The sequence below is a fragment of the Spirosoma humi genome, from assembly GCF_054776575.1.
This window is the reverse complement of sequence record NZ_BAAHBR010000008.1, coordinates 346,030-459,295: the sequence shown is the minus strand read 5'-3', so window position 1 is coordinate 459,295 and position 113,266 is coordinate 346,030. Positions and strand designations below refer to the sequence as shown.

Annotated in this window: 118 protein-coding genes, 1 tRNA gene, 1 pseudogene and 1 riboswitch (2 of these 121 running past the window's edge); of the genes and pseudogenes, 62 read left to right on the top strand and 58 right to left on the bottom strand. The window is 48.9% G+C overall.

The features are described from left to right. Positions 1-232, bottom strand: partial view of a hypothetical protein gene (locus tag ACYU8Y_RS10620; RefSeq protein WP_460936916.1) — the 5' portion only. 8 nt of this gene lie to the left of the window's left edge; the window shows 232 of its 240 coding nt (coding positions 1-232); its start codon is at positions 230-232; the stop codon falls past the left edge of the window. Positions 233-752: 520 nt separating this feature from the next. On the opposite strand from ACYU8Y_RS10620, the gene ACYU8Y_RS10615 reads away from it, so the two are divergent. Further along, positions 753-1,037 carry a hypothetical protein gene (locus tag ACYU8Y_RS10615; protein WP_460936914.1) on the top strand — a complete coding sequence of 95 codons (285 nt, stop codon included), beginning with the start codon at positions 753-755 and terminating at the stop codon, positions 1,035-1,037. A gap of 34 nt (positions 1,038-1,071) precedes the next feature. Here ACYU8Y_RS10615 and ACYU8Y_RS10610 read toward each other — a convergent pair whose 3' ends face one another. Then, the gene (locus tag ACYU8Y_RS10610) at positions 1,072-1,335 is read right to left on the bottom strand and encodes a hypothetical protein (protein WP_460936912.1); all 264 of its coding nucleotides are present in this window, start codon (positions 1,333-1,335) and stop codon (positions 1,072-1,074) included. 193 nt (positions 1,336-1,528) lie between these two features. Here ACYU8Y_RS10610 and ACYU8Y_RS10605 point away from each other — a divergent pair, with 193 nt between their 5' ends. Continuing rightward, positions 1,529-2,047 carry a DinB family protein gene (locus ACYU8Y_RS10605; RefSeq protein WP_460936910.1) on the top strand — a complete coding sequence of 173 codons (519 nt, stop codon included), beginning with the start codon at positions 1,529-1,531 and terminating at the stop codon, positions 2,045-2,047. Positions 2,048-2,087: 40 nt separating this feature from the next. Here ACYU8Y_RS10605 and ACYU8Y_RS10600 read toward each other — a convergent pair whose 3' ends face one another. The 3 genes from ACYU8Y_RS10600 to ACYU8Y_RS10590 form a co-directional block, all read right to left on the bottom strand. Further along, positions 2,088-3,560 (bottom strand): TonB-dependent receptor, encoded by a 1,473-nt coding sequence (locus ACYU8Y_RS10600; protein WP_460936909.1) that lies wholly within the window; start codon positions 3,558-3,560, stop codon positions 2,088-2,090. 88 nt (positions 3,561-3,648) lie between these two features. Next, positions 3,649-5,076 carry a S41 family peptidase gene (locus ACYU8Y_RS10595; protein WP_460936907.1) on the bottom strand — a complete coding sequence of 476 codons (1,428 nt, stop codon included), beginning with the start codon at positions 5,074-5,076 and terminating at the stop codon, positions 3,649-3,651. Between the two features lie 118 nt (positions 5,077-5,194). After that, a complete protein-coding gene (locus ACYU8Y_RS10590; RefSeq protein ID WP_460936905.1) occupies positions 5,195-5,548 on the bottom strand; it encodes a YraN family protein in 354 nt (117 codons plus the stop codon). A 101-nt stretch (positions 5,549-5,649) separates the two neighbouring features. On the opposite strand from ACYU8Y_RS10590, the gene lipB reads away from it, so the two are divergent. From lipB to ACYU8Y_RS10565, 5 genes are all read left to right on the top strand, one after another. Beyond that, positions 5,650-6,402 (top strand): lipoyl(octanoyl) transferase LipB, encoded by a 753-nt coding sequence (gene lipB, locus ACYU8Y_RS10585; RefSeq protein ID WP_460936903.1) that lies wholly within the window; start codon positions 5,650-5,652, stop codon positions 6,400-6,402. Beyond that, positions 6,386-6,790 carry a hypothetical protein gene (locus tag ACYU8Y_RS10580; RefSeq protein WP_460936901.1) on the top strand — a complete coding sequence of 135 codons (405 nt, stop codon included), beginning with the start codon at positions 6,386-6,388 and terminating at the stop codon, positions 6,788-6,790. Before lipB ends, ACYU8Y_RS10580 begins: the two co-directional genes overlap by 17 nt. Before the next feature lie 107 nt (positions 6,791-6,897). After that, the gene (locus ACYU8Y_RS10575; protein WP_460936899.1) at positions 6,898-7,635 is read left to right on the top strand and encodes a 3'-5' exonuclease; all 738 of its coding nucleotides are present in this window, start codon (positions 6,898-6,900) and stop codon (positions 7,633-7,635) included. Positions 7,636-7,785: 150 nt separating this feature from the next. After that, positions 7,786-10,293: a ribonuclease R gene (gene rnr, locus ACYU8Y_RS10570; RefSeq protein ID WP_460936897.1), complete on the top strand. Its 2,508-nt coding sequence runs from the start codon at positions 7,786-7,788 to the stop codon at positions 10,291-10,293. A gap of 114 nt (positions 10,294-10,407) precedes the next feature. Next, a tRNA-Arg gene (locus tag ACYU8Y_RS10565) sits at positions 10,408-10,479 on the top strand. Between the two features lie 94 nt (positions 10,480-10,573). On the opposite strand, the gene ACYU8Y_RS10560 is transcribed toward ACYU8Y_RS10565, so the two are convergent. Both ACYU8Y_RS10560 and ACYU8Y_RS10555 read right to left on the bottom strand, forming a co-directional pair. Then, entirely contained in the window at positions 10,574-13,015 is a 2,442-nt protein-coding gene (locus tag ACYU8Y_RS10560) for a TonB-dependent receptor (RefSeq protein ID WP_460936895.1), read from the bottom strand. A gap of 508 nt (positions 13,016-13,523) precedes the next feature. Next, a complete protein-coding gene (locus ACYU8Y_RS10555; RefSeq protein ID WP_460936893.1) occupies positions 13,524-16,478 on the bottom strand; it encodes a protein O-mannosyl-transferase family in 2,955 nt (984 codons plus the stop codon). A 744-nt stretch (positions 16,479-17,222) separates the two neighbouring features. On the opposite strand from ACYU8Y_RS10555, the gene ACYU8Y_RS10550 reads away from it, so the two are divergent. Beyond that, positions 17,223-18,926, top strand: coding sequence for an AMP-binding protein (locus ACYU8Y_RS10550; protein ID WP_460936891.1), 1,704 nt, complete (start codon positions 17,223-17,225; stop codon positions 18,924-18,926). Positions 18,927-18,990: 64 nt separating this feature from the next. Here ACYU8Y_RS10550 and ACYU8Y_RS10545 read toward each other — a convergent pair whose 3' ends face one another. Beyond that, entirely contained in the window at positions 18,991-19,431 is a 441-nt protein-coding gene (locus tag ACYU8Y_RS10545; RefSeq protein WP_460936889.1) for a LytR/AlgR family response regulator transcription factor, read from the bottom strand. 280 nt (positions 19,432-19,711) lie between these two features. Between ACYU8Y_RS10545 and cysM the strand changes: the two genes are divergently transcribed. From cysM to ACYU8Y_RS10525, 4 genes are all read left to right on the top strand, one after another. Then, positions 19,712-20,584, top strand: coding sequence for a cysteine synthase CysM (gene cysM / locus ACYU8Y_RS10540; protein ID WP_460936887.1), 873 nt, complete (start codon positions 19,712-19,714; stop codon positions 20,582-20,584). 97 nt (positions 20,585-20,681) lie between these two features. Further along, on the top strand, positions 20,682-21,731 hold the full coding sequence (locus tag ACYU8Y_RS10535) for a quinone-dependent dihydroorotate dehydrogenase (protein ID WP_460936885.1): 1,050 nt from the start codon (positions 20,682-20,684) through the stop codon (positions 21,729-21,731). A 129-nt stretch (positions 21,732-21,860) separates the two neighbouring features. Next, on the top strand, positions 21,861-24,440 hold the full coding sequence (locus ACYU8Y_RS10530) for an FtsK/SpoIIIE family DNA translocase (RefSeq protein WP_460936883.1): 2,580 nt from the start codon (positions 21,861-21,863) through the stop codon (positions 24,438-24,440). 123 nt (positions 24,441-24,563) lie between these two features. After that, positions 24,564-25,205: a LolA family protein gene (locus ACYU8Y_RS10525; RefSeq protein WP_460936881.1), complete on the top strand. Its 642-nt coding sequence runs from the start codon at positions 24,564-24,566 to the stop codon at positions 25,203-25,205. Positions 25,206-25,327: 122 nt separating this feature from the next. Here ACYU8Y_RS10525 and upp read toward each other — a convergent pair whose 3' ends face one another. Further along, a complete protein-coding gene (gene upp / locus ACYU8Y_RS10520) occupies positions 25,328-25,975 on the bottom strand; it encodes a uracil phosphoribosyltransferase (RefSeq protein ID WP_460936879.1) in 648 nt (215 codons plus the stop codon). A gap of 135 nt (positions 25,976-26,110) precedes the next feature. On the opposite strand from upp, the gene ACYU8Y_RS10515 reads away from it, so the two are divergent. Continuing rightward, positions 26,111-27,904, top strand: coding sequence for a hypothetical protein (locus tag ACYU8Y_RS10515; RefSeq protein ID WP_460936878.1), 1,794 nt, complete (start codon positions 26,111-26,113; stop codon positions 27,902-27,904). A gap of 80 nt (positions 27,905-27,984) precedes the next feature. Beyond that, on the top strand, positions 27,985-28,557 hold the full coding sequence (gene lpcA / locus ACYU8Y_RS10510) for a D-sedoheptulose 7-phosphate isomerase (RefSeq protein ID WP_460936877.1): 573 nt from the start codon (positions 27,985-27,987) through the stop codon (positions 28,555-28,557). A 23-nt stretch (positions 28,558-28,580) separates the two neighbouring features. Here lpcA and ACYU8Y_RS10505 read toward each other — a convergent pair whose 3' ends face one another. The 4 genes from ACYU8Y_RS10505 to ACYU8Y_RS10490 all read right to left on the bottom strand — a co-directional run bounded on the left by ACYU8Y_RS10505 (position 28,581) and on the right by ACYU8Y_RS10490 (position 33,020). Next, a complete protein-coding gene (locus tag ACYU8Y_RS10505; protein WP_460936875.1) occupies positions 28,581-30,935 on the bottom strand; it encodes a carbohydrate binding family 9 domain-containing protein in 2,355 nt (784 codons plus the stop codon). A gap of 124 nt (positions 30,936-31,059) precedes the next feature. Beyond that, positions 31,060-31,905, bottom strand: a complete 846-nt coding sequence (locus ACYU8Y_RS10500; RefSeq protein WP_460936873.1) for a TPM domain-containing protein — start codon at positions 31,903-31,905, stop codon at positions 31,060-31,062. A 7-nt stretch (positions 31,906-31,912) separates the two neighbouring features. Further along, the gene (locus ACYU8Y_RS10495; RefSeq protein WP_460936871.1) at positions 31,913-32,344 is read right to left on the bottom strand and encodes a TPM domain-containing protein; all 432 of its coding nucleotides are present in this window, start codon (positions 32,342-32,344) and stop codon (positions 31,913-31,915) included. Positions 32,345-32,438: 94 nt separating this feature from the next. Continuing rightward, positions 32,439-33,020 carry a LemA family protein gene (locus tag ACYU8Y_RS10490; RefSeq protein ID WP_046577725.1) on the bottom strand — a complete coding sequence of 194 codons (582 nt, stop codon included), beginning with the start codon at positions 33,018-33,020 and terminating at the stop codon, positions 32,439-32,441. 148 nt (positions 33,021-33,168) lie between these two features. On the opposite strand from ACYU8Y_RS10490, the gene ACYU8Y_RS10485 reads away from it, so the two are divergent. Then, positions 33,169-33,957, top strand: coding sequence for an SDR family oxidoreductase (locus ACYU8Y_RS10485; RefSeq protein ID WP_460936868.1), 789 nt, complete (start codon positions 33,169-33,171; stop codon positions 33,955-33,957). Here the strand turns inward: ACYU8Y_RS10485 and ACYU8Y_RS10480 are convergent. From ACYU8Y_RS10480 to galE, 7 genes are all read right to left on the bottom strand, one after another. Further along, positions 33,954-34,613, bottom strand: coding sequence for a response regulator transcription factor (locus tag ACYU8Y_RS10480; RefSeq protein WP_046577730.1), 660 nt, complete (start codon positions 34,611-34,613; stop codon positions 33,954-33,956). The two genes, ACYU8Y_RS10485 and ACYU8Y_RS10480, sit on opposite strands and share 4 nt — an antisense overlap. A 64-nt stretch (positions 34,614-34,677) precedes the next feature. Then, entirely contained in the window at positions 34,678-35,490 is an 813-nt protein-coding gene (locus tag ACYU8Y_RS10475; RefSeq protein WP_460936866.1) for a sensor histidine kinase, read from the bottom strand. Between the two features lie 137 nt (positions 35,491-35,627). After that, entirely contained in the window at positions 35,628-36,305 is a 678-nt protein-coding gene (locus ACYU8Y_RS10470) for a hypothetical protein (protein ID WP_460936864.1), read from the bottom strand. Between the two features lie 3 nt (positions 36,306-36,308). Beyond that, a complete protein-coding gene (locus tag ACYU8Y_RS10465) occupies positions 36,309-36,716 on the bottom strand; it encodes a hypothetical protein (RefSeq protein WP_460936862.1) in 408 nt (135 codons plus the stop codon). Positions 36,717-37,115: 399 nt separating this feature from the next. Beyond that, a complete protein-coding gene (gene rfbA / locus ACYU8Y_RS10460; protein WP_460936860.1) occupies positions 37,116-37,976 on the bottom strand; it encodes a glucose-1-phosphate thymidylyltransferase RfbA in 861 nt (286 codons plus the stop codon). Positions 37,977-38,079: 103 nt separating this feature from the next. Continuing rightward, on the bottom strand, positions 38,080-39,141 hold the full coding sequence (gene rfbB / locus ACYU8Y_RS10455) for a dTDP-glucose 4,6-dehydratase (RefSeq protein WP_460936858.1): 1,062 nt from the start codon (positions 39,139-39,141) through the stop codon (positions 38,080-38,082). 70 nt (positions 39,142-39,211) lie between these two features. Then, positions 39,212-40,252, bottom strand: a complete 1,041-nt coding sequence (gene galE, locus ACYU8Y_RS10450) for a UDP-glucose 4-epimerase GalE (protein WP_460936856.1) — start codon at positions 40,250-40,252, stop codon at positions 39,212-39,214. 129 nt (positions 40,253-40,381) lie between these two features. Here galE and ACYU8Y_RS10445 point away from each other — a divergent pair, with 129 nt between their 5' ends. Further along, entirely contained in the window at positions 40,382-41,257 is an 876-nt protein-coding gene (locus ACYU8Y_RS10445) for a transglutaminase-like domain-containing protein (RefSeq protein WP_460936854.1), read from the top strand. 46 nt (positions 41,258-41,303) lie between these two features. Here ACYU8Y_RS10445 and ACYU8Y_RS10440 read toward each other — a convergent pair whose 3' ends face one another. After that, positions 41,304-41,984 (bottom strand): 4'-phosphopantetheinyl transferase family protein, encoded by a 681-nt coding sequence (locus ACYU8Y_RS10440; protein ID WP_460936852.1) that lies wholly within the window; start codon positions 41,982-41,984, stop codon positions 41,304-41,306. A gap of 19 nt (positions 41,985-42,003) precedes the next feature. On the opposite strand from ACYU8Y_RS10440, the gene ACYU8Y_RS10435 reads away from it, so the two are divergent. From ACYU8Y_RS10435 to folB, 3 genes are all read left to right on the top strand, one after another. Continuing rightward, positions 42,004-42,903 (top strand): WD40 repeat domain-containing protein, encoded by a 900-nt coding sequence (locus tag ACYU8Y_RS10435; protein WP_460936850.1) that lies wholly within the window; start codon positions 42,004-42,006, stop codon positions 42,901-42,903. A 121-nt stretch (positions 42,904-43,024) separates the two neighbouring features. Continuing rightward, a complete protein-coding gene (locus ACYU8Y_RS10430; protein WP_460936848.1) occupies positions 43,025-43,942 on the top strand; it encodes a DivIVA domain-containing protein in 918 nt (305 codons plus the stop codon). A 139-nt stretch (positions 43,943-44,081) separates the two neighbouring features. Further along, positions 44,082-44,432 carry a dihydroneopterin aldolase gene (gene folB / locus ACYU8Y_RS10425; RefSeq protein ID WP_460936846.1) on the top strand — a complete coding sequence of 117 codons (351 nt, stop codon included), beginning with the start codon at positions 44,082-44,084 and terminating at the stop codon, positions 44,430-44,432. Between the two features lie 41 nt (positions 44,433-44,473). Here the strand turns inward: folB and ytxJ are convergent, their stop codons facing one another. Together ytxJ and ACYU8Y_RS10415 are read right to left on the bottom strand one after the other, a co-directional pair. Next, on the bottom strand, positions 44,474-44,803 hold the full coding sequence (gene ytxJ / locus ACYU8Y_RS10420; protein ID WP_460936845.1) for a bacillithiol system redox-active protein YtxJ: 330 nt from the start codon (positions 44,801-44,803) through the stop codon (positions 44,474-44,476). A 54-nt stretch (positions 44,804-44,857) separates the two neighbouring features. Further along, the gene (locus ACYU8Y_RS10415) at positions 44,858-45,166 is read right to left on the bottom strand and encodes a phosphoribosylpyrophosphate synthetase (RefSeq protein ID WP_460936843.1); all 309 of its coding nucleotides are present in this window, start codon (positions 45,164-45,166) and stop codon (positions 44,858-44,860) included. 60 nt (positions 45,167-45,226) lie between these two features. On the opposite strand from ACYU8Y_RS10415, the gene ACYU8Y_RS10410 reads away from it, so the two are divergent. Beyond that, positions 45,227-46,501 carry a 3-deoxy-D-manno-octulosonic acid transferase gene (locus ACYU8Y_RS10410; RefSeq protein WP_460936841.1) on the top strand — a complete coding sequence of 425 codons (1,275 nt, stop codon included), beginning with the start codon at positions 45,227-45,229 and terminating at the stop codon, positions 46,499-46,501. 96 nt (positions 46,502-46,597) lie between these two features. Further along, entirely contained in the window at positions 46,598-47,524 is a 927-nt protein-coding gene (gene rsgA, locus ACYU8Y_RS10405) for a ribosome small subunit-dependent GTPase A (RefSeq protein WP_460936839.1), read from the top strand. Between the two features lie 90 nt (positions 47,525-47,614). Here the strand turns inward: rsgA and ACYU8Y_RS10400 are convergent, their stop codons facing one another. The 5 genes and pseudogenes from ACYU8Y_RS10400 to mce form a co-directional block, all read right to left on the bottom strand. Further along, entirely contained in the window at positions 47,615-48,991 is a 1,377-nt protein-coding gene (locus tag ACYU8Y_RS10400; RefSeq protein WP_460936837.1) for a cystathionine beta-synthase, read from the bottom strand. Between the two features lie 27 nt (positions 48,992-49,018). Continuing rightward, positions 49,019-49,591: a hypothetical protein gene (locus ACYU8Y_RS10395; RefSeq protein WP_460936835.1), complete on the bottom strand. Its 573-nt coding sequence runs from the start codon at positions 49,589-49,591 to the stop codon at positions 49,019-49,021. Beyond that, a pseudogene (locus ACYU8Y_RS10390) lies at positions 49,588-50,716 on the bottom strand (AAA family ATPase). Before ACYU8Y_RS10390 ends, ACYU8Y_RS10395 begins: the two are co-directional and overlap by 4 nt. A 50-nt stretch (positions 50,717-50,766) precedes the next feature. Then, positions 50,767-52,416 carry a M1 family metallopeptidase gene (locus ACYU8Y_RS10385; RefSeq protein ID WP_460936833.1) on the bottom strand — a complete coding sequence of 550 codons (1,650 nt, stop codon included), beginning with the start codon at positions 52,414-52,416 and terminating at the stop codon, positions 50,767-50,769. 6 nt (positions 52,417-52,422) lie between these two features. Beyond that, a complete protein-coding gene (gene mce, locus ACYU8Y_RS10380; RefSeq protein WP_460936831.1) occupies positions 52,423-52,830 on the bottom strand; it encodes a methylmalonyl-CoA epimerase in 408 nt (135 codons plus the stop codon). A gap of 146 nt (positions 52,831-52,976) precedes the next feature. On the opposite strand from mce, the gene ACYU8Y_RS10375 reads away from it, so the two are divergent. Both ACYU8Y_RS10375 and ACYU8Y_RS10370 read left to right on the top strand, forming a co-directional pair. Continuing rightward, on the top strand, positions 52,977-53,303 hold the full coding sequence (locus ACYU8Y_RS10375) for a HesB/IscA family protein (RefSeq protein WP_046577768.1): 327 nt from the start codon (positions 52,977-52,979) through the stop codon (positions 53,301-53,303). A gap of 159 nt (positions 53,304-53,462) precedes the next feature. Continuing rightward, a complete protein-coding gene (locus tag ACYU8Y_RS10370) occupies positions 53,463-54,050 on the top strand; it encodes an acyl-CoA thioesterase (protein WP_460936829.1) in 588 nt (195 codons plus the stop codon). A 28-nt stretch (positions 54,051-54,078) separates the two neighbouring features. Here the strand turns inward: ACYU8Y_RS10370 and ACYU8Y_RS10365 are convergent, their stop codons facing one another. Then, entirely contained in the window at positions 54,079-54,582 is a 504-nt protein-coding gene (locus ACYU8Y_RS10365; RefSeq protein ID WP_460936827.1) for a GNAT family N-acetyltransferase, read from the bottom strand. 165 nt (positions 54,583-54,747) lie between these two features. Continuing rightward, on the bottom strand, positions 54,748-55,941 hold the full coding sequence (locus ACYU8Y_RS10360) for a Gfo/Idh/MocA family protein (protein WP_460936825.1): 1,194 nt from the start codon (positions 55,939-55,941) through the stop codon (positions 54,748-54,750). Between the two features lie 77 nt (positions 55,942-56,018). Between ACYU8Y_RS10360 and pnuC the strand changes: the two genes are divergently transcribed. Together pnuC and ACYU8Y_RS10350 are read left to right on the top strand one after the other, a co-directional pair. Then, positions 56,019-56,687 (top strand): nicotinamide riboside transporter PnuC, encoded by a 669-nt coding sequence (pnuC, locus tag ACYU8Y_RS10355; protein WP_460936823.1) that lies wholly within the window; start codon positions 56,019-56,021, stop codon positions 56,685-56,687. A 250-nt stretch (positions 56,688-56,937) separates the two neighbouring features. After that, entirely contained in the window at positions 56,938-57,240 is a 303-nt protein-coding gene (locus tag ACYU8Y_RS10350; protein WP_460936821.1) for an isoamylase early set domain-containing protein, read from the top strand. Positions 57,241-57,321: 81 nt separating this feature from the next. Here the strand turns inward: ACYU8Y_RS10350 and ACYU8Y_RS10345 are convergent, their stop codons facing one another. Together ACYU8Y_RS10345 and ACYU8Y_RS10340 are read right to left on the bottom strand one after the other, a co-directional pair. Then, positions 57,322-58,260, bottom strand: coding sequence for a hydroxypyruvate isomerase family protein (locus ACYU8Y_RS10345; RefSeq protein WP_460936819.1), 939 nt, complete (start codon positions 58,258-58,260; stop codon positions 57,322-57,324). Between the two features lie 120 nt (positions 58,261-58,380). Further along, a complete protein-coding gene (locus ACYU8Y_RS10340) occupies positions 58,381-61,503 on the bottom strand; it encodes a PVC-type heme-binding CxxCH protein (RefSeq protein ID WP_460936817.1) in 3,123 nt (1,040 codons plus the stop codon). 195 nt (positions 61,504-61,698) lie between these two features. Here ACYU8Y_RS10340 and ACYU8Y_RS10335 point away from each other — a divergent pair, with 195 nt between their 5' ends. Then, on the top strand, positions 61,699-61,935 hold the full coding sequence (locus ACYU8Y_RS10335) for a GlsB/YeaQ/YmgE family stress response membrane protein (protein ID WP_460936815.1): 237 nt from the start codon (positions 61,699-61,701) through the stop codon (positions 61,933-61,935). Positions 61,936-62,193: 258 nt separating this feature from the next. On the opposite strand, the gene ACYU8Y_RS10330 is transcribed toward ACYU8Y_RS10335, so the two are convergent. From ACYU8Y_RS10330 to ACYU8Y_RS10290, 9 genes are all read right to left on the bottom strand, one after another. Continuing rightward, positions 62,194-62,358: a nuclear transport factor 2 family protein gene (locus tag ACYU8Y_RS10330; RefSeq protein ID WP_460936813.1), complete on the bottom strand. Its 165-nt coding sequence runs from the start codon at positions 62,356-62,358 to the stop codon at positions 62,194-62,196. Between the two features lie 111 nt (positions 62,359-62,469). After that, positions 62,470-62,820 (bottom strand): DUF6970 domain-containing protein, encoded by a 351-nt coding sequence (locus ACYU8Y_RS10325; RefSeq protein WP_460936811.1) that lies wholly within the window; start codon positions 62,818-62,820, stop codon positions 62,470-62,472. 216 nt (positions 62,821-63,036) lie between these two features. Next, positions 63,037-64,749: a GMC oxidoreductase gene (locus tag ACYU8Y_RS10320; RefSeq protein ID WP_460936809.1), complete on the bottom strand. Its 1,713-nt coding sequence runs from the start codon at positions 64,747-64,749 to the stop codon at positions 63,037-63,039. Between the two features lie 109 nt (positions 64,750-64,858). Further along, on the bottom strand, positions 64,859-65,389 hold the full coding sequence (locus tag ACYU8Y_RS10315; RefSeq protein ID WP_460936807.1) for a gluconate 2-dehydrogenase subunit 3 family protein: 531 nt from the start codon (positions 65,387-65,389) through the stop codon (positions 64,859-64,861). A 182-nt stretch (positions 65,390-65,571) separates the two neighbouring features. After that, complete coding sequence (locus ACYU8Y_RS10310; protein ID WP_460936805.1) at positions 65,572-66,309, bottom strand: Dph6-related ATP pyrophosphatase; 738 nt, start codon at positions 66,307-66,309, stop codon at positions 65,572-65,574. Beyond that, positions 66,306-67,358: a YncE family protein gene (locus ACYU8Y_RS10305; protein ID WP_460936803.1), complete on the bottom strand. Its 1,053-nt coding sequence runs from the start codon at positions 67,356-67,358 to the stop codon at positions 66,306-66,308. The genes ACYU8Y_RS10310 and ACYU8Y_RS10305 overlap by 4 nt, the downstream gene beginning before the upstream one ends. After that, positions 67,355-69,304 (bottom strand): TonB-dependent receptor plug domain-containing protein, encoded by a 1,950-nt coding sequence (locus tag ACYU8Y_RS10300; protein ID WP_460936801.1) that lies wholly within the window; start codon positions 69,302-69,304, stop codon positions 67,355-67,357. Before ACYU8Y_RS10300 ends, ACYU8Y_RS10305 begins: the two co-directional genes overlap by 4 nt. Before the next feature lie 90 nt (positions 69,305-69,394). Further along, a riboswitch (cobalamin riboswitch) is annotated at positions 69,395-69,603 on the bottom strand. 64 nt (positions 69,604-69,667) lie between these two features. Beyond that, positions 69,668-71,044 carry a M16 family metallopeptidase gene (locus ACYU8Y_RS10295; protein WP_460936799.1) on the bottom strand — a complete coding sequence of 459 codons (1,377 nt, stop codon included), beginning with the start codon at positions 71,042-71,044 and terminating at the stop codon, positions 69,668-69,670. A 78-nt stretch (positions 71,045-71,122) separates the two neighbouring features. Further along, on the bottom strand, positions 71,123-72,466 hold the full coding sequence (locus ACYU8Y_RS10290) for a M16 family metallopeptidase (protein ID WP_460936797.1): 1,344 nt from the start codon (positions 72,464-72,466) through the stop codon (positions 71,123-71,125). Between the two features lie 48 nt (positions 72,467-72,514). Here ACYU8Y_RS10290 and ACYU8Y_RS10285 point away from each other — a divergent pair, with 48 nt between their 5' ends. After that, positions 72,515-73,303, top strand: a complete 789-nt coding sequence (locus ACYU8Y_RS10285; protein WP_460936795.1) for an SDR family oxidoreductase — start codon at positions 72,515-72,517, stop codon at positions 73,301-73,303. On the opposite strand, the gene ACYU8Y_RS10280 is transcribed toward ACYU8Y_RS10285, so the two are convergent. Continuing rightward, positions 73,300-74,247: a sugar phosphate isomerase/epimerase family protein gene (locus ACYU8Y_RS10280; RefSeq protein WP_460936793.1), complete on the bottom strand. Its 948-nt coding sequence runs from the start codon at positions 74,245-74,247 to the stop codon at positions 73,300-73,302. The genes ACYU8Y_RS10285 and ACYU8Y_RS10280 overlap by 4 nt on opposite strands. 586 nt (positions 74,248-74,833) lie before the next feature. Between ACYU8Y_RS10280 and rplC the strand changes: the two genes are divergently transcribed. From rplC to carA, 30 genes are all read left to right on the top strand, one after another. Continuing rightward, entirely contained in the window at positions 74,834-75,454 is a 621-nt protein-coding gene (gene rplC, locus ACYU8Y_RS10275; RefSeq protein ID WP_460936792.1) for a 50S ribosomal protein L3, read from the top strand. Between the two features lie 3 nt (positions 75,455-75,457). Continuing rightward, on the top strand, positions 75,458-76,087 hold the full coding sequence (gene rplD, locus ACYU8Y_RS10270; RefSeq protein ID WP_460936790.1) for a 50S ribosomal protein L4: 630 nt from the start codon (positions 75,458-75,460) through the stop codon (positions 76,085-76,087). Positions 76,088-76,104: 17 nt separating this feature from the next. Next, positions 76,105-76,392, top strand: a complete 288-nt coding sequence (gene rplW, locus ACYU8Y_RS10265) for a 50S ribosomal protein L23 (protein WP_012930240.1) — start codon at positions 76,105-76,107, stop codon at positions 76,390-76,392. A 30-nt stretch (positions 76,393-76,422) separates the two neighbouring features. Then, a complete protein-coding gene (rplB, locus tag ACYU8Y_RS10260) occupies positions 76,423-77,247 on the top strand; it encodes a 50S ribosomal protein L2 (protein WP_460936787.1) in 825 nt (274 codons plus the stop codon). Positions 77,248-77,256: 9 nt separating this feature from the next. After that, positions 77,257-77,535, top strand: coding sequence for a 30S ribosomal protein S19 (rpsS, locus tag ACYU8Y_RS10255; protein ID WP_018618700.1), 279 nt, complete (start codon positions 77,257-77,259; stop codon positions 77,533-77,535). Between the two features lie 71 nt (positions 77,536-77,606). Next, positions 77,607-77,999 carry a 50S ribosomal protein L22 gene (gene rplV, locus ACYU8Y_RS10250; protein WP_460936785.1) on the top strand — a complete coding sequence of 131 codons (393 nt, stop codon included), beginning with the start codon at positions 77,607-77,609 and terminating at the stop codon, positions 77,997-77,999. A gap of 6 nt (positions 78,000-78,005) precedes the next feature. Next, positions 78,006-78,899 carry a 30S ribosomal protein S3 gene (gene rpsC, locus ACYU8Y_RS10245; RefSeq protein ID WP_460936783.1) on the top strand — a complete coding sequence of 298 codons (894 nt, stop codon included), beginning with the start codon at positions 78,006-78,008 and terminating at the stop codon, positions 78,897-78,899. A gap of 85 nt (positions 78,900-78,984) precedes the next feature. Beyond that, positions 78,985-79,416: a 50S ribosomal protein L16 gene (gene rplP, locus ACYU8Y_RS10240; RefSeq protein ID WP_046577824.1), complete on the top strand. Its 432-nt coding sequence runs from the start codon at positions 78,985-78,987 to the stop codon at positions 79,414-79,416. Positions 79,417-79,437: 21 nt separating this feature from the next. Beyond that, entirely contained in the window at positions 79,438-79,632 is a 195-nt protein-coding gene (gene rpmC / locus ACYU8Y_RS10235; RefSeq protein WP_460936780.1) for a 50S ribosomal protein L29, read from the top strand. A 12-nt stretch (positions 79,633-79,644) separates the two neighbouring features. Beyond that, the gene (gene rpsQ / locus ACYU8Y_RS10230; protein ID WP_460936778.1) at positions 79,645-80,010 is read left to right on the top strand and encodes a 30S ribosomal protein S17; all 366 of its coding nucleotides are present in this window, start codon (positions 79,645-79,647) and stop codon (positions 80,008-80,010) included. A 3-nt stretch (positions 80,011-80,013) separates the two neighbouring features. Next, positions 80,014-80,382 carry a 50S ribosomal protein L14 gene (rplN, locus tag ACYU8Y_RS10225; protein WP_012930232.1) on the top strand — a complete coding sequence of 123 codons (369 nt, stop codon included), beginning with the start codon at positions 80,014-80,016 and terminating at the stop codon, positions 80,380-80,382. A 4-nt stretch (positions 80,383-80,386) separates the two neighbouring features. Next, positions 80,387-80,758 (top strand): 50S ribosomal protein L24, encoded by a 372-nt coding sequence (rplX, locus tag ACYU8Y_RS10220; protein WP_460936776.1) that lies wholly within the window; start codon positions 80,387-80,389, stop codon positions 80,756-80,758. Positions 80,759-80,778: 20 nt separating this feature from the next. Then, positions 80,779-81,333, top strand: coding sequence for a 50S ribosomal protein L5 (gene rplE / locus ACYU8Y_RS10215; RefSeq protein WP_460936774.1), 555 nt, complete (start codon positions 80,779-80,781; stop codon positions 81,331-81,333). 23 nt (positions 81,334-81,356) lie between these two features. Further along, on the top strand, positions 81,357-81,626 hold the full coding sequence (rpsN, locus tag ACYU8Y_RS10210; RefSeq protein WP_460936772.1) for a 30S ribosomal protein S14: 270 nt from the start codon (positions 81,357-81,359) through the stop codon (positions 81,624-81,626). Between the two features lie 90 nt (positions 81,627-81,716). Beyond that, positions 81,717-82,115: a 30S ribosomal protein S8 gene (rpsH, locus tag ACYU8Y_RS10205; protein WP_460936770.1), complete on the top strand. Its 399-nt coding sequence runs from the start codon at positions 81,717-81,719 to the stop codon at positions 82,113-82,115. A gap of 13 nt (positions 82,116-82,128) precedes the next feature. After that, complete coding sequence (gene rplF, locus ACYU8Y_RS10200; protein ID WP_460936768.1) at positions 82,129-82,686, top strand: 50S ribosomal protein L6; 558 nt, start codon at positions 82,129-82,131, stop codon at positions 82,684-82,686. A gap of 105 nt (positions 82,687-82,791) precedes the next feature. Beyond that, on the top strand, positions 82,792-83,145 hold the full coding sequence (rplR, locus tag ACYU8Y_RS10195) for a 50S ribosomal protein L18 (protein ID WP_046577838.1): 354 nt from the start codon (positions 82,792-82,794) through the stop codon (positions 83,143-83,145). A gap of 3 nt (positions 83,146-83,148) precedes the next feature. Then, the gene (gene rpsE, locus ACYU8Y_RS10190; RefSeq protein ID WP_012930225.1) at positions 83,149-83,667 is read left to right on the top strand and encodes a 30S ribosomal protein S5; all 519 of its coding nucleotides are present in this window, start codon (positions 83,149-83,151) and stop codon (positions 83,665-83,667) included. Positions 83,668-83,685: 18 nt separating this feature from the next. After that, on the top strand, positions 83,686-83,865 hold the full coding sequence (gene rpmD / locus ACYU8Y_RS10185; protein WP_097129752.1) for a 50S ribosomal protein L30: 180 nt from the start codon (positions 83,686-83,688) through the stop codon (positions 83,863-83,865). A 172-nt stretch (positions 83,866-84,037) separates the two neighbouring features. After that, a complete protein-coding gene (gene rplO / locus ACYU8Y_RS10180; RefSeq protein ID WP_460936765.1) occupies positions 84,038-84,514 on the top strand; it encodes a 50S ribosomal protein L15 in 477 nt (158 codons plus the stop codon). 32 nt (positions 84,515-84,546) lie between these two features. Beyond that, on the top strand, positions 84,547-85,866 hold the full coding sequence (gene secY, locus ACYU8Y_RS10175) for a preprotein translocase subunit SecY (RefSeq protein ID WP_460936763.1): 1,320 nt from the start codon (positions 84,547-84,549) through the stop codon (positions 85,864-85,866). A 32-nt stretch (positions 85,867-85,898) separates the two neighbouring features. Continuing rightward, positions 85,899-86,711, top strand: coding sequence for a type I methionyl aminopeptidase (map, locus tag ACYU8Y_RS10170; RefSeq protein WP_460939018.1), 813 nt, complete (start codon positions 85,899-85,901; stop codon positions 86,709-86,711). Positions 86,712-86,718: 7 nt separating this feature from the next. Beyond that, positions 86,719-86,937 carry a translation initiation factor IF-1 gene (gene infA, locus ACYU8Y_RS10165; RefSeq protein WP_009284801.1) on the top strand — a complete coding sequence of 73 codons (219 nt, stop codon included), beginning with the start codon at positions 86,719-86,721 and terminating at the stop codon, positions 86,935-86,937. An 86-nt stretch (positions 86,938-87,023) separates the two neighbouring features. Then, positions 87,024-87,140: a 50S ribosomal protein L36 gene (gene rpmJ, locus ACYU8Y_RS10160; RefSeq protein WP_046577847.1), complete on the top strand. Its 117-nt coding sequence runs from the start codon at positions 87,024-87,026 to the stop codon at positions 87,138-87,140. A 2-nt stretch (positions 87,141-87,142) separates the two neighbouring features. Next, the gene (gene rpsM / locus ACYU8Y_RS10155) at positions 87,143-87,520 is read left to right on the top strand and encodes a 30S ribosomal protein S13 (protein ID WP_046577849.1); all 378 of its coding nucleotides are present in this window, start codon (positions 87,143-87,145) and stop codon (positions 87,518-87,520) included. Positions 87,521-87,626: 106 nt separating this feature from the next. After that, positions 87,627-88,022: a 30S ribosomal protein S11 gene (gene rpsK / locus ACYU8Y_RS10150; RefSeq protein ID WP_012930219.1), complete on the top strand. Its 396-nt coding sequence runs from the start codon at positions 87,627-87,629 to the stop codon at positions 88,020-88,022. Positions 88,023-88,099: 77 nt separating this feature from the next. Then, complete coding sequence (gene rpsD / locus ACYU8Y_RS10145) at positions 88,100-88,705, top strand: 30S ribosomal protein S4 (protein ID WP_460936760.1); 606 nt, start codon at positions 88,100-88,102, stop codon at positions 88,703-88,705. A 187-nt stretch (positions 88,706-88,892) separates the two neighbouring features. Next, on the top strand, positions 88,893-89,882 hold the full coding sequence (locus tag ACYU8Y_RS10140; RefSeq protein ID WP_046577854.1) for a DNA-directed RNA polymerase subunit alpha: 990 nt from the start codon (positions 88,893-88,895) through the stop codon (positions 89,880-89,882). Positions 89,883-89,952: 70 nt separating this feature from the next. After that, positions 89,953-90,759 (top strand): 50S ribosomal protein L17, encoded by an 807-nt coding sequence (gene rplQ / locus ACYU8Y_RS10135; protein ID WP_460936757.1) that lies wholly within the window; start codon positions 89,953-89,955, stop codon positions 90,757-90,759. An 89-nt stretch (positions 90,760-90,848) separates the two neighbouring features. Beyond that, positions 90,849-91,952, top strand: coding sequence for a glutamine-hydrolyzing carbamoyl-phosphate synthase small subunit (carA, locus tag ACYU8Y_RS10130; RefSeq protein ID WP_460936755.1), 1,104 nt, complete (start codon positions 90,849-90,851; stop codon positions 91,950-91,952). A 31-nt stretch (positions 91,953-91,983) separates the two neighbouring features. On the opposite strand, the gene ACYU8Y_RS10125 is transcribed toward carA, so the two are convergent. Both ACYU8Y_RS10125 and ACYU8Y_RS10120 read right to left on the bottom strand, forming a co-directional pair. After that, entirely contained in the window at positions 91,984-95,976 is a 3,993-nt protein-coding gene (locus ACYU8Y_RS10125; protein WP_460936753.1) for an AAA domain-containing protein, read from the bottom strand. Positions 95,977-96,146: 170 nt separating this feature from the next. Next, complete coding sequence (locus ACYU8Y_RS10120) at positions 96,147-97,211, bottom strand: TerC/Alx family metal homeostasis membrane protein (RefSeq protein WP_460936752.1); 1,065 nt, start codon at positions 97,209-97,211, stop codon at positions 96,147-96,149. Between the two features lie 142 nt (positions 97,212-97,353). On the opposite strand from ACYU8Y_RS10120, the gene ACYU8Y_RS10115 reads away from it, so the two are divergent. Continuing rightward, entirely contained in the window at positions 97,354-98,097 is a 744-nt protein-coding gene (locus ACYU8Y_RS10115) for a glycosyltransferase family 2 protein (protein WP_460936750.1), read from the top strand. 90 nt (positions 98,098-98,187) lie between these two features. Here the strand turns inward: ACYU8Y_RS10115 and lpdA are convergent, their stop codons facing one another. Continuing rightward, positions 98,188-99,588: a dihydrolipoyl dehydrogenase gene (gene lpdA, locus ACYU8Y_RS10110; RefSeq protein ID WP_460936748.1), complete on the bottom strand. Its 1,401-nt coding sequence runs from the start codon at positions 99,586-99,588 to the stop codon at positions 98,188-98,190. Between the two features lie 241 nt (positions 99,589-99,829). Here lpdA and prfB point away from each other — a divergent pair. Both prfB and ACYU8Y_RS10100 read left to right on the top strand, forming a co-directional pair. Then, positions 99,830-100,907, top strand: a protein-coding gene (gene prfB, locus ACYU8Y_RS10105) for a peptide chain release factor 2 (RefSeq protein ID WP_460936746.1) whose coding sequence is annotated in 2 segments (ribosomal slippage) — positions 99,830-99,889 and positions 99,891-100,907 — 1,077 coding nt in all. Because the reading frame shifts where the segments join, the coding sequence is not laid out codon by codon here. 215 nt (positions 100,908-101,122) lie between these two features. Then, positions 101,123-101,755, top strand: coding sequence for an SGNH/GDSL hydrolase family protein (locus tag ACYU8Y_RS10100; RefSeq protein ID WP_460939016.1), 633 nt, complete (start codon positions 101,123-101,125; stop codon positions 101,753-101,755). 1 nt (position 101,756) lies between these two features. Here ACYU8Y_RS10100 and ACYU8Y_RS10095 read toward each other — a convergent pair whose 3' ends face one another. From ACYU8Y_RS10095 to ACYU8Y_RS10055, 9 genes are all read right to left on the bottom strand, one after another. After that, entirely contained in the window at positions 101,757-102,455 is a 699-nt protein-coding gene (locus tag ACYU8Y_RS10095; RefSeq protein WP_460936744.1) for a DUF2306 domain-containing protein, read from the bottom strand. Between the two features lie 135 nt (positions 102,456-102,590). After that, entirely contained in the window at positions 102,591-103,487 is an 897-nt protein-coding gene (locus ACYU8Y_RS10090) for a LytR/AlgR family response regulator transcription factor (RefSeq protein WP_460936742.1), read from the bottom strand. Positions 103,488-103,502: 15 nt separating this feature from the next. Next, the gene (locus ACYU8Y_RS10085; protein ID WP_460936740.1) at positions 103,503-104,126 is read right to left on the bottom strand and encodes a rhomboid family intramembrane serine protease; all 624 of its coding nucleotides are present in this window, start codon (positions 104,124-104,126) and stop codon (positions 103,503-103,505) included. Between the two features lie 87 nt (positions 104,127-104,213). After that, positions 104,214-105,185, bottom strand: coding sequence for a polyprenyl synthetase family protein (locus ACYU8Y_RS10080; RefSeq protein ID WP_460936738.1), 972 nt, complete (start codon positions 105,183-105,185; stop codon positions 104,214-104,216). A 51-nt stretch (positions 105,186-105,236) separates the two neighbouring features. Continuing rightward, positions 105,237-106,058: a hypothetical protein gene (locus ACYU8Y_RS10075; protein WP_460936736.1), complete on the bottom strand. Its 822-nt coding sequence runs from the start codon at positions 106,056-106,058 to the stop codon at positions 105,237-105,239. A 64-nt stretch (positions 106,059-106,122) separates the two neighbouring features. Beyond that, positions 106,123-106,557 carry a nucleoside deaminase gene (locus tag ACYU8Y_RS10070; protein ID WP_460936734.1) on the bottom strand — a complete coding sequence of 145 codons (435 nt, stop codon included), beginning with the start codon at positions 106,555-106,557 and terminating at the stop codon, positions 106,123-106,125. Positions 106,558-106,588: 31 nt separating this feature from the next. Further along, positions 106,589-107,269: an NUDIX hydrolase gene (locus tag ACYU8Y_RS10065; protein ID WP_460936732.1), complete on the bottom strand. Its 681-nt coding sequence runs from the start codon at positions 107,267-107,269 to the stop codon at positions 106,589-106,591. 94 nt (positions 107,270-107,363) lie between these two features. Then, the gene (locus ACYU8Y_RS10060) at positions 107,364-108,023 is read right to left on the bottom strand and encodes a hypothetical protein (protein ID WP_460936730.1); all 660 of its coding nucleotides are present in this window, start codon (positions 108,021-108,023) and stop codon (positions 107,364-107,366) included. A 537-nt stretch (positions 108,024-108,560) separates the two neighbouring features. Next, on the bottom strand, positions 108,561-109,115 hold the full coding sequence (locus ACYU8Y_RS10055; RefSeq protein ID WP_460936728.1) for a hypothetical protein: 555 nt from the start codon (positions 109,113-109,115) through the stop codon (positions 108,561-108,563). Between the two features lie 243 nt (positions 109,116-109,358). On the opposite strand from ACYU8Y_RS10055, the gene ACYU8Y_RS10050 reads away from it, so the two are divergent. Both ACYU8Y_RS10050 and ACYU8Y_RS10045 read left to right on the top strand, forming a co-directional pair. After that, entirely contained in the window at positions 109,359-109,514 is a 156-nt protein-coding gene (locus ACYU8Y_RS10050) for a DUF7660 family protein (RefSeq protein ID WP_460936726.1), read from the top strand. 7 nt (positions 109,515-109,521) lie between these two features. After that, complete coding sequence (locus tag ACYU8Y_RS10045) at positions 109,522-109,617, top strand: DUF7660 family protein (RefSeq protein WP_460936724.1); 96 nt, start codon at positions 109,522-109,524, stop codon at positions 109,615-109,617. 163 nt (positions 109,618-109,780) lie between these two features. Here ACYU8Y_RS10045 and ACYU8Y_RS10040 read toward each other — a convergent pair whose 3' ends face one another. From ACYU8Y_RS10040 to ACYU8Y_RS10025, 4 genes are all read right to left on the bottom strand, one after another. Beyond that, a complete protein-coding gene (locus ACYU8Y_RS10040; protein ID WP_460936722.1) occupies positions 109,781-110,242 on the bottom strand; it encodes a hypothetical protein in 462 nt (153 codons plus the stop codon). 230 nt (positions 110,243-110,472) lie between these two features. Beyond that, complete coding sequence (locus ACYU8Y_RS10035) at positions 110,473-110,967, bottom strand: hypothetical protein (RefSeq protein ID WP_460936720.1); 495 nt, start codon at positions 110,965-110,967, stop codon at positions 110,473-110,475. A gap of 228 nt (positions 110,968-111,195) precedes the next feature. Further along, positions 111,196-111,627, bottom strand: coding sequence for a hypothetical protein (locus ACYU8Y_RS10030; protein ID WP_460936718.1), 432 nt, complete (start codon positions 111,625-111,627; stop codon positions 111,196-111,198). Positions 111,628-111,819: 192 nt separating this feature from the next. After that, positions 111,820-113,266, bottom strand: the 3' portion of a protein-coding gene (locus ACYU8Y_RS10025) for a S9 family peptidase (RefSeq protein WP_460936716.1). It continues 761 nt past the right edge of the window; only the last 1,447 of its 2,208 coding nucleotides appear in the window; its start codon lies beyond the right edge, outside the window; the stop codon is at positions 111,820-111,822.

Here is a 113,266-nt window from a genome sequence, read left to right as displayed (position 1 = left end):
TGTTACTCGATTGGCTTCTGGCCAAATCTTTACGCACCTTTTCAGCGGCTGCCAGATCGACCAGCGTAATATTAGCTCTCTTCCTCAGCGTTGGTGAAGCTGTCAGGATTTCGGTAGCCATCTGAATAAGCAGTGCTGCAGTTGCCTGCCCATTGCTCTTCCGGCGAGTAGCCCGACGAGTCGATTGATCAGGTATTTGGGCTAATGGCTTAGCCAATTGAAATGACTCCATTTTTCGCTTGAATTTGTTGTTTACGTTCCTTCATATAGAACAAAAAAAACGCTATTTTAAGCATAAAAACGAGCACTTATTCAAAAGAAAACAGATTAATTTATCTGTTTTCAGTACTCTTTACCAATAGGAAGCCAGTGCCCGTGTGGCGTGCAAATAAAGCCACAGACCGATTTTTCTGAACAGCCCAAACTTCCGTCCATCTACTAAGTAAGGCTTATTTAGAGTTCGTTTCAACAAACTACATTATCGTGTAAGTACGCCGTTTCCATTGGCTACAAAAGTTGGCAACGTAGGGCTCAAAAAGGCTGGTATAGTTTACAGATTTTACGACTCAGATAAAAAACTAAAAGTTTATTACAATTAAATAAAAACAACAGGAATAGTTAGTTAAACGGGCTATTATTCGAATTTGTATAATATATTACGAAAATAATATAAAAGTAACGTCTCACTTAGTCACTATAAGAAAATTTTACTGTTATATCAATCGGAAATACGCTACTTAATAGAAATCCCTTTGTATAAGCCGATCGTAAGTACAATCGAATTGCAGCAAGTTATGCGGTATGTCGCTGTTTTTACACTGTTTGACATTCCTGTAGCCAAAGGATTTGCTTCAGAAGAAGAGGCTATACGTTGTCTTGAAAAAGCGGACAACGATCCAGACTCGTCGCCCATAGGTATTTATGACGCGCAGTCGGGTGCTGTAACCTTCGATGAATACGAGGAATACTCGTCAGCAGCTATAAATCGGGAATTGATTGTGCGATTAGCTCGGTCCTACATAGAGCGTATCGTATGAAAAACATCCTGCTATTAATACGACTAGCAGGCGTCTACATCATTACTCGCTTGATAACCAGATCTGGATTCGCCCGCTCATAGTCATCAATATACGCCATACCCAGCTCGGTCAATTCATAGCAGGTCGTTTCGCTGGGTTTTTCGTCACTTGCCTTGATCAGGCCAACGCTAACAAGCCCCATGATGTAGTAGCTAATCATCATGCGATCAAAACTAGTTTGCTTCTCTACCTGGCTGCATGTTGCCGATCGGTAAGTAGCGGTAAGTATGCTATATTGCGCAAACGTAATGATCATGGTCTTACTAATTATTTATGGCATTGCCCATATAGAACGTATCGGAGCGTCAATTCGATATGAAACTTGTTTTGGGCAAAAGTAGATAAAGCGAGGCTATATATGCTAATTAACGAAATTTTTAGGGGCTACAGAGTAAAAGCGTACACAAGTGTAGACACTTTTTAGCTAATGGCCCATACGTTTACTATACATGGAAAACCGTAAATACCCTATCGGTCCTTTTGCTATTCAGGACAGCTACCCGGATGATCAGATGGCGCATATCATCGATGTCATTGAAGCCAGCCCATTAGCGTATCGGCAAGTAATTCAGGGCTTGTCAAGTCTCGATTTAGCCAAAACATATCGGGAAGGAAGCTGGACAGTACAGCAACTTGTTCATCATGTGAGCGATATTAGCCTACTGCATTTTCTACGCATGAAGCAGGCCCTGACCGACCCCGGCTATACGGTGGCTACGATGATCAACATGGACGGGTGGGCAACTACCGCTGACGGAATCGACGCCCCAGTCAATGACTCGCTTAACCTGTTCGAAGGTGTTCACCGTCGGTACGCGCATTTAGCCAAATCGTTGACCCCTGCCATGTTAGCCGTTAGCTATTTCCACCCGGTCCGTCAGCTACAAGTCAACCAGGCACAAGCTCTGGCAATGTCGGCCTGGCACGTACAGCATCATCTGGCGCACATTAAACTGGCGTTGTCCTGATTCTGGCCAGTGAGCGATCCGGCCAAGCCTACTCGACTTGCTACTTGGCGGGTATCTGCTCTTCTTCCTGCTGCTGTCGGACCTGCTGGCCAATGGGCACGTATTCTACCTCGCAAGGGTAGCCAAACAGGCAATTGGCTTTGATCTGCTCTGCCACCCGATCGGGCACCATGCTTTCCCACCCGTCTTCGCCCTGTTGAATCATCTCCAGAACACGGTCGGTGGAAATGTGCAGGTTCTGTTCGTTGTAATCTGTGATGTCCTCTATTTTATCATTCCGCACCAGATACTGAAACAACGGTTCCAAGGCTGGCGTCAGCTTGAACTCATTGCAGGTGTATATGCTTCCTTCTTTCAGGGTCGGATACACGAACAGCTTCACTTTCCGGCTAAACAACGTGGCAAACGACTCCAGGATGCCCCCCGGCAAGAATTCATAGTGGCTCTCTTCAAAAATGTATTCGAGGTTCGGAATCCCGACAATCAAGCCTATTTTAAGCCGTGTCAGACGAGCCAGATACGCAACGAGCTTATAATATTCCAGGTAGTTGGAAATCATTACGGTCTGTCCCATAGAGCATAAAATATCGACCCGGTCCAGAAAGTCTTTTTCGTCAATTCCCTGCTCATTCGCTTTCAGATTATGCAGCGTCAATTCGGCCATGGATATAACCCGATTGGCGTCAACATCCGGTTCATCTTTGAACTGTTTCAGCCCATTTTCTATCATATCCATCTGCACATTCGTGACCGGTCTCAACCGGCCCCGCATAACCAGGATATGCTTCTTATAAAGCGCTTCGGATGGTTGTAATACCTGCCCGTCGGCGCCAAACAGGGCAGCATCCGTAAAGCCATTTTTAACCAGGTGAAGGCTCATCAGGCGGTTGTCCACATCTGAAAAATCGGGACCGCTGAACCGAATCATATCGATCTGAATCCGCTCCGGTGCCAGATCGTCCATCAGCGACAAGACCAGCGTTTCGGGCGATTTAGAATAATAGTAGCATCCGTAGATCAGGTTAACACCAATGATTCCTAAAGCCTGTTGCTGTAAGATATTCTCATTATCGATCATCCTGACGTGGATAATGACATCGTTATACCCAGACTGCGGGTTGAGCTGAAACCGGCAGCCGAGCCAGCCGTGGGCTTCGTTGGTTTTCTGATAGTTAAGGGCAACAACGGTGTTGGCAAAGGCAAAGAATGTCGTATCGGGACCACGTTTTGCGGCTAATCGTTTTTCCAGCAAACTATACTCCTTGTTCAACATCTTCACCAGTCGTGATTCCACGACATACCGGCCACTTTCTTCAACGCCATAAATGGAGTCGCTGAAGGTCATATCATAGGCTGACATGGTTTTGGCAATCGTTCCTGATGAGCCGCCAGCTTTAAAAAACATAGCGGCTGTTTCCTGACCGGCTCCGATTTCGGCAAACGAGCCATAGATACGACGATCGAGATTGACCCGTAACGCCTTCTGCTTCGTACCTATATTCTTTTCGTACATAGTCTGTTCGGCTTGCTGATGTTAAAGTTACAGTATAAAACGCCAAAAGCAGCCTTTAGGGCTGCTCTTAACGCAAAATAATACAATATTAATGTTGTAAGTCAGGCAACTTGTCATTGAAAAACATATTACTACCACCAGCCTTATGTTCAATGGATGAGCCAATTTCATAAGTCGGCCCATTCACACGAGCGGCTAGTCGGCCGGCACCAGTTATACGGGCGATAGCCACACCAAGCAACGACTCATTGACGTCGCCCAACTGTTTCCAAACCTCGTTCGTGTATTCTTTCACTTCAACCGATGGTTTAAAACCAGTTGAATAATCGGACTGGTCCAAGGCATTAAACGACTTGGTTACGATGGGCTGCATCCCCCATTTGATCCGGCCTTTTTCGTCCGAAATCGTAATGGAGCCTACGTTTTTACCGTACGATGTCGTACCAATGGTGGTCACATCCATATATGGCTTTAATCCATTGATAACCAATTCACTGGCAGAAGCCGTACCGCTTGTCGTGAGCACGGTCAGGCTACGCAGATTAGCGCCTATATTATTGGTTTTCTGCAGAAAGTAACCGTTGAACCAGTCGGCCCCGTACCGCTTCAGCAGGTCTGGCGTCCATGTTTTATTGTACTCTTTTTTATAGAAGATCTTCGATGGGTCGATTCCTTTCCCGATCGAGCTGGCCAGATTCTGGGCCGCCGTAACATACCCACCGGGATTGTATCGAAAATCGAGCACCAGATCCGTAACACCCTTTGCCTTAAAACGCGTAAATACGTCATCGACCTGACGATCATACGTATGGTCATCCGGCCCGGTTGGTCCCGTAGCAAACTGATTATAAACGAAATAGCCGATTGTTTTACCATTTATAACGTAAACGGAATCCAGGAAAACCGGGTTAGCCTGGAAAACAACGGCCGTGGTCTGCCGGGTAGTTGTGGTATTCACAATGGCATTTGTGGCATCTACACTGGCCAGTGTATACGTTTTCGTGTCAACAGTGCCATTCACCAGATCGGAGTAATTTCCTGTATTGAGCGTTTGGCCGTTAATTTGGTAGAATATATCGCCCCGCTTCAGACCCGCTTTAGCCGCCGGCGAGTTTTTCTGGACGTACAGCACTTTCCCGATCACATCACTGCTGCCGGCGGTGCGCAGGTAGAGTTTATACTCCAGACCGTCCGTTTTACTTTCTCCATTCAGGGATGCTTTCAACTCATCGGCGCTCTCCTGTATCCATGAAAAGCGGTCACCATCCGGGTTGGTCGTTGCATCGTAGGTGTTCAGGATTGACTTGAAGAAACTACCCGGTGCCAAGGATTCATCAGGATTTACCGGTAGCTTGTCATTCCAGTAATAATACAACTTCATATTACTTAGTATCCAGTCATTTACTTCTTTATCTGTCACAGGCGTCACGTCGGCGCTCTTTTTACAGGAAGCCAGGAGAAATAGGCCTGAAGCAACCCAAAGCAGCACCGGACGAAAAAGGCAGAATTTTATCATGATAGTTAATAAGAGCAAAACCAGTTTTTACATAACGTACTTATCCGTAAAATAAATCGGGATGAGTCAATTAGTCAAAGCGTAAGATAAGGAAGTTCGGCCAACTATAATACGGCATTTATGAAAAGGCGTCCTCAATGTGTTTGACCCGCAATTCAGCACCCGCTACGGTAACCGCTATGATATCGAACCGGATATCGTGCATCCAGCCGTGGGTGAAGATGTACTGCTCGGCGGCTTTCATGACCAGTTTGGCCTTTGTATATGATACGAACTCTTCAGGGTCGCCATAACTAAGGTTGGTGCGGGTTTTAACCTCGGCAAAAATCAATAGTTTTCCTTTCTGGCCGATGATGTCAATTTCGGCATGCTGGTGGCGGTAGTTCTGGCAAACAATCTCGTAGCCTTTCTCCCGAAGGTAGCGAGCTGCTTCCCTTTCGCCCTGCTTGCCGGTTTCGTTGTGTTGCGCCATTGCGTTAAGTAGGTTACGGGTGAACAATCGAACGAAACGTAGCCGTCTGATTGTTAATACCAGGAAGTTGCCTTATGAAAGGCCAGTTCCTCCGTAAAGCAATGAATAGTCGCATTAATAAACAAGTTGACGTTCGTAAGTTAGGATTGATCGCGTATCAGCAAGCCTGGGATGAACAGGAGCGCCTGTTTGCCACCATTGTCAATCAAAAACTACTGAACCGTACCCTGGCGGCCGATGAGCAACAGCCCACGACCAACTACCTGCTCTTCTGCGAGCATCCGCCCGTGTATACCCTTGGCACCAGCGGGCACCCGGAAAACCTGCTGATCGACGAAGACCGACTGACCAACGAGCTCGGTGCGACGTTTTTCAAAATCCGGCGCGGGGGCGACATTACGTACCACGGTCCGGGCCAATTGGTAGGCTACCCCATCCTGGATCTGGATAACTTCTTTACCGACATTCACCGGTACATGCGGCTACTGGAAGAGAGTATTATTCTGACCCTCGCCGACTATGGTTTGCAGGCAGGCCGGATAGAAGGCGCAGGTTCGGAGAGGCTAACGGGCGTTTGGCTTGACGCTGACGGCCCAAATCCGCGTAAAATCTGCGCCATGGGCGTTAAAGCAAGCCGTTGGGTAACGATGCATGGATTTGCGCTGAACGTTAATACGGATTTGCGTTATTTTTCTCATATTGTCCCCTGCGGCATAACCGACAAGGCCGTTACCTCACTGGCTGTAGAACTGGGTCGGGAGGTCTCTTTAGACGAAGTAGCAAACAATGTTCAGCGGCACTTGTTCGAGTTGTTTGACATGGAATTAGTTCAGGATAATGAAGAAAGACATTAATTTTTTGCCCGTTGAAGGCGTACACATAGTCATTGCCCGGAAAGAGAATCTTCTTGGCGGCTACGACTGGCAGGTTTTTTTGATCAACCAGAATGACGTGCCCATCCAAACGGTTTTTGTTACCTCAAAAGGATACGGACTGAAAGACGACGAAGAGCAGAAAACCTCGACCCTGCGCCATTTCTTTGTCGAGATACAACCCGGAGCGCATGAAGTTGTCGAAACCATCATGCCGGATGTATTTCACCTGAACAACGAATATTGGGTGAGTTATTTTATTGGAAAACAGATCTTCGACAAGAAGTTTATCTTCGTGCCCGACAGCATTGTCGAAGAAAACCTGGTGACAATACCCGCCCTGGGCCTGGAAGGCATATTGCATGCCTGAGTAAGGTGGGTGAAGACCCGCGATCTTGATGCCTACGTTTCTACGACTCGGACCTTCTCACAAAGGTCATTATTTAGATTTGCGGGTTTTTACCCACGCTATATACTATGCCTCAACCCATTTCCTGGAAGCGCCGTCTAAAAAACTTCCTCTTTATCGATCTAAAAACAGTGGCGGGGGAGCCGTCACTCCTGTCAGTAGACCCGCGTTTACAACGACAATGGGAAGAAAAGAGCCGATATTTCAAGAATGACGACGAGTTGTCGGCGGCTGGCTGGTATGATCGGCGAGCCTCTTTCTTTGCCGAGTTTGGCAAGATTATTTGCATTGGTGTGGGCGGTTTGTTCTTCGATGACGACGATAAGCCCCACCTGAAAGTAAAATTGTTGAGCAATGACGACGAACAAACCCTACTGAATGAGTTTTTAGTCATTGTAAACCGATACCCACCCGGCGAACTTACTCTCTGTGCCCATAATGGCAAGGAATTTGACTTCCCTTATTTGTGTCGACGGCTGATGGTCAATGGGTTGCCATTGCCACCAGCGTTACAGATATCAGGTAAGAAGCCCTGGGAGATACCACACTGGGACACACTGGAGTTCTGGCAGTTTGGCGATAAACGGCATTTTGCACCTCTCGATCTGCTGGCCGCTGTTCTGAATGTCCCAACCCGACCACTCGAATGGACCGGCGATCGAACCAGCGAAATCTATTACCGCGAGCACGACTGGCCACGTATCGAGCAGTACGCCCGCGATTCGATGGTGATGCTGGTTCAGGTTTATCTAAAAATGGTGGGTGCCCCGCTTGTGGCCGACGAGCACATTGTTCTGAGTGACTGAGGCAGTCAGGTAGGACAGCCGCGTCAATCAGTTGTTTATCCGGTTCATTAACAACCGGGTTAACACCATTAAATACAGAAAAGTATACGTCAATGGACTACTACGGTAGTCCATGACTTTTTAGCCAGTCCATGAAGGCTGGAAATTAACATGAGAAACGGAAAACCGAAACAAAATAAATATACAAGAGATACCCCTGGTCAATCGGCCAGCCGGCAGTCTCAACCGTCGCGCCCCCGGGAAAAAGGGGTAGAAAAGTCAGGAAAGAGTCAGACCCGGCCTGGAGGGGCCCGGTCTATACAACAGGCGGACTCGTTTCTGGATGAAATGAAAAACGACCTGATGGCGTTTTTTCAGATCAACGACAATCAGTCATTTACACAGGAGCAGGTTCTTGAACATTTCGATACCAGCGACCGGCGCATGAAACTCATTATGCACGGCCTGATTGGCGAATTACAGGACGAAGGTTTCCTGATCCGTCAGGCCGACGGCAGCTATCGGGCAGACGCCGATGCGAACGTTGTGGAAGGCATTGTCGACCATGTCAACTCACGCTTTGCGTTCGTTGTTCCGGACACCGAAGCCGGTGTTCGTCGCGATCGGGACGATGACATCTGGGTATCGACGGATGACCTTGCCGGTGCCGTAGACGGCGACCGGGTGCGGGTTGTGCGCTTCACTGACTCCCGCAACGGCGGACGAAATGGGGCCAAACGACGGATTGAGGGCAAAGTAGCCAACGTAGTCGAACGAGGACGCACGGAGTTGGTAGGACGCATCGAAGTGTGGCCAACCTACGGCTTCGTTGTTCCCGATAGCAAGAAAATCTACGACGACATTTTTATCCCGAAAGAAAAACTCGCTGGGGCCAGCGATGGCGAGAAAGTGATCGTCCGGTTAACGAAGTTCCCGGACCCCAACAGCAGCAAACAGCGGTTTGAGGGCGAGGTACTGACGGTGCTGGGTGTAGCAGGGCAGAATAATACCGAAATGCACGCCATTCTGGCCGAGTTTGGTTTACCCATTCATTTTCCCGCCGATGTTGAGCAGGAAGCCGAAGCCATTCCGACTAAGATTCTGAAGAAGGATTTGGCCAAACGACGCGACATGCGCGATGTGACGACCTTCACCATTGACCCGATTGATGCGAAGGATTTTGACGATGCGCTTTCGGTGCAGGTACTTGACAATGGTAACTACGAAATTGGTGTGCACATTGCCGATGTAACGCACTATGTGTTGCCAGGCTCAAAACTGGAAGAAGAAGCCTTCAAACGGGCCACATCAGTTTATCTGGTGGATCGGGTTGTGCCCATGCTTCCGGAGAAATTGTCGAATGGATTATGCTCACTGCGGCCAAACGAGGATAAGCTCACCTTCTCGGCGGTATTCGAATTAACACCCAACGCCCAGATTGTAAAGGAATGGTTTGGCAGAACGGCCATCCACTCCAACCGGCGTTTCGCCTACGAAGAAGCGCAGGATATTCTGAACCACAACAGTGGCGATTACCTGGAAGAACTTCGGCTGCTGAATGAGCTGGCGTACAAGCTTCGCGATGAACGATTCAAGAACGGAGCCATCAATTTCGAAACCGTTGAAGTGCGCTTCCGGCTGGATGAGAATGGTGTCCCGTTGGCTGTTTACCCAAAAATTCGCCAGGATACCAACAAACTCATTGAAGAGTTCATGTTGCTGGCCAACAAACGCGTAGCGGAATTTGTACACTCGCTCTCGAAACGGAATAAAGGTGGTGAGGAAAACACGATGGTGTATCGCGTTCACGAATCACCTGCCGAAGACAAGCTACGTAGCTTTTCGGAATTCGCCCGTAAGCTAGGCTACAAGCTCAATGTCGACGACGACCACCTGTCGAATTCAATGAACCGCTTTATGGCGAGCATTGAAGGCAAGCCAGAAGCCAATATGCTTCAGCAGTTGGCCGTACGAACCATGTCCAAAGCGCGCTACAGCACCGAAGATTTGGGACACTTTGGTTTGGCTTTCAAACGATATTCCCACTTTACGTCGCCCATCCGTCGTTACCCCGACATGATGGCGCACCGGCTGTTGCAGCACTACCTCGACAAAGGTAAACCCGCCGACCGGGAGGAATACGAAGAGAAATGTCGGCACTCGTCGGAGCGGGAAAAAATGGCTTCAGAAGCCGAACGCGCCAGTATCAAGTACAAACAGGTTGAGTTTATGAGCCGTATGGCTCCCGATCAAACGTTTGAAGGCGTTATTTCGGGGGTTACCGAGTTTGGCATTTTTGTAGAAATCACCGAAAATAGTTGCGAAGGTTTAGTCCGGATGCAGGATTTGAGCGACGACTTCTACGAATACGATAAAGACAATTACCGCATCATTGGCAGCCGTACCAAGAAGATGTACACCTTTGGCGATGCGGTGGTCGTACGGCTAAAAGAAACCAACCTCGCCCGCCGAAGCATGGACTTCGCGTTAGTCAGCGACAGTGCCGGTCGGGCTACCGACCTGGGCACCAGCCGCCGATCGAGCCGAAGCGATAATAGTAGCCAAGCAAAGGGTTCCTCGCGCGGGTCGTCTTCGTCACGCTCGAGCAGTCGCTCAAAAGGCAAGGACAGCGTAGCGCCTAAGGGTGAAAACCGACGCGGAGGCCGCGGACGCCGGTAAATGCTTGTCGAGTTTGGGTCAGCAATGGCCCAAACTTAAATCTTGTTTATGATTTGGCTTGCGTTTTAGTCTTGTAATCTGCTATATTTGCAGGCCCAAACAGGGAAATTGTCTGCTTCCGTAGTTCAATGGATAGAATTTCGGTTTCCGGTACCGACGATAGGGGTTCGAATCCCTTCGGGAGCACATATTAGTAACAAAGGCTAATCAGGATTAGAGTTAACGCAACTCAAAATCAACTGATTAGCCTTTGGGCTTATTAAACCGCCCTACTTACCCCCTATCTATCCTTATCATCATTGCTGATCTTCTTGCCTTTCTTGCCGCCCCCGGCACTCATCTGGCCAAATCGCCACTCGAAGGTGAGCCGCACCGACCGACGAATCAGATAAAAACGCGATTCGGATTCAAAGGTGGGCGCTGATTGTCGGCTCGTTTGGGCGATTCCCCGATAGAATGGATTATTTAAACCCAGCGTGAGGCTGGCCTGCTTGTTCAGGATATCATGTTTGGCCGAAATACTGTGCCAGTAGAAACCCGTGTTGGTACCCTGTAAGCTAATCCAGCCCGAATTATAATTCCCATTTGCCTGTACGGTATAATTGTGGGGTAGTTTGTAGCTGGTATTCAGGTTGAGGTTCCAGACCAACCCATTGTTTCCCTGCTTGAGGGCGGGGCTGCTTAAGTCAACATACCGCAAATCCCCCCCGCCGTTGAGCGTCCAGTTTTTCGTAGGCTGACTACTGACGTTGACGTTCAGCCCGTATGCTTTGCGCTTGCCTATATTCTGGGGTTTTGTAATGGATATCCCGGCGGCATCTACCGTCGCCAGGTATTCGATGGCGTTGTTGGTCAACCGCCAGTATAAGGCCGTGTTAAGTGACAATCCGTTCTTGGCGCTCAGGGTATAGGCCAGTTCGGTAGCGTGGCTTAACTCCGGATTCAGCAAGGGATTACCCGTTTGAATATTCTTCGGATCACTCTGGTTGAGCCATGGATTCAGGTACCACACCATCGGGCGTTGAATCCGCTGAGTATAGCTAATCTTTAACGTGTTTGCCTTAATCTGTTTTGACAGTGTAATGCTCGGAATCAGGTTATTATACTGACTGAACAATTTTGTCTGGCTCGTAACAAAATCGCTTTGAATGGCGGTGTGTTCAAATCGGGCCCCGGCATTCAAATTCCAATGATGCTTGGTATCTATCCGCAACGATGTGTAGCTCGAATAGACCTTCTGTATATAATTAAAATCGTTCGATTGGGTTGAATCGGGCAGCATGGCGCTTTTCCCGTCCAGTGATTGCGTCACGCGGTATTCACTGCCAATATCACGCAAAATAGCCTTCAGACCAATTTCAAGCTTGATGTTGGTTGTATCATGAACTCCTTTAATGGTGAACGGATGCGTATAATCCGCCTGTGCGGTATATTCTTTATTACTGCTATAATTGGTACTGTGCTGGCGGTAGGTCAGCAGGTCGGAGAGACTGTACCGATCGGTATCATAAAAATAGTTATCGGGCATTCGGCTGAACTGCGTCAGTACAGACAATTCCTGTCCAGGCTTTCGGAAGATCTTGGTATAGCCAAGATCGAGCTGTCCATTGCCATACGGATTAGAAAATCGAATGTCATTTCGAAAGGCCTGCAACACGTCGCCCGTGGGGCTGGTCAGCTGATTGATGACTGAATTATTATTGGGGTAATGACCTCCCCAGACATTGGCGGCAAAATTGATGTGATTGGTCGAATCCGGATCATAGTCCATACTCATCTCGCCGTACCCCCCCGTACCTATATTATCCGCCTGGCTACTCTGGGTCAGTATATTCAGCGGCAGGCTGGGGCCATCGCTTACGGGCATCAACGTTGTGCGGATCGACTGGCTTTCCCGAATGTTTCGAAACTGGTATCCATTGGCGGATAAGGAGAAGCCAAACTTCTTTCGTTTCAGATTCAGGTTGGTACCCACGCTCCGATTTAGGTTTCCTGCTGTCACATTCACTGATCCGTTGAAACCCTGGAGGGCTTTTTTGGTGATGATATTAATGACACCAGCCGATCCTTCGGCGTCGTACTTGGCACCGGGGCTGGTAATCACTTCAATGGATTTAATGACGTTGGCGGGCATTTGGCGCAACGCATCCGCCAGATTACGGGCCATCATGGCCGAGGGTTTTCCATTGATGAGCACTTTAATATTGCCATTTCCCCGCATTTGCACATTACCATCCAGATCAACACTCAGGGTAGGCACCTTTCTCAAGACATCGGCAGCCGTACCGCCCGCGTTCGAAATGTCTTTTTCGGCATTATAAACTAACCGGTCGCCTTTGTCTTCGACCAGCGCTTTCTGGCCGGCCACCGTCACTTCGCCCAGCGTTTTTCCTTCTGTCATCAGGAGGATGGAACCAAGCTGACGCACCGGCTGATCGGCGGTGAGGATAACTTGTATTCGCTTGGTTTGGTAACCCACAAACGACAGGGCGAGCGTATAGGAGCCTACCGGTATATTGGGTAGCACGAATGCACCGGCTCCATCGGTAGTAGTGCCCGTAACCAGTCTGGCCCCGTCCATGAGGGCGGCTGTAGCAAAGGGGACCGGCTTTGCCGTCGTCGAGTCGGTCAGTGAGCCCGTTAATTTACCGGAATGAAGCGCTTGAGCCTGGGCACTAGTCGCCCATACGCTAAGCAGAAGCAGCGTGAAAAGATGTTTCATCAGATTTTTGGAGCGATTGAACCTGTTGGGGTTAAGTCGGTAGGCGGGGAATGAATAACGATTTATGAACGGCCAAGACGGATCCGGCTTCCTGTCTTTTTAGTTCGTTGGAGTAAGGATAGGACTCTTGCCCTACAGGTTGCATCCTGGATTAAATTTTTTTGAGATTATATAGGCAGAGACGATTCAGGCAGGAAAACATTACACTAGTTTTTTACTTTTTCTAACCCGACATCTAAATTCCTCTTTTGTAGACATACATATTGAGGTACCGGGAAACAAAAAACCATTCCTCAAGACGGGAATGGTTTATACCTTTTCTTAACCTAAACAAAGTTACTGCAATCCAGTATGAGCCGGGTAGACCCATAGCTGACTAAGGGTCAACTACCGTACCAGAAGACGAACCAGCTGATAATCAATCCTGTCCTTACCTATAATTTAATACATGTGTACGATTATGGACAAAAAACGTCCACTTTAGAACAGTAATTGATGAGCTTGGTACTTATCCGCCAAAGGCAGCCAGGTGCTTTTGAAAAATGGCGTCATATCTGGCCGCAGCCATGGATTGGTTTGCTTCCTTACAAGCTTCGATAATCGTTTGCAGAATATACAAATCAGCATTGGGACTGCTAAATCGCCCCTGACCGCTTTTGGTGTAGGTCAGATTCTGATCGGCGCGGGTAGCCATCGTATCGGCTATGGACAGGGCTTTAGCGGGTTCTTTCAACGCAAACAGAAACCGCACATAGTTCGAGGAAATCTGGTCGAATGGAAGGCTTTTATCCGGCATCACCTTCAGCGAGAACTCCAGCACGTCACGCGCTTTATCCAGCTGGCCTTCGCGCAGAAGTTGGTCCGTCAGCCGGAAGAATGCCAACCGGGCCGAGACAACAGGCGGTCCTTTGTAGGTTTGATCGTAGTAGACAGCGGGGTTGTCAAGCTCCCGCCAGATGGTTTTACGCATCATGTTGGTATACATGATCGTCGAGTTGACATAACCGTCTGTCGCTCCTGGCACAGCCACTGGCATCAGACGGTAGGTATACCCCTCCAACTGCATGGAACTCTTTAAGCCCAGGTAATGATCCGTGGTTAATGTACTCGAAAAATAAATAGGCCGTTGCCAGTTGTTGGTGGCAATGACATCCAGCATAATCAGACTGGGCTTGTAGAGGTCTTTCTCGCCCAGCGTCCATTGCAGGGTATCTTTGAGCAGCGGCCGGAGCTGATCCGGAAGAAAATGAGCCCGATCTACGGCTTTTTTATCAATGGGCAGATAAAGTATGGATGAGGGCAGTACATTGGTTACTTCGCCATTAGTCAGTGGCAGTTGAATGGCTGGACTATTCACCTTCACCAGGTTGATGTACTGTTTCAGGTCAATGCCGCTTTTCACTCCGGGAATCTCGTAGAAGGGAATAATGTCGTTCTTACCTTTGTTAAACTGATTGAACTCCAGCGACATGGGTACGGCATCGGACTCGTAGGTCTTCCGTTTCATCTGCTGGATGTACCACTCCGTGCCCAGCAAACTCAGGTTGCACACGCGTACATCACGCCGAAAGCTTTCCACCTCCTGCACATACCAAAGCGGGAACGTATCATTGTCCCCTTCGGTGAATAAAATCGCGTTCGGCGCGCATGAGCTAAGCATATTTTTGGCAAAATCAACCGAATGGAAGCGGTGGTCCCGGTTGTGGTTATCCCAGCTTTTTACGCACATCATTACGGGTAACAGCAGGCATAGGCCCAGCACCAGTTCATTACGCAGTTTGACTGACTTCAACGCCGTCCGTAATCCTTCGACAAGGGCTGCCACGCCTAAACCAAGCCAAATGGCAAAGAAGTAAAACGAGCCGACATAGATGTAATCACGTTCCCGTGGCTCGGACGGGGGCGAATTCAGAAAAATCTGTAGACCAACGCCCGTTATCAGAAACAATAAACTCACAATGAGCCAATCCTGCCGTCGGCGTCTATACTGGTAAATGCTACCCAACAAGCCCAGCAGGAAGGGAAGCATATAAAAGTTATCGTGCGCTTTATTGGCTTTTAGCAGGTCGGGCACCAGTTGATCGGATGACCAGGGCAATAGAAAACCAGCGTCATCTTCGTCGCTCTCCCGACCGGCAAAATTCCACATCAGATATCGCCACCACATATGCCCCAACTGGTAGGTAAACAGAAATCGGAGATTATCGCCCATGGTTGGCTTCTGCCCTTCCGCCAGACCAAGCATTTTCCGGTATAACTGAGGGTGATTTAGCTGACTGCTGTACAATCGGGGAAACAGCATTTCGTCGCCAGGAGCATAGATGTATTCCGGCTGATAGTCGAAGATGACGTATTTGTCCTTTTCCTTTTTCCACATAGGGGCGCCCCGCTTCTGATCGATCGGGCGGGCGGTGAATACAGGCCCGTACAGTAGCGAGCGGCTACCGTACTGCTCCCGACTCTGGTAAGCCCGGAAGCTTAGCACATCGGCGGGATTATTTTCATTCAGCGGTGGATTGAAACCTGCCCGAACGAGCACTTGTAAGTAAGACGTATAGCCAATCAGTAGAAACGCTATCGCCAGTAAAGCGGTGTTCCAGCCAACCCGCTGCCGACGAATCGACCAGACAATGCCATACCCGATGGCAACCACTAAAGCCAGGATAAAGAAAATTACTCCGGAGTTGAACGGCATACCAAACAAATTGACAAACAACCGCTCCACCACGAAAGCCAGTGCGGGTAAACCCGAAATGGATGTATTAATAAAGCCCAACACAACCAGCCCCGTACTCAACGCCAGCAGGCCGCCCCGGAAAGTTGGCACAGGGTGTTTTTTATAGTAGTAAATGAGCGCCAGAACCGGGGTAACGACCAGATTCAGCAAGTGAACTCCGATAGACAACCCGGTTAAGTAGGCTACGAAAATGAGCCAGCGGTTAGCGGCCGCTTCTTCCTCCATATGCTCCCACCTGAAAGCAGCCCACACAACAATCGCCGTAAAAAAAGACGACATCCCGTACACTTCGGCCTCGACGGCTGAAAACCAGAAGGTATCCGAAAACGTGTATACTAACGCACCAACAGCGCCTGTACCCAGAACCAGTATCGAATCGGTAGCGGTGTAGGCATTCGTTGATTTACCCAGTAGTTTCTGAGTGAGTAAGGTGATAGTCCAGAAGAGAAACAAAATGGTAAAGGCGCTGGCCAGTACGGATGCCATGTTGACCCAATACGGGACTCGGGTAAGATCGCCCAGCGCGAGCATGGAAAAAATTCGGCCCAGCAACAGAAAAAAAGGAGCTCCTGGCGGATGAGGCACCTGAAGTTTGAACGAAGCCGCAATAAACTCACCACAGTCCCAGAAGCTGGCCGTTCGTTCCACGGTCAGAACGTACGTAAGGAGCGCCGTGGCGAAAACAAGCCACCCGATGGCGGTATTCAATCGGTTAAAGGTTACCATAATCGTATAGCGTTAGCGACATAATTTGTGTAAGTAATCGCCAAAACTACGTCCGAACGCTACTCACATCGAGCAGCTTAACTGTTAACAAACGTTAATAAATACCTGATTTACAATTATTTAACATTTACCCAACCGATAGCCCTGGTCAACTGTGATAAACGTAGTTTATGACTAAGTGGAATTAGCAAATTCTGTTCTTACCAGGCAAGCAGATGGCCACTACCGATGGCATTAGAAAAAGCAATTCAGAAACAGACGGGGGTAAACTAGGGCGTTAGTATAGAAGCAGCGCATTCATTTTGAGCCGTATAGCATAAATTAATTGTCAACCAGTAGCGCCTAGAAAAATATTACTTATCTTGCCAGTAGTGCAAAACCAAAAAACGCCGAACACATCGTGGCCCGGCGTTTTTGCACTCTTTTCTTAACTTAAACGCTGTTAAAGCGTCAGGCTAATGACGCAAGAAATTGGTTTAATGTTGCACGCCAGCGATCACTTTATTACAAACGGCAGAATACATGTACCAATGGGTATGACAAACGCCGGGACTCGAAAAGTCCCGGCGTTTGTTTTTTCACTTCCCCGAAAGGTTTTTTGTCGACCTCTAAAGAATTGAACAATTTACTTAGTTTTGTTGTACGCAACAATGATGGGAGGCCTGACATATCTCGCCAACGGTTCGCTGGCAAACGCCCTGATTTGGATCGAACCATCATTTCTGCGCTAAACCTGCACACTACATGAACACTCAATCGACCATAAATCCATATCCCTGGCGCTGTTTTTATCCAGAAGGCATCCCTGACGAAATTAACCCTGATGCCTATACGTCGCTGGCCGCTTTGCTGGAAGAAGGGTGCCGGCGATTCAGGGACCGACCTGCTTACTCCTGTATGGGAAAGCAAATCACCTTCGGTGAACTGGATCAGTTATCGTCCCAGTTTGCTTCTTTTTTACAGAATGACCTGAAGCTTCATAAAGGAGATCGTATTGCGATCCAAATGCCTAACACGCTTCAGTATCCCATCGCTATGTTTGGAGCACTCAGGGCTGGGCTGGCGGTTGTTAATACAAACCCGCTGTATACGCCCCGCGAAATGCAGCATCAATTCAAAGATTCGGGGACCAAAGCAATTGTCATTCTAAGCAACTTTGCCAGCAATCTGGAGAAGATACTCGACCGAACGGAGATTCAGCACGTCGTCGTTACTCAACTTGGCGATTTGCTGGGTTTTCCTAAGAAGCAGATCGTCAATGCTGTCGTAAAATATGTAAAGAAACTGGTTCCTGCATACAGCCTGCCCGATGCCATTTCGTTCAGCGATGCACTGAGCCGGGGAAGTAGCCAGCCCTTCAAACCCGTCCCGATCCAGAACACAGACCTGGCCTTTGTGCAGTATACGGGTGGCACAACGGGCGTTTCGAAAGGAGCCATGCTGACCCACCGAAACATTATTGCCAATGTAGAAGGGCAGCATGTCTGGATGAAGCCGGGCGGCACTCCCGATGGCGAAGGCATTATTGTAGCTGCTTTACCCCTCTATCACGTATATGCCCTCACGACGAATGCACTGGCCTCGTTGAAAAGCGGTTCCATGAACTTGCTGATTACCAATCCACGCGATTTAAATGCCTTTATCGACGATCTGAAAAAGTATAAGATAACGGCCTTTACGGGGGTCAATACCCTCTACAATGGACTACTGAATCATCCGCGTATCGGCGAAGTCGATTTCAGTTCTCTGAAGGTTACGTCAGCGGGAGGTATGGCGCTGCAGACAGCCGTAGCCGAACGATGGGCCAAGCTAACCGGCAACACCCCCTGCGAAGGCTATGGACTCACCGAAACATCGCCCGTACTCAGCTCAAACCCCGTTGATGGCAGCGTTCGCGTAGGCACCATCGGCATCCCCTGGCCTAGCACCGATATGAAAATCGTTCGTGAAGATGGTACGGACGCCAGCATTGGCGAACCAGGTGAAATTGTTGCCCGTGGGCCGCAGGTATTTCTGGGTTACTACAAGCGCCCCGAAGAAACTGCTCAATCCATGCTGGGCGATTGGTTCAAGACAGGCGACATTGGTGTCATGAACGAAGACGGCTTCTTCAAAATCGTCGATCGTAAGAAAGACATGATTCTGGTGTCGGGGTTCAATGTGTATCCCAATGAAATTGAGGATGTTGTGGCCCAATGCCCCGGTGTTCTCGAAGTGGCCTGCATTGGCGTACCTGACGAAAAATCGACGGAGGTAGTTAAAATATTTGTCGTCAAAAAAGACCCAAATCTGGACATTGATACGATAAAAGCCTACTGCCGCGAGAACCTGACGCCTTATAAAGTACCCCGGCTCATCGAGTTCCGGACGGAATTACCAAAGTCTAACGTTGGCAAAATTCTTCGACGACCGCTGCGGGATGAAGAGCTGGCTAAACAAAAAAAATAGATTCTTTAGTAAACAAAAAAGCGTTTTCCTGTGCAGGAAAACGCTTTTTTGTTTACTAATGGGTTTACGACACCATTTCCAGATCATTCAGCATCGACAGCTCTTGCTGAAACCCCTTGAGGTGTTTGATAAACCGGCTGGCTTTCCGACGGGAGACTTCTACCCGATCCCCATTGATAAGGCTCACGCTCAACTGCTGCTGGCTGGGATGGACACTATCCAGGTACAATAAATTAATAATATTTTTTTTATGCAGACGGGCAAAAACTTTGGGCGATAAGCGGCTCTCCATCTTTTTTAGCGTCAGTGACACAATTAATTGACTGCCATCTGAAAAATGAAATAAGGTGTAATTCCCCTCGCCTTCTAAACGCACAATCCGGTGCATGGGCATTTTTTTGCGGCACCCCCAAAATGGAAGCGTAAGATCTGACATGGAAAACTGGCCTGCAAGCTTTTCGACATGTCCCTTCGAAAGCGGATGAGTAACGACAGTTGCTCTCATATACTCGATTTGTTAAACGTGTGAATAGTTGGAAAAAAAGAATTACTCAATAAGCAGTGGTTGCTTACCTAATAGTAAGAGCAAATTACAAATTTTTCATTTTCAAGCAATTAGTCGATAAATAAAATTATTCTGTGCGTAATTGTACTCACTGAAACCAAACTATCACCCCGTAAATCCTTGACGCCTGGCCCATGGTTTTCGCGGAAACAACCTTATTTACGAACTTATTGAGTGGCTTTCTCCTTGACAGCTAAAAACAACTTTCTTACGAATCAGCATGGCAACCTTGCTCGATTTAGTCGGTAATACCCCTTTGGTTGAGTTAAACCGCCTGAATCCAAACCCCAACGTCACCGTATACGGCAAACTTGAAGGCAATAATCCCGGTGGTAGTGTAAAAGACCGAGCCGCTGTCAGCATGATTCAGGGTGCTCTATCCCGTGGTGAACTCAAGCCCGGCATGACCCTGGTCGAAGCCACCAGTGGGAATACGGGTATTGCCCTGGCCATGATTGCCCGGCTTTACGATATTCCCATTGAGTTGGTCATGCCCGAAAATTCAACCCGCGAACGGGTACTGACCATGGAAGCGTTTGGCGCGAAAGTTACCCTGACGGAAACCATCGAAAGTGCCCGTGACTACGCCGATGCGCAAGTGCAGAAGGGCGGCTACCTGATGCTTAATCAGTTTGCCAATCCCGACAATTACCTCGCTCATTACCGAACGACAGGCCCTGAGATATGGCGCGATACGGCTGGTAAAATCACTCATTTCGTTTCATCCATGGGCACCACGGGCACCATTATGGGCACGTCTCGCTACCTGAAGGAGCAGAATCCGGCTATACAGATTGTGGGCTGTCAGCCTACCGATGGCTCGTCGATACCGGGTATCCGTAAATGGCCCGTTGAATACCTGCCTAAAATTTTTGAACCCGAACGCGTTGACCGGGTCATGGACGTTTCGGCCGAAGAAGCGACCCTTATGACCCGAAAGCTGGCCAATGTGGAGGGTGTTTTTGCGGGTATGAGCAGCGGTGGGTCACTGCACGCGGCCCTTCATCTGGCCCAGGAACTTGACTCCGGCATCATCGTTTGTATCATCTGCGACCGGGGCGACCGATATCTCTCGTCGGATCTGTTCGGGTAATCAAAAGTCATCCGGCCTATTCGTCAGATCAGGCCGGACAAAGATTCTATAGACTAAACCAACCGGGGACGGGCGGCACTATACTATCTTTGTCAGTATGTACAAGCACATCATTTTGCCCATACTGTTCCGCTTTGATGCCGAAACTATTCACCATACCGTTACGCGCCTGTTACAGATAGCCTTGTCTATTCCGGGCGTATCCGGCCTTTGCCGAAAGTTATATGTTGTTGACGATAAACGGCTAGCACGCACCGTATTTGGGCTCACGTTTCCGAACCCGATAGGAATGGCCGCCGGGTTCGACAAAAATGCCGAGTTAATTAGCGAGCTAAGTGACCTGGGTTTTGGCTTCGTTGAAATCGGGACGGTAACCCCTCGCCCCCAACCAGGCAATCCACGTCCACGTCTGTTTCGATTAAAAGCCGACGGCGGGTTAATCAACCGGATGGGCTTCAACAATAAAGGCGCAGGCCCAGCCGCCGAACGGCTTCGGCATTTCGCCAGAAACCGGGGCAACCGCCAGGTAATTATTGGCGGGAATATCGGCAAAAATAAAGATACTCCAAATGAACAGGCCCTGACGGATTACCTCCTCAGTTTCCGCGAATTATTCGACGCGGTCGATTATTTTGTTGTCAATGTCAGCTCGCCCAACACACCCGGCCTGCGTGATTTACAGGAACGAGAACCCCTCACGCGCCTGCTGGCGGCTCTTCAACAGGAAAATCAGCAGAAACCAGTTCCTAAACCTATTCTGCTAAAAATTGCCCCTGACCTGACGAATGGGCAGTTGGACGACATTATTGCCATCGTTGCCGAAACCGGGATCGCGGGCGTTATCGCGACCAACACAACCATTAGTCGCGATGGGCTTGCCACCGCTCCGGCTACCGTTGCCCAGATGGGCGCTGGCGGGGTCAGTGGTCAACCGCTGCGCGAACGGGCTACCGAAGTAATCCGGTATTTACATCAGCAATCGGGTGGTTCTTTTCCAATTATTGGCGTAGGGGGTATTGCTACGCCTGAAGATGCGAAAGAAAAACTAGCAGCCGGTGCCAGTTTAGTACAAGTATACACGAGCTTTATTTACGAAGGGCCAGCGCTTGCCAAACGCATTAATAAGTCATTATTAAGCGAACTGTAGCTAAATAGCGGGCCTTCCATTTGATTACCTACTATACGGCCTTTTTTTTGTCTCTCTGCACCTCTTCTTATCGTGGTTTCTCGTTAAAAAGTGGGAAATTTACCTGCAGCGACCGCCCTAACCCAACGTATGGCACAACCAACTACATCACCCCGTCAGAATACAATCCGACGTCCGGCCGAACGCAATGAACCCCGCCCACGCGTCAACCGGGATGGGGGATCATCATCGGGTCGGTTCAAAGCTCCTTCGTTCAACTGGGGAGCCGCCCTCGATCGCTGGCTCACCGATCAGCGCTCTGCCCTAACCCTGGGCATGCTGCTGATGGGGCTGGCCCTGGGCTTGATGGTCGCGTTTATTTCGTATCTCATCAATGGGCCCGCCGACCAGAGTGTCGTAGGCGCGGCTTTCTCAGTACCACTTGCCGAAACCGGCACCGAAACCCGCAACTGGGTTGGGCTGGTAGGGGCCTACATAGCCCAGGTTTTTGTGTTCCGCTGGTTTGGCGTGGGCGCGCTTGCCATACCTGTCATTGTTTTTTTGTCAGGCTACAAACTCACCTTCGGGAGCGAGCTGGTTCCCTTGAGCCGGGCAACCAAGGCCCTGCTGTTTGCGGCCGTTTGGTGCAGCCTTATGCTGGGTTATGTTGTGCTGGTTACCAACTCCGCCGATACCGCCAGTGTTTGGTGTGGCGGCATCGGTTATGAGGTCAATGTGGTTCTGTACAGTTTGTTTGGGTGGGGAAATCTGGCCTTTATTGGCTTTCTGCTGTTCTTTTTTGTCGTTTATTTTTTCGACGTCCGGAATATAAAGCTGCCGGACTTTTCACGTTCTACCCAACTAAGGGCTAAGAAGCGTTCAGATGATCCGTTGCAAACCTATGCCGAAAGCGAGCTGGAGCCCGAGGAAGATGAAGTAGAGGAGCCGAACGATGAGTTGGAGCTCGAGCCATTCTCGCCACCGAGCCAGCCCGTTAACTCATTTGTTTCGGAGGATGCAACGCCAGCCGAACAGCCAGCCCCGGCAGCATCGTTACCCGAAGTCATTGCCCAAACTACAGGCGTTACGCTCACCATCAAAAATCGCGATACAACGACTAGCCATAATGTCGACGAAGAGCTTAGTGCTGTCCCCGCTCCAACCTTTGAACCCGACCCGTTCGAAGAGGATGATCTGGTTGCAACGCATGGCTTGTATGACTCAACGCTCGATTTGCCGCAGTACCAGTATCCGCTTTCTGACCTCCTGACCGACTACCCGAACAGCCGTAAGGCACAGGTTTCGGATGATGAACTGACAGCGAATAAAGAGAAAATAGAAAATACGCTGCGTAACTTCGGTATTGAAATCGACTCCATCCAGGCGTCTATCGGACCGACGGTTACGCTGTACGAAATCATTCCGGCCAAGGGCGTCCGCATTTCTAAAATCAAGAGTCTCGAAGATGATATTGCCCTGAGTTTATCCGCCCTCGGCATCCGGATCATTGCGCCAATGCCCGGCATGGGAACGATTGGTATTGAGGTACCGAACAAGAACCGCGAGATGGTCTCCATGCGGTCGGTCATTACGAGCGATGTATTTAACAACAGCAAGTTTGACCTGCCTATCGTCTTGGGCAAGACGATCTCGAATGAGATTTACGTGGCTGATTTAGCCAAAATGCCGCACTTGCTCATGGCCGGAGCTACCGGACAGGGTAAGTCCGTCGGGTTGAACGTGTTGCTTACCTCGCTCATCTACAAAAAACATCCATCGCAGCTCAAGCTCGTACTGGTTGATCCTAAAAAAGTTGAACTTACGCTGTTCAACAAGCTGGAAAGGCACTTTCTGGCCAAGCTTCCCGATTCTGAAGAGCCCATCATCACCGATACAAAGAAGGTTGTCAACACGCTCAACTCGCTTTGTATCGAGATGGATAACCGGTATAACCTGCTCAAAGACGCCGGTTGCCGGAACCTGAAAGAATACAATGCCAAGTTTGTCAAACGACGGCTCAATCCCGAAAAAGGCCATCGTTTTCTGCCTTACATTGTCCTGATTATTGATGAGCTGGCCGACTTGATGATGACGGCTGGCAAAGAAGTCGAACAGCCCATTGCCCGGCTGGCGCAGTTGGCCCGCGCCATTGGCATTCACCTGGTTGTAGCTACCCAGCGCCCATCGGTAAACGTTATTACAGGCTTAATCAAAGCCAACTTCCCGGCCCGATTGTCGTTCAAGGTAACGTCTAAAATTGATTCACGAACCATTCTGGATACGGGTGGAGCCGAGCAATTGGTCGGTATGGGCGATATGCTGCTTTCGTCTAACTCCGATATTGTTCGCTTACAATGTCCCTTTGTGGATACGAACGAGATCGAAGACATCTGCGAATTTGTCGGAAACCAGCGCGGCTACGACGATGCTTACGCCCTACCCGAATTTGTGGGCGATGATGGTGGTCAGGGCGACGATAAAGATGTGGACATGACCAATCGTGACCCCATGTTCGACGAAGCGGCACGACTCATCGTTATTCATCAGCAGGGCAGCACCTCGTTGATTCAGCGTAAGCTCAAGCTTGGCTATAACCGCGCGGGGCGCTTAGTCGATCAGCTGGAGGCCGCCCGAATTGTGGGTGCTTTTGAGGGAAGCAAAGCCCGCGATGTGCTGGTTCAGGATTTGCAAACGCTGGAAGAGATACTGAAGCGCCTGAAAGGCGAATAACAGACCAGACAACTTCCGGCAGGCAGAAACTTTTCCCCTTATTTTCCCGTCTAAAAACAATACGCTCGATTTCCGGATTAAATCGAGTAAGAGAATCACATACGACGAGTAGTACCAATGAAAATGAAGAAGATAGCTTGGATGCTAAGTTTGGCGTTTATCCTGACGCTGCCTGCTTTTGCCCAGAAAGACAAACGGGCGCAGAGCATTTTGGATGCAATGAGTAAAAAGTACAAGTCCCTAAAATCGTATCAGGCAAATTTCACCTTTACGAGCGTAGGCGGGGCTGCTAAAGAATCTTATAAAGGAGATTTGACGGTAAAAAACGAGAAGTTCCGGCTATTACTGGGCGGTCAGGAGGTGTTCACAGATGGCAAAACGATGTCTACATACATCAAAGAGTCCAATGAAGTGAACGTGCAGGACTATGACGGCGGTGGAAACAGTGAATTGAATCCCACCCAGATTTATACCATTTACAAGCGTGGTTTCGATTATCGCTTTTTGAAAGAACAGAAGCAGGGAGGACGCACGCTCGAAGTAATCGAGTTAACCTCCAACAGGCCCAAAAGCGCGATAAAAACCGTACAAATCTCGGTCGACAAAGCCGACAAATCAGTTCGTAATTGGCTGATCGTTAACAAAGACGGCAAACAGACATCGTATACCATTACCAAGTTTACGCCTAACGTCAACGTGCCGGATACCTTCTTTGCCTTCGACAAGGCAAAGTATCCAGGCGTTGAGGTAGTCGATCTCCGATAATTAGTGTCTGTCAATACAAAACGGGCTCCCTTACTGATAAGGGAGCCCGTTTTGTATTGACAGACACTAATTATTTTTAAAGCCTGATACTGGCAGACCGGGTGGTCAACCGTTGCTATAGGCTATACTTTTCCACCGTACGACAGATCGCCGGAGTCACCCAGTCCTGGTATTATATACGAATGCTCATTTAAATGGTCGTCTATCGCGCCCAGCCATAGATGGCATTGGGGCAACTGTTGCTGCACATGACGAACGCCTTCGGGGCTGGCAATGACTGCCGCAATATGGGTTTGGGCAGGAATTCCGTAGCGCAATAAGGCATGGTAGACTTTTTCGAGCGAACGGCCCGTGGCCAGCATCGGATCGCACAGAATAAGTGTTTTCCCGCTTAAGTCAGGGCTTACAATGTAATCCATCGCAATCTCAAAGTCATCCTCTTTATCTGGACTATAGCCGCGGTAAGCACCGGCAAAGGCATTCTCAGCCTGATCGAAGTAGTTAATGAATCCCTGATGAAAGGGTAATCCGGCCCGCATGATAGTGGCCAATACGGGCTGCTGACGAAGAACTTGCGTGTAGGATACCCCGAGAGGAGTTTGTACGGCGGTGTTTTGATACAACAACGTTTTCGAAATCTCATAGGCCATCAGCTCACCAAGTCTTTCTAAATTTCGCCGAAAGCGCATCCGGTCCTGTTGAATGGACACATCACGAAGTTCGGCAATGTACTGGTTGGCCAATGAGGGCTGTTGTGTAAAAACAAACATAGTATAAAGGCTTCTTTCGCTGTAATTTAGCCGCAAGGTTGGCGTATATCCAAACCAAATACCTAATTTAACCGGCCTATAGCCTGTAGTCATCCACAAAAATCGGCCTAATAACACCGCCAGTCAGTTAGTTACATGCGCATTAACCTTTATCTGTTCTGTTCGCTTCTCCTTTCGTTTTCGGTTCGGGCACAAAGCCCATTTGTGCCGCTCAACGCAGATTACTATCATGTAATAGACCGGCTCGAAATTCGCCAGAACAAATGGGCCGAAGGTTTTCATAGCTCCGTAAAGCCCTATAATCGGCAAAGTATCATTCAACTTACCGATAGTGTTGCGGCTCACCCCGATCGGGATTTTTCAGATACAGATTACTTTAACTTCGATTACCTGCGCAATGATAGCTGGGAATGGGTAGCTCCGTACGACTCGCTGAAGCCCGATCCATTTACACGCCATTTAAAACCCGAAACAGCCCCCGGTGATAGTAAAAAGCCTTTTCTAACGCATTTTTATCGAAAGAAGGCGGATTTCTACAACCTGCAAACGCCCGATGTCGACCTGCACGTTAATCCGGTTCTCTATTTTGGCTTCGGGGCCGAAAATATATCCGGTTCAACGACTACGCTGAGTACCGGGAGCCAGGCACAATTCGTCAATACGAGAGGACTTGAAATACGGGGAACGATTGGCCGTAAACTTGGCTTTTACACGTTCTTCGCTGATAATCAGGCCATTTATCCGGAATACATCCAGCAATATGGCCTGACGTATGGCCAGGACAGAAACGGATCCGGTACAGCACAGCCCACAGCGCCGGGCGAAGGGTTTGTGAAGCCCTATCGTACAACGGGTGCGGACTTCTTGACGGCTCGTGGCTACATCACATTCAACACCCTCAAAGTTATTAATGTGCAGTTCGGGCACGACCGGAACTTCTTCGGGAATGGCTTCCGCTCGCTGTTTTTGTCCGACAATAGTCCTGCTTATTTATTCCTGAAACTATCCACAAAGCTGGGTCGCCGGATTCAGTATACGAACCTGTTCACCTCCCTGCAAAATACGCAGGCACCCCGGCCTCAGGACGACAAGCTGATTCCGCCCAAATTTGCGGCCATGCACCACCTGAGCATCAATCTGAACGACCACATGAATCTGGGCGTGTTCGAGGCTGAAGTATTTAGCCGGGACCGGCTGGACCTGAGTTACCTGAACCCAATCATTTTGTATCGCTACGTTGAATCCAGCCTGGGCAGTAGTGATAACGCCTTCATCGGCATTGACTTCAAAGCTAATTTCCAGTCCCATTTTCTGGTGTATACCCAGTTCATGCTGGACGAATTCCGGTTGAAACCCCTGTTGGCGGGCAAAGGCGACTGGACCAACAAATTTGCGTTTCAGCTAGGCGCTAAGTACATCGACGCGTTCTCGGTACCAAACCTCGATCTGCAAACGGAGTTTAACCTGGCTCGTCCGTATACCTACTCCCACGAAGCGTCACCAACGGTTACCGCCGGGCAAACCAACTATGCGCACTATAGTCAGCCGTTGGCCCATCCGCTGGGTGGTAATTTTATGGAAGGGCTGGGTATTGTGCGGTACCAACGCAAACGCCTGTCGGCCAACGGCATTTTTGGTCTGATGATGTACGGTACTGATCCAGACCCCAGCATTAACTACGGAGGAAATATTCTGAAGGATTATACATTCCGCTTTCGCGACGAAGGCAACTTCATTGGCCAGGGGCGCAAAACAGTCGTTACCTATGCCGACGTTCGGGCTTCCTACATGATTCGGCACAACGTATTTCTGGAAGGGCGTTACCTGTATCGCTATCAGGATAGTCAGTACAAACCCGACAGTTATACGGATCAGGTGGCCAGTTTTGCCATACGCTGGAATCTGCCCTACCGAAACTGGGTCTTTTAATCATAAAGTCGTAGGCTGGCAGTATGTTTACGTCGCTCTGCCCCACCGGCTTACGGCTTCACTACTTACTTCTTTATCCCATGCTAGATATTATTCGTCAGGAATTAACTGAAGCTCAGTCTGTTTTAGACACGTTTCTTAGTAACCCTGATCATCTTTCGGCTATTGAAAAAGCGGCTGTGCTCATGGCCGACGCGCTTAAGAGCGGCCATAAAATTATTTCCTGCGGCAATGGCGGCTCCCATTGCGATGCCATGCACTTTGCGGAAGAGCTATCGGGACGGTATCGTGATAACCGTCGGGCGTTGGCTGCCATCGCTATCTCGGATGTCAGTCATATTTCCTGCGTGAGTAATGACTATGGCTACGAGTTTGTCTTTTCCCGCTTTGTAGAAGGCTTGGGTAACGAGGGCGATGTACTACTAGGGCTAAGTACAAGCGGCAATTCGGCCAATATAATCCGGGCGGTCGAAGCGGCTCGTCAGAAAGGCATGAAGGTGATCCTGCTGACCGGTAAAGACGGGGGTAAACTCGCGGGACAGGCCGACGTTGAAGTTCGCGTGCCCCACTTCGGGTATGCCGACCGGATTCAGGAAATTCACATCAAAGTGATTCACCTCTTCATTCTGCTCATCGAAAAGCTGGTCATCTGAACCACACGGGCTACCCACGCGGTTCAGAATTGCTTTAGATAAGATAGTTTGCCAATAATATGCTGCTCCTGCTGCCGGTCTGTGCGAACGACAGACCCGGCGTAGGTCCCGTAATTATAGACGATATATAAAAAAGAAAGCGGCTGGAACTCCCAGGCAAGCCGAATATTCAAGGCGTTCTTGTCATTATACGTGTTCCGCTGAATAAAGCTGATTAACTGCAAACGCGGATTAACGGCCAGTCGGCTCTCCAGGCTGTACAACGATACGGTGCCGGTGTAGTCGCCTACGTTCTTAAACTCGTTGGCTTCGGCATTGAACGTAAAAGCGGCATGCGGAATAGGGGCCAGAATAAGCGACGCCCGTACGTAATTCAGATGCCCGTCATAATACCCTCCTGTTTCCCCATTGACCTGAAAAGACACTTTCTTGGATGGGTCAGTACCGAACATAATACTGTAACGGACATACCGGTATTTGTTCGAGACAATAGCCAGATCCAGCGGACGATAATCTCCATCGTCCAAACGCTGATAAGTCGGGTTCACGAACAGGCCCAGATTTCCCCCGTTCTGGAACGTTAGCCAGATGGGGTTAAAACTGTACTGTGCTTCCTGCAAATAGCCCGTCGATGCTTTATGGTAAAGCTCAACAAAAGCACCCGGTTCAAAATTACGTACCCACTTAGGCAGCCACTTTGCGCGGTTAACCAGATACAATCCTGGTGTGGTCGCAATTACATCGCCCCTGGATACGAAGCCCATTTCCGGGTTAAATCCCTTTGTCACCAATGATTGTGTCCACCACCCTACCAGCTGATTGGTCCGGTAAATAAGCTGGCTGTATGCCGATATACCCTGATCGGTGCCCCCCGAACTGGCCGATCCGATGAGCATCGCATTGTACGTCCACTTTTGATTCAAGCGAAAGAAACCATCCACGGCGAACGTCCCGTTCTGATGGCTTCCGGTGCTATCCGTACTGTGCACATTCTTTAAGGTGAAGAGGGCTCCAATCCGGTTTTGGCGACCAACATTCTCAACATACCGCCCAACCACAAAGTCCGTTGCCGGGCTCCCCGGAATACCTCGCTGCCGAATAACCATACCCCCATAATTGCGGTTGAGCGATCGATAGACCAGCCGCGCTCCGGCGTCGATGGGTACGGGTGCACTGGTGCCATCAGGTAATGTGGCCAGGCCGATTGTCCGGCTGAAGAATGGTTTAATAATCATACTTCCTCCCTCACCCGTGTTATTGTTGCCCGGCAGGCCCGCGCCAAAGAGGCTGGCATTTTCCAGAAAAAACGCCCTCCGCTCCGGAAACAATACCGAAAAGCGGGTCAGGTTATTCACCTGCCGGTCTACGTCCGCTTGGGCAAAATCCGTGTTGAGAGTAAGGTCAAGTACCGTGTTGGGGTTGATCGCCCATTTAAGATCGCCACCGAGTTTGAGCTTGGCGCTGTGGCCGTAGCCAACTTCAGTTCCATCGGCCCGGTCATCACTAATCAATACGTACGGCTGAATCCGAACATTGGGGGAAGGCGGGGGCGGTTTCAATCCTGTGATTAACCCGGCATACTCCATGCGGCTCGACGTAAAGGCCCTTGGGAAAGGCGACCAGGCCGATAGTTCGTTGGAATATCGACGGTTACGGAAGAAGTTGATACCCCAGGTCTGTATCGAATCAGCCGAGCGGGCATATCGCAGCGTTTGCCAGGGAATCTGCATTTCCGCAACCCAGCCCGAGTCCGTGCGGCTGGTACGCACTTTCCAGAAACCGTCCCAGTCCTCGTCGTACAATAAATCGTCGAAGGAGAGCAAGTCCCGCTGCGTGCCGTGCGGATTGGCCACGAAGGTCATGGCATTGCGCCGGTCGTTAAACCCGTCGATGGATACCCCGAATAAATCGTGCGACCGACTATTGAAGTCACGCTTGAAGTTAGGAACCCGCAGGGCTTTTCGCCCAAGCGTATCGTGATTGACAGCCGCGATATATAAGAATTGGCGATTAAACAACACCCGAACATCGGTGCCAAACGTGGCCGGGCGGCCCTGCTGCGGATCGACCTGCACAAAGCGCCGGACTAGTTTGCTCTGTTTCCAGTCTGCTTCGTCCAGCCGGCCGTCGATTTTTAGCTTATCCTTCGTTTCAACGGCCTGAATGGTTCTTCGCTTTGCAGAAGGAGCAAAAATGACCGATTGACCAGCAGCTATCGTCTCGTCGACTATATCCTGCTCAGCTGCGTTACCACGTAAGGAATCAGGCTGAACAACGTCCGACTGAGCCGTGTTCGGGGCAACCGGATTTGTTTGCGCGAAGGTAAAAAACGGAAAAAGAAGGAGCAGTAGACCGTAACGATCAATAACGGAAACCATACAGGGTGAATGACTTAACCCGCAAAAATAGGTTCTGTCAATCAGTTCTGAATCGTTTTTTCGTTGAACGGCGTATTCCGCATATTTACTGGCAGATCATACTGATTGGCCCGATGTCGTCTGGCTAATAATCGCCACCAGCGCCACCACCACCGAAGCTACCCCCACCAAAACCGCCGAAGCCGCCCCCGCTGCTACCGCCACCACCCCAGCTACTACCGCCACTGGATCCACCCCAGCCCGAATAGGTTGTTGGGAAAAAGATAGGTCCTCCCCAGCCGCCACCACGGCTATTGTTGCTGCCACCGCCCCGGTTCCGCCGGATTATAATGAAGACAATAATGATACAGATGAGTATGATAAATATAAAGCCTCCTCCCCCGTCATCGCTGCTGGTATCAGGATCTGCTTTGTATTCACCACTGGCACGCCGGATGATTTCCGTTGTGGCCTCATCCAGACCCTGGTAATATTGTTCCTGTTTAAATGCGGGTGCAATGGTGTTAGTGATAATGCGTTTGGCAATAGCATCGGGAATAGCCCCCTCCAGGCCGTAACCCGGTGCAATAAAGATTTTGCGGGTTTGCGTTGCCCAGGCCAGTATAAGGCCGTTATTTTTACCAGCCTGCCCTACGCCCCATTTGCGGCCCACCTGAAAAGCAAAGTCACCGATCGGATAGGGTTCTGTCGTTTTCACAATGACAATCGTAATCTGCGTTGATGTAGAGTCATTGTACGTACGGAGTTTCTGCTCCAGCTGCGCCTTCTCGGTACTACTCAGAATACCAACAAAGTCATTGACCAAACGGGGCGGATTTGGTTTGTCGGGAATGGCCGTATTCGTGGATGTCCCGGTGTCGGTTGCTGTATCCTGTGCCTGCAGTGTGCCGGGTAAAACAACAACGAGAAAGAAGATAACCCCCAGCCATAGCCGTCGGGTCGTATTGGTAAAAAAAGTGAGTACGTTCACGGCAGTGTCAGTCAAACGAAATATCGTCGGCGAGTTCGTTGGTGTCATCGCTGGCGTAAGGAAAGTACTGTTTTAACTGTTGCCCGGCGCTTCTAATACCCAGGCTTAGTCCTTCGGCGTAATTCCCGGCCGAAAAATGGCTACGGAGTAGGCTCTTGGTACTTTCCCAAAAGTCGCCGGGCACTTTGGCATCAATTCCTTTATCGCCCAGTACAGCGAACTTACGGTCGGTATAAGCGAGGTAGAACAATACCCCATTTTGTTCCTTTGTCTGGTGCATCCCCAGCTGTGCAAACACCTCAATAGCCCGCTGAACAGGGTCAGCACTGGCGCAGTGCGGTTCAACATGCACCCGAATTTCGCCCGATGTAGCCTTCTCGGCCTGCCGGATGGCTTCTACGATGCGCTTTTGTTCGTCGGGAGTGAAGGGATTGTTCATAAGCGGGGCGTTATAAAGTAAGAAGGTTGTCTAGTTACAGACTTCGCTGCTTCTACAGCAGGCTATAACCAGACAACCGGTAAAACTCTACAACTTAAAACTGTACCGTTGGGGCACTTTGAGCCGCTTGCGATGCTTCAAAGAAGCCCTTCACGGGGAAGCCAAAGATACCGGCAAAGATGTTGTTTGGAAAAGACCGCACCGATTGGTTATAGGTTTTTACCGCCCCATTGAAGTCATTGCGGGAAACGGCGATTCGGTTTTCGGTACCTTCCAACTGAGCCTGCAACTCCGAGAAATTCTGGTTCGCTTTCAGGTTCGGGTAGCTTTCAGCCACCGCCAGCAGGCGCGACAAGGATCCACTCAACTGATCCTGAGCCGCCTGGAATTTCTGAACGTTTTCGGGCGTCAGTTGGTCCGCCGTAAATTTCACCTGCGTCGCACTGGCACGCGCCTGAATAACGGCCGTCAGGGTGCTCTTCTCAAAATTAGCCGCTCCCTGTACCGTCCGTACCAGGTTAGGAATCAGATCGGCCCGACGCTGGTATTGGGTCTGAACCTGCGCCCATTTCTCCTGAACGTTCGTATCTGTCTGAACCAGCCCGTTATAAGAACTACAGCCGTACATACCCAGCGCGAGGGCAATAACCACTACGATAATTAATGTCTTTGACATGGTCTGTTTAAATGCAAATGGTTGATGTTAGAAGCAAAGTTGCCCAAAACTAATACTTTGTAAACGTAAAACTACGCCAGAGGTTTTTTTAGCTATTTTGGCCGTGGTTTGTATTGATGATCGGTACAGACGTAAGTACTCTTTTGTTATGAATCTGACATTAACCGGAAAAACAGCCCTCGTTTGCGGCAGCACGCAGGGAATTGGTCGCGCTGCGGCCATCGAATTGGCGCTTCTCGGTGCTACGATCGTATTGATGGCCCGAAATGAGGAAACACTCAAGGCTACCCTGGCAGAGCTGGACACGTCTCACGGGCAAACTCACCGCTATCTGGTAGCCGACTTTGGTCAGCCGGGGGCGGTTATAACCGCTGTCACGCAGCATTTAGCCCAATTTCCAGCGGTACATCTGTTAATCAACAATACAGGCGGGCCTGCGGGTGGCCCACTGATCGACGCGAAAGCCGATGAATTTATACAGACCTTCCACAATCATCTGCTCACCAATCAGGCGCTGGTGCAGGCCGTTTTCCCGGCGATGAAGGAAGCCGGTTTTGGCCGGATTGTGAATGTTATTTCAACCTCTGTCAAGCAGCCTATTGTAGGTCTTGGCGTCTCGAACACCATTCGCGGAGCTGTTGCGCAATGGGCCAAAACGCTTTCCCTGGAGATCGCCCGCTTTGGCATTACGGTCAACAATGTACTGCCTGGCTACACACAAACAGCCCGTTTAGCCGCTGTGTTATCCATGCGGGCGAAGGCTTCCGGCAAAACAGAAGATGAAACGGCCCAACAGATGGAAACCGAAATTCCAACCGGGCGATTCGTTACAGCCGAAGAAGTAGGAGCAGCCATCGCGTTTTTGTGTACACCGGCAGCAGCCTCCATTAATGGAATCAATCTTCCGGTGGATGGTGGAAAGACGGGGAGTCTTTAAACGAGACTATTTTTAAACGCGTAGGCGACCATACCGGCCGTATTCTTAGTACCGGTTTTTTCGAGGATGCGTAACCGGTGACCTTCGACGGTACGCGGGCTAAGGAATATTTTTTCGCTGATTTCCAGGGTTGAGAGGCCTTCGCAAATGAGCATCAGCACTTCCTTTTCGCGCTCGGAGAGTAGAATCTTGCTGTTGTAGAATGAATTGATTGGCTTGGCTACCGTCGTTTTATTGGTCATTTTACGAAGCATTGCCTTCGATACGAATTCATTCAGGTAAACGCCTTCGTCCATCACTTTCCGAACGGCTTTTTCTACCTCCCCGGCTTCGGCATCTTTCAACAGATAGCCGCTAACGCCCTTTTCGAGCAGGTGAAGCACCATCCGATCTTCATCATGCATGGTCAATACGACGATTTTGATGAGGGGGAAATTATCCCGCAGATAGTCGGCAGTAGCGGTACCATCCATCACCGGCATTTGTAAGTCGAGCAAAACGACATCCGGCAATTTACGGGCAATTTTGTCGATCAGTTCCTGTCCATTGGCCGCTTCCATAACCAACTCAAAATCATGAATCTGCCCGAGTATGGTCGACATGCCAACCCGGAATAAGGTATGATCGTCGCAGAGGGCCAGTTTAATTTTTCGCATAATAGAAGAGGAGTTAGGGATAGAGACTGCATTAGCAGCGAAGAGCGACTTCAAAAAAAATAAATTAACTCAATAAATCAACAGGTTGTGCGTCGTGTAATTGCACCTGCACATGAATCTGCGACCCACGGCCCGGCGCAACATCGAACGTTACGTGGCCATTGACAACACTTAGGCGGCTTTCGATATTGCGGAGGCCCAGGCCACCCTGTTTGTTTTCCGTAACGGCATCAAAATCAAAGCCAACGCCATCGTCGATCACCGACAGGCGCACCTCATTATTAACACTGAATAACTGAATGGTAATGTGCCGGGCGCGGGCGTGCCGAATGGCGTTATTAACCAGTTCCTGCGCAATTCGATAAAGCATCAAATCAAAAGTGGGCGGGAATGGCATCTCGGGCTCCGTATAGGCCAATTGAATCTCGACATCATTGTCAGTCGCGCGGTCGGCCAGTTCTTCCAGGGCCGCCAGCAGACCAAACCGTTCGAGCGTGGTGGGGACCAAGTTCCGGCTAATCCGCCGAACATTGGTCATGGTTTCGTCAATCATCGAGCGGGTTTTCTGAAACTGGAAGCTTACCTGCACATCGCCCCCCACTTGCCGCTCTAACTGATTGAGACTCATTTTCGTCACGGATAACATCGTTCCAATGCCATCGTGCATGTCTTCGGCCAGCCGTTTTCGTTCTTCTTCCTGCCCCCGAAATGTGGCTGCCATCAGGTCGCGCCGGTGCTGAGCCTGCATTTCTTTGTAGGCCAGTTGCTGCTTTGCCTGTTTTTGCTGGTAATAGGCGACGAAGATGATAATGAACACGGCCATTATCAGCAACACGGCCGTACCGACGGCAATCACAAAACCGGAGTCTATTGACATTATCGCTACAGAGAATCTGTATTAGTAAAGTTCAAGAATATAACCCTGAATGTCAATGTGGAAGGCAAACAATTGAGTGAATGGTAGAATGGAAATTAGTCGTTTTGTGCAAAATTTTATTTTCAAATAACAGATTATCAAATAAAATTTTCTTTATCGTATTTACTAAACCACAATCCTATACCAGAAAATAAGCAAAAAATGATAAATAGTATTTGACTTGCGTTCCAATATTTATCAAACACTTCAGCAGGAACTTTATTAATATCCTTATACCAATATTCGCTAAAAAGAACAATAAAGAACGTACCAGCCGCGAAGATAAGTAAGCCGGCACTGAACCAAAACATAGTATGAGTCAACACATTTTTTATACGCATATCAACTAAAATCTTGTTGAAATATGCCAATGACAAACCAATAGACAGTACTCGAAATGATAATAGTGCTGTAACAGACACTTTAATATCTTCGTAAGTGAATACAATTAAAGTAGCACATAATAATGTTAATCCTGCTAAAATCTGCTTCGATAAACGCTTATCGAAGCAGTTGTAATAAATAAATCCAATTAGAAATGACTGAAAAAGTGTTTCTAAATTCTGAATAAACGTTGTATTAAGCGCCCGTATAACATACCAAAGTGCATATGTATCTTTGACAAAACAAAAGGCAAAAAACAGTATTATATATAAAGCAATTTTAGTTAATTGATTAAATCTTAATACACTTATTAGTATAGGAATAAGACTACTCAAATAAGATAGTAAATCAATAGGATACCTAACACTTAATTCAAGTAATCTATCCCACATAACTTAATTTTTACCTCCACAATGTTGAGGACAAGTCCAACCATCGCCTACAGCATCTCCTCTACCATCTGCTGCCATATCTTTCATCCCTGTTTTATCTGCATGGATTGGCATATCATTTCCTTTGGCGTCGACGCCCGTCAATAGCACACGCGGTACAAGTTGGCCTTTGCCCGGCTCGGTGGGTTTGCCGTCGGCATCTTCCCAGCGCTTGGCATGGTGAATGCGTAGACCGATACAGCCGGGCTGATCAAGTAAATGTTGAACTTGATTGATACCAAAGTATTCCGAACGGATATACTCATCTTTTGACAGGCCTACTTCCAGCTTACGCTCCTGGTAAGCGCCGGTCATGGCTTTTGTTTCCTGAGGGTCGAGGATGCGCCCTGCATTTTTAGTAAAAACGTTCATAGAAAAAGAGGTTCGAAATAAAACTGGCTGATGTTTGGCTGGATAGAACCGGAAAGCAGGTCTAAATTACGCCAGCAATGTTTGTGCACAAGCTATGCGTAAACTCCACCAATCAGTAATTTTTCCTGAAAATCAGCCAGTTAAACCATATAAAAATTTACCAATACGTAGTTCTACGTGCTAAAGTGCGGACTTCTGCCTGTTTCATGTTCTAGCCTGAAAACCGGTGTTTCTGCGCTCAATAACCGGCAAATCCCACGCTACTTTTGTATCGTAGCTAATGACCCACATCGCCATTGGCCAGGACATTTCTCATAGGTTAGGTTTACGAAAAAACGCCGGAGCAGCTTGCTCCGGCGTTTTTTATAGTAGCCTCTTATATAAGCTGACGGATGTAGTCTATTTCAACAGGCTCAATAAATAAGCGCCATACCCACTTTTAACCAGGGGCTTGGCAATGGTGGCGAGTTGCTCGGCATCGATGAATTTCATGCGGTAAGCGATCTCTTCGATACAGCCGATCTTCAGACCCTGCCGCTCTTCAATAACGTGAACAAACTGACCGGCTTGTATCAATGACTCAAACGTACCCGTATCGAGCCAGGCCGTCCCACGATCCAGTACACCTACTTTAAGCCTGCCTTGCTCCAGATAAACCCGATTGATGTCGGTAATCTCTAACTCACCCCTGGGCGATGGTTTGATATTCTTGGCAATTTCAACGACGTCGTTATCATAAAAGTACAAGCCCGGTACCGCATAGTGCGACTTAGGCTTTTCGGGCTTTTCTTCAATAGACAACACATTGAACCCCTCATCAAACTCCACGACACCGTAGCGTTCGGGATCATGTACCTGATAGGCATAAACGACGCCACCATCCGGATCGTTATTGGCCTGAAGCAGTTTCGACAGACCCGATCCATAAAATATGTTGTCGCCCAAAACGAGCGCTACCTTGTCGTCGCCAATAAATTCTTCGCCAATGATAAATGCCTGCGCCAAACCATCGGGACTGGGTTGAACAGCATAGCTGAAGGTACAGCCAATACGACTGCCATCGCCGAGCAGTTTTTCAAAATGCGGCAAATCGTGGGGCGTCGAGATGATGAGAATATCCCGGATGCCCGCCAGCATCAGAATCGACAGCGGATAGTAGATCATCGGCTTGTCGTATACGGGCATCAATTGCTTGGATACGGCCAGCGTAAGCGGATGAAGACGCGTACCGGAGCCTCCGGCGAGAATAATTCCTTTCATAGTTTCAATGAGTGAATGGATGAATGAGAGAACGAGCGAATGCTATCTGGCACATTGTTTTGCGTCAGCTTATTCGCTCATTCTCTCATTCGAAAGTCAAAATTTATCTATTCGCGTACATTCCCTGATAATAACTCTGGTAAGCGCCTGAAGTGACGTTGTCCAGCCAGGTCTGGTTAGCCAGGAACCAATCGACGGTTTTTTCGAGGCCTTCCGCAAACTGAAGGGATGGTTGCCAGCCTAACTCATTCATGATTTTATGCGCATCGATGGCATAGCGCAGGTCATGCCCGGCCCGGTCGGTAACGTACGTAATCAGTTGAGCCGAAGTGCCTTCTGGCCGACCAAGTTTACGGTCCATGATCTGGCAAAGCAGGTTCACGATGTCTATATTTTTCCACTCGTTGAATCCGCCAATATTGTACGTTTCGCCTTCTTTACCTTTATGGAAAACCGCATCGATAGCCCGGGCATGATCAACGACGAACAACCAGTCGCGCACGTTTTCACCTTTGCCGTAAACGGGTAAAGGCTTGTTGCTTTGAATGTTGTGAATCATTAGCGGAATCAACTTCTCGGGGAAGTGATTCGGACCGTAGTTGTTTGAACAATTTGACAGCACAACGGGCAATTTATACGTGTTGCCGTAGGCCCGGACAAAGTGGTCAGATGCCGCTTTCGAGGCTGAATAGGGTGACTGTGGGTCGTAAGGCGTCTCTTCGGTGAAGAAGTCTTCGGGATTGTGAAGTGAACCATATACCTCGTCGGTCGACACGTGGTAGAACCGTTTTCCTTCGAAGCCCGATTCACTGGCAGCCCAGCTATTCTTGGCCGCATTGAGCAGATTAACCGTACCAACCACATTGGTCATCACAAACGACATTGGGTCGGTGATGGACCTATCAACGTGCGACTCAGCCGCCAGGTGAATGACGCCATCCAACGACAGTTCGGCGAACATGTCCTCCAGAAACTTAGCGTCGGTGATGTCGCCTTTAATGAACGTGTAGTTTGGTGCATGCTCAATGTCCGACAGGTTTGCCAGGTTACCGGCATAGGTCAGTGCATCGAGATTGTAAATCTGATACTCAGGGTACTTAGTAACGAACAGCCGAACAACGTGCGAGCCAATAAATCCAGCACCACCAGTAATTAGAAGTTTCATTTTTAGTGTTATCTATTTTTAGAATCAGTACCACCGATTACGGTAAAGAAAGCTTAAACGCACCAGAGCGTTATTGCTGTGCACTCAGTTTTTGCTGCCACTGCCAGGCATCGCGCAATGACTCGGCCAGCGAGCGCTGTGCCTGCCATTCCAATACACGATTTGCTTTGCTGACATCGGCATACACCTGTTCAACGTCACCAGCCCGACGTGGGCCAACGCTATAGTTTACCTTAACGCCGGTCGCCTGTTCAAAGGTTTTGATCACATTCAGAACGGTCTCGCCCCGGCCCGTACCAATATTGATAACGTCGTAGGAAGATTCATCCTGGGCTTCAATGAGCTTTTTCAGGGCTTGTACGTGCGCATCGGCCAGGTCCATCACGTCAATATAATCGCGTACGCAGGTCCCGTCAGAGGTATTATAGTCATCACCATACACGGTGAGACTGGACCGGATACCGGCCGCTGTCTGGGTAATAAAAGGCACCAGGTTAGCCGGAACGCCCAGCGGTAATTCGCCAATTTCAGCTGATGGATGCGCCCCAATGGGGTTGAAGTACCGGAGCGCCAGTGCCTTAACGGGTATCTTCGCGTGCACGGCATCCCGAATGATATCCTCGCCAATAGCCTTCGTATTTCCATAAGGCGACTGGGCGGGCAAGCGGGGTGTTTCTTCCGTTACGGGCAACTGCTCAGGCTGGCCATATACCGTACAGGACGACGAAAAGACAAAATTCTTTACGTTGTAAGCAGGCATCAATTCCAGCAGCAGCAGCAACGAATCCAGATTGTTGCGGTAGTATTTCAGCGGCTGAGCCACCGATTCACCCACCGCTTTATAAGCGGCAAAATGAATCACGCCCGTTGGCCTTTCCTTGCGGAAAATATCTTCCATGGCGCTGGCATCGTTGCAATTGACCGGATAACAGGTTACGTCGTGACCAAGAATTGTTCGCAGTCCGTCCAGTGCGGAGCGTTCGGAGTTGGAAAAATCGTCAACAATGACCGGCTCAAAACCAGCGTTGACCAGCGATACAACCGTGTGCGAGCCAATGAATCCAGCGCCACCGGTTACCAGAATTTTGGGAGAATTGCCTGAGAGAGTCAAACCGTTTTTTATAAAATTTTTGTTGCTATTTTAGCATAGCAACTCCTATAACAGCACAAAAGTAGTATATTCAGGAGGTTTCGGAAACAGTTTTTATTCTGGGGTACTCTGTTAAAGCAACACAAACGAATGAACGATAACGAATTGAAAGCCCTTATCTCGCTCCTGGACGATGAAGACCGGGAAGTCGTTGAGCACGTTGAACAGCGAATTCGACAGATGGGTGGTCAAATGATCCCATTTCTAGAATCTGAATGGGAAGGGAGCTTCAATCCCGATCTACAAAAACGAATCGAAGAAATTATCCACGATCTTCAGTACGAATCCGTTCTTGACCGGATGCGCGACTGGAAAAATGGGGGCGCTATGGACCTTCTGGAAGGGCTCTGGATCGTAGCGACCTATCAATATCCTGACCTTTCCTTAGATCGACTGAAACAGGAAGTAGAACAACTGTACTACGATGTCTGGGTCGATTTTAAAACGGACATGCACCCCGACGAACAGATCAAGGCGATGAACAGCGCCTTTTTCTCGAAACTAAAATTCGCTCCCAATACCAAGCATTTCCATTCTCCGGCCAACTCCATGATCAATCAGGTACTCGAATCGCGTCGGGGCAACCCCATCACGCTTTGCGTACTATACATGCTCATTGCCAAACGATTGAACCTGCCCGTTTATGGCGTTAACCTGCCTAACCTGTTTGTGTTGACGTATAAAAACAGCACTGGCGTTCAGTTTTACATCAATGTGTTTAACCGGGGGCTGGTCTTTACAACAAAAGACATCGACCAGTACATTGATCAGCTAAACATTAAGCGTTTAGATACTTTTTACCAACCTTGCACGAATGCCGACATCATTCGACGGGTGCTCCGGAATCTGACCTTGGCATTTGAAAAAAACGGTGATACGGAACGGGTTCGGGAAGTCGAACAAATCTTGAATACGGTTCGGGATGATGGCGACGGACTTCCGCTTTCCGATTATACCCAGCGGTAAATCATCAGGGTACTTACGGAATTTATTCTGTAAGTACCCTGAGCAATCAATAAGCTACGGCCAGCAGGCCCGGCCCGGCCTGAAAGCACTGAATAATCAATTGCTCCTGGTGATTTGGCAAACGTACGTGACCAATTAAATGGGAAGCTCCGTCGGCAAACGGCTCGACGTGCAGATGCTCCCGAAACGTAAGCTGACGCTTGCCGTAAAGTTTATATAACGCTTCTTTGGCGCACCAGTAAACCGCCAGCCGGTTGGGATCTCCCGCAGCATGGGCAATTTCACTTTCCGACAGAACACGCGGCACCACTCGCCTAAACTGCTCTCGAATCGGTTCTATATCAATACCGACCGGGCGTGACTGGTGCAATACCGCAGCTGCCCAGCCACCCGTATGCGACAGAGAAATATGCCAGGGTGAGTCGATCAGGTGCGGTTTTCCAAATTCATCTTTCCGCAACCCCTGATAGGGCATTCCCTGCAACTCGGTCAATTGCCGAATCGCAACCCGGCACGCCAGCCATTCTACCCGCTGCGCCGGGTGACTGATGCCCGCCAAATCTTCCTGTTCCGACATGGTCAGCGGCAACCCCGCCCGCAACGTCGGCTCATCTTCGGTAATAGCCTGGAGCCGGGCCACACAGTCGCTGGTAATGTTTATCTGAAAAGTCACCACCAAAAGTCGGAAGTCGTTCGAGAAAAAGAAAGGATTAGCGACCTTTGACATCAACTTGTTTTGTCGATCTGTGTTCGTAGAAAAAATAGATACCTTCGGTGGGCATCGCGACCCCGTTTACACGCTCGAACGTGGTCCTCTTGCTGAACAGTTTTTTTCGGCAGGTGGCGATGGTCAGGTGGTGCAATGGCAGCTAAATCGTCCTGATTTGGGGCAGTTGATCGCCAAAGTACCTACTTCAATCTACGCCCTGGCCCTACACCCCACAAGTGGACTTTTATGGGTCGGTCAGAACCACGAAGGCATCCATGTCATTGATCCGATCAGGAAGCAGGAAGCCGCTTCGTTGAAACTGACATCGGCGGCCATTTTCGATATCAAATTCTACAAAACGGATGCGTTTTTAGCCTTGTCAGACGGCGTTGTAGCGGTTGTTACCACTGATCCGCTGGTGGTTAAAAAGCACATCAAAGCGTCGGACCAATCGGCTCGCTGTTTGGCGGTAAATCCGGTGGAACGAGAGCTGGCGGTTGGGTATAGCGACAACGTTGTGCGTATTTTTGACCTGGCAACGTATGAACTCAAACGGGTTATTCAGGCGCATAGTAACTCCATCTTTACGGTTGCTTATTCTCCTGATTTTCAACACCTGATTACGGCCGGACGCGATGCGCACATGAAAGTCTGGGATGTAGAGCAGGGCTATTCTTTGCAACAGGATATTGCTGCCCATCTGTTTGCCATTAATCACCTGTCGTTTAACCCATCGGGAAATCTGTTGGCTACGGCCAGTATGGATAAGTCCATAAAAATTTGGGATGCCGATTCATACCGGCTGCTGAAAGTGGTTGATCGGGCCCGACACGCTGGCCACGGAACATCAGTCAACAAGATTCTGTGGACAGACTACAATGAATTACTCCTCTCGGCCAGCGATGATCGGACGATTTCGGTATGGAAACTGAACTAAAACAGCTAGATTAAGTAGGATTCTCCTCTTTTTTGCCCTAATCTTTGTAAAATAGGTATGAAGACCGTTACTTCACCTTTACTTGGCTATTGAGTATTACACTAAAACCCTTAGCGCACCAATGAAAATTACGCCCATTGAAATCCGGCAACACACGTTTGAAAAAGGGTTGCGCGGTTATAAAACTGACGATGTTGACGCGTTTCTGGTTTCGCTCTCTCAGGAATGGGAACGCTTAACTGGCGAATATAAAATGTTGAAGATGCAGCTTGAAATAGCCGAGAAAGAGCTAGGAAAGCTGAAAGAAGTGGAAATGACGCTGTTTCGCACGCTTAAAACGGCGGAAGATACCAGTACACAAATCACCGAACAAGCCAACAAGGCCGGTGAGAAATACGTCGACGAAGCCAAACACCAGGCTGATGAAATCATAGCCGATGCCCGCAAGCGTTCGGCCCTGATGGTTCAGGATGCCGAGAACCAGGCCCGTTATCTGAAAGATAATATTCTAAACGATATCAAATCGCTGGAGCATGATTTTAAGGCGCTGGAAAGCTATAAAGAAAATCTGGCGGCTCAAATTCGGACACTGGCCAGCAACGCCGTTGATAGCGTCGACCGATTTGAAAAGAAATTTGCCAAGCAGAATTTAAAAGGAAAAATTGACGAGGTAACGTCGCAGATTCAGGATGAGGTAAAAGAACCTGAATCACCAGATTCAAGCCCGGCGGAAATATCACCTGAACTGAACGGGCCAGTCAACATTGCCGCCGAATTACCTGAGTTGATCGAGCGTGAAACGTCTATTCCCGAGGCCATTCCGGTTGATGAATCGGTAACCGAAAAGCTTGATGAGGCACTTCATGAACCTCATCACGAGGCAGATCAACCCATCGCTGAGGCAGAAGCGACGGACAATGCAACAACGCCCGAACCTGTGCTGGCAGAGGTACACGTCAGCGAGCCCAGAGCGGCCACAGAAGAAGTAACCGAAGAGGTTGCCACCAAGAAAAGCGGTTCGTTTTTCGATCAGATTTAGTAAGCCATCTGACTGATGAAGTCCGTTTTTCCCCCTGATTTCATCGGCACATTTAAGAAATAACCTACAGAAGCACCCCGATTTCTCCCACCGCTACGGTAGCCGAGAAAGTCGGGGTTCTTCATCATCAGACGACATTATGGGAACCATTGCGCTGGAAGGCCTTGAGTTTTTTTCATACCACGGCTTTTACGACGAGGAACAGAAAATTGGCAATAAATATGCGGTAGATATTGTCGTCACAGCCGACTTCTCGGAAGCGGCCCGGCGGGATCGCCTGAGTGCTACGGTTAATTATGAGGATTTGTACCGGATTACGGCTGGCGTCATGAAACAGCCCGCCCGATTGCTGGAGCACATTGCCCACCAGATCATCCAGGAGATCCGCACAACTTATGAGGATCTGGAAGCGGTTGAAGTTAGTGTATCCAAGTTCAATCCGCCTATTGGGGGCGTTTGCCACCGGGCAAAAATAACGTTGAAAGAGTAAACGTACCGTGGATCGCCTGGGCGATCCACGGTACGTTTGTATTACACAGCCTGTTGTAAGCCCGCAAAGGAAATTCCCATATGCGAGGCATCATAAACACACGCGCCATTCCGAATCAGCAATACCTGGGGCGATTCGTGCTCAACACCAAAATCATTCTCAATCTTAGCCGAGATTGGCCGGTTGGCCAGCAAGTCAAGGTAGTAAGGCTTTACCCCGAGCTGGTCGTTCCAGTTACGCTCCATCCGGCTGAGCGCCATGGCACTAATAGAACAAGTCGTGCTGTGTTTGAAAATTAACACAGGCTGCTTGGCCGACTCTTCTTTGATTGTGTCAAGCTGAGTGTCACTTGTCAGTTTATTCCAGTTCATCGTATCAACATACTTTCTATTGACTGTAAATCCATTTCGGGTAGTAAAAGTTCGTCAGTTTTCAGGGGTATATCTCAGTTTTTCAGCCATTTCGGGTGAGATTGACTCGGAGTAGGCACCATAGGCATCAACGAGCACACCTTTGTTACCATTCTTCGCTTCGATGGCATACAAAACGGATTCATCACCGGGGTCTGTCATGCCTTCAAACCGGTAGACGTCGACGACATCGAAGTCAGCAGGCCGTAATTGAATATCGTCGGGCTGGCAATGCAGATGATCCGACTTGAGATTATAATCCTGCGTAAATCCCTGCTGGCGGAGGCCTTCGAGGGCTTCGGTGAGTGTTTCGTAGGCGTGCATGGTAGTCTTCAGTTTAAAATTGAGTGTGTAGCTTTGTACTATAACCAACCTTCAGTTCGCTTGTTTTCGGGACTCTATAACACAGGCATTGTCGCTTACCAAACGTTGCTGCGGCTAGTCGCTCCTTTCATACCCAAAGCCCGGCTGTGGGTTGATGGTCGGCACGATTGGGCTCACAAATTAAAGCAGCAACTGGCGGGAAACAAAAAGCCGATCGCCTGGTTTCATGCGGCATCCCTGGGTGAGTTTGAGCAGGGACGTCCCGTTATTGAAGCATTTCGCACGGCCTACCCCGATTACAGGATTCTGTTAACGTTTTTTTCGCCCTCCGGTTACGAGGTCCGCAAGGATTACGAGGGTGCTGATTACATCGTTTATCTGCCTGCGGATACGCCTGCCAATGCCCGGCAATTTGTCCGGTTGGTTCGTCCAGAGATTGCCTTCTTCATTAAATATGAATTCTGGTACAATTACCTCCGTGCACTGAAAGACGCCCGTGTACCGATCGTTTCGTTCTCGGCGATATTCCGCCCAAATCAGCTTTTTTTCAAGCCCTGGGGCCAGTTTTACCGGAAGATGCTTCATTATTTCGACCATTTCCTGGTACAGAATCAGGAATCTGTTTCTCTACTGACCAGCATCGACATCCCCAAGGTGACGCTTGCTGGCGACACGCGATTTGATCGGGTAGCACAGGTTGTCACGACCAAAAGGGCTATTCCAATAGCTGAAGCATTCAAGAATACGAGTCCGCTACTGGTTATTGGCAGCGCCTGGCCCGATGATATGGCCGTTCTGATCCCTTTCCTGAATGCCTTTTCCAATCCACTTAAGGTAATTATTGCCCCGCATGAAATCCATAGTGACGAAATCGAGCGGTGGCAAAATCAATTGACAAAACGGTCGATTCGCTTCTCAGAAGCAGCCAACGTCGATCTGGCTACAGCCGATATCCTTATCATCGACAATGTGGGCATGCTGTCATCACTCTATCAATACGGTGAGTTTGCCTACATTGGCGGGGCCTTTAAGCAGGGATTACACAACATTCTGGAAGCGGCAACCTTTGGAATGCCGGTGTTTTTTGGGCCGGAATTCGCTAAGTTTCAGGAAGCCGTCGACTTGGTAAACGAGGGTGCCGCCTTTCCGGTTAGCAACGTTGCGGAATTGACTTCTGCCTTCAGTGAACAGTATAAAAACGCGGAGAAAGCCAGTCAAATTAGCCGCCAATACGTTCAGCGGAACATTGGGGCGACGACCAAGGTTATGGAAGTTGTACGGAAATTATTGAGCGAAATCGGACCGCAGCCGCGGACGGTCGCCGATGCGGAGTAAATGAGCGGCTAGACTGTCGAGAACCTATTTACTCCGTGAACCTTTCATTGTTTTTCACTCACTCTTTCGTTCATTCACTCTTTCACTCATTAAACATTGCAAAACGGCTTAGTCTTACGGTCCACCGGTTCCTGGTACGAAATTCGTAACACAGACGGACATATTTTCCGGGGCCGACTAAAGGGGAAATTCAAACTGAAGGGTCTCAAGGTCACGAATCCAATCGCGGTGGGCGATCGGGTACTGTTTGACGTGGAGGATGAAGCCGAAAACACGGCCATTATCACCGACATTGCTCCCCGCGATAATTACATCATCCGGCAGTCGGTTCATAAAACGGCGCATGGCCATATGCTGGCCGCGAACATCGATCAGGCCGTGCTGCTGGCAACGCTGGCCATGCCGCGTACGTCCACGGGTTTCATTGATCGATTTCTGGTCTCGGCCGAATCCTTCCGCATTCCAACCACGATTGTCTTCAACAAAATCGATATTCTCAACGAGGAAGGCCTGGCTTTTCAGCAGGAAATTATTGAGTTATACGAGCGTATCGGCTATAACTGCCTGTCGACATCAGCGACGGAAAACGAAGGTGTAGACGCGTTTCGCGAGCTGCTCGATCAGAAAGTAACGCTGGTAGCAGGTCACTCGGGCGTGGGAAAATCGTCGCTGGTGAACGCCATCGCTCCTGATCTGAACCTGCGCACAAACGAAGTGTCGACCTTCGCCAATAAGGGCGTTCACACAACAACCTTCGCCGAAATGTTCGAGCTAGCACCAGACACCTATATTATCGACACGCCGGGCATCAAGGAGCTTGGGTTGATGGACACGTCGAAAACCGAAATCGGCCATTATTTCCCCGAAATGCGCGACCGGCTAAACAAGTGCCGCTTCAACAACTGCCTGCATATCAACGAACCCGGCTGCGCCATCAAGGAAGCCGTTGGCGAAGGCGATATTGCCGAAAGCCGATACATGAGCTACCTGAGCATGATGGAAGGAGACGATAACCGACGTTAACCACGTAGAGACCGGTCCGCCGGTGCGGCATAATTGCGTCTCCCATGCGTCAGTAAAACCACCCGATTAGAGAATATACGTCCCCGTAGGTTAATTCGTCATGGCGGCCAGCAAATCGGCCTGCGTGATGATGTGTACCTGCTCGCGCTCATCACGTACCAGAAGCGCTTTGTTATCGCGATCAATCAAGGACGACAGGGCGTCAATGGTGTTATCGAGGCCGACAAATTTGAACGGCTTGTCCATAACCTCGCTAACGGGATGGTCTTTTACGGCAGGGTCGTCAATGAGCCTGTTCAGTACCGTTGAGTCGGTCAGGCTCCCGACGATATGTCCGGTCTCGTCCGTGACCGGAATCTGCGAAATGCCATACCGGTTCAGTACCTGAATGGCTTGACTTACTGAAACGCCCGCTCCAATCGTTGTCAGCTGCGACTGGCCGGTTTTGTGGTGGATAATATCGCGGGCGGTTTTGAACGCACGGTCTTCCAAAAAGCCGTGGTCTTTCATCCAGGTATCGTTGTAAATTTTGGCCAGATAGCGGGTACCATGGTCAGGTAGTAGAATGACCATCACATCATCGTCAGTGAGGTGTTCTTTTGCCCATTCCAGCGCGCCATGTACTGCTGTTCCGCACGACCAGCCCACGAATAGTCCTTCTTCCCGAGAAAGCCGACGGGCCATGATAGCTGCATCTTTATCGGTTACCTTTTCGAAATGGTCGATGACACTGAAATCGACGTTTTGTGGCAGAATATCTTCGCCGATGCCTTCTGTCAGGTACGGATAGATTTCCCCTTCATCGAACTGGCCGGTTTCCTTGTATTTCTTGAATACTGAACCGTAAGTGTCCAGACCAAGCGAAACAAGATTCGGGTTCTGCTCTTTCAGGAATTTCGATGTGCCACAGATGGTTCCACCTGTACCAACACCGGCGGCAAAGTGTGTGATTTTACCGTCGGTATCGCGCCAGATTTCGGGACCAGTCGTTTCGTAATGAGCAGCCGTGTTAGCCGGGTTGTCGTACTGATTCGGATAGAGCGAATTGGAAATGTCGCGATTGAGCTTTTTAGCCACGGAATAATACGAGCGGGGATCATCGGGAGCCACGTTCGTTGGGCACACAACGACCTCTGCACCTACCGCCCGCAAAATGTCGATCTTTTCCTGCGACTGTTTATCAGCCATCGTGAAAATGCACTTGTAGCCCTTCCCGATGGCAGCCAGGGCCAGTCCCATGCCCGTATTACCACTGGTGCCTTCGATGATGGTGCCACCGGGCTTGAGTACGCCCCGCGCTTCCGCGTCTTCGATCATCCGGATGGCGATCCGATCTTTCACCGAGTTACCGGGATTAAAATACTCGACTTTCGCCAAAATCGTACCCCGAATGCCTTTGGTAACCTTATTCAGTTTCACCAGGGGCGTATTGCCAATGGTATCTATGATGGAGTTGTAGTAGTTCATCGTTGTTGAGTTTTGTTGTACTGATTGTTACGCTGCGTTATACTTCGCAAGGAAGTCTGTAACCTGTTTGTGAAAATGCCGAAAGATATCCGAGCGTGACTCCAACCAGGAAACATCAAAATCGGCTAAAATGTCATTGGCTGTAAGAATTTGCTTATCAACGAGATTGGTTTCTCCATAAACTGATCGCTTAGCTTCTGAACGCGGATATGATTCCAACGGAGTGTTTTTCCCGGCCTCTTCTTTGTGGCGTTTAATATACCATAGCCAATACTCAATACACTGCACCGGCAGCATCAATACGACTGGATGGCTTCCACACTTAGTTGTATATACCTCCTGCCTAGCCTTTATAGTTGGTTTGTGCTCAGTATCGATGTCACGGCTAACAAACAATATATCCAATCCTAGTAAAGCTCGTTGCCTTAAAGCATCTGGTAACAGTTTGTCCACTTGAGTGCCATTCGTCGCTTTAAATCGCCAGCGTTCGGCTTCGTCCTCAATGAACGTTTCGGGATATTGCTGATGAAGGTATTTTTCGAGAAAATTACGCTGAGCTTTATCTTCTCCGAAAAAACCATACGTGATAATCCGACTCATTTTGGTACTCCTCCCAAAAAGCCGACTGTCCAAGCATCACCTAGCGAATCTGTATAATGCGGAGGCTCAATTCCCAACTCCTTACTCTTAATTATCTCTGGTTCTATTACATCATGCTGTAAGTTCTTGACATGGGTAGCCCCCTCATCATCTTTGTCAAAAATGAAGACTGATTCTGGCATGTCTTTAAACATATCAACCACAATTGGACTGTGTGTCGTCATAATGACTTGGACATCCTTTTCCTCCGCCAGTCTAAAAATGAATTGTATGACCTCGACTATCCGGCGTGGGTGAATACCTTTTTCGGGCTCTTCTAAAAGCAGGAGTTTAGGCGGGTTGGGTTGGTTAATGATGCAGAGAAGGGCGACAAAATAAAGAGTACCCTCGGAGAGTTCATCAGCCCAATAAATTGTCTTTTGCTTACCATTTGTCAAACCAATACGCTTGAATGTCTTATCTCCAAATTGCTTGACTAGTTCCGGAGTAGATTCAACGTTCTGAAAGTTAATTTCTGTAAATTCGGGAACACACTTGGCTAAGTCCGCCTTTATTTGAGCAAAAGTGGTTGGGTATTCATCCCTAATTCGATCAAAAAAGGCAATCAAATTAGACGCATCCGCAGTCACAGAATCATCTCCTCGTCCAACTGGAGCAGGTTTATCAAGTTTGTTCGGATCGGGTTTATAAATACAAAGATTCTCGAGTTTAAATTGCAGGTTCCTCAAAGGAATATTAACATCCTTATCAATAGGAGCTTCCCGAAAATCTAGTGGTAATTTATTAATATCTTCATTGGAACCTTCAGCAATCTTAAGTGTGATTTTGTCCGAGACAAAGCGGCTTTCAGACTTGCTCGATACCTTGTGTAAATCCATCGTCTTCCCAAGGTAGTGTTTGATCAAAAATGAGATATATGAATGGTGTCACATGCTTTTTTTTCAAGAAGACAATACTCTGATCGAAATAATTGAGGTCATTAGTAAGATCAGTAACAATCTCCAGCGCCTTCAAAAAATTAGTCTTGCCTGAGTTATTAGGACCAATAAGCAGATTGACTTTTTGAAGGTCGAGCGTGACGTCTTTCAGGCTCTTGAAATTCTGGATCGAAACGCGCTTGAGCATGAGTGGCAACGGTTAGTGGCAGTAAGCAGGCTGGATTGCAAGGTAAGTATTTACTTACCCATTTGTACAGCCCGCATCAGGACAGTATTATCCGGGTCGATGACGACCGAGACTGGCTTGGTGGCTAGTGGGACTGTGAACGTTTGGGTTTGCTCGGTCATCGTCAGGCGGGCGGTGCGGCTGGTTTCGCGGCCATTAGCCCCCCGAATGCTGAACGTGAGCGGTACGACAAAAAAAGCGCCCGAACGCTGCGCCTGCCGAATGTCGATGACCAGCGCTTTCTTGGCCGCATCGTAACTCGACCCCCAAACGATTTCGGGATAGCCCGGCTGGTGAAGCCACTGTTGAAAAAACTGCCCTAATTTCTTGCCCGAAACGGCTTCCATGACGGTCTGTAAATCGCTGCTTTGCGCATTCGCATTTCGGAATTTCTCGTAATAAGTCCGAATGCCTTTCCAGAATACCTCATCGCCAAGCTCGTGCCGCAACATGTGTAACACCCAGCCGCCTTTCTGGTATGAGTTCGGATTCAGCAGGTCCATTAAATTGGCCGCTGTTGAATCGACAATCGTGCTTTTGGGCTTGAGCGCCGAGTACCGAAAAATCTGGCCCTTGTTCTGGTTGAGTACCGCATTGAGCGTGTCTTTGCCATACGCGTGTTCGAGGTAGAGCGCTGAGAAATACGTCGCAAAGCCTTCGCTCAGCCACAGCTGCGACCAGTCGGCTTCGGTAGCCGAATTACCAAACCACTGATGCGCTATTTCGTGCGCCAGCAACGCTTCTACGTCGGAATCTTTCTTACCGACGATCACTTTTTCACTGTAAAAAATACAGCTCGCGTTTTCCATTCCTCCAAAAACCGTTGTCGACTCGACGTTGGCTAATTTCTCGTAGGAATATGGTCCGATTTTATCCACGAAGTACTGCAAAATCTCCTTGGCCGGGCGGTAATCAACAAATCCCTTCTGGCTATCTCTGGGGTAAAGCCAGCTTTGCACGGGTACCCCGCTCACGGAACCAACCTCTTCAACAGCGAATTTGGCTGCGCCAATGACCATCACTTTGGTCGGGATAAGCGTATTTTCCTGCCAGCGCGTCAGCTTGCGCCCGTTCGGCAAGCTACTTTCATTAACCAGTTTCCCATTGGCAATAACTCGATAGATCGCGGGGGCATTGACGGCAAAGGAACAGGTAGCTTTATCCGACGGGTGATCAACGACGGGTAGGTAGTTACGGGCGTTGTTGGGCCAGTTATCGCCGAAGAAAGTACGTTCGCCAAATTTATTCTGACTAATAATCAGACCCCTTGCCGGTGTACCGCCGTACCGGATAATCACTTCGGTAGGCTGGTTGGGAGCGGCAGCCAGATTAATGAACACCCGGTCGTTGCGCTGGCTGAACGGAACGGCTTTCCCATCGGGTAAACTAACCGAGCGGACCCGCATACCGGTTTCTGATGAATCGCGGGGGCTGATCAGGTCGAACCAAACGGTTTGCCGGTCATCGGCACGAGTGAAGCGAATGGCCGTTTCGCCCTGAATCTGATTGGTGGAATCGCTTATTGTGAGCGAGAACGCATAATGCTGAACATCAACGCCGGGCTGGGTGTATCGGGCGGCATAGCCTGGTAATTGTGCATGAGCCAGGCCGGCTAGCAGCGTCAGCAACGTCAATAGAAATCCTTTTTTCTGTTTATTCATTCGTCTTTACGCCTTTATCTCCTGACACAATTCAATCAGCACGCCATTTGTGCCCTTTGGATGCAGGAAACAGACTAGTTTGTTATCAGCGCCCCGTTTAGGGACTTCATTTAATACGGTAAATCCCTCGCTTTTCAATCGGTCCATCTCCGCCAGGATATCATCTACTTCAAAGGCGAGATGATGGATTCCTTCCCCTTTCTTCTCGAGAAATTTTGCAATCGGACTGTCTGGCCTTGTAGCTTCAAGCAATTCAATCTTTGTTTGATTTACTTTAAAAAACGACGTCAGTACGCCTTCCGATGCGACCGTCTCCGTTTTGTAGGGCTGGACATTCAGTAGTTTAGCGAATAAGTCGTTCGATGCCGCCATGTCCCGTACGGCAATTCCGATGTGTTCAACGTTGGTTAGCATAGGCGTGTCCGACAGCCTCTGGCCGTCGAAATGCGGTTAATGCCAATAGCCTCTGGCTATCGGATACATGCGATAAGAACTTTTCTGTTTGGCCGAAAGTTATAGAGAAAGCATTGATATGCGTCAATTTTGACTTGATTACGACTATGGTTACTGTTTCAGAAATCGCCAAAAACAAGATTGTTGAACTCCGTCAGAAAGACGGTCTTGCCGAAAATACGGCCATCCGCGTAGCAGTAGAAGGTGGTGGATGTTCAGGATTGATGTATGATCTTCAATTTGATGCTACGCAGCAACCCACCGACCATCTTGTTGAAGATAAAGGCATTAAGATTCTGGTAGACCGCAAGAGTTTACTGTATCTGGCGGGTACGGAACTTGATTTCTCGGACGGCTTGAACGGAAAAGGCTTTCAGTTTAAAAACCCCAATGCCACCCGCACCTGTGGTTGTGGAGAGAGCTTTGCCGTCTAAGTTGCATTGCCAACCCGACTAGATTTGACTAATTTCCTTGAGTTAAGAGCCGCCTGATCGCGGCTTTTTTGTTTAACTCACCTTTGGTCAACTTTTGATGCATCAGATTGTGTAACTATGTAATCAAAATCCTGCCGATCACACAAATTTCCGTTTCAGATGACAGCAAAACCCGTTAGTTACTCACGCACAACACTTACCGAGTTAATGATTCCGTCTTATGCCAACTTTGGCGGCCGCGTACACGGCGGCATATTGCTGTCGCTGATGGACAAGGTTGCCTACGCCTGTTCGGCCAAACACGCGGGTCAGTATTGTGTTACGGTATCGGTTGACGGGGTTAACTTTCGGCAACCGGTTGATGTGGGCGAATTAGTTTCCCTGCTGGCATCGGTCAATTATGTTGGTCGGACATCGCTGGTTGTGGGTATCAAGGTTATTGCCGAGAATGTAAAAACGGGAACGGTCAAGCACACAAATACGTCGTACTTTACAATGGTGGCAAAAGATGACGCGGACCAGCCTACCGAAGTCCCTCCCCTGCTGCTCGAAACACCCGACGATGTCCGGCGTTTTTTGGAAGCCATGAAACGCAAGGAACTTCGGGCATCATACAGCGAACATTTCGATAATGCCAAAACGCGGATGCTGGTAAAGGAAAATATTGGCAAACTGATGAAAGAACGTTGTGCGTTATCAGCTAGTCTAAGCCAGGATTGGCTTGATTCAACAGATTCGCTCAGGTAGCTTATCGGTTGAAACATGTGGTGGGATTTTAGAAACTAATCTCCCACCACAACATATTCTCTATCTGATCGAACAGGCGAAACCCGCTTTTTTCCAGCACTTTTTGGGAAGCCACATTTTCCGCGTCGGTGTCGGCTACGACCCGTTGGACACCAGGCTGCTGACCGGCCCACTTGACCATCCCTTTGACCATTTCCGTCATGTATCCCTGTCGATGCAGACCCGGATACGTTCCATAACCAATCTCGATGGTACCGGTTTCATCCGGTTCGCCCTTGAATTTTGCTTCGGCCACAAACTGTTTTTTCTCCCGGTCGATGGCCAGCCACATGGTATGAAAAAGCGGATCGAGCGTAGGGTCCTTCAAGCGGGGGATGGTAAAATAAACGATGATGCTCCGCACAGGTTCCACCGCTTGCCGGTATCCTTTCTGTAAGCCCAGGGTTTGCTCCAGTTCATATTTATTGGCAATATGAAGGTAGAGCTGGTCAAGCGTGAGCGGAATGATGGTCAGACGGGGCGTTTCAATCATGGCGTATCAACTGTTCGTCTGCCTTACGTAGGACAGCATTTCCTTTAGACGTCAACCGCATCAGCATATCCGTTGATTTTAGCGTGCAAGAAACGAATTTGACCGATGATGAGCAACAGTCAATATACTTAGCGGAGTCTCATCAGCACTCCTCAAACCCGTACGTCATGCCAGGTCCCGCTCGATAATCTTTCCGCTGGCTTTCTCTTTCAGGATCACTTTATTCCGGCCATCATGCGTCATTTCCTGTTTGATCAGGTAGTGATCGGCATCGTACTCGACAAGCGTGGATTCGGGTTTAAGCCCTTCCTGTCCGCGCCAGACCGGTAAACTTACTTTTTCCCACTGCTTCGTTTCCGCGGATTTATAGGCCGCATCGAGAACAGAGTTCACGACATAGCCATCGTAGAACGTTTCGGCAGGCTCACAACCTGCTTCCTGCGATTTGAACATGTCGGTAAACATGTGATTGTAACCCAGATCGTTTACTTCATCGCCAACCGGAAATAGCCAGCCCGTGTTGGATTCGGCTTTTTCGGCCACATAATCGGCCCCTTTTCCCGTAGTGAACATTTCAAAACCCGTTCGCAGGAAGTTATTGATCCAGATGGTGCCTTCGGTACCCATCACTTCATCGCGGAGGTCCATACCGCCCCGGAAAGTCCAGCTCACCTCGAACTGCCCAATGGCCCCATTCTCGTACTTCACCAGGGCAATGGCGTGGTCTTCGGCATCGATGGGTTTTACCTGCGTAGCGGCCCAGCACATAACCTCTACCGGCTTTACATCTTTACCAATAAAACTCCGGGCGATTTCGACACAGTGACAACCCAGATCGAGCATACAGCCGCCCCCAGCCTGTTCTTTGTCCCAAAACCAGTCAGAGTGCGGTCCCGGATGTGTCTCGCGGGATTTGGCCCAGAGGATTCGACCCAAAGCACCGTTTTTGACACTATCGAGCGCTTTCAGAAACTTGGGCGTGTAACACAAGTCCTCCAGGTAACCGGCAAAAATACCCGCTTCTTCAACCGTCTGCATCATCCGCAACGCTTCATCGGCATTCCGACCGAGCGGTTTCGTGCACACCACCGATTTCTTATGCTTAGCGCAGAGGTTGACCGCCGTTTCGTGAATGTTGTTGGGAAGCGCAATACAAACCATGTCCACATCCGGATGCGCAATGACTTCTTCCATGTTGGTCGAAGCAAAATCACAGCCGTAATCGGTAGCAAATTTCTGGGCGGTTTCTTCCCGCCGGGCGTAAATGGCCACAACTTGATCCCGGCTGCGCTGGCCATGAATGGATTCGGCGTAGAAGCGGCCAATGAAGCCGCCCCCGAGCATAGCAATACGTTGCATAGGTAAGGGGTTAAATAAAGGGTTAATCCGTACTTTCGTGTACGTAAAGTAGAGGACACCCACCGTATTTTTTACTCATGATCGAGTTTTTCGATATTCATACTATTCTTTTCACGTTGTGGGATTACCCTATGAGTTACCTCGAATTTTTCGGGGTTTTATCCGGGTCAGTAGCCACCTGGCTCGCGGCTCGTGCCAACGTCTGGAGCTGGCCAATCGGGGCCGCGAGTGTCCTGCTGTTTTTCTTTCTGTTCTTTCAGATTCAGCTCTACCCCGACATGTTTCTGCAAGTCTTCTTTTTCGTCACGAACCTGCAGGGCTGGTGGCGCTGGACGCATCCCAACGATCAGGAAGCCGACCAGCACAACGAACTCCGCATTACGCGGCTTATTGGACGCCCGCTGGTGATGGTTTTACTGAGCGGACTGGCGGCAACCGCTATTCTGGGCACGTTTGCACAAAATCTGCATATCTGGTTTCCCGTGCTTTTTAGTCAACCCAGCGCGTTTCCTTACCTCGACTCATTCACGACTGTCATGAGTATCATTGGCACGTTTATGATGATTCATAAAAAGCTGGAGTGCTGGTGGGTCTGGCTGCTCGTAGACCTTATCAGCACTTTTATGTATTTCACCAAGGGCGTCAAGCTGGTTGGGATTGAATATGCCATTTTTTGCCTGATCGCTTTTCAGGGAGCCTGGCACTGGACGCGCGCGTACCGATCCTACCCGACACAAACGAGGTGACAGTGGGTTGTACTCCAGCTACATGCAGTATAACTTTCTGGCGGCTTAGGTTTACCCGATGTATTCGTAATCGACCGAGATTTCGGCCTAACTCTTGTCATAAAATAGTACGTTTTTTAGACAAGTAATTATAAAACAAAATATATTAATTATAGTTTTTTAAAGAATATTTATCCTTAACGTACTGACAACTATCATATTACTGATTTTGTATTATAACTTTGTATTGAAAATCAAACAGTGAACCTCTATGGCAGTTGCCAAACAATTCCTCAAAAGCAAGCCCCTTGCGAAAGTAACATTTGAATTGTCGGCCGAAGCCGTCAATGGTGCTAAAACGGTCGCTCTGGCCGGCGAATTCAATGGCTGGGATGCCCAGGCCCTGAAAAAACAGAAAGATGGTTCTTACAAAACTACGGTTGAATTGCCCGTTGGTGGCGAATACCAGTTCCGTTACGTTTTGGATGGTACAACATGGACAAATGATTCGGCTGCTGACAAATACGTTCCAAGCGGAGTTTCGTTTGAAGAGAACTCAGTGGTTGTTCTCTAAGCAAGAAATTAAAAGCATGAATGGGTGATCAGCCTTGTCGACAAGGCTGATCACCCATTCATGCTTTTAGCCTGATGTGTTTTATACCGTAAAGCTGTCGGAATCGACGTAGGCTTTAATGAGGGCGATTTCCCCTTCTTTTCCCTTCTGCGATTTGCCGTGCTCCATACCAAAAATGAAGTCTTTACCGGCGGCTTTCTGCTTCTGGTAAACGTACTTGAATATATTCTTATAGTTGATTTCACCCGTTGTCGGCTCGTTGCGACCAGGATTATCGCCAATCTGGAAATAGCCAATTTCATTCCAGCACCAGTCAATGTGGGGAATGATATGACCCTCGTTTTTCTGCATGTGATAAATATCAAACAGAATCTTACACGATGGACTATTGACAGCGCGGCAGATCTCGTAGGTTTGATCGGATGTGCGTAGAAACAGATTGGGCGAATCGCTCAGGGGTTCGAGCACCATCGTCAGGCCAGCCGGTGCCAGGATATCGGTACCACGGCGCAGCGCGTCGATGACGTTACCCGTCTGAATACCGATGGGCAGATTACGCTCAAAATCCCCCGGTACAACCGTTGTGAATTTGGTATTGCAACGCTTGGCGGTTTCAACAGCTTTGCGGCACCCGTTCAGAAAAATATCAATGTATTCCTGCTTGCCGGCCGCCAGGGTGTTCTGCGAGTTACCGCCTTTTTCAAGAACAAATACGCCCATCGTCATCCCCAGACGCGCCATTTCTTCCCCAATTTTGGTTTGCATGGCGGGTTCGCGGGCCATCATCCCATTGTCTTCCAAAGCCGTGAAGCCCATATCGGCCATAAACTTGAGCTGGTCGATGAGGTCTTTACCGGCGCTGTTCTCGAACATGCCGAAATGCGGAGCGTACTTGAGCTTGAAGGTGTTCTTCGCCATCGAATGCTGGTTACCCGCTATTGATTCGCCGGTTACGACGGCTCCGGCCAGGCTTAAACCAGCCGCCCCAACTGTTGATTTTACGAAATTGCGTCGTTGCATATGTGAAGTTATCTGAATCGGAACTTAGATGATTTTTCTGACTGACTACGGCCACCAAAATAGAGTATCCGCCGAAAGCGAACGTCGTAGTTAGGCAGAAAAATCACACACATCCCGGTCCTATTTCTTTTTTAAACTTGATAAATAATCCACTAAATCTACTAATTCCTGCGTGCTCATGGCTTCCTGGATACCTGACGGCATCATGGACGTATCCAATTGTTTCATCGAAACGACATCCGACATTTTGTAATTCTGGATGACGCCACCCGGAAACTTCATTTGCAGATCGGTTTCGGTTTTGCTGGACACAATACCAGTCATGGCACTCCCATCTTTAAATTTTACTGCCCAGCCCTCATAGCCGAAGCTAATCCCGGCATCCGGGTGTAAGATAGCCAGATACTGCCCTTCTTTTGGCAATTTCGACCCAATTTCGGATAACTTTGGACCGAAGTCCATGCCCTCACCATTGACCTGATGGCAGATGCTACAATTGTTCTTAAAAACGGAGACACCACGAGCAGCGTCACCGTTCATGGCAAGCAGCTCATTTAAGGCAGGCAGCTTTTTACCTTCGGCACTTTGTCCGCCATCCAGGAAATTAGCGGCCTGCTGACGAATATTTTTGCGCCAGTCGTTACTCACCCCCTGCACGGCTGCTTTTTTGTAATCGCCTTTGATATCGCCGGATGTAAGCAGGGCCACAACCATATCGGCCCCTTCCATACTACCGCCCAGTGAGCGGGTCGCTTCTTTGCGTAAGGCGACAGCCCGTTTCTCATCCAGAGCCACCGTTTTTAAAATATCGATCGACTCTTTGTTGCCCACCCGACGCAACGCAACCAGCATATTGGTAGCCGCTTCCGGATCGCTGCCGTTAAGCACCTCCCAAACCAAGGGGCCACCCTGCTGCTTGAGTAATTGCCGGGCGGCATCACGACCCATTCCTTCCAGTGGTTTTTGAACGGCTAGTTTTGCCAGATGAGCATTTTCGGATGCGGGTTCAAAACGGGCAACCAGCTCAACGTATTCGGGTGTGCCGTATACGTCGGTCATGAGCTTGTTCAGGGCGTTTGTGGCCACGGGTGAATTTTTCACGAATGCCGGATCGAGATGACGCAGGGCCAGTTTGGTCATGTCCGTGGAGCCGCTGTTTGCCTGCAAAATACCCAGCAAGGCATTAGATTTTTCGGTAGCACCCGGATTGAAATCAAATGCCCGGAAATAGCGCAACCGCTGATTGATATCGACGGCAGGATCGCCCGCCAGTTTGGCCAGCATCGGCACCGACTCCTTCGTGCGGGCACGCCACACAATATCACGGCCACCCGCGCTGGCCAAGGCCGGGGCGTCGCTGCGCTCATTGTTCGTTTGTTTCAGCCAGGCCGTGTAATATGTATCCCAATTGGCATCCGCACCAATACCCAACGCTTCCAGATACCAGCGGTCTTTACCATCGTATTGGCTGGCCAGTTGCGCCCACAAGGCAGGAGCCTCCGTACTTGAGCTTCGACGTAGCGCAATCGCACACTCCCGACGCACCTGCGGATCGGGGTCGTTAACAAGTTGCTTTATGTACGGAATAATATCCGATTTGCGTTCGCGGGCGGCCCGGAGTGCGGTGATGCGCAGATCAGGATTATCGCTTTTTAAAGCCGTTTCGATGTATTTTGGTCCTTTGTCCAGTTTGCTTAACAACCAGAGCGCCCGAGCCTGCATCCGGGGATTAGCCGATGTTTTGTAGAGTTTGGCCAATTCCTTCTCCGCTTTTTTTCCCAGACCAGACAGTTTCTGCCAGCCAGCGTAGCGAATCGACATATTTGGACTTTGCAGGGCGTCGATAGCGCCCTCGGTCGTTGTCAGATCCACTTTAGGCATTTTATACGGCGAGTTCGGTGGCGCTACCCGATACACGCGGCCCCGGCTTTGGTCGCCCGCCTGGTGCCCACCCACGCCGGGGTCATACCAGTCAGCAATAATGAGTGAGCCATCCGGTGCCACACATACATCGGCCGGTCGGAACCATTGATCGCGCGCGCCTTCCAAAACGTTTACAATGTCGGCTTTGTACCCCGCGCCCTCTTTCTGCACAGGATAAGACCGCACTACGTTCGGGCCAGCGTCGCAGTGGATCATTTGATTCCGAAAAACTTCCGGTAAGAGGTTGCCCTCATACACAATCATACCCGTTGGCGAACCAGCCCCCGTTTGCAGCAGGTTGGGTACCACACCGGGGTCATTAAGGTGCCAGTGGCGTCTTGGCGTTTCGGGCTCAATGTTCTCCCGGTTAGCCTGCCAGCCTGCTCCCGTCATTTCGTCGGTATAGCCATAGTTGCCATACTCCATGACGTAATTAATCCGGACACTCTTGTTACCATCGTCGTCGTTGTCCGATTGCCACATCGTACCATAGGAATCAACGGCTATCTCGTAGTTATTGCGGAAATTTTGGCCCAGCACTTCCACATTCTTCCCATCGGGATCGCAACGGAAGACCATACCCATCTTAAAATTCTGCTTATCGATCGTTTTGCCAGTAGCGACGTCGATGATCGGCTTGCCGTCCTTATCCTTCAGTTGCCCACCTTCGTTTCCAAAGTTAAAATACCACTTACCGTCCGGTCCGAAGACAAACGTGTGCATGCCATGATCGTGCTGCTCACCGCCGATACCCGTGAAGAGCAGTTCTTTTTTATCCGCTTTATCGTCGCCATTTTCGTCGGTAAAGACCCAAACGTTCGGGCTGTCCGATACAATCACTTTATTGCCCTGTACCCAAATTCCGAGCGGTGATTCGATGTCGGCCCCCTGATAAAACACCTTCGATAGATCGGCCTTTCCATCGCCATTCTGATCTTCCAGAATCACAATGCGATCTCCTTCTTTGCGAGTTGGGTTGCCGTTGATGGCGGGCCGATAATTATAGGCTTCGCAGACCCAGACCCGGCCACGCGCGTCTACGTCTATATTCGTTGGATTAGCCAGTATCGGCTCAGCGGCAAACAAGGTTGCCTCCAGACCGGGTGCTACATTCAAACTACCTACCGCGTATTTTGGATCGTGTTTGTCGTCATCGTTAAGTTGAGCGAACAGACTTGTCAGATATTGGCGGGATGCCCCGTTCAGGTTTCGATTCTGATAAGCCCCGATAAAAGCACCGCCAATTACCAGACCAGCCGCTGACAAAGCGATTGCCCGACGCGCGAGAATAGAGCGTTTTAGTGCTAAAAAATGAATCATATAGTCAGCCCGGTACAGGAGGGAGTTAGCGATTAACTGATAAAGGAGAAATCTACCCTGTAAAATGACACTACAGATGATTTATACCCATTTTCAGCTACATTCTTTTCGCAATTTATTCTCCCTATAGTACAATTGTCAATCTTTTGTGTAGCATTGCATTGTCACATTCACAACTGTCTAACCATTCAGACTATGGGCTTTTTATATTCTATTTTAATTGGGGGTATTGCCGGTTACATTGCCAGTCGGTTGATGGATAGCCATAACTCGGCGCTTGTCAACATTATCCTGGGCATTGTAGGTGGCTTCGTAGGTGGTTTTGTTGCCCGTAAGCTGGGCAACGACCCGGATAATGATGGCCTATTTATGAATTTGTTAATTGCTGTGGGCGGTGCCGTCTTGTTGATTTTTGTGGGCCGACTGTTTTAACGTAAGTCAGGTCGTAACAGCCCCGAATAAGGTATCTGGCGCTTTTGTATAAGGTTACACGAGTAGTATATCATGTCATTACTACTCAATAACCATTTTTCTCACTTTCCCCTTCTCAAAAGTGTATACATGGGTTACCTGTCCATCGCTCAGAATCTGCCCATTCAGGTCTTTGATGACTTGGTGAACACTTACGGCAATTTCCCCTTCAGGTCTCCTTGTAAATGAGGTCGGTACTACGTTAGGATTAATCTCCTGTCATTGGCGGAGCCAATATGCTTGCACGTCATCACGCCCGTGCACATAACCCCCTTCCCACCCATTAGGCCAGGTCACATCCGTGTGTAAAAAAGCAAGAACAGCATTAATATCCCGGTCATTGAAATCCTGGTAGAGCTGGTTAAGGGTCGTTTGATCGTCCATAATTATAAAAGTTAGACAATGAGTAGACGTGTCAAAACTAAAGCATGGACCTTATAAGGGCGTGTCAGTGAGGCTTGAGATTATCTAAGATTTACTTGAGACGGCGGAAGCCTATTTCCGGGAGTCTTCCCAAATCAGTTTTTCTTCTGTTCTGGAAGCGAAAAAGTCAGCACATTTTCCGTCGCCCCTGCCACTAATACCACCGTCTGGAGAACAAACGGTATTGCATTGTTCGTCAAGTAAGATGCTGGGGATATCACAACACCGTTGCGGAATGAAGTAAACCACTTGCCCCTTGTACGAATAGCGATAAACTTTGGCTGGCGGCTCCCACTTATCCTGGCTCTTGATCTGATTGATCAGATCGGTAATGCATTCAGGCGTCCCTTTGGGTATCGACTCATTTTTACATCCTAAAGCCATCAAGCTAGTAAAGGCAATGAATTTGATATACGATCTCATTTGATGGCTGGTCAAGGTTATTTTCACGACTCCAAGAGTCTGTTATACCTACTACCCGTTGGAATTAGCTATTGCATACATGGGGAGGATCTTTCAAAAGTTACTAAGTAGCTTATCGAGCCGTGCGCCTGAGCCATATTTAATCCGGAAAATACATTAAAAATCCCCCGCCATGCTGCCAAATCAGTACGGCGGGGGATTTTTCCTAATCACTCCTTAAATACTTTTCCGCTTCATTTCCTTCACGGCGAAATCAGCCGCCCGTGCCGTTAGCGCCATGTACGTTAACGATGGGTTTACGCAGGAGGCCGACGTCATACACGCGCCATCCGTTACGAACACGTTCTTAACCGCATGAAGCTGGTTGTTAGCATTCACGACCGATGTTTTAGGATCGCGACCCATGCGAGCCGTACCCATCTCGTGAATGGCCATGCCTAAGTAAGAGCCCCGGTCGTAAGCTTTTACGTTCTTGACACCCGCCGATTCCAGCATTTCCTTGGCATCGTTCATCATGTCGATCCGCATTTTCTTCTCGTTCTCTTTCAACTCAGCGTCGAATACAGCGAGCGGCATGCCCCATTTATCCTTTTCATTCTTGTCGAGGTACATCCGGTTTTCGTGGTACGGCAAAGTTTCCCCGAAACCGCCCAGGCCCATTGTCCATGGGCCGGGTTTGGTGAGCTCCTCTTTATAATCGGCCCCAAAGCTCATTTCAGCAACGTTGCGCTGCCAGCCCTGCCGACTGCCGCCCCCCTGATACCCGAATCCGCGGATGTAATCGCGCTTGTCGGAACCGATGTTCCGGTAACGGGGAACATAGATGCCATTGGCCCGGCGGCCGATGTAATATTTATCCAGATCACCTTCCCATTCGCCCGAGGCACCAATTCGAAAATGGTGATCCATCAGGTTATGACCCAGTTCGCCCGAGTCATTACCGAGACCATTGGGAAAACGGCTTGATTTTGAGTTCAGCAATACCGATGTAGAGCCTAGCGTACTTCCACAAACGAAAATGATGCTGGCGTAGTACTCTTTGGGCTGCATCGTTACGGCATCAACAATTCGGACACCCGTTGCCTTTTTCTTGTTTTCATCGTACAGGACTTCCGTAACAACCGAGTCGGGACGGAGCGTCAGTCGGCCCGTCTTAGCGGCCGGAGGAAGCGTGCAGGATTGTGTACTGAAATACGCGCCGTATGGGCAACCCAGCGAACATTTGTTCCGGTATTGGCACGGCGCGCGGCCAACACCTAGTTGAGCCTGGCCCGCTTTGGAGAGGTTAGCTACCCGACCAATGGTCATCGTGCGGCCGGGAAAATTCTTTTCAATCCGCTTGCGCACTTCCTTTTCCACACAATACATCTCCATAGGTGGCAGGAACTCGCTGTCAGGCAGTTGGGGCAGGTTTAGTTTCTCGCCCGAAATGCCGACGAACTTCTCAACATAGCTGTACCAAGGCGCAACGTCTTTGTACCGGATTGGCCAATCGACCGCAATACCGTCTCTCTCATTAGCCCCGAAATCAATATCACTCAGCCGGTACGATTGCCGCCCCCACATAATGGATTTTCCACCCACGATATTGGGCCGGTACCAGTCGAAGCGTTTCACTTCTTTGTAGAGTGAATCGGAATCGTTCATCCAGTAATTCTGGGTCATCTCATTATACGGGTAATCGCGGGCCAGTTTGGGGTGCGATTCCTTCTGCGCTTCCGTGAGCCGCCCGTTGTACTTGGTTTGCCAGGGATCTTTCATGGCATACTCGTAATCGGTAACGTGTTCGAGTTTGTGCCCTTTTTCGAGCATCAGCACCCGTAACCCTTTTTCGGTTAGCTCTTTCGAGGCCCAACCGCCCGATATGCCCGACCCGATCACAATGGCATCGTAGGTCTGGTCTTTTATAGAATCAATATTGAGGTACATAGTTTTTAAAGAAGTTAGGGGTGAGGATTTAGTAGTAGGAGTAAGGGACCATTTGGCATTATAAAATATGCGCCACCCCTCCTCACTCCCACCACTAAATCCTACACACTTATATAGCCCATGCCTTCTGGCCGGGTTTGAGAGGCATACATCCGTTAAATTGACCAGGAACGGGCAGGTATTCGAGTGCTTTGGTAGCACCAATCTCAGAGGTGAAGTAGCCGGTCGTTGTCAGCTCTTTCATACGCAGAAAAAATGGTTTGTCTTCTGTCATGGTCAGCTTGACCATCTCATTTTTCTGGGCCGTGTCGAGCGCCACAAATCCTTTGCTGAATTTGGTTTTACTGTCAGCGTCCAGCTTAGCTAAACCGGCGTAGAATTTCTCCTGATCGGCTTTCGGATAGCAATCGCGCATGACCCGAACAATAAACTTTTCAGCACCGGCCGCTTTGGCACCCGGTGTGGTAGTAGTGGGGATGATCACATCGGCAACCTCGGCCAGCAGCGCTTCCTGTTCGGGCGAGACGGCAACGCTCGGGCCCATGTTGGTCACACGGCCCATAGCACCTGCCAGGGTCGGTGCCGACAGTATCCCGCCCATCAATAAGGCCGCTTGTTGTATGGCTTCTCTACGTTTCATAAAGTGATGAATACTGTTTGGGTTATATAAGGACCCAGCTGGTAAAATTTCCTCTAATAATATGAAAATAAAGTCACAACACGAAGGCTTTGGCCGAGTTTAATGGAAAGTTAAAAGGCGTGCCACGATTCAGAACCGTAGCACGCCTTTTAATCTATTCTGCATTTTTGACTTGACCTGACTTATGGGTTGGGAATCAGATCCTGATACCAGAAGCCAGTATCCCAGCGGGCTTCAGAATCGGGCTGATCGGTAGGTGAGTCGGTGCCGCCGGAGCGGGTGTAGGTCCGGTGAACAATGTCGCCTTTTGTGAAGGGAACGGGGCTGGAAAAAATAGGCCCATCATATACAAAAGAATGATACTCGCCATTTTCGCCACACGGGTCGACCGTTTTGGGTAGTTCTTTCAGCAAATCCAGATCGAGTTCCTGGCCGACGAATTCAGCGCTTAATTGCTTTTCATTCACGCAAACAAGCACGGCCCGAAAACCCAGATCGACGAACGCATGAACCAGCTCGGTCGTGTTTCGCTGCCAGAGCGGGAACTCACCCAATAAGCCAACCCGCTGCAACTGCCTTTCCCGATAGGCGCGAAGGTCTTCCAGAAAAATGTCGCCAAAAATGGAATGCGTACTTCCCTGTTGTCTCAGCTCCAGCAGTTCCTTATGCATCTGAGCGTCGTACTCGTCCATGGAGACATCGCCTGCCAACCGGAGTAACCGCAGTGGAATCCCCAATCGATCGGCCTGAGCCACCATCAACTCGGTTCGAACACCGTGCATGCTTACCCGGCCATACGCATCGTTGACACTCGTCAACAACGTTTGCACGGCCCACCGACCCGATTGGAGACTATGATACAGGGCGAGGGCCGAATCTTTGCCCCCGCTCCAGTTCATAATGGCCCGCTGTCGGCTCATCGGAAATAAAATCCTGACGGCGCAATTTCAGCCTTCACCGAATCGACCAAAGCACCAGACGATTCGTAGCGCAGTACATAACCGGCCTGTGTATAAAGGAGCGGAGATTGGCTGCCGTATAAACGTCCTGTTTGTGGATCAACACCCAAGGCACTGAATGAGCGAGCGATCACCTGGCTACCGGATGCTGTCGTTGCGTCAATACCTATCCGGTATGTTTTACCGCTCAATGTGTAGTAGAAGGATTTTTTATCGGGGCTGATCGTAACAGAACCGGGAGTAGCAGCAAATGTCAATCGTTTGGCAACTACCCGATCCGATGGGTTAATTTGGACGAGATCTTTGCCGGCCTGTATCCATAGCTTGCCGTTTGCATCAAGCGCAATAGGCTCGGGCGTTGATCCAAAGGCAATGCGTTGTTTTTCCGTATCGGTATTCAGATCAATAACCAGCAGCGTTTGATCACCGCTGTACGTGTTGCTTCCGACGAAGGCTTCTGAACCGGCAACTACCATTTTTTCAACCGCTTTAACGGCCGGAATCTTCTTGATAAGTGCATTTGTGTTCAGGTCAATAACGGCAATGTAGCCGGGGTCTTTGTAGAAGGCGTTTCCGGAGCCGGAAACGTCCCAGCAACTAACGTAGGCCTTGTTAGGACCAGCTGCAATCACCTGGCGCGGGTTTTCAATATCGGGCGTTTTCAGGGTAGCGCGGGACTTGAACGTACCTCCCTCCACAATTTCAACCTTATCCTGCGCGGCAGAGCTGTTGTCGATCAAAATAAGTCCTTTCCCGTTCACTTCGGTATAGCCCTGAACGCCACCACTCGGCAATAAAGAGGGATTAGCGGCTTGTAAAATATTGGTAGCAACCGTATTACCTACGCGTGGCAAAAAGGAAACCGTTCCGTTGTTGCTGAAGAAGTTACCCGCGTTCAGTATATATACGCCCGATTCGTATGGTGTTGGTTCAGGATCGGAGGTTTTACAATTCCAGACGCTTAAGGCCAGCAAGCTAAGCGCAATGCCTTTTGTTACTTGGTATTTCATGATTTATTAGATGGAAAATTGATAATGAGATTGAGGGCCCAGTTACGACCGGGTAACGCGTTTCGCTTAATGCTGAATGACAGCGTATCGAATAGGTTGTTGACCTGCCCCTGCACCCGAACAGGTACCGGACCGAGTTTGGTGGTCGTTTCGAGGAGAACGTTTGTTAAGGTGACTCCCTGAAAAAACTGGCTGTTGTCGAAGGTAATGTACCGGAGGGAACTGGCCTGTGTTTGCACCGACAGCCGTGTTTGCCCCCGCTGCACATAAGCATTGAGCGTTCCGGTATGAATGGGCACGTAAACCAGTTGCTTCCCGATCACGTCCTCTGCATATGTGTCATACGCCCGCTCCTGCGAAGAACGCGTTAGCGCATAGCCTATCCGCAAACCAGCCCGCCAGCCTTTGTGCGCATACGCGATCGAGGTGGTTAGTTCGCCCCCGCGGGCCACAACCAGTTGTAAATTCTCGACATGGTAGTTGGTCGTTGGGTTCCAATATGTCCAGTTGTCTACCCGATTGTGGTAGACCCTTGCTTCAGCCGCAACGTTGAGTCGTTCATTGAATACAAAGGTTGAGGCCAGACCGGCCTCCAGATTGAATCCACTTTCGGGCAACAGATTAGGATTGCCCAAATCGGCCCAGTACCGTTCGTTGAGCGTTGGCACTCGATAACTTCGACTGATTGCTCCTTTGGCCGTTAAGCCAAATGCAGGACGCTGCACGATGCGATATTCAGCGCCAAGTGAGGGAGTAACGGGTGGGTTGAAGCGTGTAACGAAAGCCTGCCGTACATTAGCCGATACCAGCCATCGGTTGGTCTGCAATCGAAGCAATGCATACAAATCTCCCCGATCTTCTTCGATCAATGGACTTACGTAGCCATCGGTCCGGGTGCGGTAATGCGACCACTCGCCCCCTACCCGAAGGTTGAGCGATAGATTGGCTTTAGCGGGCGTCAAGGCGAACTCCCGCTCGGCACGGGCAATGAACCGGTCGGTCTGGGTATGACTGGGCAACGCGAAGTTGCTTTTGGCATAATCCAGAATATCGTGCGTCCAGCCAAGGCGCAGGGTTAGATGGCTGGTTTCGTAGGTAGTCAGAAATCGGGCCGATTGTGTGCGCGTCTGTTCGCGGGCAATGGTGTCTTGCGGAGCCAGAATCAGGTCGTTGTCCGTTAGCCACACGTTGACGGATACTTGACGCCCACTCTTGTGTAGGAAATATACATCCTGAACGAGGCCCCGTTGCGCGGTTGTTGATCGCTCCAGGAAGTAGTTCCTGCGTTCTGCCGATGGATACGCATTATTGAACTGGTTTCGATAGGCGAACGTCTTCCCTGACATTCTCCAGGCAGTTCCCAACCTCGTACCATAGCGTACACCTAACTGAGTCTGGTTGTTCTGAAAACTGGCCAGTTGATGACCAAACGTTACGTGTATACCCGGTTGCCAAACGGGGCTACTTCCCAGCAGCACACTCCCGCCCACGGCATCTGAACCGACGACGCTAGCCGACGAACCATATTGAACCGCTAATCGATCGAAACCCGCTACGGGTAGCGTCGAGAAATCAGTCTGACCAAGATTGGGCTGGTTGATGTTGATACCATTCCAAAGAACGGCGGTATGATTGGCCGATGTTCCCCGGAAAGATACCGTCGCCAATTGGCCGGGACCATAACTTTTAAATGCCATGGGCGTGTTCAACGCCAGTAAATCCGTCAATGAGCCAAAGCGAAACTGCAATAGCGTTGCCGAATCGATTCGCTGAAGTTTCTGACCGGCCAAAAACCGCTCGGGCGCAATGGCTCGTACGGTAACGGCCGATAAAGACACAGTCGTTGCCGACCGCGCCAACGAATCGATCTGCGCGATACTAGCCTGACTGACCAGCAAGCCGGCCAACAGTGTACTAATCCACCAGCGAAGGGTGTTCTGTTTCAAGTGTATACTGCGAATGAGTGCCTGGAACCGTTGGGCCGTCCAACTGGTGGCCCACTAGCACGCGATTGGGGCGTTTCCTCCGAACGCCAGAACAACGGATGGTTTACGGCAGGTCTCCTGGCTTGTCTCGTCGGTTCTTACCTTCCCACGCTGAGAATCAGCGCAGTGGTTACGTAGATTGAACCGATTTTCTAAAGACTTACAGTTGCGGGGACAGCATTGGTCTTACACCAACTTCCCTTTTAAGCCTTGCAGGCTGCTACGAAGCAGCATCAGGCACCGAAAACTCAGGGGCAAAGGTAGGGTATTTTGTGGAATAAGTAATGTGGATCGCACGGGCACTCGTGCGATCCACATTACGGGTTAAAAACCTTCGGCTTTAATCTCTTTCTCTGTAACGGTGCCGTATTTTTTCACTTTATCCCGAATGGTTTCGGCTTTACCGATCAGCACAAACTGGAGCTTGTCTTTCGGAAAATACTGGTCGATTATCTGGCGGGTTTTGGCAACCGTAAGCCCATCGACGTTCTTCTGGAAGTTATTGATAAACGACTCGTCGAATCCAAGACTAAACATATCGGTCAGCAAGTTGGCTAACTCACTGGCCGACTCGTACCTCGGCGGGAAATCGGCCTTAACGTAGTTTTTGGCAGATGACAGCGTTTTTTCATCGATACCGGTCCGATGTAAACTATCGAGTACCTGCAAAGCCATATCGATTGCCTGGGTAGTGGTACTGACTTTTGTAAAAGTCGAAATGGCAAAGGTGCCGCTCTTCCGAAACGTACTGAATCGGCTATTCGCGCCATAGGTCAGACCCGAATTTACCCGCAGGGCATCATTCAGCCAAGAGGTGAAGCGCCCGCCCAGGATCGTATTGACAACCGTCACAGGAATGAAATCGGGGTTATTTTGGGTGATGCCTTTTCCGCCAATCAAAAACGTTGTTTCGCGGGCATCGTCTTTATTGACCAGCAACACCCGACTTTTATCGAACATAACCGTCGGGTCCGTTAAGACCGGTGACGTTGCCGCGGCCGTTTTCCAGTTGCCGAATAAGTCGGTAATCCGCTTTTTCATAGCCGCCGTATTGAAGTCACCGACGATGGCAATAGCCCCCCGGTCGGTGGTAAAGTTTTTCTGATAAAACTGCCGGGCGTCGCTGGCGGAAACGGCCGATACGGACGCAGGCGTACCCGTGAGCGGGTTGGCGTACGGATGGCCTTCAAACACAAACTTGTTGAAGTAAGAGCCAACCACCCCCCTTGGGCTTTCTTTTTGCTGAGTCAACTGGAGCAGTTGCCGCTGTTTGTATTTGTCGAATTCAGCCTGATCGAAGGTGGGCTTTGTGATCACATCCTGGATAATATCAAATAATAAATCCTGATCCTTGACCGCAAACGACGAAGTCAGCTTAGCCACTTCTTTACCAGCATACGTATCTACGCTGGCTCCCACGTATTCAATTTTTTCTTCCAGTTGGGCCTTCGTGTATTTCGAACTGCCAAACAGCAAAGCCTCCGCCGTCATGTTGGCCAGGCCATACCGGCTGCCATCCTGCACCGCACCGGCATCGAATACCGCCGAGACATTGATGAGGGGCACCTCATGCTGTTCCATCAAATAAATCGTCAGCCCATTCCTGAGTTTGAACTTCTGGTAAGGGGGCACCTTGAACGTTTGCGCTATCGACGCTCCCGTAACAACAAGGGTAATGAGTACGGTAACTATGTATTTCATTGGATGATGTCTGTTAATCGCAGCCAACACAAACAGCTCTCGGACAATTATCCGCGCTATTGGGCCGCTGCGGTCGAATCAATTCGTTTTGACAGGATTTGCTTTAGGCTCCGGCAGCAGGTAGCCCACGGTTCGGTTGCGACTGGTGAGGTACGTTTTGGCGACGCGTTGAACGTCTTCCTTCGTTACCTTTTCATAAAGCGCCGGGGCTTCGTAAAGCTTTTTGTAATCGCCAAAGAACAGTTCGTACGTACCCAGCGAGTTCGCTTTCCCATTGATCGACTCCATGGTCCGGTAAAACTCCATCAGCTTCTGATTTTTCAGCTTCTGCAACTCCGTATCGGTAATGCCCTCATTGATCACCCTGTCGATTTGATACAGAACCGACCGCTCCAGTTGCTCGGCCGAAATACCACTTCCGGCAATGGCGTAAACCGAAAACAGACTCGGATCGAATGACATCTCTACGTTGGTAAATACCCGGGATGCTACCGTTGAATCCAGTACCAGCGATTTGACCAGCCGCGACGAATTACCGGAGCTTAACACCCCACTGAGCAGATCGATCGCATAATAATCGGGGTGACGCGTTGCAGGAATATGATAGGCCAGTAGAATGTTGGGCGTCGCAACATCTTTATAGGTCGTTGCCCGACGTTCGCCGTTCTGCGGAGGCTCCACCGTGCGCAGGCTATCGGGTAGTTTTTGGGCCGGAATCGAGCCGATATACTGCTCCGCCAGTTTTTTTACCTGAGCCGCCGTTACATCGCCCACGACGACAGCCACGGCGTTGTTTGGCGAATAATAGGTTTTGAAGTATTTCTCCAGATCAGCCTGCGTCCACTTTTTAATGTCCGACTCAAAGCCAATCACCGGAAACATGTAAGGATGCTCCACAAACGCTACGGATTGAACCAGTTCGTTGATGACCCGGTAATTGCTGTTCTCCAGTCCCGTGCTTCGTTCAGATAACACAACCCCCCGCTCACTCTCTACCATTTTGGGGTCAATAGCCAGATCACGAATCCGGTCGGCCTCCAGATCGAAAATCGTCTCGAGTGCACCGCTCTGAAACCAGTCGGTATAAACGGTCGTATTTTCGGTTGTATACGCATTGTTCGAACCACCGTTGGCTTCCATCACGCGGTCAAACTGCTTGGGGCCATATTTTTTGGCTCCGTTGAACATCATGTGCTCAAAAAAGTGGGATAGGCCGGTTATACCGTGTACTTCGTTACGGGAGCCAACTTTCCAGAATGAATAGAAGTTGGCGTTGGGTATAGAATGGTCTTCGAGAACCATGAATTTCATGCCGTTTTTCAGAGTGAACGTTTGCACGTCTTCTGGCTTGGGCTTATTCTGGGCCAGTACCATACTCGTGCAGAGCATCCATACCGCCAAAAGCCCCATTCGTTTGTCCATAAGATGATTTTAGTTTGGAGAAAAGCTAAAATTAATGACCTTTAGCTCATGAACCAATCGCTCTGGTCGCTTAGTGGCCAACGCGCCCTCGTTACGGGCGGAACCAAAGGAATCGGCGAAGCCATTGTCCGGCAATTTCTGGACCTCGGTGCATCAGTGTTTATCGTTGCCCGCGATAATACATTGCTCCAGCAGCAACTAACCGATTATCGCCAGCAAGGCCATATCGTTGACGGGATGGCCGCGGATGTGAGTCAGCCGGGGGTAGCGACCCAAGTTATCGATGCGGTAAAAGCAATATGGGGTAGTCTGGATATTCTTGTCAACAATGCAGGTACGAATGTTCGTAAACCGACTTCGGAGTATAGCCCGGCGGAGTATGACCATGTGCTGAATACAAACTTGCGTTCAGCCTATGAACTGACCCAGGCGGCCTATTCACTCCTGAAAGAATCTGCCAAAGGGGGCCATCCAGCCGGGGGCAAAGTGGTGATGGTTTCGTCGGTGTCGGGCCTAGCCCATACCAGCAGCGGCTCGTTGTATGGCATGACCAAAGCGGCCATGCTTCAGCTTACCCGGAACCTTGCGGTTGAGTGGGCACCCGATGGTATTCGCGTGAACGCCGTAGCGCCCTGGTATATCAAAACACCATTGGCCACGCCCGTACTAGCCAATCCTGAAAAATTGGCAGGTATCCTGAAACGCACACCCATGAACCGGGTTGGTGAACCCGAAGAAGTAGCGTCGGTTGTTTCCTTCCTGTGCATGCCCGCATCCGGTTACGTAACGGGACAGACAATCTCGGTGGATGGCGGCCTGATGGCTTGGGCTTATTAAAGTCCGGCCACCATTGCCTTCATCTTTGCCATCGCCGTTTTGGTGACGGTCAGGGCGTCCTGCGCGTAATAATTCTTATTGAAGACTTCCAGCGACACGACAATTGGCTGGTCGGTTCGTTTGATGAGTTTTAGCGTCTCACTGATTGGGGCAACGCCATCGCCCGGAAATACCCGATCAGCATCGACTATTTTTTCAGGGGTAAAATCGGCCGTGTAGTCATTTACGTGAAAGACCTCGATAGCGGGCTTACCCACCAGAGGCAAACTTACATTGCCTGAGCCCCCTTTGTAGAGGTGATAGATATCGAGCAACACCCTCGCCGACGGGTGGCCGCTTTCAATGGCAACAAACATAACTTCGCTCAACCGGCTCAGGTTTGGCGAGAATCCCCACAGCTCCAGTTGGGGGACAACACCCGCCTTGTCCCCAATTTCCAGAATAGCCCGATAGCGTTCGGCAGCTTTGTAGAGGTCTACTTTGGGACTACCCGGCGATTGGGCACCGATCGGTGGAGTGGCTACGCGTTTGCAACCTACTTCGGCCAGCATTTCCATCTCACTCTTTAACTGAGCAAGGCCCTTTGCCCGGGCCGCTTCGTCGTCAATGATCCAGGGCGCAAACCCAATGGCATTTTCTACCTTTATTCCGTTGTCTTTCAGGATTCGGCGAGCCTCCGCCGTCGTACCTCCATTCTTCAGATAGGTCTGTAGCGTCTCAATCCATATCTCGACCGACCGAAAGCCGCCCTTGGACGCAGCTTCCAACTCTTTTACGAAACCAAGCTTTTGCCCCCGAATCGTGCTCATGTTGAGGCAAATTGTAAAGGGCGATTGGGCGGTCGGCGTTGCCGTAGCGTTAGCTTTCAGGGGAGATGCTAGAGAAGTCCCTACGGAAGCAGTCAGGGCAGCCAGTGTTTGACGACGAGTAACAGGTATAGACATGCAGAGAAACAGATTCAGGTGTTTTTGGAATCATGTAGTAAACGTAAAAAGTACATAAATCTACTGTTCTGAAGGGCCTTCTACCGTTGAATTGCCAGATTCAGCCATGCAGGTCGTGCTAGCGACTTACTGTTTATGATGCACGAGCAAATCTCGCCCCTCTTCTGGTCACGTAGCGCTCGAACACCTTTCCCCGAATTTTGGCCAAAATACTTTTAAAGACATCATCTAAAAACTTTCTTTAAAATAAATTTTCTGTTTCTCCAAACTATTCCATACTTTTGCACTCCCAAACTCGGAACATCGAGATAACGACATACGAGGGTGAAGGTCCGCTAAGATCTGTATGATTTAGTAGAAACCACATCTGACTTTTTCGGCAAACAAACCTTGCGCTGCATCGTTTTGTCTGCCATTTGAGGTCAGGTGCTGCGCACCCGACCTTTTTTTATGTCGTTGTGGGGCCTGATTGTTAAGCAGATATAGGATTCATTCGAATATTTGCCTACCTTTGCGGCCCGATTCGGAAGGTCCGAACGGAAAAAAGATTACCTATTTTTTACCTGCTTACTTTAAACAAACACAAATGTCTGGTTTAATTGGCAAGAAAATCGGGATGACCAGCGTGTACAATGCGGACGGGCAGGCTCTGGCATGTACAGTGATTGAGACGGGTCCCTGTGTCGTAACTCAAGTCCGTAGCGTCGAGAAAGATGGCTACACGGCTGTGCAACTAGGTTATGGCGACAAAAAAGAAAAGCACAGCAACAAGCCGGAGTTGGGCCACTTCAAAAAAGCGGGTACCACACCTAAGCGTAAACTGGTTGAATTTAAAGAATTCGAGCAGGAACTTGCTTTAGGTGCAACACTTACGGTAGCCGATGTATTTGCAGAAACTGACTTCGTTGACGTAGTCGGAACAGCAAAAGGTCGTGGTTTCCAGGGCGTTGTGAAACGTCACGGATTCGGTGGTGTAGGCGGTCAGACGCACGGTCAGCACAACCGGGGTCGTCACCCAGGTTCGATTGGTGCCTGTTCGTTCCCATCGCGTGTGTTCAAAGGTCTTCGGATGGCCGGCCGGATGGGCGGTAACCGTGTGAAGGTTCAAAACCTTCGCGTATTGCGCGTTCTGCCTGAGCAAAATCTGCTCGTTGTTAGCGGTTCAATTCCAGGAGCCAAAAATTCATACGTTATTATCGAGAAGTAGGTCATGGAAGTAATCGTATATAACAGCAAAGGCGAGGACACAGGCAAAAAGGTCACGCTTCCGGAAGAGGTCTTCGGTATTGAGCCGAACCAACACGCGATTTACCTCGACGTGAAACAATACTTAGCCAACCAACGGCAAGGAACGCACAAAGCGAAAGAGCGTGCTGAGAATGCTCACTCGACGCGTAAATTAAAGAAGCAGAAAGGTACAGGTGGTGCCCGCGCTGGTAGCGCCAAATCGCCGGTATTCGTTGGTGGTGGTACCATCTTCGGTCCACGCCCCCGCGATTACAGCTTCAAATTGAACAAAAAAGTGAAATCGCTGGCCCGCCAGTCGGCTTACGCGGTAAAAGCTAAAGCTGAACGGATTTCAATTATTGACAGCATCTCGCTGGAAGCTCCCCGCACGAAAGATTACATCCAGTTCCTAAACGATCTGAATGTAACGGGTAAGAAAACGCTGCTCATCCTGCCCGACGTCAACACGAACGTTGTCTTGTCGAGCCGGAACGTACAGAAGACGAAAGTCACGACAGCTTCGCAGGTCAATACATACGATCTGATGAACGCCGATCAACTGCTCATTAGCGAAGAAGCCCTGTCAACCATTCAAACGTTGTTCGACCGATAATCGGGAGCAAATTAATCATGAGCGTACTGAAACGACCAATCGTCACGGAAAAAATGACGGGCCTTAACAAGCAAGGCAAATATGCTTTTGAGGTTGAACTAAAAGCCAACAAACTCGAGATTGGCAAAGCCATCGAGAAAATGTATGGCGTAAACGTTGAAGCTGTTAATACATTCCGGGTTTACGGAAAGAAACGCAGCAAGAACATCAACGGACGTGTTGTATCGGGTAAGACCCCAACCACTAAGAAAGCAATTGTTACGGTTGCTGAAGGCGAAGTAATTGATATCTACGCTGACCTGTAAACCGAGCACTGCTCTACCAATTAATCAGTCATGGGAGTTAAAAAACTAAGACCAATAACGCCGAGTACACGTTTTCGCGTGGCACCCGACTTTGCGGAAATAACAGCCTCCAAGCCAGAGAAAAGCCTGCTGGAGCCCATTAAGAGAACCGGTGGCCGGAACAACGAAGGTCACCGCACTATGCGCTACATTGGAGGAGGTCATAAGCGGCAATACCGTATTATTGACTTCAAGCGCGACAAAGTCGGCCAACCTGCCGAAGTTTTGACTGTAGAATACGATCCAAACCGTTCGGCCCGCATCTCGCTGGTGCAATATCCCGACGGTGAAAAACGCTACATCATCGCACCACAAGGTATTACCGTTGGCCAGACGATCCGGTCGGGCGAAGGGTCAACTCCTGACGTTGGTAACGCTCTTCCATTGGCTCTGATGCCAATCGGTACTATCGTTCACAACATCGAGTTGACACCTGGTAAAGGCGGTGCCATGGCTCGTTCGGCTGGTACATATGCCCAGTTAGTAGGCCGTGAAGATAAGTACGCTATCCTGCGTTTGCCTTCGGGTGAAACACGCCGGGTTCTGAGCGCCGGTATGGCAACGGTAGGTTCGGTATCGAACCCCGACCATATGAACGTTGTCATGGGCAAAGCTGGCCGTAACCGTTGGTTAGGTCGCCGTCCCCGCGTTCGGGCTGTCGTGATGAACCCAGTCGATCACCCGATGGGTGGTGGTGAAGGCCGGGCATCCGGTGGTCACCCACGTTCACGTAATGGCCAGTTTGCCAAAGGTCAGAAGACCCGTAACAAGAACAAGGCCTCTGAAAGCATGATTATTAGCCGACGCAAAAAGTAACAGATAACAATGGCACGTTCACTCAAAAAAGGCCCCTATATTGATTTTCGTTTAGACAATAAAGTCCAGACGCAGAATGATTCGGGCAAGAAATCGGTCATCAAAACCTGGTCGCGTCGTTCGATGATTTCGCCGGATTTCGTAGGCCACACCTTCGCTGTGCACAACGGCAACAAGTTTATCCCGGTTTATGTAACGGAGAACATGGTAGGTCACAAGCTCGGCGAATTCTCGCCAACGCGCAACTTCCGGGGCCACACCGCAAAGAAAGACAAGGGCAAACGATAAGCAGTCTACGGTATTCGGTCTACGGTTTTAATGAGCTGTAAACCGGGAGCCGAAAGCTAAAAACCAAACAAATGGAAGCAGTAGCAAAACTTAAAGATGTGCCCACGTCTCCCCGCAAGATGCGGTTAATTGCCGACCTCATTCGTGGTCAGCGCGTTAGCCGGGCGTTGGGTTTATTGAAATATCAGCCACAGGCTGGTGCCGATGTATTGCAGAAAGTGCTTTTATCGGCCGTTGCCAACTGGCAGCAAAAAAATGAAGATGTCCGCATCGAAGATGCTGATCTTTATGTAAAAACGATTTTTGTTGATGGTGGTCCGATGCTGAAGCGTCTGCGTCCAGCACCACAAGGTCGTGGTCACCGGATTCGTAAGCGGTCAAACCACATTACCCTCGTGGTTGACAGTGCAGCGGATACTGTATTGACTCAGGCTGAAGTTTCTACCCCTGAAAACGAACAATAGACAGAAATGGGACAAAAAATAAATCCAATTGGCCTACGACTTGGTATTGTTCGGGGCTGGGAGTCGAGCTGGTACGGCGGCAAAGAGTTTTCGGAAAAACTTGTTGAAGACGAGAAAATCCGGAAATATATCTCTGCCCGTATTCCCAAAGGCGCCATCGCGCGGGTCGTCATCGAACGTACCCTGAAGCGTGTTACTCTAACTATTCACACGGCTCGTCCGGGTATTGTTATCGGTAAAGGTGGCGGTGAAGTTGACAAGATCAAAGAAGAGCTGAAGAAGATCACGGGCAAAGATGTCCAGATCAATATCTTCGAAATCAAACGCCCTGAAATCGATGCTAAATTAGTTGGCGAAGCAATTGCTCAGCAGTTACAGGCTCGTATTTCGTTCCGTCGTGCCATGAAGCAAGCTATCCAATCAGCAATTCGGGTAGGTGCACAAGGTATCAAAGTGAAGGTATCAGGTCGTTTGGGTGGAGCTGAAATTGCCCGCTCGGAGCAGTACAAAGAAGGTCGTGTACCTCTTCACACACTACGTGCTGACATTGATTATGCTATTTCTGAAGCCCAAACCGTTTACGGCAAAATCGGCATTAAGGTATGGATTTTCAAGGGTGAAGTATACGGCAAGCGTGATCTGTCTCCAGCAGCGATGATGAGCCAGGCGCAAGCTGGTGAGCGTACGGCTGCAGCCAACGATCGTGGCGACCGTCGTGGTCCTCGTGGCGACCGTGATGGTAACGACCGGGGTGGTCGGAACCGTGGCGGCAATGACCGGGGTGGCCGTGGTGGCAATGCCGGTGGCGGCCGGGGTGGTAACGCCGGTGGCCAGGGTGGTAACCGCGGTGGCGGTGGTGGTCAGGGTGGCAACCGTGGTGGCGGTGGTCCAAGACGATAAATTCAGTCGTCAGTCGTCAGTCCACAGTCATTAGCAACCACTTTTGATCAACAACTAACCACTATCGACGCTAACTTTTAGAGCTATGTTACAGCCAAAAAGAACTAAATTCCGTAAGCAGCATAAAGGCAGGATTCCAGGTATCGCTTCGCGCGGTCACGAGATTGCCTTCGGTACATTCGGCATCAAATCGCTGGAACCCGGTCGGATCACCGCCCGCCAGATTGAAGCCGCTCGTATTTCAGTAACACGGGCCATGAAACGCGAAGGTCAGGTTTGGATTCGCATTTTCCCCGACAAGCCTATTACCAAGAAGCCAGCCGAAGTTCGGATGGGTAAAGGTAAAGGTGCCCCAGAATACTGGGTAGCCGTAGTAAAGCCCGGTACGATTATGTTCGAAACAACGGGCGTTGATCTGGCAACGGGTATGGAAGCCCTGCGCCTGGCCGCTCAGAAATTGCCAGTTCGGACGAAATTTGTTGTCCGGCGTGATTATCAGGAGCAAGGCGAAGAATAGTACCCCTAAGCGACGAACAAAATGAAAAAAGAAGATTTAAAAGGATTGTCGGCCGACGAGTTACGCACTGAAATTGGTGCTGAACAAGACCGACTGTTGAAACTAAGGTTCGCTCATGCGGTATCTCCAATTGAGAACCCAATGCGCATCCGCGAGAGCCGGAAACGGATTACTCGTCTGAACACAGAACTGACGGTTAAATCGCGGCAAGCCTAATAAGACACGACAATGGAAGAGCAACAAGCACCAGCACCACAGGCAGAAGAACAAGCTCCTGTGGCAGCAGCAACAGAACAGCCAACAGCAGCCGCTCCCGCAACGAGCACTGCCGCAACGGCTTCGGAGCGCAACGCTCGGAAAGAGCGTATCGGACGGGTAACCAGCAATAAAATGCAGAAGACCATCACTGTTGCGATTGATCGTAAAGTGAAGCACCCGATGTACGGCAAGTTCATGAACAAGACGAAAAAACTGACTGTTCATGACGAGAAAAATGAGTGTGGTATTGGTGACACCGTTCGTGTCATGGAAACCCGCCCAATGAGCAAAAATAAGCGTTGGCGTTTAGTCGAAATCATCGAAAAAGCGAAGTAAGCCATGGTACAGCAAGAATCAAGATTAGGAGTAGCCGATAACAGTGGCGCGAAAGAAGTGCTGGTTATCCGCGTCCTGGGCGGTACAGGCAAGCGGTATGCATCAGTCGGTGACAAGATCGTCGTGACGGTGAAACAGGCTCTGTCGTCCAGTAACATGAAAAAAGGTACGGTTTCAAAAGCCGTTGTTGTTCGGACCAAAAAGGAAGTACGTCGTAAAGATGGTTCCTATATCCGTTTTGAGGACAATGCAGCCGTATTGCTCAATAACAACGATGAACCACGTGGCACCCGGATTTTTGGACCCGTGGCTCGTGAATTGCGCGAGAAGCAGTTTATGAAAATCGTATCGTTAGCCCCGGAAGTATTGTAAGGCAATGGAGAAGAAAATAACGCTACCGAAGCACAAATTCCACATCAAATCAGGCGATACAGTCGTTGTGATTGGTGGTAACTCGAAAGGTCAGCGCGGTGTGGTGAAAGAAGTGATCGTAGAGAAAGATCGTGCTCGCGTTGAGGGCGTCGCTATGATCACCAAGCACTTGAAGCCAACGGCTTCTAACCCGCAGGGGAGCCTGGAAAAAACGGAAGGATCGATTCACATCAGCAACCTGAAATTGGTTGATCCAGCCACCGGTGAACCTACCCGTACGGGTCGTAAAGCAAACGAAAAGGGAAAGCTGCAGCGCTTCTCTAAGAAGACAGGCAACTTTATTCCTGATCGGTCCGCCGACGCGGGTCGTAAATAACCTTAAGCAGGTCTAAGAAAATGGCAACGCCAAGACTGAAAGAAAAATATCTAAGCGAAATCGTACCTCAGTTGAAGGACAAGTTTCAGTACAAGTCGGTCATGCAAGTGCCCCGTCTGACTAAAATTGTCATCAACAAAGGTATTGGAGCCGCTGTCGCCGATAAAAAATTGGTGGACGTAGGCGTCGAAGAATTGACGACCATCACGGGCCAGAAAGCTGTTCCGACTTTGTCGAAAAAGGCTGTCTCGAACTTCAAGCTGCGGGAAAAAATGCCCATCGGTGCGAAAGTTACGTTGCGTGGTGTGAAGATGTATGAATTCCTGGACCGGTTAACGGCAGTATCGTTACCTCGTGTTCGTGACTTCAAAGGCATTAGTGACAAAGGGTTCGATGGCCGTGGCAACTATACCTTCGGTGTACAGGAGCAGATCATCTTCCCTGAGATCAGCATTGATAAAGTAGCCCGTATTTCGGGGATGGACATCACGTTTGTGACAACAGCCAACACCGACAATGAGAGTTACGAATTGCTGAAAGCAATGGGCATGCCGTTCGCTAAAAGTGACAAATAACAACCGACAAAAAGGTTAAGATAATGGCAAAAGAATCAATAAAAGCGCGGGAACGGAAACGCGAAGCATTGGTAGCTAAGTATGCTACCAAGCGGGCCGCTTTGAAAGCCGCCGGTGACTACATCGGTCTGGATAAACTGCCTAAAAATTCGTCTTCAGTTCGTTTGCACAATCGTTGCAAATTAACAGGTCGTCCTCGGGGCTATATGCGCAAGTTTGGTATTTCACGGGTAACATTCCGGGAAATGGCATCGGCCGGTAAGATTCCAGGTGTAACCAAAGCAAGCTGGTAATTCCAGATTCCATTTCTATTTGTAATTCAGTTTCCGTAATTTTGCGAACTTTCTCAAAAAGAGGGGTTTGCAAGTAACGCAACGCTAAGAATGAATACAGATCCAATAGCAGACTTTCTGACTCGTGTTAGAAACGCCATCCGGGCCAAGCACCGGGTTGTAGAGATCCCTGCTTCGAACATAAAAAAAGAGATTACCAAGGTTTTGTACGAAAAAGGGTACATCCAGAACTACAAGTTCGACGATAGTACTCCACAAGGCTCTATCAAAATTGCTTTGAAGTACAATCCAACGACGAAGCAGCCTGCTATCGTTGACCTACAACGCATCAGCCGTCCAGGTTTGCGTCAGTATCGGGGAGCCGATAGCCTGCCACGTATCCTGAATGGGTTGGGTGTAGCGATCATTTCTACCTCGAAAGGTGTGATGACAGACAAAGAAGCGAAGACGCTGAACGTTGGTGGAGAAGTATTGTGTTACGTATATTAATCCGAACTGAACGATGTCACGCATAGGTAAGAAACCAATCGCCCTACCCAGCAACGTTACGTTGTCTGTCGACAATCAGAACGTCATAAGGGTAAAAGGCCCTAAAGGCACCTTGACCCAATCGGTTGATCCGGACATTTCGGTAGCCATTGAAGATGGTCAGATCCAGGTAACCCGCCCAACCGAGCAAAAGCGTCATAAAGCGCTGCACGGTTTGTACCGGTCGCTGGTTAATAACATGGTAACTGGTGTAAGCGAAGGCTTTAAACTGGATCTCGAAGTGATCGGAGTAGGTTATAAAGCATCGGTTGCCAACAACATTCTTGAACTGCAACTTGGCTATTCACACAACGTGTTTTTAGCTGTTCCAGCCGAAATCAAAGTTACAGCTGTGACGGAGAAAGGTCAGAACCCGAAAGTATATCTGGAAGGTTCGGATAAACAACTTTTGGGCGACGTAGCCGCAAAAATCCGTTCGTTGCGTAAAGTTGAGCCTTACAAAGGCAAAGGTATCCGCTTCATCGGTGAGCAAGTTCGCCGGAAAGCTGGTAAATCTTCTTCGAAGAAATAATAAAGTGGTTTTCAGTTTTCGGTTTATGGCTGACTTATTCAGTGATAAATCGAAAACGAGAAACCAAAAACCTTTTAAACGCCTATTTGGTCGGAATCAAATAACATGGCAACGAATAAACAAGAGAGAAGACAGCGGATCAAGTTTGGTATCCGGGCGAAAGTTTCTGGCACAGCCGAGCGTCCCCGTCTATCAGTTTTCCGCTCTAACAAAGCGATTTACGCGCAGTTGATTGACGACGTTAGCGGCCACACCCTGGCGGCTGCATCATCGGTTGAACTGAAGAGCGAAGCCGAAGGTAATACCGTCGAAACGGCGAAGAAAGTAGGCCAGCGGTTGGCCGAGAAAGCAGTTGCCAAGAATATCAGCGCAGCTGTGTTCGACCGCAATGGCTACTTATATCACGGTAAAGTAAAAGCATTGGCCGATGCAGCCCGCGAGGGAGGCCTTAAGTTCTAAGCGATGAACATCAATTCAGCAAGACCGACAAAATTTAACGAAGCCGACCTTAAAGAAAAGGTCGTAGCCATCAACCGCGTAGCGAAGGTGGTAAAAGGTGGTCGCCGGTTCAGCTTCTCGGCAATTGTCGTGGTTGGAGACGGTAACGGTGTCGTTGGTTACGGATTAGGCAAAGCCAATGAAGTAACTGATGCCATTGCTAAAGGAGTAGAAGATGCCAAGAAAAACCTGGTACAGATTCCTCTTCTGAAGCGCACGGTTCCCCACGAAATGGAAGGTAAATTCAGCGGTGGCTTTGTCCTGCTGAAACCAGCCGCTCCGGGTACTGGCGTAATTGCCGGTGGTGCTATGCGGGCCGTTCTTGAATCGGCTGGTATCCACGATATCCTGGCGAAATCGAAAGGTTCGTCGAACCCTCACAACGTAGTAAAAGCTACCCTTGATGCGCTGCTGAAAATGCGCTTACCGCACCAGGTAGCCTTCCAGCGTCAGATCAGCTTAGCAAAAGTATTTAACGGTTAATCTAAAGGAGCAATAGACATGGCACGAGTACGCATCACGCAGGTCAGCAGCACCATTAAACGACCGCTATCTCAGAAAAACGCGATCAAGTCGTTAGGCTTGGGCAAAATCAACCGCAGTGTCGAGTTGGAATACAACGACGCATTGAAAGGGGCAATCATTAAGGTGCAGCACCTAGTGAAGGTTGAAGAAATTTAACTATCTTTGCGATTCTTTTGGTTTTCAGGCCACAGTAACCAATGGTTACACTGGTATCGAAGAGCCAAAAGAATCATCTTTTTAACACTAAATAGTGGCGAAGGCAGTGCAGTAAATAGGTAAGAGTCAGCTCTTGCTTTCTCTGATCTGCTTGTTTTGCCTAAACAATCAAATGAATTTAAGCAACCTTAGACCGGCAAAGGGTTCCGTTAGAGAGCGCAAGCGAGTCGGACGCGGACAAGGATCAGGCATGGGCGGAACGTCTACGCGTGGTCACAAAGGAGCGCAGTCACGCTCAGGTTATAGCCGTAAAACACACTTCGAGGGTGGCCAGATGCCTCTCCAACGTCGTGTACCGAAATTCGGCTTCAAGAATATCAACCGCGTCGAGTACAAGCCTCTTAACCTGGATTCGATTCAGGCATTGATCGATGAAACCAACGTTACAGTAGTTGACATGGATTTTCTGCTTCAGCATGGTTTGGTGAGCAAAAAAGACCTTGTTAAAGTACTTAGCCGAGGTGAGTTGACTGCTGCAATTGAAATCCATGCCCATGCCTTTTCGAGCAGCGCTAAAGAAGCGATTGAGAAAGCAGGTGGTAAGGCTATTGTGCCTGTCAAACATGCAAAAGAGGAAGCAGCTAATTAAGTTGTGAGCACCGTAACGGCCGACATACTTTTATGAATCGACTCATCACCACGTTTAAAAATATTTTTGCAATTGACGAGCTGCGGGGTCGAATCCTGAACACGCTGTTATTTATAACAGCGTTTCGTCTTGGTTCGGCCATCGTGTTGCCTGGCGTTGACCCTAACAAACTGAATCTTAATCCACAAGGATTACTTGGTTTGCTAGACACCTTTTTGGGTGGAGCGTTCAGTAAAGCGTCGATTTTCGCGTTGGGAATCATGCCGTACATCTCGGCTTCGATTGCCATCCAATTGCTTACCCTGGCGTTACCTTACTTCCAGAAAATGCAGAAGGAAGGAGAATCGGGACGCAAGCGATTGAACCAAATTACTCGGGTGCTTACGATTGGTGTAACGGCAGTACAGGCAATTACCTACATCCGTACGACGATTCCTCAGGAAGCGTTATTGATTGATCGGGGATTGTTTACCATTTCTTCTTTATTCATTCTAACGGCCGGTACCATTTTCTGTATGTGGCTGGGAGAACGGATCACCGACAAAGGTATTGGTAACGGGATATCGATGATCATTATGATCGGTATCGTGTCACGTCTGCCAGGCGCCATCTACGGCGAAGCCCTTTCACGTGGTACGGGAGGCAGTCTGATCTTCGTACTAGAATTAGTTGGTCTGTTTTTCGTGATTATGGGTGCTGTTGTACTGACACAGGCTGTTCGTCGCATTCCCATTCAATACGCAAAGCAGGTTATTGGTAATAAAGTAGTTGGTGGTCAGCGTCAATATTTACCGCTTAAGCTGAATGCGGCCGGTGTTATGCCGATCATTTTCGCTCAGGCATTGATGTTTATTCCAACCTACGTTGCAGGTCTATTTGCAGAGAAAAGTGATTTTGCCGCTAGTGTGCAAAACGCGTTTCAAAGCTATACAACCTGGCAGTACAACCTGCTGTTCTCTCTGCTGATTATCATCTTTACGTTCTTCTATACAGCGATCTCGGTTAATCCGGTTCAGATTGCGGACGATATGAAACGTAGTGGCGGATTCATTCCGGGTGTTAAGCCAGGTTTTCAGACTTCAGAATACATTGGAACTGTTCTTGACCGTATTACCTTACCTGGTGCTGTTATGCTGGCAATCGTAGCGATTCTACCTGCCATGGCTAATCTGCTAGGTATGACAAGTGGTTTTGCCCAGTTTTTCGGTGGTACATCGCTATTAATTATGGTCGGTGTTGTGCTTGATACATTGCAACAAGTTGAAAGCTATCTATTAATGCGTCGGTACGAAGGTTTGATGAAATCAGGCCGAGTACAGGGACGTGCTAATAGCGAGACAGTAGCCGCTTAATTAACATGAGCAGTTCCGATAAAAAGGATAAGATGATTTTTTACCGAAGCGACGATGAAATCGCTTTGATAAAGATCAGTGCACAGGTATTAGGAAAAGCCCACGCCGAAGTAGCTAAGCTTATCCGTCCTGGCATAGCCACGAAGGAACTTGATAAGGTTGCGGAAACGTTTATTAAAGACAATGGCGGTATTCCATCATTCTTAGGGTATAATAAGTTTCCAGCTTCACTTTGTATCTCTGTTAACGACGTTGTTGTCCACGGTTTTCCGAGCAAATACGAACTCCGTGATGGTGACATTATCTCGATCGATTGCGGTGTTAAGCTAAATGGTTACCATAGCGATAGCGCTTATACGTATCCAGTTGGCGAAGTTAGTCCGGCCGTTCGTCGGCTGCTCACCCGTACGAAGGAGTCCCTTTACCTTGGGATTGAGAAAGCGACTGAAGGCAATCGGGTTGGTGATATCGGTTATGCTATCCAGACCTATGCAGAGAAATTCGGGTATTCTGTAGTTCGCGAATTAGTGGGTCATGGCGTTGGTCAGGACCTGCATGAAGCACCCGAGGTTCCTAACTACGGTAAGCGTGGTCAGGGGCCTAAATTACGTGAAGGTATGATTCTGGCTATTGAGCCGATGATCAACTTCGGTAAAAAGGGAGTTGTTCAGGAACGTGATGGATGGACGATTCGGACTGTTGACCGTAAGCCTTCCGCTCACTTTGAACACACAGTAGCCGTACGAAAGGGGAAGGCTGAAATTCTGACAACCTTTGAATACATAGAAGCAGTTACCGCCAATACGAGCCTGATGGTTGAAACTCAGGAATTAATAGCGGCTTAAAGCACAGATGGCAAAGCAGAATTCTATAGAACAGGATGGTGTGATTTTAGAGGCATTATCGAATGCAATGTTTCGGGTCGAATTGGCTAACAAGCATGAGGTAATTGCTCACATCTCTGGCAAAATGCGGATGAACTACATCAAGATTTTGCCGGGAGATCGTGTAAAATTGGAAATGTCGCCTTACGATCTAAGCAAGGCGCGAATTGTGTATCGGTACAAATAGGGATACAGTTTGCGGTTTACAGTTTACGGTCATCTATAACCGAAGGCTAAAAAACCAAAAACCGAAAACCGAAAACTTTTAAAATCATGAAAGTTAAAGCGTCAATCAAGAAGCGTAGTGAAGACTGCGTTGTGATCCGTCGGAAAGGAAAGCTGTACGTGATCAACAAAAAGAATCCCCGTTATAAACAAAGACAAGGCTAAGCATGGCACGTATTGCAGGTGTTGATATTCCAGACAAAAAGCGTGGCGAAATTGCGCTGACGTACATTTTCGGCATCGGCCGGAGCCGGGCTAAGAAAATTCTGACCGATGCTGGTATCAGCGTTGATAAGAAAGCCAGCGAATGGACGGATGACGAAGCGAGCGCTGTTCGTAACGCGATCTCGAACGAATACAAGGTTGAAGGTCAGTTGCGCTCAGAAGTGCAGTTGAGCATCAAACGGTTAATGGACATCGGTTGCTACCGGGGTCTCCGGCACCGGAAAGGCTTGCCAGTTCGTGGTCAGCATACGAAAAACAACTCCCGTACCCGGAAAGGTAAGCGGAAGACTGTTGCTAATAAAAAGAAAGTAACGAAATAATTAATCGGTCGCTCATCGTCATACGACTCATTTGTGGTTATTCAACGAACATCTTTGGATAACAAGTAATGAAAACCGGTGACACATTGACGATTACCTACAAACAATGGCTCAAGCAAAACGCAAAGACAAAGCGAAAAAGCGGGTGGTAATTGTTGAACCCGTTGGTCAGGTACACATCCGGGCTACGTTCAACAACATCATCATTTCGATCACTAACATGAACGGCCAGGTTATCTCCTGGGCATCGGCGGGTAAAATGGGCTTCCGTGGCTCTAAAAAAAATACGCCGTATGCTGCTCAAACTGCCGCTTCTAACTGTGCTGCCGTTGCCCATGATTTGGGAATGCGCAAAGCAGAAGTTTTCGTGAAAGGTCCAGGATCAGGCCGTGAGTCGGCTATTCGTACCATTCAGAACTCGGGTATCGAAGTAACGACAATCCGTGATATTACCCCGCTGCCGCACAATGGGTGCCGGCCGCCAAAACGTCGTCGCGTATAATACGGATGGCATGAATAAGGACAGGCGACATTTGGTTGTGTCTGTCCAATGTTTCACATTTATTCATTCATTAAAGAATGGCACGTTACACAGGGCCTAAGGCCAAAATTTCGCGCAAGTTCGGAGAACCCATCATGGGTCCGAGCAAAGCGCTCCAGAAAAAGAATTACGGACCGGGTATGCACGGTCGGGGTCGTAAACGGAAACAGTCCGAATACGCGCTCCAGTTGCTGGAAAAGCAAAAGGTAAAATATACCTATGGTATTCTGGAACGTCAGTTCCGCGCCCTGTTCCACCGCGCGCAAGTTCGGGAAGGAATCACGGGTGAAAACCTGCTTAAATTATGTGAAGCCCGTTTAGATAACACTGTTTATCGTTTGGGTATCGCTTCTTCTCGTCGGGCTGCCCGTCAGTTGGTTTCTCACAAGCACATCATCGTTGATGGCGAAGTGGTTAACATCCCCTCCTATTCGCTCAAGCCCGGTCAGTTGATCGGTGTTCGTGAGAAATCAAAGTCGTTGGAAGCGGTTGCTACTAGCTTATCGGCTCGCAATACCAAACGGTATAACTGGGTTGAGTGGGATGGTCAGGAGTTGGTTGGTAAATTTATCAGCTATCCCGAGCGTGACCAGATTCCTGAAAACTTCAACGAGCAGGCAATCGTCGAATTGTATTCGAAATAATCTTGGGTGGGCAGATACCTTCACAGGGTTCTGCCTCCTTTCTATAGTTTACGGTTTATGGGCGATTGGTTCTCGGGAAGAGGCTGGTCATTAACCCGCAAGAGTACCACAAACGAAGACCTGAAAACCGTAAACACTATTTCAGTCTTCACGCCAAGGCAGAGAACTGCTTTAAAATACGAAACGTATGTCAATTTTAGCGTTCCAAATGCCCGACAAAGTCGTAGTGGAGAAAGCTGACGACTTTCACGGGGTATTTGAATTCAAACCCCTTGAAAAAGGATACGGTGTAACAATCGGCAACGCGCTACGGCGTATTCTGCTGTCATCTTTGGAAGGTTACGCTATCACAAGCGTGAAATTCCCTGGTGTGTTGCACGAGTTTTCATCAATCGAGGGCGTCGTTGAAGACGTGACAGAGATCATTCTGAACCTGAAAATGGTTCGTTTCAAGAAGATCAATGACATGGTCGACAACAAGATCACCGTCAATATTAAGAAACAATCGGTTTTGAAAGCCGGTGATATATCCAAATTCTCGCCATCTTTCGAAGTGCTGAATCCAGAACTGGAAATCTGCCACATCGACGATACACGGGATCTGGAAATGGAAATTTTCGTGGAAAAAGGCCGGGGTTACGTACCTGCCGACGAGCCACGAGCCAATGAGCTACCCTTCGGTCATATTCCGATCGATGCTATCTACACGCCGATCAAGAACGTGAAATATAGCGTTGAAAATACTCGGGTTGAGCAAAAAACTGACTATGAGCGGTTATTGCTGGACATTGAGACGGATGGATCGATTCATCCTGAAGAAGCGCTGAAAGGGGCTGCTTACATTCTGATTCAGCACTTCATGCTGTTCTCAGATCAGACGATGACGTTTGAAACGGCGAAACCAGAAGAGGAAAACGTAGTCGATGAAGAAGTGCTGCACATGCGGAAACTTCTGAAGACGTCGCTGGCTGATCTTGATCTGTCAGTACGGGCTTACAACTGCCTCAAATCGGCTGACGTTCGGACACTGGGCGATCTTGTTCGGTTAGAGATTTCCGACATGATGAAGTTCCGTAACTTCGGTAAGAAGTCCTTAACGGAGCTGGAGCAACTTGTTGCTGAGAAAAACCTGACGTTCGGTATGGACGTTGCAAAGTACAGATTAGACGAAGACTAAGCTAGTTTGTGAGTTGTAGTTTGTAGTTAATTTCTACAGGCTACAAACTACAAACCACACACTTACTATAATGAGACACGGTAAAAAAGATAATCACCTAAGTCGGACACATTCGCACCGCGAAGCGATGTTGCAGAATATGGCGTCGTCGCTGATCCTGCACAAGCGTATCGAAACTACGCTTGCTAAGGCGAAAGAACTCCGCAAATTCGTGGAACCTATCCTGACCCGGGCCAAAGATGATACCTTCGTGAATCGTCGCGAAGTATTCCGGGCCCTGAATGACAAGGACACGATGAAAGAATTGTTCGGAACAGTGGCCGATAAGATCGCCAGCCGTCCGGGCGGTTACACACGCATCATCAAGTTGGGTAACCGCTTAGGTGATAACGCTGAAACCTGTTTAATCGAACTGGTAGACTTCAACGAGTTGCTGTTGGCAGCAGCATCTGAGAAAGCAGCTGCTACGACAACAAAAACCCGTCGTAGCCGCCGTGGAACAGGCGCTCGCCCGGCAACCGAAACGGCACCTGTTGCTGAAGCAGCTGCTACGACTACAGGTGAAGAGCCTTCTGCTGAAGTTGTTGAAGATGAGGCACCAGCAGTTGCCGAGACAACAGTGAGTGGCGATGACCTGACGAAGATTGAGGGCGTTGGACCTAAAATATCGGAGTTGCTCAATAACGCTGGGATTACTACCTTTGCACAGCTAGCGGATGCGCAGGACGAAGTCGTTCAGCAAGTCCTGACCGAAGCCGGTTCCCGGTTTAATGTACACGATGCATCAACCTGGAACGAACAGGCAGCCCTAGCCCGCGATGGCAAATGGGATGAATTGACTGAATTACAGGATCGTTTAAAAGGTGGTAAAGAATAACCAAGTGCCTTACACACACATCATATAGAAATGGGTTAGCCGTTCAACGGTTAGCCCTTTTTTTTAGTCTTTTAAGCCAAAACGCATACATGAAACATACGCAACAACCTGAAGCCCTACTAGTTTTACAAGATGGGACCGTTTATAGAGGTTTGGCTCTCGGTAAAATTGGTACAGCTGGAGGTGAAATATGCTTCAATACGGGCATGACCGGTTATCAGGAGATATACACCGATCCTTCTTACTATGGCCAGGTTATTATCAACACGACTTCGCACATTGGTAACTATGGTATTTTGAATAATGCCGAACAGGAGTCCAATGGCGTGAAAATCCGGGCGATGGTTTGCAATTTCTTCTCGAACATTCACTCCCGCTATACCGCCGATGGTTCGTTGCAGGATTATTTCGAAAGAGCAAACATTGTTGGTATCCATGGTGTAGATACCCGGCAACTCGTTCGCTACATTCGCTCAAAAGGCGTGATGAACTGCATTATTTCCTCCGAAATTCTTGACCCAGCCGTACTACTCGCTGAATTGAACAAGGTGCCAGACATGGATGGGCTCGAACTCTCTTCAGAAGTATGCACAAAGGAAGCGTATGAACAAGGTGACCCTGAAGCCGCTCTGCGCGTAGCGGTACTTGATTTAGGCGTTAAACGAAGCATTCTAAGCAATTTTAATCAGAGGGGTGTGTTCTGCAAGGTATTTCCTGCCCGGACGTCTCACGCAGACTTAGCGGCCTGGAAACCGAACGGCTACTTCATTGCGAACGGACCGGGTGATCCGGCAGCGATGCCGTACGCCGTTGAGACGGTGAAACAAGCCCTGGAAACCGAAAAGCCTTTGTTTGGGATTTGTCTTGGTCATCAGATTCTGTCGCTGGCAAGTGGTATATCGACTTACAAAATGCACAACGGACACCGGGGATTGAACCACCCGGTCAAGAACTTGATTACAGGTCACTGTGAGGTCACTTCGCAAAATCATGGTTTCGCAGTTAGTGCCGATGAAGTGATGGATCATGCTAATGTTGAACTAACGCACATCAACCTGAACGATAAAACCATTGAAGGCATTCGTCGGAAAGACAAGCCCGCCTTTTCGGTACAGTATCACCCAGAGTCTTCGCCGGGTCCGCACGATTCGCATTACTTGTTCGATCAGTTTATCGGCATGATGAAAGAATAGACATTGAAAGCCTGGCTTTGGCCAGGCTTTTTCATTTACTCCCTTTCCGCCAGAACTCCCGGCTCCAAACCCGGACAAATGGCCACTGACGGGCTTGGAGCGCCTTCGGCAGATACGCATGAGCCTGTTTGATTGTCTGCTGATAATAAGCATCATCGTCAGTCAGAATGAGCGACTGGTAGCTACCATCCGGCTCCTTTACTGTCAGATCAGCAAAAGGCAACTCAGGCTGCCAGTTGGAATGCTGACTGGCCAACCTATCTTTTAACAACGTACCTGATGGTACTACCTGTGAGGCCTTTTGCATGGGCCTAAACTGTTCCTGGGCAACCGCCAATGCATACGTCAGGTAGGCTTTCAGTAGTTTTGGCCCTTCATTAGCCGTGTCGGCTACAGTCAGTTGATCAGGCCACAGACTCGTGACCACATACACCCGCTCCCGCGCCCGCGTAACGGCTACGTTTAATCTGTTTTCGCCCCCTTTGGCATTTAAGCTCCCAAACTGCATCGACAGGCGGCCGCGTTCATCGGGTGCGTAGCCAACCGAAAAAATAATAATGTCACGCTCGTCTCCCTGCACATTTTCGATATTCTTGACAAATAGTTGTAACGAAGCCATTTTGTCCGTCTGCATCGTCGGTAAACCATCCGCGTTACTTTCCAGCATATCCTGAATCAATTGCTGTTGCGGAAAGTTAAACGTTACGATACCTATCGAACGGCCAGGCATCTCGGTTACCAACTGATCGAGGAGTTGTAAAACGGCCTCGGCTTCAACCGGATTTGTATGCTGCTGCCAGGTTCCTTTCACATTCATGTACCGAATAGCTGGCTCATGTCGGTTGATCTCATCGAAATGTGGCAGAAGAGACAGCTTATTCTGGTAGAAATGCTCGTTTGAGAAAGTGATCAAATCCAGTGAACGACTACGATAATGCTCCGTGAGCGATAGTTGTGGTAGATCCTGAGCGGCCAGTTCGAGCAGTGACTCGACTTCAAGAGCGGCTGGTATTTCTTCGTCCAGCTCGACATCGTCCAGACGGGTCCGATACAGATCACTTGGCCGTAGCTGCTGACTGTCGCCCGTAATAACAACTTGCTTCCCGCGAGCCATGGCAGGCACGCCGTTTTCGGCAAAACATTGAGAAGCCTCATCAAAAATAACTAGATCGAACAAGCCTTCTCGTAATGGAAACATCGCCGACACGGATTCCGGCGAAGCTAACCAGCACGGCACAAGCTTGAATACTTCATCGGCAAACGACTCCATCAGTTTCCTGACAGGCCAGACATTTCGCTTTTTGGTCACCTGATGCGCTAAATCGCGATAGGTAACTACATTGTTTAGCCGGTTGACTGTTAAATTTCGATAAGTCTGTTCTCGTAGCTTTATGAGTAAAATATCTCGGCTCAACGCTTGCTTTCGCTGGATGCTCTCTTGTAAGGTTTGCTCCAACTGATTCATTTTGAGCGTCGATACAGTCCGAAGCTCGGGATATTGCTGCTCAATATGCTCAATCCAGGCAGTTCGTAAGCTATTTTGAAACGTATCGACCCACACCGCTATATCTAAACCCGCCAATCGGCGGATAATGAGCTGCTCGGCATCCGAAAATCCTTCTTTCAGGCGATCTACTTCGACAAGTGAATCAAAGTTGTCTCGGAGGCTTTGGCGAAGCGGAACCACGTAAGCGGGATCTGCCCACGCCTGTATCAGTTGTTTCTCTGTTAGATAAGCAGAGGCTTCAGCCTGTTGCTGGGTAACGTTCATCGCCCGTTGCATAATCATTCTTATCTGATCGGCAAGTAATGTAGGCGACTGCCAGCTGGAAAGGGGCAATTGCTGAAGCAGACCAAGCGTTGCCAGACGTTCGGCTAGGTGTTGTGCCCGACGTAAAACGCGTAAACTATCCGGCAATGCGGGCAAATTTAACCCGTCAACCAACGGAGCCACTTCATGCCGGATACCCTCCAACCGGATTCGCTTACTCACCTTCGTTGCCAGCGTTTGCAAATCCAATTCCGAAAGGCTGAGTTCATTCGCGGCAGCGACCGCCCGCACTTGTGTTTTTCCCGCATTGGTCAATTGCCACCAGTTCCAGCTCACCCACGACGAACGAGCGGTTAGAGCCTCAGCCACTACATCGCGAAAGGCACGCAGGTCCGTCGTCGCCAGTGATGACTCCGGACCAGGGGCGGCCAGAACCTCATCCCAACTGCTAGCCAGTTCGTCCAAACGAGTCTCAGAAATCGTTAAGGCGGGATGCGTAGTTACCTTACGCAGATGTGTTACAATTCCCCACAGAACTAATGCATCCGGCACATCAAGTAGAGTCAAAAGGGCGGTTAAGTCCCATTCATAGGCCTGCCAGACCTGTAACTCGTCAAATACGAGCGGCCGACCTACCAGCGCGGTCAACTGTTCTGCAACGGTCTGACGAAGCTTATCCCAGTCACTTATTGCCTGATCGGCTTTACGCAAATCAGTACAGGTAAAGGCAGAGAAGCTAACCCGGTTAGCCCACATCAACTCGGTACCCAGTACTTGTTGATACGCAACGAAACTGGTTAGCCGCTGGATAAAATTTTCGACATTATCCAGGCGAAACTGGTAATAAACATCATCCAGCGCGATAAAGGCTCTGTCGTTTTCCGCAGATGCCGTCGTCAGGTATAGCTCTTTGGCCGAAACACCGCTTTCCGCTGTATCGAACAGCGCATTTTTAAAGAGCTGTAATGCGGTAACCGTCTCGTCGATCCGGCGGCTTTCTGCATCGAAGTCACGTTCGAGCAACACAGCATTCAGGCTGTTATTTTGTTGCTTGTACTGGTCTATTTGCTCAATCTGTGCCGCAACTTGAGTGTACAAAGCTCGCCTGTCATTTTGAAAATCATGAATCAACGCCAAAAAAGGATTCATGCCCACGTCTTCAAGACGCTTTTGAACCACATCCAGAGCGGCCCTTTTTTGGCACACCAGCAACACCCGCTTTCCCGACGCGGCTGCGTCGGCCATCAGGTTAGCAATCAATTGAGACTTGCCGGTTCCGGGAGGGCCCTGTACTACCAGCGACTGCCCCGTTCTTATTGCCCGCACGGTCGCTTCCTGCGAGGCATCCATGAGTAATGGTGTATGAAGACGTCGTTCCGGGAGAGGAACCGTAGGAACCAGGACAGAATCGTCATCTTCAGACGGGGACGCATCGCTCATCTCCCAGTTGAACAGTTCATCGGACGACTCCCCTCGGTTTGCAATCAACGTATCATAATCCGGCACCAGAAATGACCCGGCTTGTGGAAAAATACCGAGTACGGCTTCTGAATAGAGCTTTAACTCACCCGTTTGTTCGAGTTGAGCAAGGTCCCTGGCAGGCTGCTTATTGAAAAATTGGAGCGTATCGGCAAATAAATCCGGATTGAAATTTAGCTCTAGCTGACTGGCCTTGAGCCATTCGTAAAGTTGTGTCCGGAAAACAAGCGGATCACGGTCAAAATCATCGACTGTTTTTTCAGTAATCTCGTCTGACAACTTTACCTGGTTAAATTGCTGATACGCTAACGCAAATGCTGGGTTCAGAAAGCCCAGTTCATCGCCCCGACGAACCAGCTTCCAGAATTTTCCCTGTTGTTCGATCTGCACCGGAAAAAACAAAAGGGGACCGTGAACAACTGATTCATTCAGAAACTTGCCTTTCACGAATGGCCAGCCAACATACAAATCTTCCGTACCCCGCTCCTCTTCAATAAAACGGGCTGTTCGGTCAATACGCCGAAGTTTACGACTTACCTCGTTGCTTCGCTCCTGCCGGGGATCGAGCACTTCACAAAGTGACACCGACGATTTGCGGCCTAGCAAATCGACAATAATGCTGAACGACGGTTTATTGAGGAGAAAGTCTGTCTCGTGTAAATCCAGAAATTGACCGGCGGGCAGGGTAGTTAATAGCAGAGAACGATTACGACTGCTGAGGTTCGTTAAGCGTCGGCGAAAGGTTTTCAGTACGGCAGTGTGCGCAAACGTCATCTGATAAGCGGGGTGTCTTTCCCAAAACTAACGTTTATCAGGCGGAAAGTGTGCGTATAGGCTACTGCCTACAATCAGGAAGCCACTCACAGCAAGAAACAGAACGGGCGAGGGCCACTAAAACAAATGTTTAGTGGCCCTCGCCCGTTCTTACTTCTCTTCTTAACAGCTTACTCGGCCAATGCTTTCTTTTCGGGTATGAGCCAGGAAGCCAGAACGCTGATTGTTAAAATAGCAACGATAATATACAGGGAATAAACGGGTTTGAAACCCTGTTCAGCCAGCCAATGTTCAGCCAGCATTTTGGCACCAATGAAGGTAAGTAAGACGGCCAAACCTACTTTCAGGAAGCGGAACTGACTCATAATGCTGGACAAAAAGAAGAACATCGAACGGAGTCCCATAATGGCAAAAACGTTCGAGAAGAAGACAATGTAAGGGTCTTTCGTAATGGAGAAGATGGCCGGAATGGAATCGACGGCAAACACGAGATCCGTAAACGAGATAACGATCACAATCAGGAACAGGGGCGTTACAAACAGCTTATGGTCCGATTTCCGACGGATAAAGAAATTGTCGGAGACATTGCGGTTGTATACGTTTAAGTACTTGCTGGCAAAACGTACCACCGGATGCGTAGATGGTTCGATCTGCTCTTCCTCATCTTTCTGAAAAAACAGTTGAATACCTGTGTACACCAGAAAGGCGCCAAACAGATACATGATCCATTCGAACCGCTGAATAAGGGCCGACCCCAGGAAAATAAAAATGAATCGCAGGACAATAGCACCCAGAATCCCCCAAACCAGGATTTTCTTATAGTAGCGTGGCCGCACCCTGAACGAATTGAAAATTAGGATAAAGACGAATATATTATCGGCGGACAAAGAATATTCGACCAGATAACCGGTAATGTATTCCAGAGACATATTAGCCTGAAACTTGGCTAAACTGGCCGCAAAGTTGCCCGGAATGAGTTGAACGTGTTCGGCATATTTATTGCGGACTTCCTCAAGCCGGGCCATATCGGTAATACCATGTACGAGGTACCCGAATCGTTGCAGGAAAAAGTAAAAGGCAATCGATAAGGCAACCCAGATGGCACTCCAGATGGCTGCCTCTTTAAACTGCACGACATGGCTTTTTTGCTTGGAAAATATCCCCAAATCAAAAGCCATTATGACCAGGACGAACACTGTAAACGCCAGGAAAAACAAAGTTTCGTTGGAAAGCATACAAAAACGGCGGATAGATAATTGATTATCCATCGCTCGAAAAGATGAGAAAATTTTACAAATCTACGCTCAATCCGTTGAAGCTGTGGGCTTCTTAAGGTAAATAATTGGCATATTCACATCAACCCATTAGTTTTGGCCTATGTTTAATGGCAAAAAAGTTATTGTAGTAATGCCCGCTTATCGGGCAGCTCTAACATTAGGGCGAACCTATAAGGAAATTCCTTTCGATCTGGTCGATGATGTTATTCTGGTCGACGACGCCAGTCCCGACAATACGGTTGAAGTAGCACGGCAGTTAGGTATTCGTCATGTGATCCGTCATGACAAAAACAAAGGGTATGGCGGTAACCAGAAAACATGTTATGCCAAAGCCATGGAACTAGGTGCTGACATTGTTGTCATGCTTCACCCCGATTATCAGTACACTCCTTTGCTGCTACCCGCCATCATATCCATTATTGGCAATGGCCTGTATCCTGTTGTGTTTGCCTCCCGGATTTTGGGCAAAGGTGCCTTGAAAGGTGGTATGCCCATGTACAAATACATTGCTAACCGCTTTCTGACATTCACTCAGAACCTGCTGATGAACCAGAAACTTTCTGAATACCATACCGGCTACCGGGCCTTTTCGGGCGAAGTGCTACGCAGTCTAGACTTCACGCATAACTCCGACGATTTCATTTTCGATAACGAAATGGTTGCTCAGATTTTCTTCAAAGGCTACGAAATTGGTGAAGTCACCTGCCCCACCAAGTACTTTGAGGAAGCGTCGTCTATCAACTTCAAACGTAGTTCGATTTATGGTCTGGGTGTTCTGCGCACTTCTGCACTCTATTTTCTGACGAAAATCGGGCTGGCAAACTGGAAAGTCTTGAAAAAATAAATTTCTACGTTTCCATAAACGCCATCGCCAGCCTTAAACGAAATCCGTTTGAAGCTGGCGATGGCATTTGTCTTTGTTTATCTCGATAACCTACAGGTGAATGGCTTCACCATAGGCCGCTTCGGTAGCATCCTTGATAGCTTCCGACATTGTTGGGTGCGGGTGAACCGTTTTCAGGATCTCTTCGCCCGTTGTTTCTAATTTGCGGGCAGCTACTACCTCAGCAATCATCTCGGTTACGTTCGCCCCAATGAAGTGAGCGCCCAGAAACTCGCCATATTTAGCGTCGAAAATAACTTTCACGAAACCTTCGGGTGCACCAGCGGCTTTAGCCTTACCCGATGCCGAGAAAGGAAACTTACCCACTTTGAGCTCGTACCCGGCTTCGCGGGCCGCCTTCTCCGTATAACCCACCGACGCAATCTCGGGGGTACAGTACGTACAACCCGGAATGTTATTGTAGTTCAGAGGTTCAACGTGCGGCAAACCAGCAATTTTCTCGATACAGATGATCGCTTCGGCAGAAGCTACGTGTGCCAGCGCTTGTCCTTTGGTGACGTCGCCAATGGCGTAGTAACCTTCAACATTGGTACGGTAATAATCGTCGGTCACGATTTTACCCCGATCAACGGTTATGCCCAGTTCTTCAAGCCCAATATTTTCGATGTTAGCCACAATACCGGCTGCCGACAGAACAACGTCCACATCGAAGGTTTTCTCTCCGTCCGGCGTTTTTACAAACACTTTACAGCCGTTACCGCTGGTATCTACTTTCGTTACTTCCGACTTGGTGAAAATGTCGATCCCCAGCTTCTTGTACTGTTTAGCCAACTCCTTAGAGATGTCTTCATCTTCAATCGGCACCACGGTTGGCAGAAACTCAACGATGGTCACTTTCGTACCCATGCTGGCGTACACATACGCGAACTCAACGCCGATGGCGCCGGAACCAATCACCAGGAGGCTATCGGGCCGTTTTTCGAGAGACATTGCCTTCCGGTACTCAATGACCTTAGTGCCATCGATGGGCACATTCGGCAACTGACGGGCACGGCTTCCAGTGGCAATGACAATGTGTTTTGCTCCGTATTCGGTAACGTTTCCGTCAGCAGCCGTTACGGCTACTTTCTTACCGGGTATCACTTTACCGACGCCATTGATCACGTCGATTTTGTTCTTTTTCATCAGAAACTGAACGCCCTTGCTCATGCTATCGGCAACACCCCGGCTCCGCTTGATAACGGCACCAAAATCGGCCTTCGATTCGCCCGAAACGGTGATACCATAATCGGCAGAGTGCTTTATATAGTCAAAAACCTGCGCCGATTTCAGCAGGGCTTTGGTTGGGATACAGCCCCAGTTCAAACAGATACCGCCCAGGCTTTCGCGCTCGATGACGGCTGTTTTCATACCCAACTGCGACGCCCGGATGGCAGCTACATAGCCGCCTGGTCCGCTACCCACAACGATTACATCGTACTGTGAAGCCATTAGTTAATGAATGAATTTGTAGAATGAATAAAATAAACTCTTCTCAGGAGGAGAACGCAAAGGTAGGCTGAAAAGTTGATACCCGAAGTAAACCCGCACCCCGCCTTGTTTTGTTCTATCTTTGTGTTGTGACGCAGGGATACACCGAAGAGCACAAAGACTCGTGGAGAACTGGTTGAAGAATACTTCCGCGTATCGCTATGTCACAAGTTAATTTTTTCTAAACAAGTACGACAAGTTCATGACAACCGACCAGTTGACCGACTTGAGAGCCAGAGTAGAGGCCCTGAGGGGGTATCTTTGACTACGATAACAAGAAAGAACAATTAGCTGAGCTAGAGCAGCAAACCTTCCAGCCCGAATTCTGGAACGACGCGTCCCGTGCCGAAGGCGTGATGAAACAGGTTCGAACGCTGAAAGGCTGGACAACGAGCTATGAAAAACTGAATAGCCAGTTCGGCGATCTCGAAACGCTTTTCGAATTCTACGAAGCCGGCGAGGTGCCCGAGGAAGAGGTCGACCAGGAAGGGCGGAACGTGACCACGACGCTCGAAGACCTGGAACTCAAAAAAATGCTCGGCAACGAGGAAGATCAACTGAGTGCAGTGCTCGAAATCAATGCGGGCGCGGGTGGCACCGAAAGCCAGGACTGGGCCGATATGCTCTACCGCATGTATATGCGTTGGGCCGAAAAACACGGCTACGGTTTGAAACAGGTCGATTACCAGGATGGCGATACAGCAGGTATCAAGTCGGCAACGATTGAAGTAGATGGCCCGTTGGCATACGGATTTCTAAAGTCCGAGAACGGTGTACACCGGCTGGTGCGCATTTCCCCGTTCGATTCCAACGCCCGCCGACACACATCGTTTGCCTCCGTGTATGCCTACCCACTGGTCGACGATACCATCGAGATTGAAGTAAATCCGGCTGATATCGATTGGGATACGTTCCGGTCTGGGGGAGCGGGTGGTCAGAATGTAAACAAGGTTGAAACGGCGGTGCGGCTGAGGCACAAGCCATCGGGCCTGATCATCGAATGCCAGCAGGAACGCAGCCAGCTACAAAACAAAGAGGTGGCGATCCGGCTTCTGAAATCGAAACTCTACGAAATTGAGGTTCAGAAACGCAACGCAGCCCGCGCCGAAGTAGAAGCCAGCAAGCAGAAAATAGAGTGGGGCTCCCAAATTCGCTCCTACGTTCTGGACGACCGACGCGTGAAAGACCATCGGACGGGATATCAAACGTCCAATACTGAGGCAGTACTAGACGGCGATATTGACCCATTTATAAAGGCGTTTTTGCTGGAACAGGAGTAGGCCCAGAGCGCTCTGGAGCAATTCCTGTGATTTTCGGGGCTAACAATGATGTTGTCAAAATCTGATTTTAGACGGCTCACGTTTATTAATAGTACAGTAAACGTAAGCCGTCTAAAATCATGACAATCATAAAAATCACAGAGACCTGCCGGGTGGCCGTTGCGGTTCTAGCCTTTTTTCTTTTCGCCTGCACAGCGCAGCCAGCCGAGCCGAACATGATTATAAACCCCGACGCAGCGAAGTCTACCTATACTTTTTTGTCGCTCGGCGATTCATACACTATCGGCGAACGTGTCGCTGAGGGTGATCGCTGGAGCGTTCAGTTGGCCGGGTTGTTGCGGAAAGACAACGTAGACATCGGAAATCCGGATATCATTGCCCGCACTGGCTGGACAACCGCCGAACTGCAGGAAGCCATCAAGGCCAGCGGTAACCAGAAAACATACGACCTGGTTTCACTGCTGATTGGTGTTAACAACCAGTATCGGGGCCAGAGCCAGGATCAGTACCGAACGGAGTTTCGGGAGCTACTCCAAACCGCCACCCAATTCGCGGGCGGAAAAGCCAACCGCGTTTTTGTACTCTCTATCCCCGATTGGGGTGTTTCACCTTTCGCCAGTAGTGGCGATAAGATCCGCGTTTCCCGAGAGATCGATCAGTTCAATGCTATTGCGCAGGAGGAGTGCCAGCAAGCCAACATCGCCTATGTCGATATCACGCCCCTGAGTCGCTCGGCGGCTGGCGATGACAGCCAGTTTGCTTCGGACGGTCTGCATTATTCGGGCAAACAGATGAAGCAGTGGGCCGAGCAGGCACTGCCCACCGTAAAGGAACTGTTAAAGAAGTAGCCTACGCAACCGATGGGGCCTTCGAACCACTGTACTTCTGTTTATAGTACCGCGCTGTCCGACTAATGATCAATCCACCAAGAATACTGGGCGCAATCCAACCAATAGTAGCTGCCCAATCCGGTGCATTAGCGGGTATTATCCGGTCCATGTTCGTCACCAGAGCCGCGGTGAACGTAGCAATATAAGAACCGCCCATGCGGGTGAAGTGCTGGAAAAACCAGTGCATTTTATCGGTGGGGCGAGCCAAATGCCGTACATCTTTCACCGCAAAGACGCCCGTCAACACGCCGAAGAACGAGAAGACGATCGGGAAGAACGAACCCCCATTCACCAGCAGCAGGTAAACTCCGAAGCCAACCATCAGCAGGCTAACGACCAAAGTCAGGTAGGTAAGTATCTTATCGGCCTGAGTAGGACCCGTTTTTTTCTGTTTCGTAGCGCGCCAGCCAGTCATGCACAGGTAAAAACTAAAGATAGCAATGCCCGTTAAAAACACCCGCATCATTCTGAAGGGCTGCAGCCCACATAACAGCAAGGCCGTGACCGCCACGGTGATCATGCAGTAGACGTAGATCAATCCGGCACGATTGTGCAACCGGCTACCTTTTTTAGCGAACATGGGAATCAGGCCAACCAGCAAGGCTGTAGAACCAGTAGCAATGTGTGTAATCAGGAGGGAGATGATAAGCGTTTTCATGGCCGTTGCCGGGATTGTTTTCGTTGAGACAAACCTAAGGCAATGGCGGATACTACTGCCCTCAAAAGGGCCAGACAGCACTATTTGGGACGTTTAGCACCAAAAAAAGGTTGTTGGGACGAGTGGTGGGCTGTTTTACAAAGCCTTTAGTTCCGCAATGAGTGTTTCATTGTATTGGCGGGCAACGGGTACCACAAACTGCCCGGCGCCCAAATGGAGTTTATATCCCTGTGCATTTCCCGTTACCCGCTCGACCCGGTCAAGATTAACGACGTACGAACGATGGCAACGAACGATATGTTGACTGCCAATCTGTTTTTCCAGTCGACTAAGGCTACTTCGTAGAAGCGGTTTCACTACCTGCGCGTTTTTCAGGTAAACAATCGTACAGTAATTGTCACTGGATTCGATATATAATAAATCCCCGGACGATAGCATCAAGGTATCCTTTTCATTATCGGCAACAAGCGTCACCGTCTTCCCGATAGATGGCGCGGGTGAAGCAACGGGCACTTCGGAGGGCGAGATGCTGGCCGAACTTTGCCCGTGAATGGGAATCGTAGCGGCTGCGTTGCTGTACTTTTTGAGCTGGGTAATGTAACTGAGTAAAACTAAGCCAACGACCGGAAAAAAGCCCACCAAGAAGGTAACGAGAATCATGCCTCCCCAACTGATCGAATGTATAGCTTCCGAGCTTAAAAGCCAGGCCAGATACGACCGATTGGCCAGCGCGATCAGCAGAATGTTAGCCATGACGGTGATCATCTCACGGCCCACAGACCACCGATTTTCATTAAAAAGCTGGGGAATTAGTCTCGGCAGAAGAACAAAATTGACCGATGTTACGACAAACGTAATCAGACCAAATCCCAGAATTTTGATTGCCTTGCTGGTTGTTTCCCACGTATTCAGACCGAATGGTTGAAAAATCAACAAAAACAGACCGACAAACAAGCCGATCAAAGCCGCCTTGCGAAGCTGCCGGACTGGCGAGTCATCTAATGGGTAAGGTTGGTTGAGAAGCCCGAACATGGTTATACACCAGAATTAAAAGAGTCGCCATCCGGCAATCTGCTCAATAAAGCCGGGAACTACGGCGGGGTAAATCACAATCATGAATAACACGCCAAATAAAGCGCCGTAAAAGTGGGCATCGTGGTTGATGTGGCTTCCTCCGCGCCGGGATTCATAGTAGGAGTAAGCCAGATACAAAGCCCCGAATATAAACCCAGGAATACCGATCGGGATAAAGTAAAGATAAATTGGCGTTAAGGGCCGAAAAAGGATAGCGGCAAAAATAATGGCTGATACGCCCCCCGATGCCCCCAGGGAGTTATATCCGGGATCGTTCCGGTGTTTAAGGAAGCTTGGAATGTCAGAGACCAGAATAGCTACCAGATAAAAGCCAATTAAGAAAACAGGTGCATTGCCATTGAACAGCATGCCAAACACCTGTTCAATAAAGCCGCCGAAGAAATAAAGGCTAAGCATGTTGAAAAACAGATGCCCCCAGTCGGCATGCAGGAAACCCGATGTGATAAGCCGGTAATATTGCCCACGACTTGCCACCTGGTACGGATTCATAATCCACCTGTCCATCAGGCTGTAGTTGTTCCAGGCAGCTACACTAACAATAACCGTAACAACGATGATAATCAGGGTAATACTCATGATAGAATTTCGATGTATAGTGTAGGATATACGATGTATGACGTTTGGATTCTTAGGCATCCTACAGCATACACCATACATCTCCCGTTAACTTTCCCGCTCAACAAGTTGACGGGCAAACTGAATCAATACTATTTTGCGGCTAGGGTCGGCATCTACCCGGTCGAAGTTAGCGAATCCAAGGGTGAAGTATTCATTGATTCGGGACTCGGTAAGGTCCCGGATGCCCAGCCGATCATAAATTGCCGTAACGGCCCGTACCTTTTCGGACTTATCGAACTCGGTCCGGGTTAACCAGCCAATCAATTCATCGCGAATAGCTCCTTTGGCCTGGGCCAGCGCTTCGATCAGCAAAAACGTTTTCTTGTTGGCAATAATATCGCCACCTACCTGTTTGCCAAATTTGGCCGGGTCGCCATACACATCCAGCAGATCATCTTTCAACTGAAACCCGATGCCAATGTTGACACCACCGCTGTATAGATGCCGGTTCGTTTCGTCATCGGCGCCACCGATCAACCCGCCCAATTCAAGGGCGTAGCCAAGCAAAACCGATGTTTTCAGGCGAATCATCTCAATGTATTCCGCTTCCGAAACATCCCATCGAGTCTCGAAATTCATATCCAGTTGCTGGCCTTCGCAAACTTTGGCCGCTGTACGGCTAAAGCGGTCCATGACAGGCGCCAGCTTTGTAGCCTCCACATTTAACAGAAGTTGATAGGCGTTCACGAGCATCACATCGCCCGACAGGATGGCCACATTGCCATTCCATTTTTCATGCACCGTCGGTTGGCCCCGGCGCAAAGGAGCCTGATCCATAATGTCATCGTGCATGAGCGTAAAGTTGTGAAAAACCTCCACACCCAGGGCAGGCCGGACGGCTTTCTGCCAGTCATCGGTAAACAGATAAGCGCCCATCAACGTCAGTAATGGGCGCATACGCTTACCGCCCAAGTTCATTATGTATTTAATAGGATCATAAAGTTCGGGCGGATTCTGACCGTATTGAATAGATTGAAGTTCACGTTGAAGGGCATCAATAAAAATAGCTGGACTCATTCGACAAGGCGAGGGTTTTACGCCAAAAATACGGCAAAAGCCCCCAAAAGCCTAACGAGGAAACGTCCGTCGGTAATTCCGCTGCAACGGCGTTATAAGAACATAAACAAGCCGGGCCGACACAATCAAATAACCGTCGCGCCGATTACTGTTTCCTCGCTGCGCACCGGGTCGATTAGGCGCTGTTCCCAACTCGGGACGCCGGTCTGACAACGCAACTTCCAAAGCACTCCTGTTTTTTTGATTAGGGTACACCGTACTTACATCATCCAGATGATCGCTCCATACATGCGTGTAGGTAGCCTCCATATTCCACTTAAACCGCTCACCAGCCTTAATTGGCACGCCCAGCCCGTAACGTATAATAATCGGCCAGCGATTGTACGCTATCGCTTCGGTATGCAAAGGCGCCAAACTAACAGACCGACCGCCGTACTTAGCCTTGGGTGTCATGTAGGTTAGGCCCAACCCCGCTAATGCATACGGGATAATAACGTGATTGCGGTCATCTTCAGGCCAAAAATCCCACTGCACACCAGCCCAGACATCTGGATTTACACTAAAAAAAGAGAGGTTATTATAGGCAAGGTGCGTGTTTTTCTGGCTTCCCCGAATGTAATACACCTGTCCCTCGGCCCGAAGCGTCAGGTGCGGTGAATAACGGTAAGCAACCGCTGCACTGGCGGCTACACCCAGTCGCAAGTGGCCAAAATTACCCGCTTCGGTTAGATCGCCTAAATAATAGGTGGCGCCTACCCCGACGTTCAACAGCCAGGTCCCGGGCTTCTCACGCCAGATTACCGAACGTTGAGCCAGACAGTTAGAATAGCCAATACAGGTTAGTACAAAAAGAAAACGCCACTGAAGTCTCAAAAAATCAATTGATTAAGATTAGGCCATGTGACGTATTCAGCAAAGAAAGGTAACTAACGCTTCTCTATAGCTCGCCGATATCCTCGTGCCAGAGGGTTGGCTTTTCGGCAATGAACTGATTCATCATCTCGACGCATTCGGGCAAATCGAGATCAATTACGTCAACGCCGTGCTGCTCCATAAACTCACGCGCGCCCGGAAATGTCCGTGATTCACCGACAATGACTTTGGGGATTTTGAACTGCACAATCGTCCCGGCGCACATGTAACAAGGCATCAGGGTTGAGTAGATCACTGTATCACGAAAAGAGCCAACACGACCGGCATTGTTCAGGCAATCCATTTCACCGTGCAGAATCGGGTTGTTTTCCTGCACACGCTTGTTATGTCCGGATGCCACTAATTTACCGTTTTTGATCAGCGCAGATCCAATAGGGATACCCCCTTCGTCCAAACTTTTTCGGGCCTGATTGATGGCCTCCTGCATAAATTCATCCATGTCTTCTGATTTATGGGATTCGATATTTAGTCTATAGCAATTTCATTGTCTCATAATCGCCCACGTGCTGCAGATACAGAAAATGAAGCAATAGCCCATTTACGTTCGTAATCAGTTTATGCGCTTCGGGCAGCGTCGCCACTACACTGACAATACGCTCGTGTTCAAACTGATTGCCCATATTTTTGAGGTGAAAGTTCATAATTTCACTCCGGGCCATTTCTTTTTCAATGTAGAAAAAGTGCATGCCTTCGTCGCTGGTGCCGGTGCTGGGATGCCATACGCGGGAATTCAGTTTCGTTAGCTCAGTCGCCGTAACGGTCAGGCCGATTTCCTCCTCCAGTTCACGGGCAGCCACCTCATCGGGCGCATCGCTGGCATCGACCATCCCCGCCGGATGTTCGTAGGTTTGCGAACCATCGGCAATCCGCCGTTGCTTCACCAGCACCACAAATTTTTCCCGTGTCTCTTGCTCTATCAAACACACCAGCATACTAACAGCATGACCTTTCAAAAAGAGCGCAGGGGGAATTTTATCTCCTTCAGGGGTATCGGCATCCACTTCAAGCATGGCAAACAACACCTCGCCATTGTGTCGGCGTCGAATATAGAAATCGTTCACCGCGTTAATCTTTAATCCATTGGCTTCAGCCTGCGTTTTCCAATACCGAAACTTGGGCGCTTCTTCCAGCAATTCTTTGTGGTTGCTCATAGTAATCAAATAGACAAAAAAACGTCTTTAACCTGAAGTTAGGGTCAGATTAAAGACGTAACGAGGCACGTATTGAGATGGTTACGCGTTTCCCTTAATTCATTTTCAACCTAAAGCTACCATTTGTAATAACAATCTGATCTTGCTTATCCTGTTTTTTGTAGCCGTTCCCTTCGGGATCAATCGAAGAATCATAACCAGAGGTTTTCGTGATAGCCTTGTCTTCCAGCTTATTGACCAATCGACCCATGCCGCCGAAAACGGTTGCGGTTGCTTTTTCTTTCCAGTAATTTCCGACTAACGTAGTGCTGAAGGTGGCCTCAAGAAAGCCATCTGCTCCCATTTTCACCTCAATTGTTTCGTCGGCGTTTTGCGATTTGCCGGTATGATACTCCATACGGGGTTCGCGGGTTTCTTCCACGTATTTTATGGCCGCCAGACCTTTGTACTTGGTCAGGTCTTCTACCTTTTTCCGGTTCTCTTTGGTATCTGGTTTATCGGCATCCACGACCAGATACGTACCTGTTTCGAGAATATCGCCTTTATTGTGAGCACTCAGCCAGATCCTCAGTGACTTATCAGGTTTGATCGTATTGGCGGTTATCCACCAGAAATTACCAATTCTGATCCGGCGTGGCTGCGCTGTAAATTCCTTTCCATCGACTTGAGCCTTCAGCGTGTTACTGTTGGCAATTTGCCCGAAAGTTGTGGTGGCAACGAAAAATAGAGCGAGTAAAACGTGCTGTTTGTTCATTGGATTGGGGTGACTTGTTTTTGACTAGAGACAAATTAACCCAATCCACTAATTGGCAAAGCGTTTCTTTTAGTTTGCGGCAGATTTTCCGAATAAACGTATCTATATTCGTTATCACTTCCAGTCGGGAACAACCATCAATTAGTATGGTAAAGCATTAATGGATAGGCAAAAATCCCATTTGCTTGTCCAGCTCTTGACACAGTGCTATAACATACATGCTGGCAGTTACAGAACAGGCCTAGGAATAGCAATAACTTACTGTTGGTCAGCTCATTGTACTTTAGTTAGACCTATCCTACAACTATCGTGGCTGTTGCAAAAGTCTGAGACAGATCAAATAGGCACAAACAGTTAGCCATTTCCAGAAAAAAAGTGGCTAAAAGTTGCCTGTTCAATGAGCCATTTCGTAAGCACTCCGACTTTTGCAACAGCCACTAACCTTATGTAAAAGGATTATTTTCAGCGAGTAGCTTAGCTGGATGGGGCAACACCCTGAAAATAGTCTAAATTCTCGGCGAATCGTAAGGCTGATCACTATTTGAACAAATAAGTGAGTCCTATCTGAGGTAAGCCAACTGTCTGGGTATTGTTTGTTAGATAAACCCAGTCAAATCGATAACTAAGGTCAAATCTTAAAAACTTTATTGCCTCTATACTCAAGCCGGGACCAAGTTGAATTGTTTGCATAGGTGTGCTCGGATAGCTTACCCCAGCCACATCGGAACTTCGTCTACCCATCTGGTAAGAAGCTTCAACAAATGGAGAGAGCCAAGTAGCTATAAATTGGTAACGTATGTAAGGGCCTACTGAGAGATCTTTAAAGCCAATGTCATCGATCCATTCATTAGACAAAGTTGCATTCAAGCCCACAGCCAGTTGTTCAATTGGGAAATAGCCTGTGTGAATTTGAAAGCTGTTTCTATTTCTTAACAAATTTCCTCGACCATATCCCGCTTTTGCACCTAATTGCCAACTGCCTGAGCGAAATGTAGTTTGGGGTTGACCAGAGGTTAGTTTTTGGGCATAAGCTTGTTGAAGCTGAAGACTCACCAAAAAAGTTAAGAAGAAAAAGTATAGGCTAGTTTTCATAGGAAAAGTTTTATTTTCTTGGAAACGCCTAAATGTGTTACTCAGTATTTTAGTAACCGATCAATCAACGAACTTCTGTTGTATAAGTGCCGTGGCTGTTGCAGAAGTCACGAGAGGCTCGATTTGGCCCAATTTGGAGGCTTGATTCCACCCATTTCTAATTTGAAAATAAGAGTCAGTAATGGGAGATCAAGGCTAATACCGACTTTTGCAACAGCCACAAAGATTATACAACAGATTTGAATGGGAGATTACAAAGGCGATATTGATAAGATTACTTCAAAGGAAGACTTCACTCGTTTTGTAGGCCACCTATTAAAAGACCTTCAAGCGAACCCCTCGACTTGGGAGAACAACACACTGGAGAGTTACCTGAATGGAATAAAAAGTTGGACCTAAGATATGGATGGCTATTATGATCAACGAAAGTAAGCCGATTCCAGAAAACGTTAATTGGCGTGTATTTGCTAAAATTCTAACAGAGGCTACTTTATATGAATAGCCCTCAGCCTAACATAATCCCAGTGGCTGTTGCAAAAGTCATGTATGCCACTAGTCAGGCCAACAAAGGGGGCGATACAGGTTACTTCTTTCGTCCAAAATTGGGTGTTCGAAAGGGCGTTCCATACCTTGTTCCGACTTTTGCAACAGCCACTGTCTTTATGTTAATCAGCAAACTCTGTCTTGGATAATGTAGCCGGTAAAATAGCCCATCCTTTATAAGGAGCGTTATCCATCCACTCAGGTATTGAATAACTCCAAGTAATTTCACTTATGTTAGGTTGATTACAGCTCACTCTTATTAGAAATCGCTTATATCGAAAGTTTTCTGCTACAAAACCACCTTCTTTGTAATCACTCCAACTTCGGGGATTTTGATACCATATACCTGTGAAATCTTCTCCCCTAATAGAGTATCTATAGTATACCGTCTTATGTTCTGCTTTGGTTGTATAGCCAATTGTATAACGAGAGCATTCACTTAAAGCACTGCTTCTTTGCCGATGACGAATTGTGGCATATATACCAAGCCCAATTAAAGCACCAAAAAAAAGTACATTCCCTAATAACGGTAGCGTCTTTCTGAAAAATCTTCGTTTGCGTTGCTTAAAGTGACTAGGTGGCATTCTTACTCGTTATATAATCGTAGTGGCTGTTGCAAAAGTCTAGATGGATGCCGGAGCGCCGGGCATACTCGTCGAATACCTTTCATAAGGGGGCTAAAAAGTGCGGATCAACCGAGTTTAGAAAGTGGTATATTGGCTGTTGCAACAGCCAATATCTTTATGTTAAGAAATTTTTTTATGAATACTTCTCAATTACTCATTCTATAGTCTTCAAAAAGTACTACTAACATCTACATTATTGAAAAAGGTAGATCAAGTTGTTGGCCATTAGGTAATATATTCCATTGGTACACCACTTCTAAATATGCATTTCTAATTGTATCTAGCTTCTGCATCGTTAATTCACTAGGATAGGTAAATCCTTTTTGCTCTAAGGCCTGCTTAAGATCATCCATAAAGTTTAGGTTTGGACCGCTTAACCACTCGATTTGTAAGAGACCAACGATATGTTCAGCCTGATGAGCTTGTAAAGGAAGATTGACCGGTAGTAGGGCCTGAGGACGCTTGTCACGAGGCCGCTCAAAATCTTCAGGTGTAAAGCCTTGATTGAGTAAGCCATAAAAAGCCTCTTTAAAGTGAAGCGTAGTCTCAACAGCATAATGAGCAAGATCATGCTCAACGGGTATATTTTGTATTTTACTCCAAGCACTGCTGCCATCTGATCGCTTAAAAATAAACACAGGTGGTTTATTGGCTTCTTTACGGAAACTAATTACTGCATTCATGATATGGATTAAATCTGTTGTATAAGTGCCGTGGCTGTTGCAAAAGTCAATATACCACTTCCTAAACTCGGTTGATCCGCACTTTTTAGTCCACTTATGAAAGGTATTCGACGAGTATGCCCGGCGCTCCGGCATCCACCTGGACTTTTACAACAGCCACTACGATTATGTTAAGAAGTTAAACTAATGAGGAATTTATTTCATAAAACAGCTCATTCTTAGTTGTATTTAATTTCTGCCGCTTTTTTCAAAATAAGAATCAGTTATATTTTGAGAATACGTTTTATCCACTTGTACAAATGCAACTGAATTCAATATGATGAACGTGATGGAATACCAAAAGCCATAATGAGGAGTGATCCAACTAATTGCAGCACTTGTATGAGCCATGAGAATAATTAGAGCAAACGTCTTGAAGAACTTTTCAGGCAACATATACCCAATGACACCAATGGCTACTAGCCAAGCAAATGAAATCAAAAATATGCCGGATACATGATTTCTCATCAAGACTGCTCCTATTGGGTTTGCTTCATTACCTGCCTTTAGATTACCCCTCCAATAAGCGGCCGGTTGATTAAGAATAGTAACAGTTTCGTCAAATAGACAAGCCCAATAGGCTGGGATCAGAAGTAGAAATCTGTTTTTCAATCTTGACATCGGAACGATTCAATGTTGTTGTATAAGTGATGTTGTGTTAAGCTAAGACATAAAACGGCCTCTGACATGCCTTTAAATGAGATGATAATCCATTGATAGACAAGCAAAAAGAAGCCTATTAACGCTGATTTACACCTTTCTGGTTGACCCAGTCGGGGTAATCGACAACTGGGTCAACCGGAGAGGTGCAATTTACTTCTGGGTTAGCGCCTGCGCATCTGGCCCCACATAACGCTCGAAAAACTCATAAATACGCAGGATGCGGTCAATCCGCTGCCGGACGTTGCCCGTACGGCTTAGTTCGTGCGTAGCACCGGGCATGCGAACATACTCAACTGGCCGACCCAGAATCTTAAGGCTTTTGTACATCATTTCGCTTTGGATCGGTCCTGTCCGCAGATCATTCTCGCCGTGCTTGATTAACAGTGGGGTTTTAATGTTCTGGACAAACGTGTACGGTGAATTGGCATCGAGGACTTTGGCGTCTGCCGCCCACGGATAGGCAAAATAGTTTGGGATAAGCCGCCAGGCATTGCCCTCACCCAAGAACGTCGTCAGGTCATAAACGCCCCGCTGCGCGAAAGCTGCCTTGAACCGGTTGTCATGGCCAACAATCCAGGCTGTAAGGTAGCCAGCATAAGAGCCACCCGTAATGACCTGCCGACTGGTATCAACCCAGTTCTCCTTGGCAGCATCGGTAACAGCCGCCAGTACATCTTCGGCGGGGCCAGTTCCCCAGTCTTTGATGTTTGCCCGCTGGAAATTAAGGCCGTATCCACCCGATCCACGGGGATTCGCGTACACGACCCCATAGCCCTGCGAACACATGTACTGAAACTCGTGCCACATGGATGGCTCACCGGGACCCCACATGGCTGTAGGTCCGCCGTGCATGTTGAGCAGGAGTGGGTATTTTTTGGATCCTTCAAAAAACGCAGGTTTCATGATCCAGTAGTCAACCGTCTGACCCAGCGAATTTTTATACGTACGCTTCTCGGGCATACTCAACTGCCGCTGTGCTACCCAATCATTGTGGTTGCTTAGTTTCGTCTGTGTTTTAGCCGAAGCATCCGTTACGTATAACTCCGACGGATTGGCAACTTCAGTTCTGGCCAGCACAACCCGATTGCCATTCACATCGAAGCTGGTAACGCCCTGGGTGAAGTCTGTTAGCTGCGTAACCTGCCGGGTAGCAGGATCGAGCCGATACAGGGGCGACCCACCATTAGCGGGGGCAGTGAAGTAAAGCACGTAGCCCGCTGTTGCTTTCTTACCTTTTGCCGAAGCAGGAGCCGTTGCCCAGCTTAATCCATTGGCCGCCCGGTCGAAGGTAACGAGTTCAACACCCGATACATTGGCGCCCGCCAGCGTTGCCAGCCCAATCTGAGCGAAGTTGACCCCTTCTGACGGATTCACGAGAAACGCTACTTGCTTACCATCGGGAGAGATTTCGGGAGAGCGGTAACTCTTGCCTGCTTCGGCCAGTATGACTTTCCGCATGCCGGAGCCATCGGCAGGAACATAAACGATCGCGTTGTCCTGTTCCCGATCCGGGTGTTTCAATGAATCCCGATCCGTAACGATCAGCAGCCCCTGGCCATTTGGCAACCAGTTACCACCCTGATAGGAAGAAAAACCG

Excerpts from the sequence above, each read along its gene's own strand:
- ACYU8Y_RS10610 (WP_460936912.1), bottom strand. The coding sequence starts at position 1,335 with ATGATCATTACGTTTGCGCAATATAGCATACTTACCGCTACTTACCGA.
- ACYU8Y_RS10605 (WP_460936910.1), top strand. The coding sequence starts at position 1,529 with ATGGAAAACCGTAAATACCCTATCGGTCCTTTTGCTATTCAGGACAGC.
- ACYU8Y_RS10600 (WP_460936909.1), bottom strand. The coding sequence starts at position 3,560 with ATGTACGAAAAGAATATAGGTACGAAGCAGAAGGCGTTACGGGTCAAT.
- ACYU8Y_RS10595 (WP_460936907.1), bottom strand. The coding sequence starts at position 5,076 with ATGATAAAATTCTGCCTTTTTCGTCCGGTGCTGCTTTGGGTTGCTTCA.
- ACYU8Y_RS10590 (WP_460936905.1), bottom strand. The coding sequence starts at position 5,548 with ATGGCGCAACACAACGAAACCGGCAAGCAGGGCGAAAGGGAAGCAGCT.
- lipB (WP_460936903.1), top strand. The coding sequence starts at position 5,650 with ATGAATAGTCGCATTAATAAACAAGTTGACGTTCGTAAGTTAGGATTG.
- ACYU8Y_RS10580 (WP_460936901.1), top strand. The coding sequence starts at position 6,386 with ATGAAGAAAGACATTAATTTTTTGCCCGTTGAAGGCGTACACATAGTC.
- ACYU8Y_RS10575 (WP_460936899.1), top strand. The coding sequence starts at position 6,898 with ATGCCTCAACCCATTTCCTGGAAGCGCCGTCTAAAAAACTTCCTCTTT.
- rnr (WP_460936897.1), top strand. The coding sequence starts at position 7,786 with ATGAGAAACGGAAAACCGAAACAAAATAAATATACAAGAGATACCCCT.
- ACYU8Y_RS10560 (WP_460936895.1), bottom strand. The coding sequence starts at position 13,015 with ATGAAACATCTTTTCACGCTGCTTCTGCTTAGCGTATGGGCGACTAGT.
- ACYU8Y_RS10555 (WP_460936893.1), bottom strand. The coding sequence starts at position 16,478 with ATGGTAACCTTTAACCGATTGAATACCGCCATCGGGTGGCTTGTTTTC.
- ACYU8Y_RS10550 (WP_460936891.1), top strand. The coding sequence starts at position 17,223 with ATGAACACTCAATCGACCATAAATCCATATCCCTGGCGCTGTTTTTAT.
- ACYU8Y_RS10545 (WP_460936889.1), bottom strand. The coding sequence starts at position 19,431 with ATGAGAGCAACTGTCGTTACTCATCCGCTTTCGAAGGGACATGTCGAA.
- cysM (WP_460936887.1), top strand. The coding sequence starts at position 19,712 with ATGGCAACCTTGCTCGATTTAGTCGGTAATACCCCTTTGGTTGAGTTA.
- ACYU8Y_RS10535 (WP_460936885.1), top strand. The coding sequence starts at position 20,682 with ATGTACAAGCACATCATTTTGCCCATACTGTTCCGCTTTGATGCCGAA.
- ACYU8Y_RS10530 (WP_460936883.1), top strand. The coding sequence starts at position 21,861 with ATGGCACAACCAACTACATCACCCCGTCAGAATACAATCCGACGTCCG.
- ACYU8Y_RS10525 (WP_460936881.1), top strand. The coding sequence starts at position 24,564 with ATGAAGAAGATAGCTTGGATGCTAAGTTTGGCGTTTATCCTGACGCTG.
- upp (WP_460936879.1), bottom strand. The coding sequence starts at position 25,975 with ATGTTTGTTTTTACACAACAGCCCTCATTGGCCAACCAGTACATTGCC.
- ACYU8Y_RS10515 (WP_460936878.1), top strand. The coding sequence starts at position 26,111 with ATGCGCATTAACCTTTATCTGTTCTGTTCGCTTCTCCTTTCGTTTTCG.
- lpcA (WP_460936877.1), top strand. The coding sequence starts at position 27,985 with ATGCTAGATATTATTCGTCAGGAATTAACTGAAGCTCAGTCTGTTTTA.
- ACYU8Y_RS10505 (WP_460936875.1), bottom strand. The coding sequence starts at position 30,935 with ATGGTTTCCGTTATTGATCGTTACGGTCTACTGCTCCTTCTTTTTCCG.
- ACYU8Y_RS10495 (WP_460936871.1), bottom strand. The coding sequence starts at position 32,344 with ATGAACAATCCCTTCACTCCCGACGAACAAAAGCGCATCGTAGAAGCC.
- ACYU8Y_RS10490 (WP_046577725.1), bottom strand. The coding sequence starts at position 33,020 with ATGTCAAAGACATTAATTATCGTAGTGGTTATTGCCCTCGCGCTGGGT.
- ACYU8Y_RS10485 (WP_460936868.1), top strand. The coding sequence starts at position 33,169 with ATGAATCTGACATTAACCGGAAAAACAGCCCTCGTTTGCGGCAGCACG.
- ACYU8Y_RS10480 (WP_046577730.1), bottom strand. The coding sequence starts at position 34,613 with ATGCGAAAAATTAAACTGGCCCTCTGCGACGATCATACCTTATTCCGG.
- ACYU8Y_RS10475 (WP_460936866.1), bottom strand. The coding sequence starts at position 35,490 with ATGTCAATAGACTCCGGTTTTGTGATTGCCGTCGGTACGGCCGTGTTG.
- ACYU8Y_RS10470 (WP_460936864.1), bottom strand. The coding sequence starts at position 36,305 with ATGTGGGATAGATTACTTGAATTAAGTGTTAGGTATCCTATTGATTTA.
- ACYU8Y_RS10465 (WP_460936862.1), bottom strand. The coding sequence starts at position 36,716 with ATGAACGTTTTTACTAAAAATGCAGGGCGCATCCTCGACCCTCAGGAA.
- rfbA (WP_460936860.1), bottom strand. The coding sequence starts at position 37,976 with ATGAAAGGAATTATTCTCGCCGGAGGCTCCGGTACGCGTCTTCATCCG.
- rfbB (WP_460936858.1), bottom strand. The coding sequence starts at position 39,141 with ATGAAACTTCTAATTACTGGTGGTGCTGGATTTATTGGCTCGCACGTT.
- ACYU8Y_RS10445 (WP_460936854.1), top strand. The coding sequence starts at position 40,382 with ATGAACGATAACGAATTGAAAGCCCTTATCTCGCTCCTGGACGATGAA.
- ACYU8Y_RS10440 (WP_460936852.1), bottom strand. The coding sequence starts at position 41,984 with ATGTCAAAGGTCGCTAATCCTTTCTTTTTCTCGAACGACTTCCGACTT.
- ACYU8Y_RS10430 (WP_460936848.1), top strand. The coding sequence starts at position 43,025 with ATGAAAATTACGCCCATTGAAATCCGGCAACACACGTTTGAAAAAGGG.
- folB (WP_460936846.1), top strand. The coding sequence starts at position 44,082 with ATGGGAACCATTGCGCTGGAAGGCCTTGAGTTTTTTTCATACCACGGC.
- ytxJ (WP_460936845.1), bottom strand. The coding sequence starts at position 44,803 with ATGAACTGGAATAAACTGACAAGTGACACTCAGCTTGACACAATCAAA.
- ACYU8Y_RS10415 (WP_460936843.1), bottom strand. The coding sequence starts at position 45,166 with ATGCACGCCTACGAAACACTCACCGAAGCCCTCGAAGGCCTCCGCCAG.
- ACYU8Y_RS10400 (WP_460936837.1), bottom strand. The coding sequence starts at position 48,991 with ATGAACTACTACAACTCCATCATAGATACCATTGGCAATACGCCCCTG.
- ACYU8Y_RS10395 (WP_460936835.1), bottom strand. The coding sequence starts at position 49,591 with ATGAGTCGGATTATCACGTATGGTTTTTTCGGAGAAGATAAAGCTCAG.
- ACYU8Y_RS10385 (WP_460936833.1), bottom strand. The coding sequence starts at position 52,416 with ATGAATAAACAGAAAAAAGGATTTCTATTGACGTTGCTGACGCTGCTA.
- mce (WP_460936831.1), bottom strand. The coding sequence starts at position 52,830 with ATGCTAACCAACGTTGAACACATCGGAATTGCCGTACGGGACATGGCG.
- ACYU8Y_RS10375 (WP_046577768.1), top strand. The coding sequence starts at position 52,977 with ATGGTTACTGTTTCAGAAATCGCCAAAAACAAGATTGTTGAACTCCGT.
- ACYU8Y_RS10370 (WP_460936829.1), top strand. The coding sequence starts at position 53,463 with ATGACAGCAAAACCCGTTAGTTACTCACGCACAACACTTACCGAGTTA.
- ACYU8Y_RS10365 (WP_460936827.1), bottom strand. The coding sequence starts at position 54,582 with ATGATTGAAACGCCCCGTCTGACCATCATTCCGCTCACGCTTGACCAG.
- ACYU8Y_RS10360 (WP_460936825.1), bottom strand. The coding sequence starts at position 55,941 with ATGCAACGTATTGCTATGCTCGGGGGCGGCTTCATTGGCCGCTTCTAC.
- pnuC (WP_460936823.1), top strand. The coding sequence starts at position 56,019 with ATGATCGAGTTTTTCGATATTCATACTATTCTTTTCACGTTGTGGGAT.
- ACYU8Y_RS10350 (WP_460936821.1), top strand. The coding sequence starts at position 56,938 with ATGGCAGTTGCCAAACAATTCCTCAAAAGCAAGCCCCTTGCGAAAGTA.
- ACYU8Y_RS10345 (WP_460936819.1), bottom strand. The coding sequence starts at position 58,260 with ATGCAACGACGCAATTTCGTAAAATCAACAGTTGGGGCGGCTGGTTTA.
- ACYU8Y_RS10340 (WP_460936817.1), bottom strand. The coding sequence starts at position 61,503 with ATGATTCATTTTTTAGCACTAAAACGCTCTATTCTCGCGCGTCGGGCA.
- ACYU8Y_RS10335 (WP_460936815.1), top strand. The coding sequence starts at position 61,699 with ATGGGCTTTTTATATTCTATTTTAATTGGGGGTATTGCCGGTTACATT.
- ACYU8Y_RS10330 (WP_460936813.1), bottom strand. The coding sequence starts at position 62,358 with ATGGACGATCAAACGACCCTTAACCAGCTCTACCAGGATTTCAATGAC.
- ACYU8Y_RS10325 (WP_460936811.1), bottom strand. The coding sequence starts at position 62,820 with ATGAGATCGTATATCAAATTCATTGCCTTTACTAGCTTGATGGCTTTA.
- ACYU8Y_RS10320 (WP_460936809.1), bottom strand. The coding sequence starts at position 64,749 with ATGTACCTCAATATTGATTCTATAAAAGACCAGACCTACGATGCCATT.
- ACYU8Y_RS10315 (WP_460936807.1), bottom strand. The coding sequence starts at position 65,389 with ATGAAACGTAGAGAAGCCATACAACAAGCGGCCTTATTGATGGGCGGG.
- ACYU8Y_RS10310 (WP_460936805.1), bottom strand. The coding sequence starts at position 66,309 with ATGAGCCGACAGCGGGCCATTATGAACTGGAGCGGGGGCAAAGATTCG.
- ACYU8Y_RS10305 (WP_460936803.1), bottom strand. The coding sequence starts at position 67,358 with ATGAAATACCAAGTAACAAAAGGCATTGCGCTTAGCTTGCTGGCCTTA.
- ACYU8Y_RS10295 (WP_460936799.1), bottom strand. The coding sequence starts at position 71,044 with ATGAAATACATAGTTACCGTACTCATTACCCTTGTTGTTACGGGAGCG.
- ACYU8Y_RS10290 (WP_460936797.1), bottom strand. The coding sequence starts at position 72,466 with ATGGACAAACGAATGGGGCTTTTGGCGGTATGGATGCTCTGCACGAGT.
- ACYU8Y_RS10285 (WP_460936795.1), top strand. The coding sequence starts at position 72,515 with ATGAACCAATCGCTCTGGTCGCTTAGTGGCCAACGCGCCCTCGTTACG.
- ACYU8Y_RS10280 (WP_460936793.1), bottom strand. The coding sequence starts at position 74,247 with ATGTCTATACCTGTTACTCGTCGTCAAACACTGGCTGCCCTGACTGCT.
- rplC (WP_460936792.1), top strand. The coding sequence starts at position 74,834 with ATGTCTGGTTTAATTGGCAAGAAAATCGGGATGACCAGCGTGTACAAT.
- rplD (WP_460936790.1), top strand. The coding sequence starts at position 75,458 with ATGGAAGTAATCGTATATAACAGCAAAGGCGAGGACACAGGCAAAAAG.
- rplW (WP_012930240.1), top strand. The coding sequence starts at position 76,105 with ATGAGCGTACTGAAACGACCAATCGTCACGGAAAAAATGACGGGCCTT.
- rplB (WP_460936787.1), top strand. The coding sequence starts at position 76,423 with ATGGGAGTTAAAAAACTAAGACCAATAACGCCGAGTACACGTTTTCGC.
- rpsS (WP_018618700.1), top strand. The coding sequence starts at position 77,257 with ATGGCACGTTCACTCAAAAAAGGCCCCTATATTGATTTTCGTTTAGAC.
- rplV (WP_460936785.1), top strand. The coding sequence starts at position 77,607 with ATGGAAGCAGTAGCAAAACTTAAAGATGTGCCCACGTCTCCCCGCAAG.
- rpsC (WP_460936783.1), top strand. The coding sequence starts at position 78,006 with ATGGGACAAAAAATAAATCCAATTGGCCTACGACTTGGTATTGTTCGG.
- rplP (WP_046577824.1), top strand. The coding sequence starts at position 78,985 with ATGTTACAGCCAAAAAGAACTAAATTCCGTAAGCAGCATAAAGGCAGG.
- rpmC (WP_460936780.1), top strand. The coding sequence starts at position 79,438 with ATGAAAAAAGAAGATTTAAAAGGATTGTCGGCCGACGAGTTACGCACT.
- rpsQ (WP_460936778.1), top strand. The coding sequence starts at position 79,645 with ATGGAAGAGCAACAAGCACCAGCACCACAGGCAGAAGAACAAGCTCCT.
- rplN (WP_012930232.1), top strand. The coding sequence starts at position 80,014 with ATGGTACAGCAAGAATCAAGATTAGGAGTAGCCGATAACAGTGGCGCG.
- rplX (WP_460936776.1), top strand. The coding sequence starts at position 80,387 with ATGGAGAAGAAAATAACGCTACCGAAGCACAAATTCCACATCAAATCA.
- rplE (WP_460936774.1), top strand. The coding sequence starts at position 80,779 with ATGGCAACGCCAAGACTGAAAGAAAAATATCTAAGCGAAATCGTACCT.
- rpsN (WP_460936772.1), top strand. The coding sequence starts at position 81,357 with ATGGCAAAAGAATCAATAAAAGCGCGGGAACGGAAACGCGAAGCATTG.
- rpsH (WP_460936770.1), top strand. The coding sequence starts at position 81,717 with ATGAATACAGATCCAATAGCAGACTTTCTGACTCGTGTTAGAAACGCC.
- rplF (WP_460936768.1), top strand. The coding sequence starts at position 82,129 with ATGTCACGCATAGGTAAGAAACCAATCGCCCTACCCAGCAACGTTACG.
- rplR (WP_046577838.1), top strand. The coding sequence starts at position 82,792 with ATGGCAACGAATAAACAAGAGAGAAGACAGCGGATCAAGTTTGGTATC.
- rpsE (WP_012930225.1), top strand. The coding sequence starts at position 83,149 with ATGAACATCAATTCAGCAAGACCGACAAAATTTAACGAAGCCGACCTT.
- rpmD (WP_097129752.1), top strand. The coding sequence starts at position 83,686 with ATGGCACGAGTACGCATCACGCAGGTCAGCAGCACCATTAAACGACCG.
- rplO (WP_460936765.1), top strand. The coding sequence starts at position 84,038 with ATGAATTTAAGCAACCTTAGACCGGCAAAGGGTTCCGTTAGAGAGCGC.
- secY (WP_460936763.1), top strand. The coding sequence starts at position 84,547 with ATGAATCGACTCATCACCACGTTTAAAAATATTTTTGCAATTGACGAG.
- map (WP_460939018.1), top strand. The coding sequence starts at position 85,899 with ATGATTTTTTACCGAAGCGACGATGAAATCGCTTTGATAAAGATCAGT.
- infA (WP_009284801.1), top strand. The coding sequence starts at position 86,719 with ATGGCAAAGCAGAATTCTATAGAACAGGATGGTGTGATTTTAGAGGCA.
- rpmJ (WP_046577847.1), top strand. The coding sequence starts at position 87,024 with ATGAAAGTTAAAGCGTCAATCAAGAAGCGTAGTGAAGACTGCGTTGTG.
- rpsM (WP_046577849.1), top strand. The coding sequence starts at position 87,143 with ATGGCACGTATTGCAGGTGTTGATATTCCAGACAAAAAGCGTGGCGAA.
- rpsK (WP_012930219.1), top strand. The coding sequence starts at position 87,627 with ATGGCTCAAGCAAAACGCAAAGACAAAGCGAAAAAGCGGGTGGTAATT.
- rpsD (WP_460936760.1), top strand. The coding sequence starts at position 88,100 with ATGGCACGTTACACAGGGCCTAAGGCCAAAATTTCGCGCAAGTTCGGA.
- ACYU8Y_RS10140 (WP_046577854.1), top strand. The coding sequence starts at position 88,893 with ATGTCAATTTTAGCGTTCCAAATGCCCGACAAAGTCGTAGTGGAGAAA.
- rplQ (WP_460936757.1), top strand. The coding sequence starts at position 89,953 with ATGAGACACGGTAAAAAAGATAATCACCTAAGTCGGACACATTCGCAC.
- carA (WP_460936755.1), top strand. The coding sequence starts at position 90,849 with ATGAAACATACGCAACAACCTGAAGCCCTACTAGTTTTACAAGATGGG.
- ACYU8Y_RS10125 (WP_460936753.1), bottom strand. The coding sequence starts at position 95,976 with ATGACGTTTGCGCACACTGCCGTACTGAAAACCTTTCGCCGACGCTTA.
- ACYU8Y_RS10120 (WP_460936752.1), bottom strand. The coding sequence starts at position 97,211 with ATGCTTTCCAACGAAACTTTGTTTTTCCTGGCGTTTACAGTGTTCGTC.
- ACYU8Y_RS10115 (WP_460936750.1), top strand. The coding sequence starts at position 97,354 with ATGTTTAATGGCAAAAAAGTTATTGTAGTAATGCCCGCTTATCGGGCA.
- lpdA (WP_460936748.1), bottom strand. The coding sequence starts at position 99,588 with ATGGCTTCACAGTACGATGTAATCGTTGTGGGTAGCGGACCAGGCGGC.
- ACYU8Y_RS10100 (WP_460939016.1), top strand. The coding sequence starts at position 101,123 with ATGATTATAAACCCCGACGCAGCGAAGTCTACCTATACTTTTTTGTCG.
- ACYU8Y_RS10095 (WP_460936744.1), bottom strand. The coding sequence starts at position 102,455 with ATGAAAACGCTTATCATCTCCCTCCTGATTACACACATTGCTACTGGT.
- ACYU8Y_RS10090 (WP_460936742.1), bottom strand. The coding sequence starts at position 103,487 with ATGTTCGGGCTTCTCAACCAACCTTACCCATTAGATGACTCGCCAGTC.
- ACYU8Y_RS10085 (WP_460936740.1), bottom strand. The coding sequence starts at position 104,126 with ATGAGTATTACCCTGATTATCATCGTTGTTACGGTTATTGTTAGTGTA.
- ACYU8Y_RS10080 (WP_460936738.1), bottom strand. The coding sequence starts at position 105,185 with ATGAGTCCAGCTATTTTTATTGATGCCCTTCAACGTGAACTTCAATCT.
- ACYU8Y_RS10070 (WP_460936734.1), bottom strand. The coding sequence starts at position 106,557 with ATGGATGAATTTATGCAGGAGGCCATCAATCAGGCCCGAAAAAGTTTG.
- ACYU8Y_RS10065 (WP_460936732.1), bottom strand. The coding sequence starts at position 107,269 with ATGAGCAACCACAAAGAATTGCTGGAAGAAGCGCCCAAGTTTCGGTAT.
- ACYU8Y_RS10060 (WP_460936730.1), bottom strand. The coding sequence starts at position 108,023 with ATGAACAAACAGCACGTTTTACTCGCTCTATTTTTCGTTGCCACCACA.
- ACYU8Y_RS10055 (WP_460936728.1), bottom strand. The coding sequence starts at position 109,115 with ATGAAAACTAGCCTATACTTTTTCTTCTTAACTTTTTTGGTGAGTCTT.
- ACYU8Y_RS10050 (WP_460936726.1), top strand. The coding sequence starts at position 109,359 with ATGGGAGATTACAAAGGCGATATTGATAAGATTACTTCAAAGGAAGAC.
- ACYU8Y_RS10045 (WP_460936724.1), top strand. The coding sequence starts at position 109,522 with ATGGCTATTATGATCAACGAAAGTAAGCCGATTCCAGAAAACGTTAAT.
- ACYU8Y_RS10040 (WP_460936722.1), bottom strand. The coding sequence starts at position 110,242 with ATGCCACCTAGTCACTTTAAGCAACGCAAACGAAGATTTTTCAGAAAG.
- ACYU8Y_RS10035 (WP_460936720.1), bottom strand. The coding sequence starts at position 110,967 with ATGAATGCAGTAATTAGTTTCCGTAAAGAAGCCAATAAACCACCTGTG.
- ACYU8Y_RS10030 (WP_460936718.1), bottom strand. The coding sequence starts at position 111,627 with ATGTCAAGATTGAAAAACAGATTTCTACTTCTGATCCCAGCCTATTGG.